The sequence below is a fragment of the Chromobacterium haemolyticum genome, assembly GCF_002081825.1.
GTDB lineage: Bacteria > Pseudomonadota > Gammaproteobacteria > Burkholderiales > Chromobacteriaceae > Chromobacterium > Chromobacterium fluminis.
The window spans coordinates 56,918-170,789 of the sequence record NZ_MUKU01000005.1 but is presented as its reverse complement, the minus strand read 5'-3'; the positions used below and the strand labels follow the sequence as shown (position 1 = coordinate 170,789).

At 64.2% G+C, this 113,872-nt stretch carries 98 protein-coding genes and 8 tRNA genes (2 of these 106 cut by a window edge); 51 read left to right on the top strand and 55 right to left on the bottom strand.

The window, feature by feature from the left end; translation table 11 throughout:
* Positions 1–531, bottom strand: partial view of a hypothetical protein gene (locus B0T39_RS05280; protein WP_081545124.1) — the 5' portion only. 738 nt of this gene lie to the left of the window's left edge; the window shows 531 of its 1,269 coding nt (coding positions 1–531); the start codon lies at positions 529–531; its stop codon lies off the left edge, out of view.
* A 175-nt stretch (positions 532–706) separates the two neighbouring features.
* Between B0T39_RS05280 and B0T39_RS05275 the strand changes: the two genes are divergently transcribed.
* Entirely contained in the window at positions 707–1,432 is a 726-nt protein-coding gene (locus B0T39_RS05275; protein ID WP_081545123.1) for a substrate-binding periplasmic protein, read from the top strand.
* A gap of 45 nt (positions 1,433–1,477) precedes the next feature.
* Here the strand turns inward: B0T39_RS05275 and B0T39_RS05270 are convergent, their stop codons facing one another.
* Positions 1,478–2,041, bottom strand: coding sequence for a GNAT family N-acetyltransferase (locus B0T39_RS05270; protein WP_254894495.1), 564 nt, complete (start codon positions 2,039–2,041; stop codon positions 1,478–1,480).
* 134 nt (positions 2,042–2,175) lie between these two features.
* Between B0T39_RS05270 and B0T39_RS05265 the strand changes: the two genes are divergently transcribed.
* The 7 genes from B0T39_RS05265 (at position 2,176) to B0T39_RS05235 (ending at position 10,200) form a co-directional block, all read left to right on the top strand.
* Positions 2,176–3,219 (top strand): hypothetical protein, encoded by a 1,044-nt coding sequence (locus B0T39_RS05265; protein WP_081545122.1) that lies wholly within the window; start codon positions 2,176–2,178, stop codon positions 3,217–3,219.
* A 335-nt stretch (positions 3,220–3,554) separates the two neighbouring features.
* Positions 3,555–3,971 (top strand): hypothetical protein, encoded by a 417-nt coding sequence (locus B0T39_RS05260; protein ID WP_081545121.1) that lies wholly within the window; start codon positions 3,555–3,557, stop codon positions 3,969–3,971.
* 255 nt (positions 3,972–4,226) lie between these two features.
* On the top strand, positions 4,227–5,201 hold the full coding sequence (locus B0T39_RS05255) for an ABC transporter substrate-binding protein (protein WP_081545120.1): 975 nt from the start codon (positions 4,227–4,229) through the stop codon (positions 5,199–5,201).
* Between the two features lie 17 nt (positions 5,202–5,218).
* The gene (locus B0T39_RS05250; protein ID WP_019101663.1) at positions 5,219–6,049 is read left to right on the top strand and encodes an ABC transporter permease; all 831 of its coding nucleotides are present in this window, start codon (positions 5,219–5,221) and stop codon (positions 6,047–6,049) included.
* A gap of 153 nt (positions 6,050–6,202) precedes the next feature.
* Complete coding sequence (locus B0T39_RS05245) at positions 6,203–6,994, top strand: ABC transporter ATP-binding protein (RefSeq protein WP_081545119.1); 792 nt, start codon at positions 6,203–6,205, stop codon at positions 6,992–6,994.
* A 27-nt stretch (positions 6,995–7,021) separates the two neighbouring features.
* Positions 7,022–8,860, top strand: coding sequence for an ATP-binding protein (locus B0T39_RS05240; protein ID WP_081545118.1), 1,839 nt, complete (start codon positions 7,022–7,024; stop codon positions 8,858–8,860).
* A complete protein-coding gene (locus B0T39_RS05235) occupies positions 8,857–10,200 on the top strand; it encodes a sigma-54-dependent transcriptional regulator (RefSeq protein WP_081545117.1) in 1,344 nt (447 codons plus the stop codon). Before B0T39_RS05240 ends, B0T39_RS05235 begins: the two co-directional genes overlap by 4 nt.
* A gap of 33 nt (positions 10,201–10,233) precedes the next feature.
* Here B0T39_RS05235 and B0T39_RS05230 read toward each other — a convergent pair whose 3' ends face one another.
* The 3 genes from B0T39_RS05230 to B0T39_RS05220 form a co-directional block, all read right to left on the bottom strand.
* Positions 10,234–10,896, bottom strand: coding sequence for a DUF6348 family protein (locus B0T39_RS05230; RefSeq protein WP_141111092.1), 663 nt, complete (start codon positions 10,894–10,896; stop codon positions 10,234–10,236).
* A gap of 309 nt (positions 10,897–11,205) precedes the next feature.
* Positions 11,206–12,972 (bottom strand): ABC transporter transmembrane domain-containing protein, encoded by a 1,767-nt coding sequence (locus B0T39_RS05225; protein ID WP_081545116.1) that lies wholly within the window; start codon positions 12,970–12,972, stop codon positions 11,206–11,208.
* 126 nt (positions 12,973–13,098) lie between these two features.
* A complete protein-coding gene (locus B0T39_RS05220; protein ID WP_043639534.1) occupies positions 13,099–14,400 on the bottom strand; it encodes an OmpP1/FadL family transporter in 1,302 nt (433 codons plus the stop codon).
* 245 nt (positions 14,401–14,645) lie between these two features.
* Between B0T39_RS05220 and B0T39_RS05215 the strand changes: the two genes are divergently transcribed.
* From B0T39_RS05215 to B0T39_RS05205, 3 genes are all read left to right on the top strand, one after another.
* Complete coding sequence (locus B0T39_RS05215) at positions 14,646–15,203, top strand: peptidylprolyl isomerase (protein WP_043639530.1); 558 nt, start codon at positions 14,646–14,648, stop codon at positions 15,201–15,203.
* 66 nt (positions 15,204–15,269) lie between these two features.
* Positions 15,270–15,761: a peptidylprolyl isomerase gene (locus B0T39_RS05210; protein WP_019101655.1), complete on the top strand. Its 492-nt coding sequence runs from the start codon at positions 15,270–15,272 to the stop codon at positions 15,759–15,761.
* Positions 15,762–15,835: 74 nt separating this feature from the next.
* Positions 15,836–16,552 (top strand): UDP-2,3-diacylglucosamine diphosphatase, encoded by a 717-nt coding sequence (locus B0T39_RS05205; RefSeq protein WP_081545115.1) that lies wholly within the window; start codon positions 15,836–15,838, stop codon positions 16,550–16,552.
* Positions 16,553–16,636: 84 nt separating this feature from the next.
* On the opposite strand, the gene tilS is transcribed toward B0T39_RS05205, so the two are convergent.
* A complete protein-coding gene (gene tilS / locus B0T39_RS05200; RefSeq protein WP_254894494.1) occupies positions 16,637–17,893 on the bottom strand; it encodes a tRNA lysidine(34) synthetase TilS in 1,257 nt (418 codons plus the stop codon).
* 61 nt (positions 17,894–17,954) lie between these two features.
* Entirely contained in the window at positions 17,955–18,920 is a 966-nt protein-coding gene (locus tag B0T39_RS05195) for an acetyl-CoA carboxylase carboxyltransferase subunit alpha (RefSeq protein ID WP_019101652.1), read from the bottom strand.
* A 218-nt stretch (positions 18,921–19,138) separates the two neighbouring features.
* On the opposite strand from B0T39_RS05195, the gene B0T39_RS05190 reads away from it, so the two are divergent.
* The 10 genes from B0T39_RS05190 to B0T39_RS05145 all read left to right on the top strand — a co-directional run bounded on the left by B0T39_RS05190 (position 19,139) and on the right by B0T39_RS05145 (position 23,292).
* Positions 19,139–19,214 (top strand) — tRNA-Val (locus tag B0T39_RS05190).
* A 13-nt stretch (positions 19,215–19,227) separates the two neighbouring features.
* Positions 19,228–19,304, top strand: a tRNA-Asp gene (locus B0T39_RS05185).
* A 26-nt stretch (positions 19,305–19,330) separates the two neighbouring features.
* A tRNA-Val gene (locus B0T39_RS05180) sits at positions 19,331–19,406 on the top strand.
* A gap of 11 nt (positions 19,407–19,417) precedes the next feature.
* Positions 19,418–19,494, top strand: a tRNA-Asp gene (locus tag B0T39_RS05175).
* Between the two features lie 26 nt (positions 19,495–19,520).
* Positions 19,521–19,596: transfer RNA gene (locus tag B0T39_RS05170), tRNA-Val, on the top strand.
* 11 nt (positions 19,597–19,607) lie between these two features.
* Positions 19,608–19,684, top strand: a tRNA-Asp gene (locus B0T39_RS05165).
* A 41-nt stretch (positions 19,685–19,725) separates the two neighbouring features.
* Positions 19,726–19,802, top strand: a tRNA-Val gene (locus B0T39_RS05160).
* Between the two features lie 6 nt (positions 19,803–19,808).
* Positions 19,809–19,885, top strand: a tRNA-Asp gene (locus B0T39_RS05155).
* Between the two features lie 188 nt (positions 19,886–20,073).
* The gene (locus tag B0T39_RS05150; RefSeq protein WP_081545113.1) at positions 20,074–21,630 is read left to right on the top strand and encodes a FecR family protein; all 1,557 of its coding nucleotides are present in this window, start codon (positions 20,074–20,076) and stop codon (positions 21,628–21,630) included.
* A 9-nt stretch (positions 21,631–21,639) separates the two neighbouring features.
* Positions 21,640–23,292, top strand: coding sequence for a CHASE2 domain-containing protein (locus tag B0T39_RS05145; protein ID WP_081545112.1), 1,653 nt, complete (start codon positions 21,640–21,642; stop codon positions 23,290–23,292).
* A gap of 49 nt (positions 23,293–23,341) precedes the next feature.
* Here B0T39_RS05145 and B0T39_RS05140 read toward each other — a convergent pair whose 3' ends face one another.
* The 6 genes from B0T39_RS05140 to pmbA all read right to left on the bottom strand — a co-directional run bounded on the left by B0T39_RS05140 (position 23,342) and on the right by pmbA (position 31,190).
* Entirely contained in the window at positions 23,342–25,984 is a 2,643-nt protein-coding gene (locus B0T39_RS05140; protein ID WP_081545111.1) for a TonB-dependent receptor plug domain-containing protein, read from the bottom strand.
* 300 nt (positions 25,985–26,284) lie between these two features.
* Positions 26,285–26,776, bottom strand: coding sequence for a disulfide bond formation protein B (locus tag B0T39_RS05135; protein ID WP_081545110.1), 492 nt, complete (start codon positions 26,774–26,776; stop codon positions 26,285–26,287).
* Positions 26,777–26,858: 82 nt separating this feature from the next.
* Complete coding sequence (locus B0T39_RS05130) at positions 26,859–27,998, bottom strand: patatin-like phospholipase family protein (RefSeq protein WP_081545109.1); 1,140 nt, start codon at positions 27,996–27,998, stop codon at positions 26,859–26,861.
* A gap of 131 nt (positions 27,999–28,129) precedes the next feature.
* On the bottom strand, positions 28,130–29,047 hold the full coding sequence (locus B0T39_RS05125) for a DNA-3-methyladenine glycosylase family protein (RefSeq protein WP_217806198.1): 918 nt from the start codon (positions 29,045–29,047) through the stop codon (positions 28,130–28,132).
* Positions 29,048–29,050: 3 nt separating this feature from the next.
* Entirely contained in the window at positions 29,051–29,695 is a 645-nt protein-coding gene (alkB, locus tag B0T39_RS05120) for a DNA oxidative demethylase AlkB (protein ID WP_081545108.1), read from the bottom strand.
* A gap of 151 nt (positions 29,696–29,846) precedes the next feature.
* On the bottom strand, positions 29,847–31,190 hold the full coding sequence (gene pmbA / locus B0T39_RS05115) for a metalloprotease PmbA (protein WP_081545107.1): 1,344 nt from the start codon (positions 31,188–31,190) through the stop codon (positions 29,847–29,849).
* Positions 31,191–31,275: 85 nt separating this feature from the next.
* On the opposite strand from pmbA, the gene yjgA reads away from it, so the two are divergent.
* The 5 genes from yjgA to B0T39_RS05090 are packed head-to-tail and all read left to right on the top strand — an operon-like array spanning position 31,276 to position 35,308.
* The gene (gene yjgA, locus B0T39_RS05110) at positions 31,276–31,827 is read left to right on the top strand and encodes a ribosome biogenesis factor YjgA (RefSeq protein ID WP_081545106.1); all 552 of its coding nucleotides are present in this window, start codon (positions 31,276–31,278) and stop codon (positions 31,825–31,827) included.
* Positions 31,827–32,405, top strand: a complete 579-nt coding sequence (gene mog / locus B0T39_RS05105; protein ID WP_081545105.1) for a molybdopterin adenylyltransferase — start codon at positions 31,827–31,829, stop codon at positions 32,403–32,405. The genes yjgA and mog overlap by 1 nt, the downstream gene beginning before the upstream one ends.
* Positions 32,406–32,408: 3 nt before the next feature.
* On the top strand, positions 32,409–33,356 hold the full coding sequence (locus B0T39_RS05100; RefSeq protein WP_081545104.1) for a YheT family hydrolase: 948 nt from the start codon (positions 32,409–32,411) through the stop codon (positions 33,354–33,356).
* Positions 33,357–33,413: 57 nt separating this feature from the next.
* Entirely contained in the window at positions 33,414–34,730 is a 1,317-nt protein-coding gene (locus B0T39_RS05095) for an MFS transporter (RefSeq protein WP_081545103.1), read from the top strand.
* Between the two features lie 8 nt (positions 34,731–34,738).
* The gene (locus B0T39_RS05090; RefSeq protein WP_081545102.1) at positions 34,739–35,308 is read left to right on the top strand and encodes a hypothetical protein; all 570 of its coding nucleotides are present in this window, start codon (positions 34,739–34,741) and stop codon (positions 35,306–35,308) included.
* A 97-nt stretch (positions 35,309–35,405) separates the two neighbouring features.
* On the opposite strand, the gene B0T39_RS05085 is transcribed toward B0T39_RS05090, so the two are convergent.
* Positions 35,406–36,557, bottom strand: coding sequence for an HD-GYP domain-containing protein (locus tag B0T39_RS05085; protein ID WP_081545101.1), 1,152 nt, complete (start codon positions 36,555–36,557; stop codon positions 35,406–35,408).
* A gap of 167 nt (positions 36,558–36,724) precedes the next feature.
* On the opposite strand from B0T39_RS05085, the gene B0T39_RS05080 reads away from it, so the two are divergent.
* Positions 36,725–37,570, top strand: a complete 846-nt coding sequence (locus tag B0T39_RS05080) for a dienelactone hydrolase family protein (RefSeq protein WP_081545100.1) — start codon at positions 36,725–36,727, stop codon at positions 37,568–37,570.
* Between the two features lie 6 nt (positions 37,571–37,576).
* Here the strand turns inward: B0T39_RS05080 and B0T39_RS05075 are convergent, their stop codons facing one another.
* Entirely contained in the window at positions 37,577–38,683 is a 1,107-nt protein-coding gene (locus B0T39_RS05075) for an HD domain-containing phosphohydrolase (protein WP_176219487.1), read from the bottom strand.
* A gap of 142 nt (positions 38,684–38,825) precedes the next feature.
* On the opposite strand from B0T39_RS05075, the gene B0T39_RS05070 reads away from it, so the two are divergent.
* The 4 genes from B0T39_RS05070 (at position 38,826) to B0T39_RS05055 (ending at position 41,324) form a co-directional block, all read left to right on the top strand.
* Positions 38,826–39,425, top strand: a complete 600-nt coding sequence (locus B0T39_RS05070; protein WP_081545098.1) for an HD domain-containing protein — start codon at positions 38,826–38,828, stop codon at positions 39,423–39,425.
* Between the two features lie 239 nt (positions 39,426–39,664).
* On the top strand, positions 39,665–39,868 hold the full coding sequence (locus B0T39_RS05065) for a cold-shock protein (RefSeq protein ID WP_019101682.1): 204 nt from the start codon (positions 39,665–39,667) through the stop codon (positions 39,866–39,868).
* An 80-nt stretch (positions 39,869–39,948) separates the two neighbouring features.
* Entirely contained in the window at positions 39,949–40,509 is a 561-nt protein-coding gene (locus B0T39_RS05060) for a DUF1415 domain-containing protein (protein WP_081545097.1), read from the top strand.
* 80 nt (positions 40,510–40,589) lie between these two features.
* Positions 40,590–41,324 carry a hypothetical protein gene (locus B0T39_RS05055; RefSeq protein WP_081545096.1) on the top strand — a complete coding sequence of 245 codons (735 nt, stop codon included), beginning with the start codon at positions 40,590–40,592 and terminating at the stop codon, positions 41,322–41,324.
* Between the two features lie 61 nt (positions 41,325–41,385).
* Here the strand turns inward: B0T39_RS05055 and B0T39_RS05050 are convergent, their stop codons facing one another.
* The 3 genes from B0T39_RS05050 to B0T39_RS05040 form a co-directional block, all read right to left on the bottom strand.
* Positions 41,386–41,961 carry a lysophospholipid acyltransferase family protein gene (locus tag B0T39_RS05050; RefSeq protein ID WP_081545095.1) on the bottom strand — a complete coding sequence of 192 codons (576 nt, stop codon included), beginning with the start codon at positions 41,959–41,961 and terminating at the stop codon, positions 41,386–41,388.
* Between the two features lie 195 nt (positions 41,962–42,156).
* A complete protein-coding gene (locus tag B0T39_RS05045; protein ID WP_081545170.1) occupies positions 42,157–42,783 on the bottom strand; it encodes a helix-turn-helix transcriptional regulator in 627 nt (208 codons plus the stop codon).
* Positions 42,784–42,794: 11 nt separating this feature from the next.
* Positions 42,795–44,015, bottom strand: coding sequence for an MFS transporter (locus tag B0T39_RS05040; protein ID WP_081545094.1), 1,221 nt, complete (start codon positions 44,013–44,015; stop codon positions 42,795–42,797).
* Between the two features lie 217 nt (positions 44,016–44,232).
* Here B0T39_RS05040 and B0T39_RS05035 point away from each other — a divergent pair, with 217 nt between their 5' ends.
* The 3 genes from B0T39_RS05035 to B0T39_RS05025 all read left to right on the top strand — a co-directional run bounded on the left by B0T39_RS05035 (position 44,233) and on the right by B0T39_RS05025 (position 46,612).
* Positions 44,233–44,460 carry a glycine zipper 2TM domain-containing protein gene (locus tag B0T39_RS05035; RefSeq protein ID WP_081545093.1) on the top strand — a complete coding sequence of 76 codons (228 nt, stop codon included), beginning with the start codon at positions 44,233–44,235 and terminating at the stop codon, positions 44,458–44,460.
* A gap of 96 nt (positions 44,461–44,556) precedes the next feature.
* A complete protein-coding gene (locus B0T39_RS05030; protein WP_254894493.1) occupies positions 44,557–45,924 on the top strand; it encodes a deoxyguanosinetriphosphate triphosphohydrolase in 1,368 nt (455 codons plus the stop codon).
* Positions 45,925–45,970: 46 nt separating this feature from the next.
* Positions 45,971–46,612, top strand: a complete 642-nt coding sequence (locus B0T39_RS05025; RefSeq protein WP_081545091.1) for a histidine phosphatase family protein — start codon at positions 45,971–45,973, stop codon at positions 46,610–46,612.
* Positions 46,613–46,654: 42 nt separating this feature from the next.
* On the opposite strand, the gene B0T39_RS05020 is transcribed toward B0T39_RS05025, so the two are convergent.
* From B0T39_RS05020 to B0T39_RS05010, 3 genes are read right to left on the bottom strand one after another with little or no spacing between them, the layout of a single operon-like run.
* Positions 46,655–47,218, bottom strand: coding sequence for an SCO family protein (locus B0T39_RS05020; protein WP_176219486.1), 564 nt, complete (start codon positions 47,216–47,218; stop codon positions 46,655–46,657).
* 58 nt (positions 47,219–47,276) lie between these two features.
* A complete protein-coding gene (locus B0T39_RS05015) occupies positions 47,277–47,660 on the bottom strand; it encodes a c-type cytochrome (protein ID WP_176219485.1) in 384 nt (127 codons plus the stop codon).
* Between the two features lie 34 nt (positions 47,661–47,694).
* Positions 47,695–49,710 carry an RICIN domain-containing protein gene (locus B0T39_RS05010; protein WP_081545088.1) on the bottom strand — a complete coding sequence of 672 codons (2,016 nt, stop codon included), beginning with the start codon at positions 49,708–49,710 and terminating at the stop codon, positions 47,695–47,697.
* Between the two features lie 610 nt (positions 49,711–50,320).
* Here B0T39_RS05010 and msrB point away from each other — a divergent pair.
* A complete protein-coding gene (msrB, locus tag B0T39_RS05005; RefSeq protein ID WP_081545087.1) occupies positions 50,321–50,713 on the top strand; it encodes a peptide-methionine (R)-S-oxide reductase MsrB in 393 nt (130 codons plus the stop codon).
* Between the two features lie 117 nt (positions 50,714–50,830).
* Here the strand turns inward: msrB and B0T39_RS05000 are convergent, their stop codons facing one another.
* Both B0T39_RS05000 and hflX read right to left on the bottom strand, forming a co-directional pair.
* Positions 50,831–52,498, bottom strand: coding sequence for an ABC-F family ATP-binding cassette domain-containing protein (locus B0T39_RS05000; RefSeq protein WP_081545086.1), 1,668 nt, complete (start codon positions 52,496–52,498; stop codon positions 50,831–50,833).
* A 394-nt stretch (positions 52,499–52,892) separates the two neighbouring features.
* Positions 52,893–54,281: a GTPase HflX gene (hflX, locus tag B0T39_RS04995; RefSeq protein WP_081545085.1), complete on the bottom strand. Its 1,389-nt coding sequence runs from the start codon at positions 54,279–54,281 to the stop codon at positions 52,893–52,895.
* 161 nt (positions 54,282–54,442) lie between these two features.
* Between hflX and B0T39_RS04990 the strand changes: the two genes are divergently transcribed.
* The gene (locus B0T39_RS04990; protein ID WP_176219484.1) at positions 54,443–55,702 is read left to right on the top strand and encodes a DEAD/DEAH box helicase; all 1,260 of its coding nucleotides are present in this window, start codon (positions 54,443–54,445) and stop codon (positions 55,700–55,702) included.
* Between the two features lie 98 nt (positions 55,703–55,800).
* Here B0T39_RS04990 and B0T39_RS26130 read toward each other — a convergent pair whose 3' ends face one another.
* Together B0T39_RS26130 and B0T39_RS26125 are read right to left on the bottom strand one after the other, a co-directional pair.
* Positions 55,801–56,268, bottom strand: a complete 468-nt coding sequence (locus tag B0T39_RS26130; RefSeq protein ID WP_254894492.1) for an HAD hydrolase-like protein — start codon at positions 56,266–56,268, stop codon at positions 55,801–55,803.
* Positions 56,269–56,285: 17 nt separating this feature from the next.
* Positions 56,286–56,582 carry a hypothetical protein gene (locus B0T39_RS26125; RefSeq protein ID WP_254894491.1) on the bottom strand — a complete coding sequence of 99 codons (297 nt, stop codon included), beginning with the start codon at positions 56,580–56,582 and terminating at the stop codon, positions 56,286–56,288.
* 402 nt (positions 56,583–56,984) lie between these two features.
* Between B0T39_RS26125 and B0T39_RS04980 the strand changes: the two genes are divergently transcribed.
* The 3 genes from B0T39_RS04980 (at position 56,985) to B0T39_RS04970 (ending at position 59,894) form a co-directional block, all read left to right on the top strand.
* On the top strand, positions 56,985–57,725 hold the full coding sequence (locus tag B0T39_RS04980) for an acetoacetate decarboxylase (protein ID WP_081545084.1): 741 nt from the start codon (positions 56,985–56,987) through the stop codon (positions 57,723–57,725).
* A gap of 202 nt (positions 57,726–57,927) precedes the next feature.
* Positions 57,928–58,710 carry a 3-hydroxybutyrate dehydrogenase gene (locus tag B0T39_RS04975; protein WP_081545083.1) on the top strand — a complete coding sequence of 261 codons (783 nt, stop codon included), beginning with the start codon at positions 57,928–57,930 and terminating at the stop codon, positions 58,708–58,710.
* The gene (locus B0T39_RS04970; RefSeq protein WP_081545082.1) at positions 58,707–59,894 is read left to right on the top strand and encodes a DUF3734 domain-containing protein; all 1,188 of its coding nucleotides are present in this window, start codon (positions 58,707–58,709) and stop codon (positions 59,892–59,894) included. The genes B0T39_RS04975 and B0T39_RS04970 overlap by 4 nt, the downstream gene beginning before the upstream one ends.
* A 22-nt stretch (positions 59,895–59,916) precedes the next feature.
* Here the strand turns inward: B0T39_RS04970 and yfcF are convergent, their stop codons facing one another.
* The 17 genes from yfcF to cmk form a co-directional block, all read right to left on the bottom strand.
* Positions 59,917–60,540, bottom strand: a complete 624-nt coding sequence (yfcF, locus tag B0T39_RS04965) for a glutathione transferase (RefSeq protein ID WP_081545081.1) — start codon at positions 60,538–60,540, stop codon at positions 59,917–59,919.
* Between the two features lie 143 nt (positions 60,541–60,683).
* A complete protein-coding gene (gene cysM / locus B0T39_RS04960) occupies positions 60,684–61,568 on the bottom strand; it encodes a cysteine synthase CysM (RefSeq protein ID WP_081545080.1) in 885 nt (294 codons plus the stop codon).
* Between the two features lie 167 nt (positions 61,569–61,735).
* Complete coding sequence (locus tag B0T39_RS04955) at positions 61,736–73,432, bottom strand: LysM peptidoglycan-binding domain-containing protein (protein WP_141111090.1); 11,697 nt, start codon at positions 73,430–73,432, stop codon at positions 61,736–61,738.
* Positions 73,433–73,446: 14 nt separating this feature from the next.
* Complete coding sequence (locus B0T39_RS04950) at positions 73,447–76,989, bottom strand: hypothetical protein (RefSeq protein WP_081545078.1); 3,543 nt, start codon at positions 76,987–76,989, stop codon at positions 73,447–73,449.
* On the bottom strand, positions 76,986–77,675 hold the full coding sequence (locus B0T39_RS04945) for a hypothetical protein (RefSeq protein WP_081545077.1): 690 nt from the start codon (positions 77,673–77,675) through the stop codon (positions 76,986–76,988). Before B0T39_RS04945 ends, B0T39_RS04950 begins: the two co-directional genes overlap by 4 nt.
* A 93-nt stretch (positions 77,676–77,768) precedes the next feature.
* Positions 77,769–78,470 carry a hypothetical protein gene (locus B0T39_RS04940; protein ID WP_081545076.1) on the bottom strand — a complete coding sequence of 234 codons (702 nt, stop codon included), beginning with the start codon at positions 78,468–78,470 and terminating at the stop codon, positions 77,769–77,771.
* Between the two features lie 427 nt (positions 78,471–78,897).
* Entirely contained in the window at positions 78,898–79,104 is a 207-nt protein-coding gene (locus B0T39_RS26455; RefSeq protein WP_368651270.1) for a hypothetical protein, read from the bottom strand.
* Positions 79,105–79,237: 133 nt separating this feature from the next.
* Positions 79,238–80,233: an ADP-glyceromanno-heptose 6-epimerase gene (gene rfaD / locus B0T39_RS04930; RefSeq protein WP_081545075.1), complete on the bottom strand. Its 996-nt coding sequence runs from the start codon at positions 80,231–80,233 to the stop codon at positions 79,238–79,240.
* Between the two features lie 55 nt (positions 80,234–80,288).
* Positions 80,289–80,867: a DUF924 family protein gene (locus B0T39_RS04925; protein ID WP_081545074.1), complete on the bottom strand. Its 579-nt coding sequence runs from the start codon at positions 80,865–80,867 to the stop codon at positions 80,289–80,291.
* Between the two features lie 36 nt (positions 80,868–80,903).
* On the bottom strand, positions 80,904–81,866 hold the full coding sequence (gene rfaE1 / locus B0T39_RS04920; RefSeq protein WP_081545073.1) for a D-glycero-beta-D-manno-heptose-7-phosphate kinase: 963 nt from the start codon (positions 81,864–81,866) through the stop codon (positions 80,904–80,906).
* Positions 81,867–81,874: 8 nt separating this feature from the next.
* Positions 81,875–83,194 (bottom strand): UDP-glucose dehydrogenase family protein, encoded by a 1,320-nt coding sequence (locus tag B0T39_RS04915; RefSeq protein WP_081545072.1) that lies wholly within the window; start codon positions 83,192–83,194, stop codon positions 81,875–81,877.
* 3 nt (positions 83,195–83,197) lie between these two features.
* Positions 83,198–83,935 (bottom strand): orotidine-5'-phosphate decarboxylase, encoded by a 738-nt coding sequence (pyrF, locus tag B0T39_RS04910; RefSeq protein WP_081545071.1) that lies wholly within the window; start codon positions 83,933–83,935, stop codon positions 83,198–83,200.
* Between the two features lie 95 nt (positions 83,936–84,030).
* Positions 84,031–85,191: a lipopolysaccharide assembly protein LapB gene (gene lapB / locus B0T39_RS04905; RefSeq protein WP_176219483.1), complete on the bottom strand. Its 1,161-nt coding sequence runs from the start codon at positions 85,189–85,191 to the stop codon at positions 84,031–84,033.
* Between the two features lie 120 nt (positions 85,192–85,311).
* Positions 85,312–85,605 (bottom strand): LapA family protein, encoded by a 294-nt coding sequence (locus B0T39_RS04900; RefSeq protein ID WP_019104285.1) that lies wholly within the window; start codon positions 85,603–85,605, stop codon positions 85,312–85,314.
* A gap of 143 nt (positions 85,606–85,748) precedes the next feature.
* Positions 85,749–86,063 carry an integration host factor subunit beta gene (locus B0T39_RS04895; protein WP_019104286.1) on the bottom strand — a complete coding sequence of 105 codons (315 nt, stop codon included), beginning with the start codon at positions 86,061–86,063 and terminating at the stop codon, positions 85,749–85,751.
* 7 nt (positions 86,064–86,070) lie between these two features.
* Positions 86,071–87,762, bottom strand: coding sequence for a 30S ribosomal protein S1 (rpsA, locus tag B0T39_RS04890; RefSeq protein ID WP_141111089.1), 1,692 nt, complete (start codon positions 87,760–87,762; stop codon positions 86,071–86,073).
* 92 nt (positions 87,763–87,854) lie between these two features.
* Positions 87,855–88,523, bottom strand: a complete 669-nt coding sequence (gene cmk, locus B0T39_RS04885; RefSeq protein WP_081545068.1) for a (d)CMP kinase — start codon at positions 88,521–88,523, stop codon at positions 87,855–87,857.
* A 230-nt stretch (positions 88,524–88,753) separates the two neighbouring features.
* On the opposite strand from cmk, the gene aroA reads away from it, so the two are divergent.
* Positions 88,754–90,046: a 3-phosphoshikimate 1-carboxyvinyltransferase gene (gene aroA, locus B0T39_RS04880; RefSeq protein WP_081545067.1), complete on the top strand. Its 1,293-nt coding sequence runs from the start codon at positions 88,754–88,756 to the stop codon at positions 90,044–90,046.
* A gap of 118 nt (positions 90,047–90,164) precedes the next feature.
* Positions 90,165–90,584: a nucleoside triphosphate pyrophosphohydrolase family protein gene (locus B0T39_RS04875; RefSeq protein ID WP_081545066.1), complete on the top strand. Its 420-nt coding sequence runs from the start codon at positions 90,165–90,167 to the stop codon at positions 90,582–90,584.
* A gap of 183 nt (positions 90,585–90,767) precedes the next feature.
* Here B0T39_RS04875 and B0T39_RS04870 read toward each other — a convergent pair whose 3' ends face one another.
* Positions 90,768–91,400 carry a class I SAM-dependent methyltransferase gene (locus B0T39_RS04870; RefSeq protein WP_081545065.1) on the bottom strand — a complete coding sequence of 211 codons (633 nt, stop codon included), beginning with the start codon at positions 91,398–91,400 and terminating at the stop codon, positions 90,768–90,770.
* 144 nt (positions 91,401–91,544) lie between these two features.
* Positions 91,545–92,174: a LysE family translocator gene (locus B0T39_RS04865; RefSeq protein WP_081545064.1), complete on the bottom strand. Its 630-nt coding sequence runs from the start codon at positions 92,172–92,174 to the stop codon at positions 91,545–91,547.
* 208 nt (positions 92,175–92,382) lie between these two features.
* On the opposite strand from B0T39_RS04865, the gene B0T39_RS04860 reads away from it, so the two are divergent.
* Positions 92,383–93,804 carry a PLP-dependent aminotransferase family protein gene (locus B0T39_RS04860; RefSeq protein WP_081545063.1) on the top strand — a complete coding sequence of 474 codons (1,422 nt, stop codon included), beginning with the start codon at positions 92,383–92,385 and terminating at the stop codon, positions 93,802–93,804.
* Between the two features lies 1 nt (position 93,805).
* Here the strand turns inward: B0T39_RS04860 and B0T39_RS04855 are convergent, their stop codons facing one another.
* Positions 93,806–94,780: a L,D-transpeptidase gene (locus B0T39_RS04855; protein ID WP_081545062.1), complete on the bottom strand. Its 975-nt coding sequence runs from the start codon at positions 94,778–94,780 to the stop codon at positions 93,806–93,808.
* A 573-nt stretch (positions 94,781–95,353) separates the two neighbouring features.
* Here B0T39_RS04855 and rlmD point away from each other — a divergent pair.
* Positions 95,354–96,892, top strand: a complete 1,539-nt coding sequence (gene rlmD, locus B0T39_RS04850; protein WP_081545061.1) for a 23S rRNA (uracil(1939)-C(5))-methyltransferase RlmD — start codon at positions 95,354–95,356, stop codon at positions 96,890–96,892.
* A 258-nt stretch (positions 96,893–97,150) separates the two neighbouring features.
* On the top strand, positions 97,151–98,335 hold the full coding sequence (locus B0T39_RS04845; RefSeq protein WP_081545060.1) for a NupC/NupG family nucleoside CNT transporter: 1,185 nt from the start codon (positions 97,151–97,153) through the stop codon (positions 98,333–98,335).
* Positions 98,336–98,477: 142 nt separating this feature from the next.
* On the opposite strand, the gene B0T39_RS04840 is transcribed toward B0T39_RS04845, so the two are convergent.
* A complete protein-coding gene (locus B0T39_RS04840; RefSeq protein WP_081545167.1) occupies positions 98,478–99,695 on the bottom strand; it encodes a 6-phosphofructokinase in 1,218 nt (405 codons plus the stop codon).
* A gap of 302 nt (positions 99,696–99,997) precedes the next feature.
* Here B0T39_RS04840 and B0T39_RS04835 point away from each other — a divergent pair, with 302 nt between their 5' ends.
* The gene (locus B0T39_RS04835) at positions 99,998–100,759 is read left to right on the top strand and encodes an alpha/beta fold hydrolase (protein ID WP_081545059.1); all 762 of its coding nucleotides are present in this window, start codon (positions 99,998–100,000) and stop codon (positions 100,757–100,759) included.
* A 38-nt stretch (positions 100,760–100,797) separates the two neighbouring features.
* Here the strand turns inward: B0T39_RS04835 and B0T39_RS04830 are convergent, their stop codons facing one another.
* The 5 genes from B0T39_RS04830 to B0T39_RS04810 all read right to left on the bottom strand — a co-directional run bounded on the left by B0T39_RS04830 (position 100,798) and on the right by B0T39_RS04810 (position 105,222).
* Complete coding sequence (locus tag B0T39_RS04830) at positions 100,798–101,307, bottom strand: GNAT family N-acetyltransferase (protein WP_081545166.1); 510 nt, start codon at positions 101,305–101,307, stop codon at positions 100,798–100,800.
* A gap of 63 nt (positions 101,308–101,370) precedes the next feature.
* Positions 101,371–102,123 carry a LytR/AlgR family response regulator transcription factor gene (locus B0T39_RS04825; protein ID WP_081545058.1) on the bottom strand — a complete coding sequence of 251 codons (753 nt, stop codon included), beginning with the start codon at positions 102,121–102,123 and terminating at the stop codon, positions 101,371–101,373.
* A 29-nt stretch (positions 102,124–102,152) separates the two neighbouring features.
* Positions 102,153–103,058, bottom strand: a complete 906-nt coding sequence (locus B0T39_RS04820) for a sensor histidine kinase (RefSeq protein ID WP_081545057.1) — start codon at positions 103,056–103,058, stop codon at positions 102,153–102,155.
* A complete protein-coding gene (locus tag B0T39_RS04815) occupies positions 103,051–103,353 on the bottom strand; it encodes a hypothetical protein (RefSeq protein ID WP_081545056.1) in 303 nt (100 codons plus the stop codon). Before B0T39_RS04815 ends, B0T39_RS04820 begins: the two co-directional genes overlap by 8 nt.
* 153 nt (positions 103,354–103,506) lie before the next feature.
* The gene (locus B0T39_RS04810; RefSeq protein ID WP_081545055.1) at positions 103,507–105,222 is read right to left on the bottom strand and encodes an ABC-F family ATP-binding cassette domain-containing protein; all 1,716 of its coding nucleotides are present in this window, start codon (positions 105,220–105,222) and stop codon (positions 103,507–103,509) included.
* 517 nt (positions 105,223–105,739) lie between these two features.
* On the opposite strand from B0T39_RS04810, the gene B0T39_RS04800 reads away from it, so the two are divergent.
* From B0T39_RS04800 to B0T39_RS04780, 5 genes are all read left to right on the top strand, one after another.
* Positions 105,740–106,468, top strand: a complete 729-nt coding sequence (locus B0T39_RS04800) for an IclR family transcriptional regulator (RefSeq protein ID WP_081545053.1) — start codon at positions 105,740–105,742, stop codon at positions 106,466–106,468.
* A 25-nt stretch (positions 106,469–106,493) separates the two neighbouring features.
* Positions 106,494–107,435, top strand: a complete 942-nt coding sequence (gene hutG, locus B0T39_RS04795; RefSeq protein WP_081545052.1) for a formimidoylglutamase — start codon at positions 106,494–106,496, stop codon at positions 107,433–107,435.
* Positions 107,436–107,511: 76 nt separating this feature from the next.
* Positions 107,512–108,717 carry a sodium/glutamate symporter gene (gene gltS / locus B0T39_RS04790; RefSeq protein ID WP_081545051.1) on the top strand — a complete coding sequence of 402 codons (1,206 nt, stop codon included), beginning with the start codon at positions 107,512–107,514 and terminating at the stop codon, positions 108,715–108,717.
* 8 nt (positions 108,718–108,725) lie between these two features.
* Positions 108,726–109,310 carry a HutD/Ves family protein gene (locus B0T39_RS04785; RefSeq protein WP_081545050.1) on the top strand — a complete coding sequence of 195 codons (585 nt, stop codon included), beginning with the start codon at positions 108,726–108,728 and terminating at the stop codon, positions 109,308–109,310.
* Positions 109,311–109,377: 67 nt separating this feature from the next.
* Complete coding sequence (locus B0T39_RS04780; protein WP_081545049.1) at positions 109,378–109,743, top strand: VOC family protein; 366 nt, start codon at positions 109,378–109,380, stop codon at positions 109,741–109,743.
* 159 nt (positions 109,744–109,902) lie between these two features.
* Here B0T39_RS04780 and B0T39_RS04775 read toward each other — a convergent pair whose 3' ends face one another.
* Together B0T39_RS04775 and B0T39_RS04770 are read right to left on the bottom strand one after the other, a co-directional pair.
* Positions 109,903–110,274, bottom strand: coding sequence for a VOC family protein (locus B0T39_RS04775; RefSeq protein WP_081545048.1), 372 nt, complete (start codon positions 110,272–110,274; stop codon positions 109,903–109,905).
* A 79-nt stretch (positions 110,275–110,353) separates the two neighbouring features.
* Positions 110,354–111,760, bottom strand: a complete 1,407-nt coding sequence (locus B0T39_RS04770; RefSeq protein ID WP_081545047.1) for an MFS transporter — start codon at positions 111,758–111,760, stop codon at positions 110,354–110,356.
* A gap of 154 nt (positions 111,761–111,914) precedes the next feature.
* Between B0T39_RS04770 and B0T39_RS04765 the strand changes: the two genes are divergently transcribed.
* Positions 111,915–112,829 (top strand): LysR family transcriptional regulator, encoded by a 915-nt coding sequence (locus B0T39_RS04765; RefSeq protein ID WP_081545046.1) that lies wholly within the window; start codon positions 111,915–111,917, stop codon positions 112,827–112,829.
* Between the two features lie 12 nt (positions 112,830–112,841).
* On the opposite strand, the gene B0T39_RS04760 is transcribed toward B0T39_RS04765, so the two are convergent.
* A complete protein-coding gene (locus B0T39_RS04760) occupies positions 112,842–113,621 on the bottom strand; it encodes a PhzF family phenazine biosynthesis protein (RefSeq protein ID WP_081545045.1) in 780 nt (259 codons plus the stop codon).
* On the bottom strand, positions 113,618–113,872 hold the end of the coding sequence (locus B0T39_RS04755; protein WP_081545165.1) for a helix-turn-helix transcriptional regulator. Its footprint extends 465 nt past the window's final position; the window shows 255 of its 720 coding nt (coding positions 466–720); its start codon lies off the right edge, out of view; its stop codon occupies positions 113,618–113,620. The genes B0T39_RS04760 and B0T39_RS04755 overlap by 4 nt, the downstream gene beginning before the upstream one ends.

The following is a 113,872-nucleotide window of genomic DNA, read 5'->3' as shown; positions in this document are numbered from 1 at the left end:
GACCCCGGTATCGGCGTGAAAGCGCTTGTGCACCCCGCCGGAAGCAAAGTCGCCGTCCTGCAAATACAGAATCCCCGGCGAGACGTCCATCCGGTAATCCGCCAGCGACGCCGCCTGAGCCTGAGCCTGCTCGGCGCCCAGCGGCGCGCCCAGACGCGCCAGAATCACCTCCCGCCCCTCCTGCGACAACCGTTCCGTTTTCAGCGGCTGGCCGTTGATGCAATAACTGATCTTGCCGCCGTCCTGCTCCGGCGCCACCGCAACCGTGAACAAGGTCCGGTTGCTGGGCGTGGCCAGCTGCGCCAAGCGATTGAAAATATCGAAAGAGCGGGCCGGCGACTGGCTGTCCACCAACTTGAACAGCGTGTTCAGCGCATCCTGTTTTTTCTCAGAGCGGAACACGTCCTTGAACTTGTCCCACAAGCCCATATGCGTGGCAGTTTGCCGATCGCCGCTCATCATGCGGGCCACGCGCTCGTTGCTCAGGGAAAACGCCGGACCGCCGGCGCTGAAACTAATGGAAGAAGACATTGTGGCTTACCCGTCAAAGATGATGCGAACCGACTGCGCCACACCCTGCCCAGGGGGGGCGCCCCTGACAGCCATTCTCGACAAGGCCGCCGCTGGACGCTTGCAAAAACCGCCCGGCTTGCCGCCCCGCCCCGCTCCGGCTATACCGACGGAAGGCGCGACGGCGGGAGAAACCATGAGGCGTGTGTTGAGCATGCTGCTGTTTTGCGGGACGGCCTGGGCGGCCCAGCCGGAGGCTTGGCGCATCGCCGGCGACATCCAGTTCGCGCCCTACAGCTACCAGAACGAAGCCGGCGCCAAACCTCAAGGGCTGGACGTGGAGATTGTCCAGGCGGTCATGGCGGAGGCCCGAATCCCCTACCTGCTGCACCTCTACCCCTGGGAGCGCGTCAAGCAAATGCTGGGCAACGGGGACGTGGACATGGCTTTCCAGTTCGCGGGCACCGCCGAGCGGCGCGCCCAGTACGAACTCGCCGGCCCGATACGCACCGGCAGCACCATCTTCATGGTGTTGAAACAAAACAGCCTGCAAAACTGGAACACCCTGGCCGACATGGCCCCACTGACCATAGGACAGGTCCACGGCTATGCCTACGAATCCACCTTCGACAAAGCGCCGCTCAAACGCGACGCCAGCGCCACCAATCCCGAACAACTGATGCTGATGCTGCTGGCCGGCCGCATCGACCTGATCGTCGGCGACCGCGGCCAACTGCTTTACTACGCCCGCCAGCTGCGCGCGCTGCCGCATGTGCGCATCCTGCCCAAACCTCTGGTGGAAATGCCGCGCTTCGTCGCCTTCGCCAAAGGCGACAGCCGCGCCGCTCAATTCAACGCCGCGCTGGCCCGGCTGCAGCAAAACGGAAAGCTGCAAACGATTTACAACCACTGGCAACAATAAGCGGCCGCTACGCCATAAAAGCCGCCCCACGGCGGCTATCCCTCCTCAAGCTCGAACCTCAAGCGCCGCGGCGCGCCACTCCGCCGCCGACAACAGATACAAGCAATGCCGCCGCAGCGGATGCCCGGCCTCCAGGGCGGGATGATCGAAATCCCGTCCGGCGTTGCGCATGCCCAGCCGCTGCATCAGCCGCTGCGACGGCAGATTGAGCAAGGCGGTGAAAGACACGATTTCGTCCAGTCCCAAGGTCTCGAAACCGAAAGCCAGCGCCCGGCGCGCCGCCTCGGTGGCGTAGCCCCGGCCCCAGGACGCTCGCCGCAGCCGCCAGCCCGCCTCCACGCAGGGCATGCACGGCAGCTCCGCGCGCGGCACCGCCAACCCTACGAAACCGAGGAAGTCGCCGGATGCCTTCTCCTCCAGCGCCCAAAACCCCCATCCTCGCGCCGCTATCAACCCGCGTTGTCGCTCCATGCCGTCCGCGCTCTCTTCCTCGCTCAACAGCGCCGGGAAATAACGCATCACCTCCGGATCCAGCCCCATGGCGGCGAAGGGCGCCAGATCCTCGTCCCGCCATTGGCGCAGCAATAAACGCTCCGTCTCCATTTCCATCGTTTCCCCTTCCCATTCACCGCGGATTCGCCATTATCACGGAACCGTAACCGCCGGCTGAGTAAAATCTGCAAGGCACGCCGTCCGCGTCCCATTAGCATGCGGCAATCAACCTTCACTCGCGTCTACTCATCATGCTCATTCAAGCTGCCCGCGCCGCCATCCCCCAAACGACGGCGGCGGACGAACCTGCCCGCTCCAACGCCGCCGCCAGCCCGATATCGGCGCGGCTCAGCCAGGCGGCCAACCGCGCGGACGCCCCCGCCTCCACGCGCGCCGCGCCGCGCGCCAATCCCCTGGACGGCCTCTGCGCGCAGCAGCCTCTGGAAAACCTCAACCCCGAAGCGGCCCGGCAAAGACTCAAGGACAGCGCGCTGCTCGCCAACTTCCCCTATAGCCGGGATCTGGACAGCCTGCGCGCCACCCAATGGAGCCCGGACGCCGAGCTGGCGCGGCTGCTGGCCAAGGGCGGCAAACTGGAGTTTCAGCCGCAGCAGGCGCGCTTGATGGACCCGGAAAGCGGCCTGGTGGCCTATGTGTTCCGCAACAAGGCGGAGGGAGAAATCCGCCTGGTTTTCGGCGGCACCACCAGCGGCCGCGGCGTGGGCGGTTTGGCTCAACGCAATCTGAAAAACCTGGCCAGCGTGGCGCGGCAATGGCGCGCCAACATCGGCAACGCCGCCTTTGGCGGCCGCCCCGCCTGCTACGCCCAAGCCGCCCAACTCACCGCCAAGTTGCAAACACTGGCCGCCGGCCTGCCGCTGATGCGCGGCGGCGAGCCCGACTACATCGTCAGCACCGGCGGTCATTCGCTGGGCGGCGGCATGGCCGCCTATGCGGCGATGAGATTGTCCACCCCGCAGCGCCCCGTCCACGCAGAATGCTTCAGCAGCGCTCAGTTTGGCCGCGGCCTGCAAAACGAACTGCTGGCGCGCCACGGCAACGACTTGGAGCAAGCGCGCGCGGCCTCGGCCCATATCCGTCATTACTGCGTTCAAGGCGATCTGGTCCCGGCGCTGGACGGCCTGCTGCCGGTGCGCCACGTCGGCCAGCTTTACCTGCTGCCGGCAAACCGCCAGGCCGACGACAGCCGCCTGGGCCGCCACGACAAATTCCTGGACCATGTGCAAGACTTCGTCGCCAGCGCCTGGCAAGGACAATCGCGGTTTTACGCCTAGAGCGCCGGGCCGCCGCCCGGCCAAGGCCGGGCGATGAGACCTCGCGCCGTTGGCGGCCGATGCCGCCTTGACCCCCTCATCCCCGCTAGGCACAATCGCAAACGCGCCGCCCTAACCGGCAGCGCCCAGATTGGAGTCTGGCCCCGCCGCCTCGGACCCAGCGCCGCAAACGCTTGGTCCGTGCCCTTGCACCATCAGTCATGCCTACAACGGGCAGGCCGTGGTGGGAGGGTGCTCGCACCCGCCGGTCCGTGGCGCCGGAACTCCAATCCTGCCATGCGCCTGCCATGAGCCTGCCGCCTCGCCGGCAGCCTTGAATCCACAGGAGCGCGCGCATGTCCGCCAAATACCCAAGCCGTCGCCATTACCGCCCCAACCTCCAACCGGTTCCCTATCAGGAGCTGCCGTTCGCCGCGCGTTTGCCGGGCTGTCCGCGCGTGCATTGCTGGCAAGTGCCGCCAGCCGACGACTATCGCCAGGCCTATTTGCTGGGACGCGAATACGCCGGTCATTTCATCCAGTACCTGCAGGACAATCCCGATGTCCCGAGACACACGCTGCTGGCGCGCATCGCAGGCGATGTCGACTTCTCGGTGGAAGGCCCTGAGCAGGGTTACTGGGCCGGTTTCTTCGCCCTGATCGAACAGGTGCTGATCCTCCCTATCGATATCTTCGGCTACATCGACCGCATCCGGCTTAGGGAGGAAACACTGCGCCGGCCGATGAGAAAACAGCCAAGAGGTATTGAATAAGTACATCGTTTTCCCCGGCAAGCCCTGAGCCGGTTTTGGCACAGCCAAGACCGGCACAGGCCGAATCCGGCCACACCCCGCCAATACAATCCATTAAAATCAACAACTTGAGTAAAAAACATCCTGGCACGCGCTTTGCCTAATAAGAACCACTACAAAGCAGCGAACCGCATCGTCGCGCCAAAAAATGCAAACGTCGTATAAATAGAAGGTTGCCGCGCTCCGTCCGGCCCCTATCCACAAAGGAGAAACACCATGCAACGCATCCGAACCTGGCTCTGTCTCGCCGCCCTGGGCGGCGGCCTCTCGCTGCCCGCCCTCGCCGCCGACGTGGTGAGACTGGGCAACCTCAAGTTCGCCCATTACGGCGCCATCAGCTACATGAAGGAAATCGCGCCCAAATACGACCTGAAGATTGAAGAACGCATGTTCGCCAAAGGCATCGACATCATGCCCGCCATCGTGGCCGGCGAAGTGGACATCGCCGCCAGCGCGGCGGACGCGGCGGTGGCCGGCCGCGCCGGCGGCGCGCCGATTTTCGCGGTGGCCGGCTTCGCCAGGGGCGGCGCGCGCATCGTGGCCGCCAAGGACAGCGGCATCAAGAGCGTCAAGGATTTGAAGGGCAAGAAAGTGGGCGTGGCGCGCGGCGGCGCGCAGGAATTGCTGCTGGCGGCGGAGCTGGCCAAGTACAAGCTTAGCTGGTCCGACAAGCCGGGCAAGGATGTGCAGGTGATTTACATGCCTTTCGCCGACCTGAACCAGGCTTTGATGGGCAAGCAGATCGACGCGATGAGCCAGTCCGAGCCGCAATCGTCCCAGGCCATCAACAAGGGTTTCGGCGTGGAAGTGCTAAAGCCCTACGACACCCCGCTGGGCGAGCCCATTCGCACCCTGGTGATGACGGAGAAAATGTACAAGGAACGCCGCGGCGTGGCGGAGCGCCTGATCAAATGTTTCGTGGAGGCCACCAACACCTTCATCAAAAATCCCAAGCTGGCGGAAAAATACGTGCGTGAGAACATGTTCAAGAACCAGATCAGCGCCGACGACTTCCAGGACGCCATTTCCAATTCCCCGTACAGCTACGATCTGAGCGTGGCCCACATCCAGACCACCACCGACATGATGCAGCAGTACGGCATCGGCAAGATGGTCAAGCCGCCCAAGGCGGCGGACTGGGTGAAACTGGACTTGCTGAGCAAGGCCAAGCAGGACCTCAAGGTTAATTGACGGCGGCGGGAGCAATCATGCAGCAGACTGTGTTTTCCCGGCTGGGCCAAGCCTGGTCCAGCCTGGCGGTGCCCATCGCCATCGTATTGATCTGGCAGGCCAGTTCCAGCCTGGGTTGGATCAACCCGCAAATCCTGCCCTCGCCGCTGGCGGTGTTGCAGAAGTGGCTGGCTTACTGGCAGCCGCTGGAAGCCTACGACCCCTCGTCCGGCGCCTACTTGTCCTGGCTGCTGTCCGGCGAACTGATCCACGACGTGGCGGCCAGCCTGTGGCGTGTGGTGCTCGGTTTCGCGCTGGGCGGCGGCCTGGGCTTGCTGCTGGGGCTGTTCATGGGCGTCAGCGACCCGGTGTACCGGGCGTTCAATCCCTTGATCCAGTTCCTGCGGCCAATTCCGCCCATCGCCTGGACCCCTCTCTCCATCCTGTGGTTTGGCCTGGGCAACCCGCCGGCGGTGTTCCTCATCACTATCGGGGCTTTCTTCCCCATCCTGATGAACACCATCTCCGGCGTGCGCAATGTGGACGGCATCTATATCCGCGCCGCGCGCAACCTGGGCGCCAGCCGCGCAACCCTGTTCCGCCGGGTGATCCTGCCTGCGGCCACGCCCTTCATTTTCACCGGCGCGCGCGTGGGCATGGGCACCGCCTTCATCGTGGTGATCGTGGCGGAGATGATCGCCGTGAACAGCGGCGTCGGCTACCGCATCATGGAAGCGCGCGAGTATTTCTGGACCGACAAGGTCATCGCCGGCATGGTCACGATTGGCATTCTCGGGCTGTTGATCGACATGCTGATGCAGGGCTTGAACAACCGCTTGCTCAAGTGGCATCGCGGCATCGACCAATAAGAACCGCTAACAACACCCCTGATCCTGCGTTGCGCCTCCTTGTCGTACCACTGGTACGACCTGCGTCGGCGCGCCTTGGCCCAGGTACGCTGCTCGGTTTTGTTAGCGGCGCCAAACACACCGCCGCGCTGCGCGGCATGGAAGGATGAAGGCATGAGCGCCCAGATCGAAGTGCAACAGGTGCAAAAAGTATTCAAGACGCCGGGCGGCGACGTGATCGCCCTGCGGGACATCCAGCTGGACATCCAGCCCGGCGAGTTCGTCTGCCTGCTGGGCCCCTCCGGCTGCGGCAAATCCACCTTGCTCAATGCCATCGCCGGCTTCGCGCCGCCCAGCGGCGGCGAGATCCTGGTGGCCGGCCAACGCGTCGCCGCGCCGGGACCGGACCGCGGCATGGTGTTTCAGGAGTACGCGCTGTTTCCGTGGATGACGGTGGAGCAGAACATCGGCTTTGGCCTGGAAATCCAGAAACGCTCCCCGGCCGAGATCCGCGCCGCGGTGGAGCCGCTGCTGGACAAGCTGCACCTGCGCGATTTCCGCCACCGCTTCCCCAAGGACCTGTCCGGCGGCATGCGCCAGCGGGTGGCCATCGCGCGGGTGTTGGCGCTGGATTCGCCGGTGATGCTGATGGACGAGCCCTTCGGCGCGCTGGACGCGCTGACGCGGCGCTCCTTGCAGGACGAGCTGCTGCGCATCTGGCAGGAGAGCGGCAAGACCATCATCTTCGTCACCCACAGCATCGAGGAGTCCATCTACCTGGCGGACCGAGTAGTGGTGATGACCTATCGCCCCGGCACCATCAAGCGCGACGTGCGGGTGGAGCTGCCGCGCCCGCGCGACCCCAGCGCGCCGGGCTTCAACGACCTGAAGCGGGAGCTGACCCGGCTGGTGATGGAGGAACATTCACGCCATGAAGCCGCGGAGCTGCAAGCTGCGGTAGACTGAGCCATCGCCGATTTCCGATCCGCCGCCATGCTCGCACGCGCGTTGCGTTTTCTGCTGAAAAGCCTGCCCTCCCTCTTCTTGCTGGCCTTGGCGCTGGGCGGCGGCTGGGTCTTGGCCAGCCGCATGCTGTTGACCGAAGCGGAGCGCGAGGGCCGGCATCGGGCGGAGATGCACGCCGCCAACCTCGGCGCCACGCTGGAGCAGTACCGCTACCTGCCCTATGTGCTGGCGCTGAATCAGGACATCCTCAACCTGCTGGCGGACCCGCGCAACCCGCGGCGGGTGGAGGCGCTGAACCGCTATCTGGAGCAAGTGAACCGGCAGTCGCGCACCTCGGCGCTGTTCATCGTCAACGTCGACGGCATCGCGCTGGCGTCCAGCAACTGGATGTCGCCGTACAGCTTCGTCGGCAACAGCTACGCCTTCCGCCCCTATTTCCAACAAGCGCTGGCCGGCCAGTCCGGCAGCTTTTACGGCATAGGCAGCACCAGCCGCGAACCGGGCTATTTCCTGTCCTGGCCGGTGCTGTCCGGCCGCCGCGTCGTGGGCGTGGCGGTGGTCAAGGTCAGCCTGGCGCCGCTGGAGGAAGCCTGGCGCAAGGGCGCCGAGCCGGTGCTGGTCAGCGACAAGCACGGCGTGGCCTTTCTCAGCGCCAATCCAGACTGGAAGTTCGCCACCTGGCAACCGCTGCCGCCGACTGTGCGCCGCCAGATCGACGCCACCCGCCAATACCTGGGCGCCAAACTGCATCCCTTCGCGCTGCTGCAACCGCACGCGGGCTGGCGCGAGCAGGCCTGGCTGGCGCCGGACAGCGAGCGCAAGCTGCTGGCCGGCCGCTACCTTCAAATCCGCCAGACCCTGCCGCAAACCGGCTGGACGCTGACCTTGCTGGTGGACATGCACGGCCGCAACCTCACCCTGCTGGCCATCATGAGCACACTGCTGGCCAGCGGCCTGGGCCTGCTGACGCTGTGGCACTACTGGCGGCTGCGGCTGAGCCGGTTGCGCGAGCAACTGGCGGCGCAGCAGGCCTTGCAGCAAGCGCACGACCAGTTGGAGCGCAAGGTGGCGGAGCGAACCCGCGATCTGGCGCTGAGCAACACGCAGTTGTCGGCGGAGATCCGCGAACGCATCCAGACTGAAAACAGCCTGCGCATTACTCGCGGCCAGTTGGCCGAGGCCAGCAAGCTGGCGGCGCTGGGCCAGATGGCGGCCGGGGTAGCCCATGAGATCAACCAGCCGCTGGCGGCGCTGCGCGCCTTCGCCGACAACGCGGTGACCCTGCTGCAACGCGGCCGCCCGGACGCCGCCAGCGACAATCTGGGCCAGATTTCCCAACTGGTCGAGCGCATCGCCCACATCACCCGGGACTTGAAAACCTTTGCCCGCCGCCACCGCGGCCCGCTGGGCCAGACCAATCCCCTCGCCGCGCTGCGCGACACGCTGACCCTGCTGCAGCCGGCGCTGCGCGAGGCCCGGGTGGAGTTGGAGCTGGACCTGCCGCCGCGCTGCCCTGACATCGCCTGCGACGCCATCGGCCTGGAGCAGGTGTTCACCAATCTGCTGGGCAACGCCATAGACGCGATGCGGCCGCAAGGGCAAGGCCGGCTGGAAATCAGCCTGCTGCACAAAGCGGGCATGCTGGAGTTCCGCCTGCGCGACCACGGCCCCGGCATCGCCGACGCCGATCTGCCGCATCTGTTCGAACCCTTCTACAGCACCAAGCCGCGCGGCCAGGGCCTGGGACTGGGGCTGGCCATCGTGCAGGAGATCGTCGAGCAGTCCGGCGGACGCATCGAAGCCGGCAACCATCCGGAAGGCGGCGCCTGCTTCATCATCAACTGGCCTTGCGAGTCCACGCCATGACGCCCACCCTCAGCGCCCCCGTGGGCGTGATTTATGTTGAAGACGACCCGGCCGTGCGCATGGCCACGCTGCAATCGCTGGAGCTGGCCGGCCTGCCGGTGCAATCCTTCGCCGATGCCGAAAGCGCGCTGGCCGCGCTAAGGCGGGACGAGCGCGCGGTGCTGCTCAGCGATGTCCGCCTGCCGGGACTCAGCGGCCTGGAACTGATGGAGCAGGCGCTGAGCCTGGACCGGGAACTGCCGGTCATCCTGGTCACCGGCCACGGCGACATCGCAATGGCGGTGTCGGCCACCCGCGCCGGCGCCTACGACTTCATCGAGAAGCCCTATGCGCCGGGCCGCTTGACCGAAACAGTACAGCGCGCGCTGGACAAACGCCGGCTAACGCTGGAAAACCGCGAACTGCGCGCCAGCCTGGCGCGCAGCAACGGCCCGGTGTTGATAGGCCGCAGCCCGGCAATGCAGGCGCTGCGCGAAACGCTGGCCAATATCGCCGACACCGACGCCGATGTGCTGATTCACGGCGAAACCGGCACCGGCAAAGAAATGGTGGCGCAGGCGCTGCACGCCTGGAGCCGTCGCCGCGAGCGTCATTTCGTGCCGCTGAACTGCGCCGGCCTGCCGGAATCCATTTTCGAGAGCGAGATTTTCGGCCACGAGGCCGGGGCCTTCACCGGCGCGCTCAAGCGCCGCATCGGCAAGATAGAGTACGCCAGCGGCGGCACCCTCTTCCTCGACGAAATCGAAGGCATGCCGCTGGCCCTGCAAGCGAAACTCTTGCGGGTGCTGCAACAGCGTGTGGTGGAAAGGCTGGGCTCCAACAGCCTGATCCCGGTGGACTGCCGGGTGGTGGCCGCCACCAAGGACGATCTGGCCCTGGCCAGCCGGGAACGGCGCTTCCGCGAAGACCTTTACTACCGGCTCAACGTGGTGTCGCTGCGGCTGCCGCCGCTGCGTGAGCGGCGCGAGGACATTCCGGACCTGTTCCAGTGGTTTGTGGAACAAGCGGCGGCGCGCTTCAACCGGCCGGCGCCGGACACGCCGCCAGCCTTATTGGGACGCCTGCAGGCGCAGACGTGGCCGGGCAATGTGCGCGAGCTGCGCAACGCGGCGGAACGCTATGTGCTGGGCGTGGCGCCGGACGGCGGCGAACCGGCGGCCTACGCGCCCAGCGCGCTGGACGCGAGGGTGGACGCCTACGAGAAACAATTGATCGAACAGGCGCTGCTGCGCACCCAGGGCCAAGTGATGCAGGCGGCCGAACTGCTGGGCATTCCACGCAAGACGCTGTACAACAAGTTCGCCAAGCACGGCATAGACCCGGATGGCTACCGCGCCTGAGAACGTGTTCACGATCTGCACTCCACAACCGCCTCACACCGCGCGCAGCAGCATAAAGTGGCGCAAACTGTAATAGCCCTGGGCCGTCGGCCACGGCAGCGCGTCCAGTAGACTCAGGCCCGCTTCCCAGCGCTGATTGTCCAACAGCGCCTCGGAGACGAACTCGCCGTTCAGATTGCAGAAGAACAGCCGGGACCAATGCGCGTCGCCCCCCAGCGTTTCCGCTCGCAGCGCGGTGGCTGCCTGGCGGAACAGCGCCTCGAACAAAGACTGCTCCAGCCGCTCGGCGGCGCCGCGCAAACCGAAGTTGCCAATGTAGGCCATATATTCTCGGCCGGCGATTTCCCAGCGTCGTTCAGTGACCTGGGCCTCGTCGGCGATGCCCCATAGGCCGGCCAACAGCACATGCAGCACGTTGGCGCTGAAGTTTTCCAGGGCGTCGTTCAGCCCTTCCTGTCCAGCGCCCAGACCCGCGAAGCTTTCCATCATGCGGATATCGTTGTCCAACAGCACGTGGACATCCAACCGGCCATTGTTCTCCCCCGGCGTCCAATGAGCGCCGATAGCCGGCAACTGGCCGTGCGGCAACAACCAGCCCTTAGCTTCCTGACAAGGCAAGCCGTGAGCAGCCAATATTTGCGCCAGCAGCGGCGTAGGGTTCAGGGCGGTTTGGGCTTCCGGAGTGTGGGCAGACACAATAGCCATCCTTTTGATTCAGTTGCGAGGCCGGCAGTGTACCACCGCCCGCCTCGATGCCCGCTAGCGCAAACTCGGCCACCTTCCACCATCTGGGCGCATCAGCGGCTTTAGAACGTGTTTACGCTCCTGCGAGCAAGAGCGAGACAAGGCGAAAACGAGCGAAAAAGCGGAGTGTACAAGGGGTACATGAGCATTTTGAGCTTGTACTCACCGTGCAACGCTCCACGAAACGCAGCAGGCTTTGAATAGGTTCTCCATACTCGCCGTACGGCCTTCCATCAAACGCGGCAGGCATCAAACAGACTCTCAAGCGCCGCCGTCGGCGAACTGCAAAGCCGCCAGCCGCGCGTACAAGGGCGAGCCGGCCAACAGGCTCTGATGGTTGCCCTCCGCCACGATGCGGCCCTGGTCCAGCACCACGATGCGGTCCGCCTGTTTGACCGTAGCCAGCCGGTGAGCGATCACCAGGGTGGTGCGATTTTGCGCGGCCCGTTCCAGTGCCTGTTGCACCAATTGTTCCGATTCAGCGTCCAAGGCGCTGGTGGCTTCGTCCAGCAGCAACAAAGGCGGATTCTTCAGAATGGCGCGGGCGATGGCGATGCGCTGGCGTTGGCCGCCGGACAAACGCACGCCGCGCTCGCCCAGATACGTATCGTAGCCCTGCGGCAGCTTTTCGATGAAGCCGTCCGCGGCGGCGGCGCGGGCCGCGGCCCGCACTTCCTCATCGCTGGCCTCCGGTTTGCCGTAGCGGATGTTCTCCAAGGCGCTGGCGCCGAAAATCACCGAATCCTGCAATACCACGCCCACATGACCGCGCAAATCGGCAAACGACAGTTCGCGCACATCCACGCCACCCAGCAATACCTGTCCCTGCTGAGGATCGTAAAACCGCAGCAAGAGCTGAAACAAGGTGGACTTGCCCGCGCCGGACGGGCCCACCAGCGCCACATGCTCGCCGGGGCGCACGCTAAGCCGGACGCCGCTGAGCGAAGGCTGACCAGGGCGGGACGGGTAGGCGAAATCGACATCGCGCAGCTCCAGGCCGGCGGGCCCGGGCGGCAGAGCCCGCGGCGCGGCCGGCTCCGTCACCGGCGAACGCAGGGACAACAATTCCATCAGCCGCTCGGTGGCGCCAGCCGCCCGCTGCACATCCCCCCACACTTCCGCCAGCGCGCCGATGGCGCCGGCGGTGACCACCGCGTACAAGATGAATTGCCCCAGCTGGCCGGCGCTCATCGTGCCCTCCAGCACCGCGTGCGCGCCCAGCCATAGAACGAAAACAATGGCGCCGAAGATCAGGAGAATCACCGCCACGGTCAGCCAGGAGCGGGCGCGGATCCGCGCCAGCGCGGCGTCGAAACTGGTTTCCACCGATTCCCCGAAGCGCCGGCTTTCCCGCGCCTGCTGATTGAAAGCCTGCACCGTCGGAATCGCATTCAGGGTTTCGCCGGCGATGGCGCTGGAATCCGCGATGCGGTCCTGACTGGAGCGGGACAAGGTCCGCACCCTGCGCCCGAAGACCACGATGGGCAAGACCACCAGCAAGAGCGTCACCAGGATGTAAGCGGTCAGGCTGGGGCTGGTGGCCATCAACATGGCCAGGCCGCCCAACATCAGCAAGGCGTTGCGCAGGCCCATGGACAGGCTGGTGCCGATCACCGTCTGCACCAGAGTGGTGTCGGTGGTCAGCCGGGACAGCACTTCGCCTGTCTGGGTGACTTCAAAGTATTCCGGGCTAACCCGGATCACATGTTGGTACACCGCTCGACGGATGTCGGCGGTGACGCGCTCGCCCAGCCAGGACACGCAATAAAAGCGCAGCGCGGTGGCCAGCGCCAACACCGTCGCCACGCCAAACAGGCCGAGGAAATAGCGGTTGATATCCGCCGCCGCGCGCTGGCTGAAGCCGTGGTCGATCAGGAAGCGAAAAGCCACCGGCAGCAGCAAGGTGGCGGCGGCGGCCACGATCAGGGCCAGCAGGGCCAACCAGGCGCGCAGCCGGTACGGACGCAGATAGGGCAGCAAGCCGGCCAGCGGGCTCAGCCGCAGCCATGGGGAAGATGCAACGGACATGAGGAGAGACGCTCCATGAAGCACAGCGCCCTACTCTAGCCTGCCGTTGGGCAAACCGCACCCCCGTGCATGAAAAAACCGCCGCGGGCGAAGCCGGCGGCGGCGGGAAAGTCATGCTTTCTTGGATTAGAACTTGTACTGCATCTGCACGCCCAGCAGGTGGCCGCGGATGGAGCTGTAAGAGCCTTGCAGCGTGTCGCCGTTGCCCAACGGGCTCGCGGCGGTATGGTTGATGTCGCGGTCGCCCACGCCCATCAGATAGGTGTAGCCGGCGTCTACGGTCAGCTGCTTGCTGGCCTTATAGCTGGCGCCCAGGCTCAGCCAGACGCGGTCGGTGTCCGGAATCAGCGGGTTGCGATAGCTGGCGTCGCGCACCGGGCTGGTTTCATAACCCACGCCGCTGCGCAGCGTCAGTTGCTCGTTGAAGGTGTAGTCGGCGCCCACCGAGAACAGCCAGCTGGCTTTCCAGTGGTTGTCGATAACGGTCTCAGCTATCGGGTTGCCCTTGATAACCAGTTGGTCGAAGCGGCTCCAGTTGGTCCAGCGCGCGGTGGCGCTCAAGGCCCATTTGCTGTTCAGACGGCTGAAGCCGGACAGCAGCAGCGATTCCGGCGTGGTGACGTCGGCGCCGCCTGCGTAGGTGCCGTCAATGTGGAACTTTTGCGGCAACGGGATCGAAGTACCCGGCAGCGAGGCTTGGTTGAAGCCACTGGCTTTGTAATCGCCGCGCGCCTTGTGGTTCAGCTTGGAGCGATAGGACAGACCAACGCGGTTGTCCTGATTGAACGCGTACATCAAGCCCAGGTTGTAACCGTAGGCCCAGCTGTCGGCGTCGATCTCGCCGGTGGCACCCTGGAAGAACGCGCCCTGCTTCAGATCGGCCTTGGCGTATTGAGCCGACACGCCGGCGCCGAAGCTCCACTTGTCGTCCAGTTTGTAAGCAAAGGACGGGTTGAAGTCCACGGTCATGATGGAACTGGAAATGCCGTGGTTGCGGCCCACCCAGTTATCGCCATAGCTGGCGCCAAGACCGAAGGGCACGGTGATGCCCAGGCCCAGGCGGACGCGGTCGTTCAACTGATGCACCAGATAAGCGTTGGGGATCACCTCGGCCTTGGCGCGGCCGTTGTCGCTGCCTTGGCGCGCGGCCGGGAAGCCGCCCTTGCCTTCAAACGGCGCGTCGATTTCAGCGTAAGTGAAACCGCCTTGCACCTGTGTGCCTTCAAGCAGAGTCATGCCGGCCGGGTTGTAGAATACGGCGGACAAGTCGTCGCCCACCATGCCGGCGCCGGCGTGGGCGCGGCCCAAGCCTGTCACGCTCTGCTCGGACAATTGGAAACCGGCTGCGTGAGCCAGCGGCGCGGCCGCCAGAAGGCCGGCCACCAGCGCGGGAATAATGCGAACGGAGGAAGGTGCGAATGCTTTCATTTTTTTATATCTACCCCGGCGGCGGCTGCCGCCTTTGTTATGGAAACCGCGCTTGCGCGCGGAAGTTATGCTATTTAAATAGATAGCGATCACACAATTTTTAGGGAGTGGAGTCTAAATACTATTTTTTAAAAAAACAAGAAGACCACAACACGCAAAAAGCATAAGCAGACCGCGCCATGCGCTGAATCAAAAGGCTGTGCTAATATTGGCGGCTCCTCATAACCCTGTTGAATAAAGCAACCATGAAACGAATGCTGAGCATGCTGGCGTTGAGCGCGCTGCCCGCCGTGGCCCTGGCCTCGCCGACAGTGGAAATGATCACGAACAAGGGCAATATCGAGATTGCGCTGGACTCGGCCAAAGCGCCCAAGACCGTGGAAAACTTCGTCGCCTACGCCAAGGCCGGCCACTACAACGGCACCGTGTTCCACCGCGTGATTGACGGCTTCATGATCCAGGGCGGCGGCTTCGACACCAAGCTGAATCAAAAACCCACCCGCGCCGCCATCGCCAACGAGGCCAACAACGGCCTGAAGAACGGCATTGGCACCATCGCCATGGCCCGCACCGCGGACCCGAATTCCGCCACCGCCCAGTTCTTCATCAACGTGGCCAACAACGACTTTCTCGACTACAAATCCCCGACGCCCCAAGGCGCCGGCTATGCCGTGTTCGGCAAGGTGACCCGCGGCATGGACGTGGTCAACCGCATCGCCAAGACCCGCACCGGCAGCATGAACGGCATGAGCGACGTGCCGTTCGAGCCTATTGTGATTCAGAAAGTCACCATCAAGCCTTAAGCTTTTCCGCAACCTCTTTCATACCGGCAGGCCGCTAACCGGCCTGCCCGTCATCAAGGAAACACCATGATCAAACTGACCACCAACTTCGGCGCCATCGTACTGGAACTGTTCGCCGACAAAGCCCCGAAAACCGCCGCCAACTTTGAAGAGTACGTAAAGAGCGGCCATTACGACGGCACCATCTTCCACCGCGTGATCAACGGCTTCATGATCCAGGGCGGCGGCTTCACCGCCGACATGTCGCAAAAGCCGACCAACGCGCCGATCGAGAACGAGGCCAACAACGGCCTGTCCAACAAGACCTACACCGTGGCCATGGCCCGCACCATGGACCCGCACTCGGCATCCGCCCAGTTCTTCATTAACGTGTCCGACAACGACTTCCTGGATTTCAAATCGGAAAGCGCCCAAGGCTGGGGCTACGCCGTGTTTGGCCAGGTTGTGGAAGGCCAGGACGTGGTGGACAGCATCAAGGCTGTGCGCACCGGTCGCAGCGGCCCGCATCAGGACGTGCCGGCCGAAGCCGTGGTGATCGAGAAAGCCGAAATCATTTGATTCGCAGACGCCGCGCAACGCGCGGCGCTCCCAGCCCGGCCGCCCGGCCGGGCTTCAACTCATCCGCACGCGACATGGCCATTCACTTCATTTCCGACCTGCACCTGGCGGACGACACACCGGCGCTGAACCGCTTGTTTTTGGACACGCTGCAAGCCTGGCAAGGCCGGATCGACGCGCTCTACATCCTGGGCGATCTGTTCGAATACTGGGTGGGCGACGACGACGATTCGCCGTTTCTGGAAACGCCGCTGGCCGCGATGCGCGCCTTCGCCGCCATCACGCCGCTGTATGTGATGCATGGCAACCGCGACTTCCTGCTGGGCGAGGGCTTCTGTCAACGCAGCGGCGCGCGGCTGCTGAACGATCCCACCTTGATTGAAGCCCATGGCCGTCGCTGCCTGCTCAGCCACGGCGACGCGCTGTGCACCGGCGACACCGCCTACCAGCAATTTCGGGCCGTCAGCCGCAACCCTCAGTGGCAGCAGGCGATGCTGGCTCGGCCGCTGGCCGAGCGCCACGCGATCGCTCGCCAAGCGCGCCAGCAAAGCGAAATGGCCAAACGGCAAAACGGGCTGACTGAGATTTCGGACGTCGCCGCCGACGCCGTCGAAGCGCTGCTGGCCGAGCACGACTGGCCAACGCTGATCCACGGCCACACCCACCGCCCTGCAACCCACCGGCATGGAGAATCCGAGCGCTGGGTGATCCAGGATTGGCATGGCGATCAGGGCGGCTATCTGCGGCTGGACGATGAGGGCATCGTCAGCCTGCCGCTGAGCGCCGCCTAAAAACCTGTTCAAAGTCTGGCCCGTGTCGCGGGACATGACATTGCAAATGCAAAACGCCCGCCGAATCGGCGGGCGTTTTTCGCATCAGCGCGGCGCCGTGGGCAGCAGCCGCCACTGCGGCCACCAGCCCGGCTCGGTGGCTAATTCAGAATCCACCACCACGCCTGGCAGCGCCAGCAGATGCCCGGCGGCGTCGCACAGCAGCGGCCAGCGCTCGCGCAAGGGCGGCGCAATGCCGGCCTCCTGCAGAAAGCTCTTCACAGGCTTGCGCCCAACCCCCGACATCAAGCGCTCTCCGCCCTCGCGCGGCCGCAGAATCAAGCCTCGCGCCAGCGTGTCCGCCGACAGGCCGCGCGGCCGCCAATCCCAACTCAGCGCCCCGCCCCACTCCGCCGACACGCGCTCCGTCGCCGGGTCCACCGGTCCAAGCGCCACGGCTCCCGGAGCCGGCAGCGCCGACAAGGCGAACAGGCCATCGCGGTAACGGTACAGCAAGCCCCGCGCCAGACTCAGCCGCGGACAACTGCCGGCGCCGGCCTCCAGCGCCTGGCGCTGAAACTCCGCCAGCGCATCCGGCTCCGGGGCCGGCCAACCCAAATCGCGCAACCAGGCCAGCAGCGTCTGGCGCTGCCTGGCCGCGGACAAAGCGCGCCAGCGGATCAAATCCAGACCACCGTCATTGCGACAAACGGCCAGATCCTGCGCCGCCACCTCGTCCAACACCGCGGCGGCGTCCGACAGCAAGCCGGCCGAGCGCGTCAGATGACGACGATAATCCGGAACCGCCGCCTCCAGTTGCGGCAGCAAACGCTGGCGTAGAAAATTACGCCGCCAGCGCTCGTCCAGATTGCTTTCGTCCTCAACCCAGCTCAAGCCCTGAGCCCGGACAAAGTCCTCCAGCTGCCGCCTGCGCAAGCCCAGCAAGGGCCGCCACAACCAGGGGCCCTCCGCCTCCAGCTTGCGCAAGGCCGGCATCGCCGCCAAGGCGCGCGCGCCGCCGCCGCGCAGCAATTGCAGCAGCACGGTTTCCGCCTGGTCGTCCAGATGATGCGCCAAGACCACCACGCCGGCGGCGGAGCGCCGGTACGCTTGATAGCGCGCCTCGCGGGCCACCGCCTCCAGGCTATCGCCGCCGCTCAAGACCACGCTCACCCGCTCCACCCGCAAAGGCGCGTCCAATGTCGCGCACAAGACGCGGCAATGTTCGGCCCAGGCGTCGGCGTTTGGACTCAAACCATGGTGCACGTGCACCGCGCGGATCTCCAACTCGGGACGGCGCGCGCGCGCGCGGCAGAGCAAGGCCAGCAGCGCCACCGAATCCAGGCCTCCGCTCAAGCCCACCTCAAAAGCACATTGGCCGGACAATTCGTCCGGCCAATGGCTTAACAGTGATTCGAGCGGGTCAGGCTGCGGCTTCCTTGAAGCGGCCATAACTCATCAATCTGTCGAAACGGGTTTTCAGCAACTCGTCGATCGGCTTGCTGGTCAAGTCTTTCAACTCTTCCTGCAGCACTCGCTTCAGCGTCGCCATCATTTGAGCGTGATCGCGATGCGCGCCGCCCACGGGCTCGTTGACCACGCGGTCGATCAGACCCAAGGTCTTCAAGCGCGGCGCGGTAATGCCCAGAGCCTCCGCGGCGTCGGACGCGCGTTCGGCGGTCTTCCACAAGATGGAAGCGCAGCCTTCAGGCGAAATCACCGAGTAAGTAGCGTATTGCAGCATGTTGACGCAATCGCCCACCGCGATGGCCAAAGCGCCGCCCGAACCGCCCTCGCCTATCACCGTGACGATGACAGGCACGCGCAAGCGGGTCATTTCATAGAGATTGCGGCCAATGGCTTCGGATTGGCCGCGCTCTTCCGCGCCAATGCCGGGCCACGCGCCGGTAGTGTCCACCAAGGTGATTACCGGGATGCCGAACTTCTCGGCCAGCTTCATCAGGCGCAGGGCCTTTCGATAGCCTTCCGGGTGAGGCATGCCGAAATTGCGGCGGATCTTTTCCTTGGTGTCCCGGCCCTTCTGCTGGCCGATCACCATCACCGACTGGCCGTTGAAACGCGCCAGACCGCCCACGATGGCGGCATCATCGGCAAACGCGCGGTCGCCGTGCAGCTCTTCGAAGTCGGTGAAAATACTCTCTATATAGTCGAGCGCGTAAGGGCGCTGCGGATGGCGCGCCACCATGGCGATTTGAGACGGCGTCAGCTTGGCGTAGAGCGTCTTGGTCAAGTCCTGGCTCTTCTTCTGCAAGCGCGCGATCTCCTCGGAGATGTCCAGCACCGAATCGTCCTGAACATAGCGAAGTTCTTCTATTTTGTTCTCGAGCTCGGCAATAGGCTGCTCAAAATCGAGAAAGGTCGGCTTCATTCTTAACGTCATCCGATAAATAGCTAATGGCGGCATGATACCTTAGCGACAAAGTCGGCGTCACCTTTCTGTCTGACAAAAACATTAAATTTTGGAGCTTTTATTCGAAATTGCCGTTGCTTGCAAAAATTTGCCGACAGACCACTTGCGCAAGCTTAAACCCTGTGTTTTAATTCGCCTCCTCGCTGAAACGCAAACGCAGCAGCGAAAAGGATTCAGGGCGTTTAGCTCAGTTGGTAGAGCGTCTGCCTTACAAGCAGAATGTCGGCGGTTCGACTCCGTCAACGCCCACCAAAGTTTTACGGTTGGAGTGGTAGTTCAGTTGGTTAGAATACCGGCCTGTCACGCCGGGGGTCGCGGGTTCGAGTCCCGTCCACTCCGCCAACAGTATTGAAGCAGTACCCGGATTCGGGCGTTTAGCTCAGTTGGTAGAGCGTCTGCCTTACAAGCAGAATGTCGGCGGTTCGACTCCGTCAACGCCCACCAAAGTTTCGGTTGGAGTGGTAGTTCAGTTGGTTAGAATACCGGCCTGTCACGCCGGGGGTCGCGGGTTCGAGTCCCGTCCACTCCGCCAACAGTATTGAAGCAGTACCCGGATTCGGGCGTTTAGCTCAGTTGGTAGAGCGTCTGCCTTACAAGCAGAATGTCGGCGGTTCGACTCCGTCAACGCCCACCAAAGTTTCGGTTGGAGTGGTAGTTCAGTTGGTTAGAATACCGGCCTGTCACGCCGGGGGTCGCGGGTTCGAGTCCCGTCCACTCCGCCAACAGTCTTAAAAGCAGCACCCGGAAACGGTGCAACAGTTTCGGGCGGTTAGTCTCAGTTGGTAGAGCACTGCCTTCACACGGCAGGGGTCGCTGGTTCGAGTCCAGTACCGCCCACCAATTGCTGGAGTGGTAGTTCAGTTGGTTAGAATACCGGCCTGTCACGCCGGGGGTCGCGGGTTCGAGTCCCGTCCACTCCGCCAAGCATTGTAAAGAAGCAGCCTTTAGGCTGCTTTTTTGCATTTTGCGTCGCATATTTCAAGCTAGCATTCGCTTATCTCCCAATTTAGGACAAGCAACTACCATTCTATTGCTTATCAGCTTGCAATGCGTCTAGGCTACGGTGATACTTTTGGTTGACTTTCTGCATTCCATATAAAGAGATTCAACTATGCGCAATTTAATCCTGGCGACTGGCTGCTTCGCCAGCACGCTGGCCCTGGCAGGCGACCCCGCCGACAAGGCTATCTGGGAATATACGGTCAAAAACGGCGATAATCTGTGGTCGCTGGCGGCCGAGCATTTGTCGTCTCCCGCTTATGTGCCGAAGCTGCAAGCCAGAAATCGTATCGCCAATCCTTATCGGCTGATCCCCGGCAGCATCTTGCGGGTCCCCTACCCCTGGATCAAGCAAGCGCAATCCGACGCCACGCTGGAAGAAATGTCCGGAGAGCCCACCGCGACCGACGCCAAGGGCAAGCCGCTGGATCTGGCGGTGGGCAAAAAATACCCCAAAGGCACCCGTTTCACGACCGGAAACGACGCCATGATCAAACTGCGCTTCGTCGACGGCTCTTCGCTGGTAATCAACGCCAACACGGACTTAAGCCTGCAAACTCAGGTCTACTATCCCAGCACCGGGGCAATCCAGTCTCAGATCAAGCTGAACAACGGCAGCACCGGCAATTCGGTGATTCCCAACATCTTGATGCCCAGCCGCTACGAGATCCGCACCCCGTCGGCGGTCACCACCGTGCGCGGCACAGAATTCCGCGTCAACGCCTCCGGCGGCGAAGACACTTTGGCGGAAGTGCTCAAAGGAAGCGTAGAGGTCAAGGGCCGCCGCCGCAAGGTGGACGTGCCGGCCGGCTTCGGCACCCTGTCCAGCCGCAAAAGCGGACCTAGCAAGCCCGAGGAATTGCCGCCTCCGCCGGACCTGTCCACCGTGGCGGACAACAACCAATTCAACCCGCCGCCGCTGGAGTGGCAGCGCGACGAGCGCGCCGCCTCCTACCGCGTGACGCTGAGCGGCAAGAAGCGCCTGGCCGAGCGCCAGCTGCAGGCGCCGCGCTACTATCCACGCCTGCCGGGCAACGGCGATTACGTGCTGCACGTCCGCGCCAAGAACCGCTCCGGCCTGGAAGGCTACGACAGCACGCGCAGCTTCAAGCTGCAAGCCTACCCGCTCCCACCGCTGTTATTCACGCACGCGGACGGCATCCAGCTGCGCGGCAAATCCCTGACCTTGCGGGTGGACGCCAGCGCGGAACGCCCGCTGCGGCTGCAGATTTCGCGCCAGCCGGATTTCGCCCAGCCGCTGCTGGAACAGACCGTGACCGAGGCCGAGTTCAAAGCCGAATTGCCGGAGTCCGGCATCTGGTACTGGAGGCTCGCGCGGCTGGACGCGCAAGGCCAACCGGGCCCTTTCTCCGCCGCGCAAAAAGTGGAGTCCAAGGGCTGGCTCAGCCGTCTGGACAAAACCACCCCGGTGCTGGCCGCCCGCCCCTATCCCATTGCGCACGCGCGCTACACGCTGACGCTCACTGCTGCCCAGGCCGCCAACGCGCAGCCGTTCTCGCTGAGCAGCGACAGGCCGCAATGGGAGCTAAAGGCGCTGGAAGCCTTGCCAGCCGGACAATACAAGGCAAGCGTCAAGATAGAAGGAGAGCACGGCTACTTGGCGACGGAAGAGCAAGAAATGCTCACTCTTCCCGGAAAACTTCCCTAGAATGGCAACATGCTAACTTACTATCGCGACAAGATTCTGCGCTTGTTGCCTTTTTTGCTGGCCCTGCTCGCGGCCCTGCTGACTCTCTCCGGCCTATTGCTGCGGCTGGACTTCTGGCTGTACGACGGACTGATACGGATCAAGTCCAACCATACCCAGACCAGCGACATCGTCGTCATCGCGGTGGACGAGCGCAGCTTGTCGGAACTGGGCCGCTGGCCCTGGCCGCGCGAGTATCACGCCCAGTTGGTGGACAAGCTGGCGCAGGCCAAGGCCGTGGGCCTGGACATTGTGTTGGCCGAGCCCTCGCACAATATGCCGGAATCGGATCAAGCGCTGGCCGACGCCATCCGCCGCAACGGCAAAGTCATCAGTCCGGTGTTTCCGGAAATGCAGGACAACCGTCTGACCGAGACCCGCCCCTTGCCCGGCATCGCCGCGGCCAGCGCCGGCCTGGGCCACACCGACTACGAGCTGGACAGCGACGGCGTGATACGCCGCGTCTATCTGAAAGCGGGCCTGGGCTCTCCCCACCACCCCAATTTCGCGCAGGCGGTGCTGGACTTGGCCAATGGCCAGCGTCAGTCCGAGCAGCAGAAAATGGCGATGCCGCATGGCAAACCCGACAGCTGGCTGCGCGAAGACCCTGTAATGGTGCCTTATCTGACAGGCTCCCCGCCATTCCAGCAGGTATCCTATATCGACGCGCTCAATCAACTGCCACCGTCCTTCTTTGCCGGCAAGATCGTCCTGGTGGGCGCCACCGCCACCGGCCTGGGCGACATCCACGCCACGCCTCTGTCGGCCAACAACCGCGGCATGCCGGGTGTGGAAATCAACGCCTTCCTGCTCTACGGCTTACAGCAGGACAACACCCCCGTGCCGCTACCTCTGGGATGGAAGGCCCTTATCAACGCGCTGGCCATCTTGCTGCTAGACCTGCTGCTCTGCCGCTACAAACACCGCCAAGGCATTCTGCCGGCCTATCTGCTGGCCTCCTGTGGCGTGCTGGTGCTCAGCGTCTTGCTGCTGACGCTGGCTTCGGTTTTCTGGAGCGGCGTCACCACCGCCATCCTGCTGTGGCTGGCCGGCAGCGTCCGCTTCGTGTCGCGGCAATCCAAGCTTTTGTTGCAAGCCAACACCGACGGCCTCACCGGACTTTACAACCGCCGGCACTTCGACGAGATCCTGGCGCCGACGCTGGACAAACACCGCGCCGCCGGAAAAACCCTGGCGCTCTTGATCCTGGACGTGGACAACTTCAAAGGTTACAACGACCACTACGGCCATTACGCCGGCGATCTGATCCTGCAACGGCTGGCGCAAGAGCTGAACGCCTACTTCAGCACCCGTCGCCACATCGTGGCGCGGCTGGGCGGAGAAGAATTCGGCGTGCTGCTGGAAGAATGCGGCCAGGACCAAGCGGTGGCCGCGGCGGAAGGCTTCCGCGCACGACTGGAAGAGCTGGAGCTGCCTCATTTGAAGAGCCCCCTACGCAAAGTCACTTGCAGCATTGGCGTCGCCGCCCGGGTACCGGAAACGGATGACAACGGCCGCACTTTCTATGAAGACGCCGATAGCGCGCTCTACATCGCCAAACGCTCAGGCCGCAACGCGGTCAGCCCCGCCCCCGATACCTTGACGCCGCAGCACCTGCGCTAACCTCGCTCCGACGGCCTCGCTTCGCCATGCCCGCGGCCTATGCGCCCTCCTAGAATACGTAACGGCCGGACAGGTACAACATCCTCCCCCATAGATCGGTGGCGGGGCCGGAGTAAGCGGCCGCCCCGCCGCTGAAGCCGGCGCCGGTGGCGTAACTGGGCATCCGGTTACCCAGATTGCGTATGCCGCCACTGACGCTGAAGCCCTTGCTCGGCTTCAGGCCGAAATTGATATCCAGCGCGGTGTAGGACCCCACCCTCTCCTTCACGTCCCCGGCATTGCGGTACAGCTGGGAGTACAGGTTCTTGAAAGACGCGTAGCTGCGCGCCGTCAGCCCCAAAGAATAGCTGCCCCGGCTGTAACTCACTTCAAAGACGTTTTTCCAGCGCGGCTGCGCGCCGTAGTCGGCGTACTCCAGCATCGGATCGGTCTCGGTCTGCGATTCCCGGTAGCTGAAGATGCGGCTTTGCGCGTTGCGGAACTTGAGCTTGCCGTAAGCGCCCAGCGACCAGTCGTACTGCACATCAATGTCGACGCCGGAAGTCCGGGTCTTGCCAATATTCATGTACGGCGCGGAAATGTAGTCGATGTCCCCCCTTACGCCGGGAAGATCGGCGGGCTTGCGCGCCACGAAGCCGGGAAAACGATCCGGATTGTCCAGCACGTATTGCGGGTCCAGCGACTGCACGGTGTTGGACACCTCGATCCGGTACCAATCCACGGTGGCCGACAGCGCCGGAGTCGGCTGCAGCACCAGGCCCAGCGCGTAGTTCCGCGACTCCTCCGGATTCAGCCCCGGGTTGCCGCCGCTGCGCAGCTGATTGCTGGCCAGGCCGCAGCGTTCGCGGGCGATGCCGCGGTCGGCGCACTGCGCGTAGTCGTACACCGAAGTGTAGGCCTGGCGCGACGCGTACAGCTGAGGCAGCGTCGGCGCCTTGAAACCGGTGGTGACGGAGCCCCGCAGCATCGCCGGCTCCCAGGGGCGGAAGGAAAAAGCCAGCTTGGGGTTGAAGGTGTCGCCGAAATCGTTGTAGCGATCGGCGCGCAGCGCCAGCTGGACCTCCAGATTCTTCAACACCGGCAAATTGACTTCGCTGAAAGCGGACAGCACCGAGCGGCTGGCCCGCAGACTCTGCTGGACGGCGAAATTCATGATCTTGCCGGTTTGCAGCAGCGGGTCCGGCTGCGCGTCTATCGACTCATGCGACCACTGCAGACCGGCGGCGAAGCCGGCGGGGCCGGCCGGCAACCTGAACCACTCCTCATTGCTGGCCTTGAATTCAAACGCCGACAAACGCGACGAGGACGTGTTGGCGATGGTGGCCAGATACGGCCGCAGCGCGGCGGCGTCGTTATGCTGCGAGAACGGGTTATAGAGCGGCCCGCCGTCGGTGCCGTTCCGCAACATGGCGAGGAAAGCGTCGTTCAACACCACATTGTTCTGCCTCGCCTCCACCTTGTTCAAGCCCAGGTTCAACGAGCTCTCCAAGTCCCAGTCGCGCCACAAGGCGCGTCCGCCCAGCACCGCGCGATACGTGTCGCTGGTGATCTCGTTGAGCCGCCGGCCGCTCTCCGACAGATTGCGGGTGATCTGCAGATTGTCGGTGGGCTTGAAATCCGGGTAGACCGAGGCCAGGCCGCCGTCCCGCGGATACACCGCCCAGCCCGGGCCGACTATGGTCTGGACGAAGGAATAGCCGCCATCCAGCGGCGTCTCGGTGCGGTTCAGCCCCAGTTCGGCGAAGAACTCCGCGTCGCCGCTCAAACGCCGGGTGTAATGGGCCGTCAAGCCGTAACGGCTGGTGCGCGGCGACAGCTGCGTGCCCAGCTCGTCGACATCGGACACGCACAACGCAGCTCCGCTGGGCCGGGTGGTCAGCCTCCACGGCGGGCAGCCGGGCAAGGGCTTGGCCAGCGCATTGCTTCTGTCGGCGTTGGGCGTGCGGTCGTTCCAATAGCCCCATTGCGCGCCGCTGCGCAGATCCGGCCCGCCCTGAAAACGATAATCATTGCTGCGGGTGGCGTCGTGGTTGCGGCTGAACACCGGCTCGCGGTGGTAGACGTCGAAAGACAGCAGCAGGTTCTGCCCGTCCTGTTCCAGATCGCCGAAGCCGCCGCTCAGATTCAGCCCATGCTCGATGCCGTCTCCATCCAGATTGCCGCCGCCGCGCAAGGTCGCCTCGGCGCCCCGGAAGTTGCGCCGGGTCTTGAAGTTGATCACGCCAGCCACCGCGTCGGAACCGTAAATGGCCGATGCGCCGTCCCGCAGAATCTCCACCGATTCGATCATCGACAGCGGCAGGGTATTCAGATCGACGAAGGCGTCGGTACCGCTAATGAACATCGCGTAATTGGGCAAGCGACGGCCGTTCAGCAATACCAGCACATACTTGGAGCTCATGCCGCGCAAACCGGCTGTGGCCGCGCCGGCGGCGAAGCTGCCGGAGTTGGTGCCAGCCAGCAAGCTGCCCACCGACGGCAGCCGGTCCAGCAACTGGATCACGGTGGACGCGCCGGTCTTGTCGATATCCTCTTTCTTGATCACCTCCACCGCCAGGGCCTTTTCCTTGCCGATGCGCTTGATATTGGAGCCGGTCACCGTCACCCGCTCCAGCGTGACGGCCTCCTCCGCCCAAGCGCCCATGCCCAAGCCCATGCCCGCCGCGGCAACCGCCAGATAGCTGCGTTTCATCTCCTTACCCCCTTGTAGTGCGCTCGCCGGTCGCGGCGCGCGCCCCTAAGCTGCCGCAGCGGGCGCTACAAAGAGATTGGCGGTGGTCGCCGGCCCCCTTCCCAAGACCGGAGGACCACACGTCCATTTAAAATCAACAACTTAAATAAATTTCGGCTGTGGCGATAAAAGCACACGCGCGTCTGCCGGCCGCGCGATTTCCGATGATGGCATTATTATTTACATCTTAAGCATGCAATAAGATCATGGCCCCAAGAAAAAGGCCGCCCAAGGCGGCCTTCGCTGCACGACAATGCGCTATCAGGCCGACTTGCGCGCCAGCAGCCAGCCGGCGAAGCCAATCACGCCAACGAAGAACACCGCTACCCAGAACGGCATCGCCATTCCCAGAAAGGTCCAGTCCACGGTGGCGCACTCGCCGCTGCCCTTCAAGACCTTGGAAATCACTTCCATCAACGGCGAGGACTCCATCAGGAACTCCAGGCCGGGACCGCAGGCCGGTACCTGGTCTGCCGGCAAGTGTTGCAGCCACAGTTGGCGTAGCGACACCGACAGGCCGCCCAAAGCGGCCAGAATCGTCAAACCGCCCCAGGCCCTGACGCCGCAACGGCCGGGGTTGACCAAAGCCGCCAACAAGGCGACGACGCCGGCGGCGATCACGCCGATGCGCTGGAAAATGCACAGCGGGCAAGGCTCCAGGCCCAACTGGTACTGCGCGAATAGTGCGAAACCCATCGCGCCGGCGCAGGCGGCGGCGATCAGCAGAAAACCTTGTCGGTTGCTCAAGCCCATATCTTCCTCAATGTTTGGCGGTAAAACGTCATGGCGCATGATTGTGCCATACAACATGGAGGATTCAGAACCGCGCCGGGGCTTAAAGTTCCAGGAAACGGCGGATAGCCTCTTTCTGATGCAAGGCATCCTTATAGCCCAAGGCGATCAACTCGCGGGTATAGCCCGGCTCAAACAGCAAATACGTGGCCAAGGCGGTGCCCCGGTGACGGGTGGCCCCGGTGCCCTTCATCAGGAAGCGCAGCAAGGGCGGGAACAGCCGGGTGTGCTTGTAGGCGATGCCCTCCAGCGATTTGCTGGGGTTGAGCATGAAGATATCCACTTTGCGCAACTGAGTCTGGCGCGCCAACTCTTCGTGGCTTTGCAACAGCGACACGGTATGGTTGACCCGGGTCAGCCGCTCCATGTCCACCGACATGCTGTCGATGAACACGCTATTGAGCAGATGGCCGAAAATCTGCGCCGGCGACGGATAAAAACCGCTGTGGCGGCGTTCTATGGTGTCCGGCCGCTTGCTGGCCAGGCCAACCACGAACAGCTTTTCCGCCCCCAGGTGCAAGGCCGGCGACAAGGGCGACAACTGACGCACCGCGCCGTCGCAGTAAAACTTCTCCCCTATGCACACCGAGGGGAAAATCAAGGGAATGGCCGAGGTGGCCATCATGTGCTCAATATTGATGCGCTCGCGCATGCCCAGCCGCTGATAGCGCTCCCACTCCTCCAAGCTGTCCGCGCCCTGGAAAAAGGTGACCGACATCCCAGTGGTGTAACACGAGGCCGTCAGCGCCAGCGCCTTGAGCGCACCGTGGCGAACAGAATGGTCTATTCCCTCGAACACCATGACCTTGGTCAGCAGTTCACGCAGCGGGGCGTTGTCGAGAAAGCTTTTGGGATTGCGCCACAGACGGCCGCCGGACATCACCGACAGGCCGAAATGCAAAAAGGTCTTCAGAAAATAACCGGAACTGGCGTCGTAGACATCCTGGATGTGTAGCTGTTTCCACATCTGCGCCAGCGTGGATACCGCCAGGTTGAAATTGCCGGCGCCGGAGGCCAGCGCCACCGCGTTGATAGCCCCGGCCGACGTGCCGCAGATGATGGGAAAGGGGTTGACGCGCGCATCCGGCAGCAGCCGGGAGATTCCCAGCAACACCCCTACTTGGTAAGCCGCGCGCGCGCCGCCGCCCGACAATACCAGTCCGATATCGGATTGCCTCCCCATCCCGCACCTCGCGTGGCTATGTTGGCGGCGGACCGGTTCTCCGGACGCCGCACGGCCTCTTGTTCTATTTAGGCATAGTCAAACGTCGCGGCCAGCGCCAAGCCCTCACGGCGGAAATCGGTAGTACAGGCTCAATAAGCGGCCGCCGTCTGCATCGCCCATAGATGCGCCCCCACCAGCGCGCGCCACGGCGCGAAGCCTTGCAACCACTGCTCGGTCTCGCGCGGAGACACCGCCTCGGCCCGTTCCAGCAAGCGCTGCAGGCCGCGCCGCACCGCCACGTCCCCGTGCAGCGAACCGTCCAGCCAGCCATAGCCGCGCAACAGCGCGTAGCTGACCGTCCACGGGCCGATGCCGGGCAAGGCCAGCAGCCGCGCGGCAATCTTCTCCGGCGCGCCGTCGTCCAGCCAGTCTTGCAAGGGCAGGCCGCCGTCTGCCGTCTGCCGGCTCAGTTCCAGCAAGGTTCGGGTTTTGGCGCGAGAGAAGCCGGCCAGCCCCAGTTGATCCGGCTCCAGTTCCGCCACCTGCTGCGGCGACGGGTGGCATAGCAGGCCGCCGCTGTGACGGTTGCCGACCAACTGCATCAGCCTGCGCCGCAGCGAAATCGCGGCATGCACGCTGATCTGCTGGCCCGTGACCGCCCAAACCAGCGCCTCAAACGGGGTGGTGGTCTGCGGCACGCGCAAACCGGGACGCGCGGCGAGCAGCCCCGCCAGTTGGGGATGACTGCGATGCGCGCGCTCGAAATCCGCCACCGGCTGTTCCAGTCCCAGCATGCGGCGCGCCATGCTTATCAACACGGCCTCGTCGCCGACCCGCGGCGGCGTATCCGCATCCAGGCCTACCCGCACCGTGTCCGCGGCGAAATCCATGCCAAGGCAGGCCGGCGCGCCGCGCCACAGCAAGCCCTTGCGCAAACCGTCCGCCGTCACCCGCTCGGATAGCTCCTGAGCGTCGCGGCGGTGGAAAGCCATGAAGTCCTCCCGACGGAAATCCTCGGGCAAGGACAGGGATAAAGACAACGAAGTGGAGTCGGCCGGTTCAGCCATGGATCAGCGCGCCTTGCGAAAAGTCAGATTGATGCGACGGCGCCCCAGCAACGGGTGCATCCCGTCCGCCACCGGCAACACCCCGTGGAAACGCATTCGGTCCGGCCCGCCCCACACCAATACGTCGCCATGAGCCAGCTCTACGCGGCCGGGACGCTCGGCGCGGCTAAGGCCGCCAAACAGGAAGATCGCCGGCAAGCCCAACGACACGGACACGATGGGCGCGCCGAAGTCGCGCTCGTCCTTATCCTGATGCAAGGACATCTTGGCGCCCGGCGCATAGCAATTGATCAGGCAGGCGTCCGGCTCGAAGCCGGGGAAGCCGGCCTCGGCGGCGGCCTCCTCGGCCAGGGCGCGCAACAAGGCCGGCATCGCCGGCCAAGGCTGGCCGCTGCCGGGGTCACGCTCGGCGTAGCGGTAGCCGCGCGCGTCGGACACCCAGCCGCAAGCGCCGCAGCTGGAAGTGGCTACCGACATCGCCCGTCCGCCCGGCGTCTGCATGCCGCGCGGAGGCACTTGCCGTAGCACCGCTTCCACTTCCGCCAGCAAGACGGCGTCGATCTCGCAAACACGTCGATGCAACAAAGCCGCGCCGGGCGACAGGCGCTCCAGCCAGCCGCCCTCTTCCGGCGCGAACAGATCCGCCATCGCCGGCCTCAGAACCTGCTCAAAGTCTCGCGAGCAAGAGCGAGACAAGGCAAAAACCGCTGAGAAAGCGGAATGTACATACGGTACATGAGCATTTCGAAGCGGTTTTTAACGCAGTATCGCCGATGCGCAGCAGACATTGAACAGGTTCTCAGGCCTCGCCGGCCACCATCATGCTACGCAACAGCACCGAGCCCATCTGCCGGCCGCCGCGCTCCAGCACGTCGTTGCCCACCGCGTCTATCTGCATGAACATCTCGCGCAGATTGCCCGCGATGGTGATTTCCTCCACCGGGTGCACGATCACGCCGCGCTCCACCCAGAAGCCGGCCGCGCCGCGCGAGTAATCACCGGTCACGGTGTTGACGCCCTGGCCCAGCAGCTCGGTCACCAGCAGGCCGGTGCCCATGGTTCGCAGCAGTTCCTCCAGGCTTTCGCCGGTGGAATGCACGACCAGATTATGCGCGCCTCCGGCGTTGCCGGTGGTCTGCATGCCCAGTTTGCGCGCAGAGTAACTGCCCAGCATATAACCCTGCAACACCCCCTTGTCCACCAGCCGGCGCGCCACCGTGGCCACGCCCTCGTTGTCGAAGGCGCCGCTGGCCATGCCGCGCAGCAAGAAGGGGTCTTCGTCTATGGTGACATTGGCCGACATCACCGGCTTGCCCAGCGAATCCAATAGGAAGGACGATTTGCGGTACAGGCTGCCGCCGCTGATGGCGGCCACCAAGTGGCTGAGCAGCGAGGCGGCTATCGGCGCCTCGAACACCACCGGATACTGCCCGGTCTTCACCTTGCGCGCGCCCAGTCGCCGCGCCGCTCGCTGGCCGGCCTTGGCGCCGATGGCTTCCGGCGCGTCCAGATCCTCACGCCGGCGCGCCGACGAATACCAGTAATCGCGCTGCATCGCGCCGCCGTCCTCGGCCACCACCGCAGCGGAAATACTGTGACGGCTGCTGGCGTAGCCGGCGATGAATCCGTGGCTGTTGGCGTAAGCGAAGTGGCTGGACTGCGACGAGGCGGTGCCGCCCTCGGAATTGCGGATGCGCGGATCGGCCGCCAGCGCCGCGGCCTCGCAGGACTTGGCCAGTTCGATGGCTTCCTCCACCGGCAGCGCCCACGGGTGGTACAAGCTGAGATCGGGAAACTCGGTGGCCATCAGCTGGGAATCGGCCAGGCCGGCGCAAGGGTCCTCGGCGGTGTAACGCGCGATGTCCCGCGCCGCGCGCACAGTGTCCGCCAGCGCTTCTTCGGAAAAATCGGAGGTGCTGGCGTGGCCCTTCTTCTGCCCCAGGTAGACGGTCACGCCCACGCCCTTGTCCTGGTTGTACTCGATGGTTTCCACCTCGGACAGGCGCACGCTCACGGTCTGGCCCAGTCCTTCGGAAACGTCGGCCTCGGCGGCGCTGGCGCCTTCGGCCTTGGCCAGTTCGATGACGCGGGAGGCGATGTCCTCCAGCGCGGCCTGGCTGAAACTGAATGTCTTGTCTGCCATAGTGTCTTTCGCAATGGTCGAAACGGCCGGAGGCCTTTTCCGGTATCATACCAGCCTTGAGAAAACCGATTGAGAATTGCCAACGATGACCCATTACCAGAACGACAGCCCGGACGACGGCTACGTCAGCAAATCCCAGCGCAAGCGCGACATGGATGCGCTGCAAGACCTGGGCCGCGAACTGGTGGAGCTGTCCAAGGACACGCTGAAGAAAATGCAGCTGCCGGAAGACCTCCTCACCGCTATTCTGGACTATAAACGCTTTACCGCGCACGGCGCGCTGCGCCGCCAGCTGCAATACATCGGCAAGCTGATGCGCGATGTGGACCCGGAACCGATCCAACAATACCTGCAAATTCTCAAAGGCGAATCGTCCGAGCACATCGCCTGGCAGCACCTGCTGGAACGCTGGCGCGAACGATTGATGGAAGACGACAAGATGCTGGCCAACTTCGTCACCGACTTCCCCGCCGCAGATCCGCAGCAACTGCGTACGCTGATCCGCAACGCGCGCAAGGAAAAACAGGACAACAAACCGCCCAAGTCCTTCCGCCTGCTCTATCAGGCCGTCAAGGACGTGATCCCGGAACCGGGCAAGCCGCGCCTGCATCAGCAGGACCAAGAGGACGACGAGTAATGCTGAAAGTAGGCCTGGTCTCGATCTCCGACCGCGCCAGTAGCGGCGTGTACGAAGACAAGGGCATTCCGGCGCTGCGGGACTGGCTGGCCGCCGCGCTGGCCAGCCCCTTTGTCGTCGTCGCCCGCCTGATCCCAGACGAACAGCCGCAAATCGAAGCCGCGCTCAAGGCGCTGGTGGACGAGGAAGGCTGCCAGCTGGTGCTGACCACCGGCGGCACCGGCCCGGCCGCCCGCGACGTCACCCCCGAGGCCACGTTGGCGGTGGCGGACCGCGAGATGCCCGGCTTCGGCGAGCAGATGCGCCAGATCAGCCTGCGCTTCGTGCCCACCGCCATCCTGTCGCGCCAGGTGGGCGTGATCCGCAAGCAGGCGCTGATCCTCAACCTGCCCGGCCAGCCCAAGGCGATCAAGGAAACGCTGGAGGGCCTGCGCGACGCCGACGGCCAGGTGGAAGTGCCCGGCATCTTCGCCGCCGTGCCCTATTGCATAGATTTGCTGGACGGCCCCTATATCGAAACCCATGAAGCGGTAGTCAAAGCCTTCCGCCCCAAATCGGCTCAGAAAAAGCCGGACTGAGCCATGGCTTACCAGTCTCCCACCTGGCTGCGCGGCGGCCACGCCCAAACCATCTGGCCGGCGCTGGCGATCAAGACCCCGCGCCCCGACTACCGCCGCGAACTGTGGGACACGCCGGACGGCGCCCGCATCGCGCTGGATTTTGTCGCCGGGCGGCCCGGCGCGCCGCTGGTGGTGCTATTTCACGGACTGGAAGGCAGCAGCGACAGCCACTACGCGCGCGCGCTCATGCTGGCGGTGCAGCGGCGCGGTTGGCATGGCGTAGTGCCGCATTTTCGCGGCTGCGGCGGCGTGGACAATCCCTTGCCGCGCGCCTATCACGCCGGCGACGGCGCCGAGGTGCGCTGGATTCTGAGCCGGCTGGCTCAACGCTTCCCGATCTTGGCCGCCGCCGCGGTATCACTTGGCGGCAGCATGCTGCTCAACTACCTGGCGGACGAAGGCGCGCTGGCGCTGCCGCGCGCGGCAGCGGCGGTGTCCGCGCCGCTGGACCTGGTGGCGGCCAGCACCCAACTGGACCGGGGTCTGGGCAAACTGCTTTACACCCGCATGTTCATGGGCACGCTCAAGCCCAAGGCCTTGGAATCGCTGCAACGCCATCCCGGTCTGTTCGACGAGGGCAAACTTAGCCGCGCGCGCACCTTCATCGAGTTCGACGACCTGGTCACCGCGCCCATCCACGGCTTCGGCACCGCGCTCAATTACTGGCGCAGCGCCAGCGCCAAACCGCGGCTGGGCCAGATCGCGCTCCCCACCCTGGTGCTGAACGCGCGCAACGACCCCTTCCTGCCGGAGCAGGCGCTGCCGCGTCAAACCGATGTAGCCGCCAGCGTCACCTTGGAATTTCCCCGCCACGGAGGCCATGTCGGCTTCGCTTCCGGCGCCTTCCCCGGCACGCTGGACTGGCTGCCCTCCCGCTTGCTGGGGTTCTTCGAACCGCATCTGGATTGACTGCGCGGCGCTTTCTGCGCATCTTGACGGCATTCACCCATTAAGCGAGAGCGCCGCATGAGCCCAGACTCCGTCAAGACCTCCGTTCTGCGCAAAACCTATCTGCGCATTCTCGCCCCGCTGTTCATCGCCTCCATGCTGGCCTTTCTGGATCGGGTCAACGTCAGCTACGCGGCCTTGACCATGAACGCCGACCTCGGCTTCGACGCCAAGGTCTACGGCCTTGCCGCCGGCATTTTCTTCGCCGGCTACGTGCTGTTCGAAGTGCCCGGAGCCATCCTGGCCGAGCGCTGGAGCCCCAGTCGCTGGATCGCGCGCATCCTGTTTTCCTGGGGAGCGGTCAGCATGCTGCTGGGCCTGGTGCAGAACGAATGGCAGTTCTATCTGCTGCGCTTTATGCTGGGAGTGTGCGAAGCCAGCTTCTACCCAGTGATCTACGCCTCGGTGATCCCGCGCTGGTTCGTCGCGGAAACCCGCTCCCGCGCCATTTCCATCACCCTGTGTTCGCTGCTGGTCTCCGCCATCGTCGGCGCGCCGCTGGCCGGCTGGATGGTGGGCTTGCAGCCCTTCGGCCTCAAGGGCTGGCAAAGCCTGTTCCTGCTGGAAGGCGGCGTCACTGTGCTTTACGGCTTCGCCATACTGCTGTGGCTACGGGACGATCCGGCCCAGGCCGCCTGGCTGAACACAGAGGAAAAACGCTATCTGATCAACGCCCTGCGGGCGGAGATAGCCGTCACGCGCCAACAACAACCGGCCACGCTGCGCCAGGCGCTGGCGCAGCCGGCGGTGCTGCGGCTGTGCCTGATCTATTTTCTATGGATTACCGGTTTCTGGGGCTTCAGTTTCTGGATGCCCACGGTGATCAAGAACGCCTCAGGCTGGTCGCCGCTGGCCATCGGCCTCGCCTCCGCCGTGCCCATGCTGGCGGCCCTGGCCGCCATGCTGTGGCTGGGCCATTCCTCGTCCCGCCGCGGGGAAAAGCGCTGGCATGTGGCGCTGCCCCTCTTGCTCGCCGCCGCCGGCTTCCTGATCGGCGCGCTGAGCGACAATATCGCCGTGGCGCTGCTCTCCGTCACCGTCGTCGCCATCGGCGTCTACAGCCCGATGGGCGTGTGGTGGTCCATCCCCACCACGTTTCTGACCGGCACGCTGGCGGCGGGCGCCATCGGTTTGATCAATTCCGTGGGCAATGTCGGCGGTTTCATCGGCCCCTATGCACTGGGCTTGATTGAGGCCGCCACCGGCAGCCACACACTGGCTTACTTCTGGCTCAGCGGTTCGCTGCTGCTCAGCGCGCTCTTGGTGCTTGGCTTGAAGCCGCAAGCGCAAACAGCGGACAATTCAAGTCAAACCGCCGCTTCCGGCGGACGATAGGAAGAACCATGCCGACACGAATCTTCGTCATCGCTCTTTGCGCTTTTCTGCTCTCCGCTTGCGCCGGCATGGCCGAGCGCCTGCGCGGCTCTTTGGAGCCGCCGGCCGAGCGCGGCTACGCCATCCTGTCGCTGACCGGCAAATCCTCCAACCCGGACAGCGCGACGCTAGGGCTGGATATCGCCAACGCCGCCGGCCGCATCGTGGCGGCCGACAGCGCCAGCCTGCTAACCGACACCGTGTTCGGCGAACAGGGCAAATCCATGACGGAGGGCAAATTGATGCTGTTCACGCTGGAGCCGGGCCAGTATCGGGTGGAGCAAGTCTGGGCCAACTGGCTGGAGGACGGGGCCTGGGGCGTCAGCCGCAAAATGCGCGGCTTCCGCCTGGCCGCGCCGTTCGAAGTGAAGCGCGGCGAGGCAGTCTATTTGGGCAATGTGGATGTGGAAATGAGTTTTTTGCCGGAAACGCGGCTGCGCGACGAGTCCGGACGCGATCTCGCGCATATCCGTCGCATCTGGAAAATCAAGGATGTATCCGGCATCCAGTTACGGCCGCTGGGCCAGGCGCATCCCTGAAAACGTGTTTACGATCCAGCGAAGACGAGACAAGGCGTACTCGCCGTGTAACGCCTCGCGATGCGCAGCAGACTTTGAACAGGCTCTGAGAACGTGTTCACTTCTGCCATAGCTTGGACAGATAAGCCGGCTTCACCACCGCCGCCGCCAACGGCGCCGCCTCCAGCACCCGGTAAGCGTTCTGCCGGGTGTCGCGCAGCAGCGCGTCGGCGTAGGGCGCGCCGTCCAACTTGCGCAAGGCCGCCACGCGCGGCGCGTTGGCCTTGTCGCTGCGGTGGGTAACCACGCCGATCTCGTTGCTGGCCAGCTTGACGAAACTGCCGGGCGGGTACACGCCCAGCTCCTTGATCAACAAGGCCGCGTGCTGCGGATCGAAATCGCCCAGCTCGCCGCGATACAGGCTGCCAATCACCAAAGCCGGCAGCGCCGGCTGCGGCTGATGTATACAGGAACACAACACATCCACCATGTGCAGCAGGGCCGCGTCCGGGTGGATGTCCTCGCCGCGCAGCCCCTGCGGGTACCCGTCGCCGCCGCGTTGCTCCTGGTGGGTCTGCACCAATAGATGCCAATGTTCGTCCACCACGCCGGCCTCGCGCAAAATGGCGGAACCGACAATGGGATGGGCGTAGAGATCATCGCGCTGCGCGGCGTCCGGCGGCGTTTGCTGCCGCGATAGTTGATTCAACAAGCCGGTGATCGCCACATTCATGCTCAAGGCCGCGCCCACTACCGCTTGCAAGCGCGCCTCCTCCATGCCCAGCCGCCGGCCCAGCACCGCCATGATGGCCGCCACGTGCACGCTATGGGCGCTGCCGATGTCGCGATAGGGCGTCAGCAGCACGCTGGCCAACACCCCGTCCGGCTGCTTGCAAGCCAGCCGGATCAACGCGTCCGCCATGTCCGCCAGCCTCCCGGCCAGGCCCGGCACCGCCAAGCCGTGCAATAGCAGGCCCTCGGCGCGGCGGGTCTGGAAGCCCAACTCCATGATGGGATTGGGCTGCACCTGCGCCGCGGCCTCTTTTTCACGCTGCGCCGCGCGCTCCAGCTGTTCGCGCTCCAAGCGCGCCGCCACCTCCTCGCTGTTGCCGTGCGCCAGCGTCACCAGCCGCTCGCGCTGCTCCGGCGTCAGCACGTAATGACCTTTTTTCAGCAGCAGCAGGCCGTTCTTGGCGTACACGTCAACCGGCAGTTGCTGGCCGATGCGCAAGAAGCTGGTAGGCAGCTTCACTTTGGAGGAGTCCGGCATAATCTATTTACGTTTCGTTAAGTCATGCTTCAATGGCTGTGAATAATGCCGCATTCCATCGACCTAAGGAAGCCCCCGAGGACCCGCTCTCGCGCCGGCTTGCCAGGCAATGTCAATGACATTAATCTAGTTGCTTCTATCCAATCACCTTGTTGGAGAATGCCGTTATGACAAGCAATCGACGCGTCGACGCTTCGCGCAGGGACTTCTTGAACAGCGCCGTGGGCGTGGGCTTCGCCCTGGCGGTACAGCCCATCGCCGCCAGCGCCATTCTCACCGACGGCGATGGCCTCAGCGCCGGCGCGGTGGAAATTCCGACCGGGCCGGCCGTCATGCCCGGCTACGCAGCCAAGCCTTCCGCCGCCGCCGGCCCCTTGCCGGTAGTGCTGGTGGTTCAGGAAATCTTCGGCGTGCACGAACATATCCGCGATCTGTGCCGCCGGCTGGCCAAGGCCGGCTATCTGGCGGTGGCACCGGAACTGTATTTCCGCCAGGGCGACCCCAGCAAGGTCGCCAGCATCGGCGAACTGGTCAGCGGCCTGGTCAGCAAGGTGCCGGACAAGCAGGTGATGGCAGATCTGGACGCCACGCTGGCCTGGGCCGGCGGCCACGGCGGCGACGTCAAGCGCGCGGCCATCACCGGCTTTTGCTGGGGCGGACGCCAAGTATGGCTGTACGCTGCGCATAATCCCGCGCTCAAAGCCGGCGCCGCCTGGTACGGGCGGCTGCAAGGAGAGACCGGCGCCAATACACCGCGCCAGCCGCTGGACATTGTCGCGCAGTTGCATGCGCCGGTACTCGGGCTTTACGGCGGGCTGGACAAAGGTATTCCTCTGGAGTCGGTGGACAAGATGAAGGCCGCGCTGCGCGCCGCCGGCCAACCCTCCGAAATCGTGGTTTACCCTGAGGCCGACCACGGCTTCAACGCCGACTATCGTCCGACTTACAACGCCTCCGCCGCCAACGACGGCTGGCGGCGCATGCTGCAATGGTTCAAACAACACGGCGTCTGACACCAACTAATCTCCCGGCGGCCGTTTGGCGCAAGCCGCCAACCGCATGCGGATCACCTGATTGAAGCGCGCCAGCCAAAAGGGATCGAACTGACGCTCCGAGGCGTTGATCTCGGCGATGGCGCGCATCATCGAATGACGCAAACCGCGATGCGAGTGCTTCAAAGTCACCGCCTCGAACGCGTCAACCAGAGCCAGAATAAGCGCGCCGCTGCAAATTTCCTCGCCGTGCAGGCCATGCGGATAGCCCTTGCCGTCGGGCATCTCGTGATGCTGGGCCACGATGCGCGCCGCATCGGCCCAGGCCGGCATCCGCTCCAGCAGGCCCGCCGCCCAACCCGGGTGTTCCGCCATCTGGCGGCGCTCGGACTCTCTCATCCGCCCCACTTTCAGCCAGAACGACTCCGGCAACAGCATCATGCCGATATCGTGCATATACACCGCCGCCTCCAGCTGCCTATCGTCCACCATCCCCGGCGCCTGGCGGCTGGCCTCCAGCGCCAGTTCCAGATTGCGCTCGGTACGGCCCTGGAACTGCGGCAAGCGCTGTTCGAACTGCAGAGCCAATATCCGAAAAAACGCCAAATCGCCCTGGCTGAGCTGCGCGGCGGCGTCCGCCGGCGTTTCCGACTCGATCACATGCAAGGGAATGCCGGTGATCTGCTCCACCAGTTGCTGACAACGCTGCAACAACTCGCCAACCGGGCACTCCGCCACCTGGTTCAGCGCCCGCATCAGCAGGGGCAGTTGCAGGTCGTCCAGCAATTCGTGGTTTTCCAGGGCGTCCAGCGCCAGGCCCAGACGGTCCATCACCAGCAGCATGACGTCGCCTATCGAATCCTCATAGCTCACTTCGCCGCTGCGCAGCCTCTCCAGCAGGCTTTCCAGCGAATGGACGAAAGGCACCACAAAGCGCACCTGGCACATGCTGGCGTCGCCCTTGATGCTGTGCAGCAAACGAAACAGCTGATCGATCTGCGCGGCGTCGGTGTCGCCGAAACCCAGTTGGCAAACTAGATGCTCAACCTGCGGCGCGTAATCGCTCATCACTTCCATAAAATCGTGAAACGCCTCAGGCTCCACGATCTCCAGCGTCAGCTCCTGCTTGCCCATGCCCTCTCCCATTTTCAATGCCCCTTCATTCCAGTATATGCAGCATGCGGCAAAGCGTGCGACAGCGCCCTTTCCAAACCACCACGCGCCGCGCATAATTTGCGCCCTCGGCGCATCGCCCGCCTATCCGCCTTATATTCCCATGCAAAACCAACTGCAAACGCTGCAACAGCACATCGCCTTCATTATTGAAGTGGACAAACTCAAAACGGTCCTGCGCAAAACCAAGGCCGCTTATGTGAACCGCTACGAGAATTCGGCGGAACACAGCTGGCAGATCGCCCTCTTCGCTCTCAATCTGCGCGACTTCGCCGCCGAGCCGGTGGACATCGACAAAGTCGTGCGCATGTTGTTGATTCACGACCTGGGCGAGATCGACACCGGCGACACCCTCGTCTATGCCGCGGACGGCGCCGCCGAACGCGAAGCGGAAGAGTTGGCCGCGATGCGCCGCATCCTGGGTCTATTGCCCCAGCCCATCGCCGCGGACCTGCTGGCCTTGTGGCAAGAGTTCGAGGCACGCAAAACTCCTGAAGCGCGCTTCGCCCGCGCGATAGACCGTTTGATGCCCATCTTGCTCAATCTGCAATCCGGCGGCCAGAGTTGGCGTGAAAACGGGGTCAGCAAGCAACAAGTGCTGAGCATGGCGGTGGGCAAGGTGGAGGACGGCTGTCCGCTGGCGGCGGACTGGTTGCGCGCGGAATTGGACCGCGCGGAGCAAGCCGGTTGCTTCGGAGCCTGACTCCAAACCATAAAAAACCGGCAGAAATGCCAGGGCATCCTGAAAAAACAGGATAAAAACCCTTTCGGCCATGCAGAAAACGCTTGCCATGACCCGGAACTATTGGCAATATTCCTGCCGCAGGATGCTCAAGTTGTGGATGTGTTGTTGTCGTAGTGGCATTAAGTCCGTACCTCAGTCGCCATTTCCCTTGAACTTCGTGCCTTTTATTCAACTGCTCGTTTTGAGGAATTAACAAAATGGCAACCGGTACCGTTAAGTGGTTCAACGACTCCAAAGGTTTTGGCTTTATCACCCCGGATGAAGGCGGCGACGACGTGTTCGCTCACTTCTCCCAGATCAATGCCAAAGGCTTCCGCACCCTGGCTGAAAACCAGCGCGTTAGCTTTGACGTCGTAGACGGCCCGAAAGGCAAACAAGCCTCCAACATCCAGCCCATCTAATCCCCGCGATTAGTCAGCTTGATGAAAACCCGGCCTCGCGCCGGGTTTTTTGCATTCACGGTTCAACGCAAGGAATCCCCATGTCCGTCTCCGACGATCACGAACACATCATCGCCGTCACTCGCGACTGGCTGGAAAAAGCGGTGATAGGGCTCAATCTCTGTCCGTTCGCCAAGAGCGTCTACGTGAAAAATCAGGTGCGCTACGTGGTCAGCGACGCCGCCCAGCCGGATCAGTTGGCGCAAGAGCTCGCCTCCGAACTGCGTCTACTGGCCGACAGCAGCCCGGACGAGATCGACACCACCTTGCTGATCCACCCGCGCGCGCTGCAACGCTTTCTGGATTTCAACGACTTTCTCGATATCGCCGACGCCATCGTGGAAGACATGGGACTGGACGGCGAGCTTCAAGTCGCCAGTTTCCACCCCAAGTTCCAATTTGAAGGCACCGGCGTCAACGATATCGAGAACTTCACCAACCGCGCGCCCTACCCGACCTTGCACCTGCTGCGCGAAGCCAGCATCGGCCGCGCGGTGGAAGCCTTCCCGCAGGCGGAAGCCATCTATGAAAAGAATATCGAAACGCTGAAACAGCTGGGCCTGGACGGCTGGAAGGCGCTGTTCGCCGGCAAAACGCCGTAAGCGGACGCGCGCCGCGCATTGCCAAGCCCGCCGCGGGCGTGGTACACCAACGGGCATTCCACTTCTGGAGCTCCATTCCCATGTCGCTCAGGCCCTTGCTGCCGCTCGCCGCTCTACTTCTAAGCGCCTGCGCTTACACCCCGGTGCAGAAACCCGTCGCCGGCGACGACTTCCGCGGCAACGAGCTGGGACAGAGCAGCGCCAACCGCACGGCCAATCTGGCCATGCGCGACAATCTGGCCAGCTTGCAAACCCTGCTGGAAAAACTGTATAAGCGCAATCCCAGAGAATGGCGCAAGACCGGCGCGGCCGACTACCCGGCCGCGATGCGCCAGGTCATGAGCTCCATCCGCAACAACGTCCCACTGCCGGCCTTGAGCGGCCAGCGCTCGATCGCGGCGATGAACGCGGCTTTCGACCCGGGTTTTGGCGGCGACCGGGCCGGTGCCTTGATTTACGGCATGGGCTCCATGCTGGTGGACGCCTACGGCGGACGCACCGAGCTGTTTCTGGTGCACGGGCTGGACGCGCAGCAACTGGCCAACGCCTCGCACAATCTGGAAGTGGCGGCCTGGATGCTGAACAACCGCCAGATCAGCGGCGCGCCGGTCTTGCTGTCCAATGAGATCGGCAACGTGCGCAATCTGTCCTTCGAGCGGGAATTCGGCAAGATGATGGCCAGGCTGGACCTGCTGGCGGAATTGTCGGACGAGAAACTGCGCCGCAGCGCCATCGACTTCGGCCAATCCCTGATCGCCGGCCCCTTCTTGCAATTTCTGCCGGTCAGCGCCGCCGCCCAGGCCGCGGCGCCCTGAGAACCTGTTCAAAATCTCGCGAGCAAGAGCGTGGCTTTGAACAGACGCCGCGAACGCTGACTTAGCCTCGATTCGAACGCTTGCCCACCTTGTCGGCGTAAAAGGCGCGAATACGCGGCATATCGGCGTCGATATCGCCGCTGGGCGTGAATATGGGACCGAAACCGGCCTCCTTGCGGCTGTAATCCAGATACGCCAAAGCCACCGGCACCTCCGCGCCGCAGGCGATATGATAAAAGCCGGTCTTCCATTCGGACACCGTCTTGCGCGTGCCCTCCGGCGGAATCGCCACCACCAGCCGGTCCGAACGCCGGTACACTTCCACCATCTGCTGCACCAGCGAGTTATTCTGATGTCGCTTGACCGGAATGCCGCCCAACCAACGCATCACCGGCCCCATCGGCCCGGCGAACAGCGTGTGCTTGCCCATCCAGTAAATCTTGGCCCGCGCGGCGAAACACACGGCCAGCGTCAACGGAAAATCCCAGTTGCTGGTATGCGGCGCACCGATCAGCACGTATTTGTCCAGCTTGGGAAACTCCCCCCGCAGCTTCCAGCCGCTCAGTTTGAGCATGACGATGGACAGGCAGCGGAACAAAGGCCGGATCACGGGCGTGTCGAAAATGGTGAAATGCATGAGGGTCCTGAGCAAGGGCCTTGCCTCAGAACGGAGAGCAACCACCGAGGAGGCGCCGCCCAGCGTCGGAGCAAGCGCCAATCACGTGGAAAAACGCCGGAATGTACCTGATAAAACTATCCCGGTAAATCCGCATTGCGAAATACAATCAGCTAACGCAAGTCCATGAATTCAAAAAGCAAGCGCCGCGGCGCCTCACTCCGCCAAGGGCACGATGCGATACACGCAGCGCCGCCCGCCCTTGTCCAGCGCGTGCTCCAGTCGCCGCACTTCCGCCCCCGGCCCCAACACCCGGGCAAACAACGCCAGTTCGGATCGGCACAAGCCCTGGCATTGACGCGCCGCCGCGCAGATCGGGCAATGGTTTTCCAGCAACAGCCAGCCCTCGCCGTCTTGACGCGCTTCCGCCATATAACCTTCCTGGCTGCGTATCCGCGCCAGCGCGGCCACCCGATCCGCCAGCGCATCGGCGCCGGACATCGCCTGCCGGTACTCCTCCTCCGACTGCGCCTCTCGCCGTTGAATCAGACTCTCCAGGCCGGACTCGCCAAACAATTCCCTCACCTGCTCCAGCAACTGCAAGGTCAAATCCGCGTGCCGGTCCGGAAAACGGCCATGGCCGCTCTCGGTCAAGCGCCAGAGCTGGGCCGGCCGGCCCACGCCCTGAGCCTGGGCCTCCATCCGCGCCAGCCCCTTCTCCTCCAGCGCCAGCAAATGCTTACGCGCGCCCATGCTGGTCAGTCCCAATTCCGCCGCCAGCGTCTGCGCCGTCTGAGGCCCTCGCGTTTTCAGCAGATACAGCAACCGATCCGCGCTATTCATCGCCACCGCCATCAGGCTTCCTCCGCTTCGCGGATCACGCCTTGCAGCCAGGCGGCGGCCAGGCCGCACGTCAAAGCGCCCAGGACCAGCACCAGCCGGGTGTCCAGAATGGTCAGCACGCTGCCCAGCAAGGCCACCAACACATTGGCCACGCAGAAGATCGTGGTCAGTAGGCCCATCACGCTGCCCTGCCCCAGGCTGGCGAAGCGCTCCGAACACCAACTGGGCAGGATGGCGTTGTAAATCGCCAGCGGCACGCCCAACAACACAATCAAGCCTATGCCCGGCCAAGGCAGATCCGCCAGCAGGCTCAAACCCAGCAGGCCCAGGGCCACCCAGGCCGCATTGATGCGCGCCAGCTCCAGCGGTGCCCGTTTATGCCCAAGCTTGCCCAGCAAAACGCTGGCCGACGTCATCAATACGCACATCAGCGCCGTCACCACCGCGATGCCGCGACTGTCCAGCCGCGCGTACTCCACCAGCCACAAGGGGTAGAACTCGTAAAAAGCGTTGACCCCGACGGCGAAGGCCAGCTGCATCCAGAACAGCCGCGCCAGCAAAGGATCCGCCGACAGCAGACGAAAAGAGTGCTGGCCGCGCATCACCTGCAGCAAGGACTGCTCCTGGTGCATGCGCTCGCCGGTTTCCGGCAGGAAGGCCAGCAGCACCCCCAGGCACAGCAGGATGGCGCCGGCCGCCAGCAGGAAAGGCACCGCCTCGCCCAAGGGCAAGGTCAAACCGCCGATCAGCGGCCCCACCAGCCAGCCGGTGTACAGCACCGCGTTGAGAATGGCGAAGGAACGCGCACGGTCCAACTGCGGATGCAGATCCGCCACGATGGCGCGCGCCACCGCCACATTGCCCTCGGTCAGGCCGGTAACGAAACGCGCCAGCACGAACAACAGATACCAGCGGCTCCACAAGGCGTACGCCGTCAGCAAATAGCCCAGAAAGGTCAGCAACAAGGTTCCGGTCAGCACCCGCCGCCGTCCCAGCCGGTCCGACAACGCTCCAATCAAGGTGCTGCCCAGCAAAATGCCCAGCGGATTGGCGGCCAGGGCCACGCCCAACAGCAGCTTGGGCGGCAGCCCCAGGAAGTGGTTGAACGCATCCGGCGCGGAGTTCACGAAGATGGGCGCCAGAATGGGATAAGGCATGGCCACGCCGGCCGTGCTCATCAGCGCCACCAGACAGACAGTCAGTAAAATCAGCTTGGGATGGGAAACATTCATGATGCATACCAATGAGACAATGGCCCATGCTAATCTCGTCACCGCAATAAGTAAACAAATTAGTTTACTTAATATCGCGCCGCGTACTGGAAATCATCAATACAGCATATAGAATGCTGTACGTATGGTTACGAAAAGGCGCGCAGAAACAGGAACCAGATGGCATTCCAAGCGTCTCAAACTACACAAGACCTACTTTATGTTTTTGGAGACTTCCATGACTTCGATGACCAGCAAATCCGCCGTTAAAGCCATTGCCGCCAGCCTGATCGCCGTCAGCCTGCTGTCCGGTTGCGCCAATATGTCCAAGCGTCAGCAAAACACCGCCATCGGCGCGGCCGCCGGCGCCGTGCTCGGCTCCGTGCTCACCGGCGGCGACGCCATCGGTACCGTGGGCGGCGCCGCGGTGGGCGGCGTGGTCGGCAATCAGACCGGCAAACGCTAAACCCGCGACCCCATTCCAAGAGCCAGCCCCGCGCTGGCTCTTTTGTTTTGCCCGCCGCGCCCATATCATCAATACAACAGCACCACGGGCCACGCCATGACCTCCTCCGCACGCATGAATTGGGAACGACTCCTCTCCACCAAACGCTTCAAAGTCATTCAGGGCCACGTCAAGGAAACCCGCACCCCGGCCACCAAAGAAGGCAGCCCGGGCTTGCGCACCGACTTCCACATCGACCACGACCGCGTGGTGTTCTCCAGCGCCTTCCGCCGGCTGGGCCGCAAAACCCAGGTGCACCCGCTGGCGCGCCACGACCACACCCACAACCGGCTGACCCACAGCGTTGAGGTGGCCAGCGTCGGCCGCAGCCTGGGCAACCGCGTCGGCATGATGATGCAGCACGCCCACCTGCTGCCGGACAACTACACGCCGCACGATATCGGCGCCGTGGTGCAAGTGGCCTGCCTGGCTCACGACATCGGCAATCCGCCCTTCGGCCACACCGGCGAATACGCGCTGCGCGACTGGTTCCGCGCCGAACGCAACGCCCACTGGCTGCACGGTCTGGCGCCGGAGGAAATCCGCGACGTGCAGACCTACGAAGGCAACGCCCACGGCCTGCGCATGCTGGCCACGCTGGAAATGTACACCGGCGAAGGCGGCATGCGCCTGACCGCCGCCGCCCTGGGCGCACTGATCAAATACCCGTGGACATCGGACGCCGAAGCCGCCCAGGCGCGCGACAAATTCAACATCTATCGCACCGAACTGCCCTATTTCCAGCGCGTGGCCTCGGAGCTGGGCCTGCTGCCCAAGGGCATCCAGCAATGGAGCCGCCACCCGCTGTCCTACCTGATGGAGGCCGCCGACGACATCTGCTACGCCATTCTGGACCTGGAAGACGCGGTGGAGATCGGCATTCTGGACTTCAAGGAATTCGAAACCCTGTTCTCCGGCTTCACCGAATACGAACGCATCTGGGACATGCAGGACGTGCGTCAGAAATGCGGCACCCTGCGCGGCATCGCCATCGGCCGCTGCGTCAGCGAAGTGGCCGAGAAATTCATGCTGCACCACGACAGCCTGCTGCGCGGCGAATTCCCGGCCAAGGACCTGATCAATCTATGTGGCGCCCAGGTGCAGGACGCGTTGATCCACGCCAAGGAGCTGGCCAGCACCCGGGTCTACCGCCACCGCACCAAGCTGGTGACCGAACTCGCCTCCTACCCGTGCATGGCCGGCATCCTGGACGCGCTGATCCCCGCCGCCCACGCCTACGTCAGCAAGGGCGCCGAGCGCCTGAGCCCGCGCGAGCACCTAGCCATGGGTTTGCTGGAACAGCACATCCGCAGTGACGACAGCCTGTATCAGGCTTATATGAAAGTATTGGACTTTGTCGGCGGCATGACCGACAACTACGCCGCCAACCTAGCGCGCGACATCTCCGGCGTGGGCATTCTATAACTTCGCCCCGCCGCAATTCGGCAGTTAAAAAATCAGAAAGACAGGAATGCAGCACACCACCCGTTTTTGCATCGTCCGCCATGGCGAAACCGACTGGAACCGCGAATATCGATTGCAAGGCCACACCGACATCCCCCTCAACCCCACCGGCCAGGAACAGGCGACAAGCCTCAGCCACGCGCTATGGCCGGGACGCTACGCCTTCGACGCGCTCTACGTCAGCGACCTGACCCGCACCCGCCAGACCGCCGCGCCGCTGCAAACGCGATTGAATCTGACGCCCACCTTCAGCGCCGAATTGCGCGAGCGCCATATGGGCGTGTTTCAGGGCCTGACCTACGCCGAGGCGGAACACAGCATCCGCGACGACTATCTGCAACTCAAATCCCGTGACCCGGACTACGACCTCAAGGGCGGGGAAAGCCTCAACGCCTTCATGGGCCGCATCCGTGACGGCTTCACCGGCATCGCCCGCCGCCATCTGGGCCAGACCCTGCTGGTGGTCACCCACGGCGGCGTGCTGGAAATGATGTACCGGCTGGCCACCGGCAAGCCGATGTCCGAAGCCCGGGACTTCCCCATCCCCAACGCGGCCTTGAACTGGCTGAGCTATAGCGACGGGCAATGGCGGCTTGAACAATGGGCCGACGAATCCCACCTGGCCGCCGCGCTGGACGAAATTCAATAGCAAGACGGCCGCCCCCCCAAACGGGACGCGGCCGACCGCCAACTAAGCCAAGGCCAGCAGAGTGCGCGCGATGGTTTCCGCCGACGGCAACTCCGTTGAGCGCCACACCAAGCGGCTCTTCGAATCCACCAGCAAGACCTCCGTGTGGTGCGCGCTCAAATCCGTCCGACGCTGATTGAGCGTGGCCAGCATCAGATCCAGATCGGCCAGCTCGGGGCGGGCTGCCCGCCAGCCTGGTTTAGGCCGAAACCGGGCCAGCCACCGCCGCAACTGTTCGGGCGAATCGTTCAATGGGTCAAGACTCAACGACAATAACTGTATCCGCGCCCGCTTTGATTCCGGCAGCAAATCCTGCACTTGCCGAAACGTCGCACCCTGGATCGGACAGACATTGGAGCAGGCGGTGAAAATCAGCTGAACCGCCGTCACGCGCCGCTGCAACATGGCGTGAAAGCTGTGCCGTTGACCATCGCTGTCATTCAGCATGAAGTCCGGTAGCGGCAACGGCGGGGAAATCTCTCCATGCACCAGGGCCAGATTTCCGGCCCACGCGGTTTTGGCCAATGCGGCCGGCCCCGCCAGCCATAAAGGCGCCAGGCCCGCCAAGCCCATCGCAAACCTCCGCCGTCCCGGATTCAACGGCGCGCCGCCCTTGCCTTGCATGCTAATGCCCCTGTAGAAAAAGCCATAAAGCCCGGCATTCCGCCGCGCTCAGCCGGTAGCGCGGCATATCCGTGCCGATCAGGATATCGGTCGGGTCTTTCCCGCTACGCAACATCTCGCAAAAGCTCTGTTCGGTATACGCCCGCTCTGGCCCCCCGCGCCTGGCGCTGGCCTCCGTTAAGAAGCGCGCGCCCAAATCCGGCGCAAACCGGCCATCCGCCCGCGCCTGATCCTGCAAGCGATGGCAGTTGGCGCAACGCGCGTACTCGCTGTCCAAGGGGCGGTTATGGACATACAGCTGGCCGACCAAGGCGGTCTGGCCGTAGAACAGCCGGCCGCCGTCCACAGCCTCTTCGCCGCCGGCCGCGCACGACGTCCCCCACATGGCAAGCCCGCAGACGAGCCCGCCCAAGCCGCGTTTAATTGATGGCGATGATGCGAGCGACACTGGGCACCCCTTGCGGACTCATCGCGAACAACATGTAGTAGCCCGGCAAAACCATGCCGCTATCCGCCGGAATCTGCAGGGAATAGCGCATTTCCCCAGACATTGGCGCAAGCTGCGACACCGACAAAGCGATCCGACGCTGATCGTTGTTGACCGAATGCGTCACCGCGGACAGCCTCATCAAGGCGAACTGGCTCGCCGCCTGCTGCGTTTTCACTTCGATCACGCTCCCCGGCCGCGCCTGCGTCGGCGCGGCGCTAATCACCGGCCGAGCCGCCGGGCTGCCGTCCGCGTTCAACAAATAAGGAGGGCTCAGGATCTCCGCGTTCAAGTGATTTTGCGGGCAGCCGGCGCCGCACAAGCCGCCGCCGCCGACAAACACTCGCCCATCCTGCAACAGGATCGCCGTGCTATGGTAGGTCCGCGGCACCTGCATGGGCTTCAAGGGCTGGAACACCTGTTTCGCCGAACTCCACAGCTCCGGCGTCAGCACCGCATAGGAATCCGTGAACGGCTGCGGTATCGTCTGTCCGCCCACCACCACCACGTCGCCGTCGGGCAAGGCCACCGCATTGGCGAATGCTCGGCGATAGCTCATTCCGGGCAGCGACTTCACCTTCACCTGGGCCTTGGGTCCGCCGCGGATATCGATCAGATGGGCCGAGTTGCTCGCATAGGTGGTGCCCGTGTTCTGCTGATAAGCCGGCGCGCCGCCCAGCTTCAGAATCAGGCCGGCGTCAAACATCACCGCATTGCCGTTGATGCTGTAAGGATCATTGCCGCGCGTCCCCGCCGAGACGATGCTGCCGGGTCCGCTGGTGCCTATCCAATTCATCTGAGCGCTGGGGCCGGCATGGAACACCGTCCCGCCGCTGCTGGCGAACAGCCATAAATGGTTGTCGCCGCGGTACACGCTGCCATTGGCGTCCTGCGGATCGGGACCAATCACATTGTTTTCCGGCACGCCGGCAAGCACTTTCCAATGGCCGCTGTCCCATACCTCCCCGCTGCGATTGGGCCGGCTCTTGCTGTTATAGCCGCCGCTCCAGGAACCGCCCAAAGTCAGCACCCGGCCATCCGACAACACAGTATTCGCCTCATAGCCCCGCGGGATGTTCATATTGCCGCTGGCGCTCCAACGCTTGGCCGCCCAATCGTATATCTGTGTTTTAGGGCTGCTGGAACCGCCGTTGATCAATAGATTGCCGTTGGGCAACATCGACGTGCCGGGGCAGAACAGGTTCGCGCCGGTGGTCACCACCGTCAACGGCAGCGGAGTGTTCTTCGCCGCGTCGAACAGCGCGGTATAGGTCTTGCTATTGCCATTGCCGCTGTCCCCGCTGAAGGCGTCGGGAAAATCTGCGGACCACATCATCAACTTGTTGTCCGGCAGATTGGCGACGCCCACCGGGGTGACCGGCAGAGGAATCACACCACTCCAGGCCGAAGGGAGCGCCGTGCTTTTGGCGCCGGGATAATCGAACATGAACTGGTCGTTCACCTGCGCCTTGCCCTGGCAAGGCCATTGCACCACCTTGGTTCCCTGCGTCGCAACGCCGGAGAAGATGTTCACGCACTGGCCGCTGGATGCGGACACGATATGGTAAGTACCGACATCCACCGGCTGGATTTTCCACTGGTCATTGGCCACCGCAACGCCTTGACATGGCCATTGAATCAGCTGGACGCCCTGATTGCGGCTTGAAGCCGGCACATTCAGGCACATCTGCGATTTCTGCGAGACGATGTGATAGAAACCGTTTGCCAGGGGCACAAACGTCCATTGCTCATTGCTTCCCGCCGAGCAGGGCCATTGAATGATGCCGGCCCCGGACTGGGTCGAACCGCCCCCGACATTCAAGCACTGCCCGCTATTCACCGCCACGATGCCGGTGGCGGCCGCCGCGCTCACTTCAGGACACAGCAGCCATGACAAGCCGAGAACACCGCTCGCCAGCGTCATCAATCCGTTTCCAAGCTTCAACATGAAGTCCCCTTAATAGCCTGTTCAAAGTCCGCTGCGCCCCTGAGGCGCAACACGGCGAATCCTTCTTCAGAGTGCCCCTCCAGCGCCTGTTTATTCCTCGTCTTCAGCCGCAAGACCTTGCCTCGTCTTGCTCGCAGGGCTTTGGACAGGCGCTTATAAATCGCTTGATCCACACACGTCACGGCATGCCAAGATGCCCTCCCGATTCTTTCTCACGGACGGATCGGCCGGCGCCGGACACTGCCGCCACTCTGATGGCCCGCCCCAATAAAAACAACAAAAATTTACAACAGATAATGATTTTTGTATCAAATATAGTACACCGTCCTGGAGGAAAGACGAAAAATCGCAGAACGCTTGAAAACAGAGGCGCTATTCTGAAGCGTTTACTATTAAATAAATATATTAATAAAATAGTTAGGACATGCTCTCCCGCCCTCCCCATGCGGTTGCTGTCATCCACGGCGCGCCGGCACGACTAAAGGGCAGGACAGGAGCCCGTCACCGCCCTCGCCACCCGCGCCGCAGGCAAGCAAAACCTTAAGGCCGGATGTACCGCAGCCGCGCTCGGCCCTAAAATAGGCTTGAACCATCCGCAAAGGAGCACACCATGACCCTGCAAAAAACCGATCAGGAATGGCAAAGACAACTGACGCCGGAACAATACCGCGTCACCCGCCAGGCCGGCACCGAACACCCGTTCAGCGGCGAACACTATACCCGCACTGAAAACGGCGATTACCACTGCGTCTGCTGCGGCACCCTGCTATTCCACAGCGACGCCAAATACGACCCCGGCTGCGGCTGGCCCAGCTTCTGGGCCGAAGCCGCCTGCGCGCGCATCGCCCGCATCGTCGACACCTCGCACGGCATGGTTCGCACCGAGGTGCGCTGCTCCGAATGCGACGCCCACCTGGGCCATGTGTTTCCGGACGGCCCCGAGCCCAGCGGCGAGCGTTATTGCATCAACTCGGTGGCGCTGGGCTTCACGCCCAAGCCTTGAGGCCGCCCAGGTCTGCCGCTGAACTGAACCCCAAACCAAAAAGGCAGCGCCGCCACGATCCATGGCGACACTGCCTTTTATGACTTTTCCGACTGCGGGCGGGCCTGCCGCCGCCCCTCAGCGCTTGCCGGCGGCCTCTTCGCGTCGGCGCTTGGCTTCTTCCAACAGGTAGACCTGGTAATCGTCCAGATCACCGTCAAAATCGCTGACGCCGCCGCGCGACACCAGCCAGAACTCGTCGCAGACCGCGCGCAGCAGCGCGCGGTCGTGGCTGACCAGCATCACCGAACCCTCGAACTCGTTCAGCGCCACGCTCAAGGCCTCGCGCGTGGCCAGGTCCAGATGGTTGGTCGGTTCATCCAGCAGCAATAGATTGGGGCGCAGCCAAACAATCATGCACAACACCAGCCGCGCCTTCTCTCCGCCGCTCATGCTGCCCACTGCCTGCTTGACCATGTCGCCGCTGAAATTGAAGGTGCCGAGGAAATTACGCAGGCCCTGTTCGCGGCAATCATTGGCCGGCGGACGCAGCTGCGCCGGCGTCTCGCGCGCCAATCGCAGCATATGCTGCAACGGATCGTCTTCCGGCCGCAGCACGTCCAGCTCCTGCTGTGAGAAGTAGCCGATGTTCAAACCTTTGCCGCGGATGATCTCGCCGCCGGTGGCCGTCAGCGCCTCGGCCACCGTTTTCACCAGTGTGGATTTGCCTTGGCCGTTGGCGCCCAGGATGCCGATGCGCTGGCCAGCCAGCACCGAGCGGTTCACCCCGTTGACGATCACGATGGGCGGCGCGCCTTCCGCCGCCCCTTCCTCCGCCGGATAGCCGAACGAGGCCTGCGACATGGTCAGCATCGGGTTGGGCAGACTGCCCGGTTCCTTGAACTCGAACTGGAAATCGGCGTCGGCCAGCACCGGCGCGATCTTCTCCATCCGCTCCAGCGCCTTGACGCGGCTTTGCGCCTGCTTGGCCTTGCTGGCCTTGGCCTTGAAGCGATCGATGAACTTTTGCAGGTGCGCGATCTTTTCCTGCTGCTTGGCCTGCGCGGCCTGCTGCAGAATCATCTGCTCGGCGCGCATGTCTTCGAACTTGCTGTAGTTGCCGCCGTAACGCACCAGCTTGCCGTGGTCGATGTGCAGAGTGACATTGGTCACCGCGTCCAGGAATTCGCGGTCATGGCTGATCACCACCATGGTGCCGGCGTACTGTTTGAGCCAGGCTTCAAGCCAGACTAGAGCGTCCAAGTCCAAGTGGTTGGTCGGTTCGTCCAGCAGCAAGAGATCGGACGGGCACATCAGCGCCCGCGCCAGTTGCAGACGCATGCGCCAGCCGCCGGAGAAACTGTTCACCGGTTGCTGCAGCTCGGCCACGCTAAAGCCCAGGCCCAGGATCAGCGCCTGCGCCCGCGCCGGGGCGTCATGCTCGCCGGCGTCGTTCAGCGCGGTGTAGGCGTGCGCCATGCGCATGTAATCCTCGCCTGCCTCGGCCTCGGCCACTTCGCGCCGCGCCGCCAGCAAGGCGGTATCGCCCTCCACCACGAACTCGGTGGCGGTCTGGGAGGTTTCCGGCATGTCCTGCGCCACTTGCGCCATGCGCCACTGGCTGGGAATGGAGAAATCGCCGCCGTCTTCGTGCAGGCTGCCGTTCAAGACCGCGAACAGCGAGGACTTGCCCGCGCCGTTGCGTCCTACCAGGCCAACCTTCTCACCGGGGTTGATATTGACTGTCGCGCCGTCCAGCAAGACTTTAGTGCCGCGACGCAAAGCCACGTTTTTCAGAATGATCATTGGGAATAGCAGTGTTGCAGAATTTTTAGGAAGCAAGAAAACAGCAGCCCGGCGACCACTTGCGTCCCGGCGGAATGCCATGAATTAACCGTGCCGGCGGACAAAGGCCGAAGGCACGGGAGGGATTATACAGATGCGCTCTATCCGCGAAACGCCGGGCGACGGGGGCGTCCTCCGAAAGCAGACGAACGCCCCCGCGCCGCCACAACTGAGCCATCGACTCTCAAAGCCTGCTCAAAGTGTCGCGAGCTAGAGCAAAACGAGGCGAAAACCGCTGAGAAAGCGGAGTGTGCACACGGTACTGAGCATTTCGAAATTGTTTTCAACGCCGTATCGCCGGCGCGCAGCAGATCGTAAACAGGCTCTCACGAAACGCGGCAGACTTTGAACAGGTTCAGACTTCCCAGTGTTCCTTCTCTCGCCCCTGCGAGCCGGGGTTCAGTTGCTCTCGCAGGCTGCGCAGTTTCTCCGGCTCGCCGCGCACGCGGAACCAGCTGCCCTCTTCGTCCGCGCGCTCTTCCAGCACTTGGCAGTGACTGTAGATCTCGCCGCGCAACTGCTGCGCCGACCACGGCAACAGCAGCTCGCCCTCCTCCAGATCGCGCTGGAAGAAGGCGACGATGAGGGCGCGCAACTCGGCTACTTCCTCGGGGCGACGCGCGCTCATCACCACGCAGTCCGGGTAGCGCTGCCGCAGTTCGTCCGTCCAGGCGGCCTGCGCCGCCTCGTCGCCGACATGGTCGATCTTGTTGAACACCCGGATGCGCGGCACCTCGTCGGCGCCGATTTCCCCCAGCACCTCGTCCGTGACCTCCAGCTGACGCTGGAAACCCGGATCGCTGGCGTCGATCACATGCAACAGCAAGGCCGCATCCAGCGCTTCTTCTAGCGTGGACTTGAAGGAGGCCACCAGGCCGTGAGGCAGATTCTTGATGAAGCCCACGGTATCGCTGACCAGCACCCGCGGCACGCTTTCCGGGTAGATGGCGCGCACCGTGGTGTCCAGGGTGGCGAACAATTTATTGGCCACCAGCACTTCGCTGCCGGTCAAGGCGCGCATCAGCGTGGACTTGCCGGCGTTGGTGTAACCCACCAGCGACACCCCGCCCAGGCCTTGGCCCTGACGCTCCAGCCGGCGCGCGCGCTGAGTCTTGCGCTCCAGTTCCATCGCGACGATTTCGCGTTGCAGTTCGGCGATGCGGTCGCGCACCTTGCGCCGGTCCAGCTCGGTATGCGATTCGCCGGCGCCGCGCCCGCCCATGCCGCTGCGCTGCCGGCCTTGCGGCCCGGCCAGCTTGGCCGCCTCGCGCAAGCGCGGCGCCATATAACCGAGACGGGCGATTTCCACTTGGGCGCGCGCCGCGCGCGAGCGGGCGTTGCGGTGGAAGATCTCCAGGATGACCATGGTGCGATCCATCACCTCGCAACCGACGGCCAACTCCAGATTGCGCGCCTGCGACGGCGAAATTTCGTGGTCCACCAGCAAGGCATCGATCTCCACGGTGTCGGCGTCCAGCGCCGGCGGCGCGTCTTCCAGCTCGTCGTTGCGAAGACCGCGGTTGACGAACTGGCTGATTTCCTCGAGCTTACCCACCCCCATATAGGCGGTGCGGTCGAAGCTGTTACGCTTTTGCACAAAGGTCCGCACCACTTGGAAGCCCAGGGTCTTGGCCAGTTCGCTCAGTTCGGTGAGCGAGGCCTCGAACTCGACATCGCTGACATCGGGCAACTGGACCGAGGCCACTAGGGCGTAGCGGGGTTTCTCTTTGACTTCTGTTTGCATGTGCGTATGACTTTAACTTGATAGCGAGCCCAGATAGTACTCGCAAACGGAACTTCCCGCTGCGCAACGCGCGTTGCGGCGACGCCACGCCCCGCTTGACCCGGCCGCGGACAGCGCCGATACTCCTGCCGCTTCAAGCACCATCGCCGTCAACGCCCCCCATGTCATTCACCTCACTGGGCCTGTCGCCCGCCCTGGCCCAGGCCGCAAGCGATCAAGGCTATCCGGCCCCCACCGCCGTTCAGCTCGCCGCCGTCCCCGCCATTCTGCAAGGCCACGACGTGCTGGCCACCGCGCAAACCGGCTCCGGCAAAACCGCGGCCTACTGCCTGCCGCTGTTGCAGCAATGGCTGGCGGGCCGCCAAGCCGCGCCGCGCCAGGCGCAAACGCTGATCCTGCTCCCTACGCGGGAGCTGGCGGCGCAAGTGGGCGATGCCCTGCGCCAACTGTCCCAAAGCCTGCCGCGCCGGCCCAAGATCGCCGTGGTCTTTGGCGGCGTTTCCATCAATCCCCAGATGATGGCCCTGCGCGGCGGCGCCGACATCGTAGCGGCCACGCCCGGCCGGTTGCTGGACCTGCTGGCGCACAATGCGCTGCGGCTTTCCTCCGTCGACACTCTGGTGCTGGACGAGGCCGATCGCCTCCTCGACCTCGGCTTTGCCGACGAACTGGCCAGCTTGCTGGCGCAGCTGCCTCCCTACCGGCAGAACCTGCTGTTCTCCGCCACGTTCCCTCCCTCCGTGCGTACGCTGGCGGAACGACTGCTGAACCAGCCGCAGCGCATCGACATCGCGCCCGAGGACGCCGCCGCGCCGGACATCCGCCAGCGCGCCATCGAAGTGGACGCCGGCCGGCGCACCATGCTGCTGCGCCATCTGCTGCAAATCCATGGCTGGGAGCGGGCTCTGGTCTTCGTGGCCAGCCGCCACAGCGCCGACCGAGTGGCCGGCAAGCTGCAGGCCGCCGGCGTCCGCGCCGCCGCGCTACACGGCGATTGCAGCCAGGGACAACGCGGCCAGGTGCTGGCCGACCTCAAATCCGGCCGTCTGCAAGTGCTGGTGGCCACCGATGTGGCCGCGCGCGGCATCGACATCGCTCGCCTACCGGTGGTGATCAACTACGACTTGCCGCGATCTCCGGTAGACTACACTCACCGCATCGGCCGCACCGGCCGCGCCGGCGCCAGCGGCGAAGCCATCAGCTTCGTCAGCACCGACTGCGCCGCGCATTTCCAATTGATAGAAAAACGCCAAGGACTGCGGCTGCCGCGCGAACGGATCGCCGGCTTCGAGCCCATCGCCGCCAGCCCGGCCGCGGCTCCGAACGCGTCGACCGACAACGGCGGCGTCAAGGGCAAACGCAAGAGCAAGAAAGACAAGCTGCGGGAAGCCGCCGCCCAAGCGCAGGCCGAGCCACGCTAAGCGCCCTCGGCGCCGAGCCCAACGGCGTGCTCAAACAATAGGGCCGTTCCCGCTGGAACGGCCCTGTTTTCGCCCGCGCCAACCTGGCCGGCAATCCTTTACAAGGCTTGCGGATCAATCTCCGCCACACTCTCGAACACATAGTCCGGCTGATAGGGGAACTGCTCCATGGACTCGCGAGACGACACCCCGGACAACACCAGCGCGGTGCCCATGCCGGCCTCTATGCCGCCGACGATGTCGGTATCCATGCGGTCGCCTATCATCACCGCCTCTTCCGGATACACGCCCAGCTTTCGGGTGGCCAGCATCATCATCAACGAATTGGGCTTGCCCACGATATAGGGCTTCTTGCCGGTGGCTGCCTCGATGGCGGCCAGCAGCGTGCCGGCGGCCGGCTCGTAGCCGCCGCCCTCTATCGGGTCGATCATGTCCGGGTTGGTGCCGATGAATTTGGCGCCCTGGTCGATGAAGCGAACCGCCTTCTTGATCTGCTCGAAACTAAAGGTCTGGGACTTGGCCACCACCACGTAATCCGGGCGAGATTCGGAAATGGAAAAACCCACGTTATACAACTCATTGATCAAGCCGGCCCCCCCCCCACCACGTAGGCGGTGGGCATCGCTTTGCGCGTCTGGCTGCGCAGGAACATCGCCGTAGCCATCGCGCTGGTGATGAAGTTGTCTTCCGTCACTCCGTTGATGCCCAGGCCCTCCAGCTTCAGCCTCAGGTCCAGCGGCGTCTGCTCCGCGTTATTGGTCAGAAACAGAAAAGGCGTGCCGCCCTGCGTCAGGCGGTTAACGAAATCGCGCGCGCCCGGAATCAGTTGCTTGCCCCGATAGATCACTCCATCCATGTCGGAAATGATGCTTTTGCTCATACGGTATATCCAAAACACAGGTGCCGATTCCGCCGGCACGGTGGCGGGCCGCGGCTTCATTCGCCGCAACCGCGACAGCATAGCACGGCGGCTCTATCGAGCTTGTTCAAAGTCTAGCGAGCAAGGCCGGGCGTTGCGGCTGAAAAAGCCGCGCTCGCCATGTCGCACCTCGCGACGCGCAGGGGGACCTGAACAGGTTCTTCGCTAGGCCGCCCGCGCTCATCCATCCCAAGGAACAGGTGACAGGGAACCAAGCTACCGCTAGCGGGCTCTTTCGCTGTACCATCGACGCCAGATGCACGCCTGCCCGCCGCGCCGTGTTTTACCGGCGGGCTCCTTTCGCAGCAGCGGCCGCGCTCCCCTCCGGGCACGACCTTTTGCCATCCAGGGAGCGCAGCACGTATGAACATCGACGCCATCCGCGAGCAGGCCTTCGCCATGCCGCTGACCAACCCCGCCTTCCCCCGCGGCCCCTACCGCTTCACCAACCGCGAATTCTTCATCATCACCTACCGCACCGATCCGGCCAAACTGCGCGAGGTGGTGCCGGAGCCGCTGCAGCCGGCCTCGGATCTGGTGAATTTCGAATTCATCCGCATGCCGGACTCCACCGGCTTCGGCGACTACACCGAAAGCGGCCAGGTGATCCCCGTGCTACTGGGCGGCGTGGCCGGCAACTACACCCACGCGATGTATCTGAACGACCACCCTCCCATCGCCGGCGGCCGCGAGCTATGGGGCTTTCCCAAGAAACTGGCCTGCCCGCGGCTGCAAGTGCGCACCGACACCCTGGTGGGCGAACTGGATTACGGCCCGGTTCGGGTCGCCACCGCCACCATGGGCTATAAGCACCAGACGCTGGACGCCAGCGCGCTGCAGCGCTCCATGGTCAACACCCCCAACTTCCTGCTGAAGATCATTCCACACGTGGACGGCAGCGCCCGCATTTGCGAACTGGTGCGCTTCTACTTGAAGGACGTGACCGTGCACGGCGCCTGGAGCGGACCTGCGGCGCTGGCGCTGTTCCCGCACGCGCTGGCGCCGGTAGCGGAGCTACCGGTGCTGGAAGTGGTGGAAGCGCGCCATATCATTGCCGACCTGACCCTGGGCCTGGGTGAAGTGGAATTCGATTACCTCAACTAAGAACCTGTTTACGATCTGCTGCACGTCGTGAAGCGTGACACGGTGAGTACGGCTTTGAAATGCTCATATACCGCTTGTGCATTCCGCTTTCTCAGCCGTTTTCGCCTTGTCTCGCCTTAGCTCGCGAGATCGTATAACAGGTTCTGAAAGCCGCTTCGCGGCCCGTCCCCACGCGACAACTCACGACAACAAGGAGAGCAGCATGCAATTGAACGGCAAAGTGGCCTTGATCACCGGCGCGGCCAGCGGCATAGGCAAAGCCATTGCGGAAACCTACGCCCGGGCCGGCGCGGCGGTGGCCATCGCCGACATCAATCTGGCCGCGGCGCAGGCGACGGCGGAGGAGATCAAGGCCGCCGGCGGCAAGGCGGTGGGCGTGGCGATGGACGTGACCAACGAGGAGTCCGTCAACGCCGGCACCCAAGCGGCGGTGGACTCACTGGGCGGGCTGGACATCCTGATTTCCAACGCTGGCATCCAGATCGTCAACCCGCTGGTGGACTACAAGTTTTCCGACTGGAAGAAAATGCAGGCCATCCACGTGGACGGCGCTTTTCTCACCACCAAAGCCGCGCTACCGCATATGTACAAGGACAAGCGCGGCGGCACGGTAATCTATATGGGGTCGGTCCACTCTCACGAGGCGTCCAAGCTCAAGTCCGCCTACGTCACCGCCAAGCACGCCTTGCTGGGCTTGTGCCGGGTGCTGGCCAAGGAAGGCGCGGAATACAATGTGCGCGCCCACGTGATCTGCCCCGGCTTCGTGCGCACGCCGTTGGTGGAGAAGCAGATTCCGGAACAGGCCAAAGAACTGGGCATCAGCGAGGAGGAAGTGGTCAAGCGCGTGATGCTGGGCAATACCGTGGACGGGGTGTTCACCACGGTGGAGGACGTGGCTCAGACCGCGCTGTTTCTGGCCGCCTTCCCCAGCGCGGCGCTGACCGGCCAATCGGTGATTGTCAGCCACGGCTGGTATATGCAATGACGCCGCCGCACAATCCGGCCTGCCCGCAGGCCGGCGGCCTGTACCAAAGCCGCAGCCTGCCACCCGGCCACCGCTACCAGGTGCTGGCGCTGGTGCTTCAGGGCGGCGGCGCGCTGGGCTCCTACCAGCCCGGCGTCTACCAAGGCCTGGCCGAAGCCGACCTGCACCCCAACTGGGTAGCCGGCATTTCCATAGGCGCGCTCAACGCCGCCATCATCGCCGGCAATCCGCCGGAACGGCGGGTGGAGCAGTTGCGCGCCTTCTGGGACACTATCTGCCGGCCGCCGTTTCTGCCGCCCAGCCTGTTCAGCCAGCTGGACACCCACCACTGGCCGACGGGCCTCAACGGGCTGATGGCAAGCTGGGAAGCCTGGCGCGCGCTGACCGAGGGCCAGAACGGTTTCTTCCTGCCTCGCTCGCCCTGGCCGGCCGGCGCGCCCTCTCCCGCCAACTGCAGTTTCTACGACACCGCGCCGCTGAAAAGCACACTGGAGCGCTTCGCCGACTTCGACCGCGTCAACGACAGCGATCAGATGCGGGTATCGGTGGGCGCGGTCAACCTGCGCAGCGGCAACTTCGTCTATTTCGACAACACCCGCCAACGACTGCGCGCCGAGCACTTCATGGCCTCCGGCGCGCTGCCCCCCGGCTTCCCGGCGGTGGAGATAGACGGCGAGTACTACTGGGACGGCGGCCTGGTGTCCAATACGCCGCTGAAACAAATACTGAGCACCGAGCCGCGCAAGAACTCCTTGGTGTTCCAGGTGGATCTATGGAGCGCCAAGGGCGAGCCGCCTACGGACATGAAGGCGATCGCCATGCGACAGAAGGACATCCAGTACTCCAGCCGCACCCGGCAAATCACCGATACGATGAAACGGGAGCAAAACTACCGCGGCTTGCTGCGGCAGTTGATGGAGCTGGTGCCGGAAGCGCAGCGCGAGCACCCGGCTTACCGTCGCGCCCATGAGCTGGCCTGCGGCCGGCTGCTGAAGGTGATCCACCTGATCTACCAGGACAAGGAGTACGAGGACCACCACAAGGATTATCAGTTCGGCGCCCAGACCATGCGCGCGCACTGGGCCAGCGGCTACCAGGACATCTGCCGCACACTGAGCCATCCGGATTGGCTGGAGATGCCGTCGCCGGACCGGCCCTTCGTCACCCACGACGTGCATCGCTGAGGCGGCGGCGGTGCCGGGCCTTTCAAACCAAGGCCGCCCGCCGCCCCAACTCCAGCCAGTCCAGCACCGCAGGCCGTTGCCACTGGCGTTCGACGTAGGCGGCCAAACGCGACGGCAGGATGTCGTCGTATTGCAGCCGCTTCAACATCAAGGCCAGGTCGGTGTCGGCCAAACACCAGGCGCCGAACAAGTCGCCGTCGCCGGCCGGCAGCAATTGCTCCGCCGCGGCGATCAGCTTGTTCGCCGCCTGACGCGCTTCCGGCGCCAGGGTGCCGGTTGCCGGGCGCAGAAACACCACCTCGGTATTGCGGTCTTCGCGCAGCACCATCAGGTCGCTGCGCAGCCAGGCTTGCAATTGGCGCGCGCGGGCGCGTTGGCGCAGGTCCCGCGGATAAAGTCGGGGGCGCTCGGGGTAAGCGTCTTCAAGATACTCGGCGATGGCCGAGGATTCGCTGAGCTGGAACTCGCCATCCTCCAGCATGGGCACGCGGGCGGTCAACGATTGGCGCTGATAGGCCGGGGCCAGATTGGCTTGCGCATCAAGACTCAAGGTCGCCAATTCGAAGGCCAGCCCTTTTTCTTTCAAGGCGACGAAGGCGGACAAGGCGTAGGGGCTGAGGAAACGGGAATCGACATGCAGCAGCATAAGAGCCTCCGAGACTGGGACATAGGACTCTGAATGCTAAAGACATGCGGCGCCGGACGCCAGCGCCAAAACGCGAACACGGCGTTCCGGCGCGCCGTCCGTCCTGGGCGCCTACTGACGCCCAGCGGACTTTGAATGGGTTCTCAGCCGAACAGGCCGGTGGACAGGTAGCGATCGCCGCGGTCGCAGACGATGGAAACAATGACCGCGTTTTCCAGCTGGCTCGACAGGCGCAGCGCCACCGCCAGCGCGCCGCCGGACGAAGGCCCGGCCAGGATGCCCTCCTCGCGCGCCAACAAGCGCGCCATATCCTCCGCCTCCTGCTGACTGACGTGCTGCAAATCGTCCAGCTGCGAGAAGTCGCAGATCTTGGGCACGTAGGGGTCTTCCCATTTACGGATGCCGGCAATCTGGCTGCCTGGTTCCGGATGCACGCCCACAATCTGGATGGCCGGGTTTTGCCGCTTCAGATAGCGGCTGGTGCCCATGATGGTGCCGGTGGTGCCCATGCTGGACACGAAGTGAGTGATGCCGCCCCGAGTGTCCTGCCAGATTTCCGGCCCGGTGCTTTCATAGTGGGCCAGCGGATTGTCCGGATTGGAAAACTGGTCCAGGATGCGGCCCTGGCCAGCGGCTTCCATCTTGCGCGCCAGGTCAATGGAACCCGGCATCGACGCCTCCTTGGGCGTCAGAATCACTTCCGCGCCGTAAGCGCGCATCGCCTGCACCCGCTCGGCGCTGGAGTTTTCCGGCATGATGAGGATCATCTTGTACCCCATCATCGCAGCCGCCATCGCCAGCGCAATGCCGGTATTGCCGCTGGTGGGTTCGATCAGGGTATCGCCCGGCTTGATCTCGCCGCGCTCTTCGGCGCGACGAATCATGGACAGCGCCGGCCGGTCCTTGACCGAGCCCGCCGGGTTGTTGCCTTCCAGCTTGACCAGCACGGTGTTGCTGGTGACGCCGGGCAGGCGCTTGAGTCTGACCAGCGGGGTGTGGCCGACGAAATCTTCCAGATGCTTGTACACGACGCGTTCTCCAACGGGGAACGGCCATTATACCGATTGGCTATCAGCAAAGACGGAATCCTTATGTCTAAGCAAATAACCGTTGCGCTCCCTCGCCGCGGCGAGAGAGCGGACCTTGCGCCGGAGAGAGCTCGCTCTCCGGCGCGCGGCGGAGCCTGAACGGTGGCTCAAACCATGGGCGGCTCGATTCTGGTCAGTTCCAGGAACACATTGCGCAAGCGCAACAAGGGCTGGGCTTGTTCGGTCAGATTGGAGCTGACGGTCAGATCGAACCATAAGCTGCCGCCTTTTTGTTCCGGTCCGTGCGCGGCGAACCAGTCCACGCAGCCCTGGGCTTGCTGAGCGACGACGTCGGCCAGCGGCAGGCCGCCGCCGCCCTCCTGCAAGGCCACCTCGGTCGGCGGCATCAGGTAGACCGGCAAGCGCACCTTGCTCAGCGCGTCGTTCAGCCGGTACTCGTAATACACCGTCAGGCTGAGGATGGCGCTGTCGCTGCCGGCATGGCCGAACAAAGCCTGATAGAACAAGCCAAGCTGGCACGCCAGCGAGCGGCTCACCGGCTGGTCCGCGCCCTGGGCGTAGATGGCCGCCATATTCACCGGCTGATCCGAATCCACGGTGGGACGCAGCGGCGCGGACAGGGACACCGTCGGCGTCTGATAGACGAAAGGCTCCGCCGTCGGCTTGCCCGGCACCAGTTCCTCGTTGCGCCGCAGGAAGACCTGAGCGTTGGCGTCCTGCCGCTCCAGGATGTCCAGATCCGGCAATACCACCATGCGCGCGGCGATGCCCTTGCCTTCGGACGCGGCCAGATAGGCGCCGGTGCTCCGATCAAGATAAGTGAAGGAACGGCTCAGGCCTTCTCCCTCCTCAGGCTCACACTCGTATCGCTCCGGCTCCACCTGCACAAAAGGTTGGCCGGCGCGCTCGGGCAGCGCCTGCTCCAGCGTCAGCGTCACCCGCAGCGCGCTCACCTTGCCTCCGTCCGGATTGACGCGCTCCACCGCGTCTTCCTCGATGACGAAACGTATCGGTTCCGCCTGCGCCAGCAGCCGGCTGTTCGCCTGCAACAGGCCCCCGCCGCCGGCGCTGTCCGCCAGCCACTGCACCATCTCGCCGGCGGATAGCAGCGCCGCCTCGGCGTTCTCGATCTGGACCGGGTCCTTGCTGCCAATGTCCAGCGGTAGCAAGAAGCGGTTCAGATCTTCAACCACCTTGGGAAAGACCTGAGTCATTTCCGCCAGGTTGTCGAACAGATCGCGGCTGAGCGCCATCGCCCTCAGGCCGGATTGTCCGCCCAGGTTGAAATCAATCTGACCGTTGACCGCGTCTTGCTCGAAATGGCGTTGCAGCGCATAGCGCAGCCGATAATTCCAACGACTCAGCGCGGCCAGCGGATTGTAGTCGCCGGGCCGGCTGCAAGCCGAGTCGCCGGCGGCCGTAAGCCGCGCCGCCATGACTTCGCCCGCAGGCAAGTGGCATGGGCAAGCGATATCGGCGTTGGCCGCCGCCTCCTGCAGGGTCAGCGTCGGCGTTTCCGGGAAGGCGCGCAGCACGATGGGCGTGCTGAAAGCGCCCAGCGCCTGGCGCAGCGGCCAGCTCTCGCCAGCGGTGTCCGCCACGAAGCTGAGCCAGGACGACGGCTGGTAGCCGCGAATGCCGGCCAACGCGCCGATCTGATGTTCAATGTTCTGTCCTTCGAACACCAGATCCAGGTCCACATTCTTGGCCTCCAGGCCTGCGCTGGAGAGCAGGAAGCTCAGCATGCGGGTGTCGCCGCCGCCGTCGCCGGCCAGCTTCAACCCCAACTTGGGCGCGGTCAACGACAGATTGCCGCGGCCGACGATGGCGCTGCCGCCCGGCCGGCTCACAATATTGCCGTACAGCCGCGGCGTCAGTTCCGCGCCCGAGGGCTGGATCGCGGCATTGACCTCGGCCTGGAACTGCAGGCCGGCGCGCACCGCGTAGAACTCGCTTAGCGTGCCCAGCATCCTCTGGAAGAAGGCCTCGCGGATCGCGTCCAGTTCCCGCTGGTCCGCGCTCTCATCGCGGAATACCGGAATCATCGCGCTCTTCAAGGCTTGGGCCAGCGCTTCTTTGGCGTCCAACAGTCCCTGCATCGCGTTGTTGCCGGTCAGGCTCCGCAAGACCTGCGCCGGCGCGACATAGGCTGGCGACAGCAATTGGTCAATCCGCGCCAAAGAGGATTGCAGCCATTGATCCAGATCCACGCCGGTGAAAGCGCGCGGCTCGGCCGGGTCCTGCAGGCTGATCACCTTGCCGGTGCGGTAGGGAATGATGGCCGCATCCAGCTTGGACGCCAATTGATTGGATACCGGCCTGGGCGCGAACTGCTTGGGCTGGCCCGGATTGAGCAGGCGGTAGGAGATGCCCTGCGCGGCGTCCCGTCCCAGCTGCACCGCCCACAAGGTCATGCCGGAGCCGCCGGTGAAGGCGTTGCGATCGCTGCCGGTGGCCACTTGGTAGCGCGGCCCCTGCGGGGTGGACAGCGCTTGCTCGAAGCTGGCCGCAAACTGTTTGAGATCGCGCTGGGCGCTCGTCGCGGCCTGATCGCCTTGCAGCGGGCCGGTGGACGGCGACAACAGCGTGCCCGCCTCGGCCACGCCGGACACCGCCGCCAGCGCGCCGCTGACCAGCTGCGGTTTGCGGCTCAAGGTCAGGCTGGCGTCCAAACGGAAGATCTGGTCGTCGTTGATCTGGCCGGACGGCAGCGGCGCGCTCAACTCCAACAGCGGCTGGAAGCCGGCGGCTCGCTCTTGATGGCTGCCGCTGCTATTGGGCAGCAAGCTGTTGAGCCAGGCGTAGATGTCCACCGCCCAATTGACCAACGCCGCCTGCTGAGCGGGGTCCAATAACGCCCCCACCTCCGGGCAGACGCTGCTGCTCAGCTCGATGCCGAGGCCGTTGGGGTCTTGCAACTGATACAAGACCTTGGCGTAGATGGCGACGGCCTGTTCGATGCGCTGCCTACCGCCGGCGTCCAGCGCCTTGGCCGCGTCCAAATAGGGCTGCTGGTCAAAGGCCAGCGACACCTTGAGCCCCGCCTTGCCGTCTTGCAAGGCGGCGAACAGGTAGTCGTTGGCCACAGACGGCCATTGCCCGATGCCCAACACGCTGTCGGTATAGCCGGTCAGCTGCGGCGGGAAGTTGTATACGCGCGCCTCGGCCGGCGGCGCGTCCATATCGCTGAGGATGCGGTTGCCGAACAAATCCAACCAGGCCAGTTCGATTTGCAACAGACCGCCCACGCCCAGATAGGGGCTGCCGCTCACCGCAGGCGAGGCCTGGCGCTGCACCGGCGGATGCCGGTACAGGCCGGGATACGGCACGGTGCGGACATAACGCCACGGTTCGTCCTCGTTCGCGGCGCGCGGCGCGCGCACTTTGTCAGCCGGGCCGTTGCCGTCGACATTGCCCGGACCGGTGGCCACGCCGAAATTGCTCTCTTTGAAATCGTCGGTCAGGCTGTTGCGGTAGCCGAGCAGATTGAACAGATTGGCCAGATAGATCCAGCCCCAGTCGGCGCCGTCGGCCTTGTCCGGCACCGGCGGCGCGGCCTTGCGCTCCAATTCGATGCCGGCCACGCCGGCCTGGGTGGTGGCCGACACATCAAACGGCCCCAACTCGACTTCCAGCGTCGCCTGGGCCGGGAACAGGCCGGGCGTGCGCGCATTGGCGGCGGCCAGGCCGGCCAAGGGCGCCTGGAAGTAGGCCGAGATATCGTCCAGCGTGGCGAACAAGGCGCCGTTGGCGTAGCGCCGGCCCACGGTCACATCGACCTCGGGCAGGCGCAAAGCGGTATAGCTGGCCAGCGGGCCGCTCCAGCTGGCGCGATACGGGTTGGCCTGCTTGATCGCATCCTCGGTGGTAAAGAAATGCTCGGCGATGCGCGCCAGGTCCCCGCCCGGCGCCGCGCCGGTCGGCGCGACTTGATAAACGCCGCCATGCACTCGCAACACGGCGCCATCGCGCAACGGCCGCCCGGAGTTAAGCCGGGCCAGACTATCGACGCGGCTGTAATAGCTGGCGGCGACGCCGTCCAGCGTGGCCGCGTCGGCCAACGGCGCGGTCTGTTCCCGCCGTAGCACCGCGGTCGCCACCAGCGCGGCGGCGCTGGCGTCGAAAGACTCATTGGTGGCCAGCACGTTCATCCAGTTGCCCACCGCCTGCCCTTCGCCCTCGTCCGCGGCAAACAGCGCCAATACCGCCAGCTCGGCTTCGCCGCTGTCGTTGAACACATGGTCCGGCAAGCCGGACAGCGTGCCGCCGTCTTGCAGGCCCTGGCTGTAGCTGAGGAAGAAGCCGCCCTGGCGGGTGATGCTGGCTTCCCATAACAGCCGCAGAAACTCGTCCGGCGCGCCGATCAGATTGGGGAAGGCGTTATCGGTCAGCGCCAGCGCGCGCAGACCGTTCTGCGCCGGAGGACGGGTCTCGGTGGACAGATTGACCTTGGCGATGCCGGCCAGGCTGGCGGCCGGGTTTTCCATCTGCCAACCGGCCACCTCGCTGCCGGTGGAGGCCGGCCGGTACAGCACCAGCAACTGGCTCAAACCCGCGCCCGGCCCCTGCAATTGGCTGAGCACGCGCTCCAGCAACACGATTTCCTTATCCGGCGCGCCGATGATTTCATACAGCCTCTGACTGCTGGGATTGCCCGCCAGCGGCTGAGTACGACGCACACCGAAGGGGATCAGCATGCCGAAACCGTAATTGAGCAAGGGCTGTTCGCTGACGCTGCCGGTGGCGGCGTCGGTGCGCGCCAGCTGCGGCGCGAAACGGGGCAACACGCCTTGTTCCAGCGGGGTATTGATCAGCGAGTCCGGCAGACTCCACAAGCGCGGTTCGGCCACCTCCGGCGCGCGGGCCTGGCGCGGCAGCGCCACCGGCGCCGCGCACTGCCAGGGCTGAGAACTGGATAGCGGGAAGCGCGAGGCCTGGGCCTCGGCGTCCAGCAAGGGCCGGATCGCCCGCGTGTCCGTTCGTAAAGGCTGCCCGGTGGCCGCGGCGCGTACTTTCACATAGCGCAGGTAATCGTCCTGGTTCACTTCGAAACTGGCGCTGGCGCTGCCCGGCGTGCCCAGGCTGAGCCAGGTTTCGGCGGCGCCGCGGCTCAGAGTGAAGCTGAACTTCGCCCCCTGCGCCGGGTCTTGCAGCGCGGGCAGCGGGAAGGCCTGCCCAGTCAACGCGAACAGGCCCAGCTGCGCCGGGTAGTCGTAGCCGCCCTGGCCGTTGGGCTTGACGAACAGGCCGGGCGATTTCGCCGTCAGGCCGGCGGTGGGCAGCCGCAAGCCGTTGAGGTAGTAACGCGAAGCCATCGCGCCCAGGTTCTGGAACGCCAGCGTGCGCAGCGCTTCGTCGATCAGCTCTCCCACCTGGAACTGCGCCAGTTCCGGGATGTTCAGATTGGGGTCGCTGTCGTAGTCGAACAAGCCGGCGGCCGCGCCATTGGCGCCGGCCAGCAGATCCAGGCTCACGCCCAAGCGCGCGGAGATGCCGGCCAGGGTGTCGCCGGCGGCCACCGGTTGCGGGAAGGCCGGCATGGCCAGTATCGCCAGCGACGACAGCAGGTCCGCGCGCCGCAGCACGTCGCTGCCTTGCAATAGCGCGTCCAGCGATACGCCCAGCCCGGCGGCGACGCCGGTCAGCGAATCGCCGTCCTGGGTCAGGTAGACCTTCTCGCCCAGCGCGATGCGCTGATTGGCCGCCAGGATGCGCGCCTCGTCGGCATTGGCCCGCGCCAGTTGCTCGCCGTTGAAGCCGCCGCCAAACAAGGACTGCGCGGCCACTTGTTCGAAGCTGAGACCGCCCGGGGTTTGCCAGCGCATGCCCGCCACCGTCAACGGCCGGGCCCCCGCCGCCAGCGGATGCTCCTGGTTGGCGACGAACAATTGTCCGGCGCTGAAAGCGTCGTCGCCGGACAGTTGGCCGGTGGCGTTGACCCAGTCGACGATCTCGGACACCGTCTGCGCCGGCTGAATCACCAGCTTGAAGTTGCCTAGGCCGTCGCGCAGCGCTTGCAAGGCCTGGCGCGCCAGCAGGCAGAAGTAGTCGCCGAAGATGTAGCTGGCGATGGAGGCGCCGGTGCCGGACTGCATCCGGACGGCCGCCGCCGGCGCGCTGCCGCCTTCCACCTGTACCTGCAGTTGCTGGAAATACTGGCGCAGCAACAGCAGGTAGTCGGTCTGGCTGCTGTTGTATTGGCCAAACACATAATCGTAGCCGGGCGCGCCGGCGTAACTCGGCACGTTCAGGCGCACGCCGGGTGGCGCCGGGAAGAATACGCCGTGGGCGTTGGCCGCCGCCGTGGCGGCGAAGCAGATCGTCGCCTGCCGAGCCAGGAAGGCCTCCACCTGATCGGCCGGAATCGGCAGCGGTTGATCCGGATTGGAAAAGTACTGCAGCGCCTGGTTCAGGAAGTCGGCGCTGACCACTTGCTGGTTGAGCTGGTCCGGGCTCATCGCGCCGCTCATGCCAGCGGCCAATACCCATTGCAACACCCGCACGGCCAGGTCTTCAAAACCGTCCTCGCCGCCATTGGCGGCCAACCTGGCGTTCAGCGCCGGGCGCTGGCGCGCGCGCGCCAGCGCGGCATGCGCCAGTTGACCTTGCTCGGACCCGCCGTTGCGGGCCGCCGCCAAGGCGCCGCCCGCCTTGACCGGCTCCGGCGTGGCGAGGAAAAAAGCCGCCACATAGCATGGCAATTGCTCGGCCGCAGTCTTGGCCTGATCGCCGGCCACGGTCAGCACCGGCACGGTCCACCCCGTCAGTTGCAAGAGCTGCCCCGCTTGCAGATTGCCCCAGGCCGGCTGATAGCCGGCGGCCTTGGCGGCCAGCCGCAGTCCGGCTCCGCCGCTCTGCCCAAGCGCGCGGCGCAGCCGACGCGCTTCCAGTTCAGACGCCGCGTGGCGCGCGGACAAGCCTCCGCCCAAGGCCAGCGTCCGCATGCTGTTGCCAGGCAGGGTACGGCCCCAGGGCGGATTGTTGCCCGCCGGGTTTTTCAACACAAAGGTGGCTTGCACCGAGGCCGAGAACGACAGGCCTATGGTGATGGTGAACAGGCCCAGATTGATCTTGACGTCGACGCTGACCTCCACCGAGGCGTTGGCGCTGATGGGGATGTCCTGATAGGCGATGTAGCTGAGCCGCACGTAGATCTTGATGGCGATATTGACGTCGGCGCGGATGATGGCGAAGTCTATGCTGCCGTACAGACGGCCCTGCACCCCGGCGGTGCCGATCAGCGAGAAATAATAGCCGTCCTGCAATTGGTCGCGGCCCTGACTGGGCGTGGCCTCGCGGTAAGGCAGCCAGCGCGCCAGCACGCCTTCTATCACGCCGAACACCGTCAGGCTGAAACCGGCGCGCAAAATGCCCAGTTCTATGGATTTGCCCAGGCCAAGCTGAGCGCCGAAACCGAACACCAGCACCGGGTTGAACCAGCCCCGCTCCGACACCGGCACCAGATTGGTGGTGGCGCTGCTGAGCTTGCCGAAATAAAAGCCGGCCGAGCCCAGCACCGGAATGCCCGGCGCCACGATCAGCTCTATGGTGAAGGAACGGGCGAAGTCCTGCCGCCACGGAAAACCGATGTCCACCTGGAAATCGCCGTTGGTGTACAGATTGATGCCGAACTCCGGCAGGGTGATGGTAGCCACCCCGATCTGGAATTTGCGCATCAGATTGGGCAAGGCGATATTGGCGGAATAGCACCCCACGGTTTCCGACACCTGGCGGTAGAGGATCTGGAAATCCAGCCCGGCGAAAATCTTGGCCATCGGCCCGGCCAGCGCCACGCGCAGCGCGTAAAGCGTGGGGTCGTTGAACACCATGGACAGCTGCAGCAGGTATTCGTCGGCCTCCTCGTCGGCCTCGGCCGCTGCCGCCTCCCTGGCGGTGATCAACTGCTGGCTGCCCTTCGCCGCCGGCGCTTCCTTGTCTTTCTGGGTTTTCAACACGCCGAAGTCGAAGGCGATGAACCAGGAGTTGTTGGCGGCGAACACCGGCTGCCCTTTGCCGCCCACCGGCACCTCCGGCGGGTTGGGCACTTCCAGGCTGCGCAGTTTGGCGATCACGCCCTGCACCGAGGTCTCCTCCACCAGGCCGGGCACGGTGACGTGCTGGCCCAGCGCCAGCAGGCGTAGGTCCAGGTATTTGTTGCCGCCGCCCGGAGGCGCCGGCGTGGTTTCCGGTTTGGACGGGTCCCAGCTGAGCGCGTCGCCGGACTGCCAGACGAAGCTGCCCTGCACAGTGATCTCCACCTTGGCGTCCTTGACCTGCGGATCGTATTTCAGCGCCACGCCCTTGAGCGTGAAGAAGCCGAAGTCCACCGGCCCGATGCCGATATTGAAGCCCACCCGTTTCTTGCTGAAGTTGTACACCAGCTCAAGGCCGCTCAGGCTGAAGGAATTGAGCACGTTCCAGGGCGCGGCCAGGCCGAATTCGGCGCCGGTGGCCCAGGAGACGAAGGTTTCCACCATTTCGCCGATGGACTTGTTGTCCAGCTTGAAGGTGGCAATGGTGTCGCCCTGTTTGTCGGTCGTAATGGTGGCGAGCAGGGTCAGCCAGCGCAAGCTCAATTCCTGTTTGCCGGGAGCGAAGTTATAACCGACCCCCAGCTTGATGTTCCACAGGGTCAGATCGGCGCCGATCTCGCCATAGGTGCCCGGCACCTGCGCAGGATCGTCGTTCTCGGCGTTCGGCAGCGCCAACCCCAGCCGCTCGGCGGCCTCCTTGCCCAGATAGCCCAGCTTAAGCCGGCCGGTGACGCTGACTTCGGGCAGAACCGGAATGGGCACCCAGGCGCTGGCGGTGGCGGCGCTGAATTCAAAGGAAGTCGCCTTCTGCTTGCCCCAATCCAGTTGCAGCGTCAGCTTTCTCACGTCCGGGAAGGACAGCACGGTGCGCCATTCCCGGCCCAGATACTGTTCCAGCAATTCATTGATACTGAAAACGGTGTCGTCCTGCTGCTGGATGGAAAACTTCCAATCGCCGGCGCCGGCGTAGCTCGCGCCTATGCCCACCACCAGCGGTTTGGCCATGTCCGGCAGCAAGGTGGTGTTGGCGGTGATGTTGCCCTGGTTTTCCAGCTTGGCGCGGCTGACCGAGAAGCCGACGTTGTCCAGCTTGAACAGCGGCTTGCCGAAGAACTCGAAAGTCCAGGCCGGCTGGAACACAAGGTTCAACGACACTTGCAGATTGTCGGCGGCCTGGGCGTAGTTGAACACGAAGCTGTCTATCACCGGCAACGACGGCAAAGTCAGATCGACGCCAGGCAGAAACAGCGACAGCAGGTCCTCCATGCGGATCACGCCGGACTCCAGCGTGCCGCGGAACTGCCAATCCGGGTATTGCACGCCCACCGCCACCACGCCGGCCTGCTCGCCGCTGCCGATGATGAAATTGCCGTTGGCGCTGGCCCGCACCTGGCGCGTCTTGACCGGGTCGATCAACGCCACCTGGGCCTCGACATCGCTCAAAGCCACTTTGCCGACCAGCGGCACCGGCTTGGCGCTGTTGGAGCGGATGATGAAGCCGAGCGCGGAGGCGTCCTCTTCCTTGCTGAGGTAGTACAGGTCCAGTTGGCTGAGACCGAGGTCCGCCAGCACATTCAGCGGCGGCGGCAGCACCGCCACCAGGTTGACCGCCGCCGCCATCTGGAAGGCGCGGTCTATGCTGGGATAGGGCGCATCGAACTTGACGGTGAGCAAAGCCTGCTCGCCGGCCGACGGCGCCAGTAATTGCAGCTCCGCGCCCAGCGGCTGATAGCGGCCGCCCAAGGCGGCGGTGACAGGTATCTGACCGTCGGAGCTGGACAGGCGCAGGAAGGGCCCACTCATCTGTATCCAGGGCACGCCGGGCAGCGACCAAGTGCCCTCGGCGGACAATTCCAGATTCATCCGCAGCTGCTGCTCCGGCGCGTCGAAGATCACCGCGATGCGGTTGCTGATCTGCAGGCTGGCGAAGACGCCGGTCATGCCCTCCAAGCGGATGGAGGCGATGTCGTCTTCCTCGCCCTCGTGCTTGAACTGGGACACCTCCAGCCACAGGCTGGCGCTGAAGCCCTGCAACAGGGCCAGCACCGCCTCGTTGATATTGCCGCCGGCCAGGATGCCCGGCACCAAGTCCAGCCGCTTGGGCGGCTGGATCTCGCCGTCCTCGCCCAGCTTTTCCTTAAGCTCCAGATAAAGCGCGTTCAGCGGATTCTCGGCCGGTTCGTCGCCGCCCTCCTCGCCATCGGCGCGACGCGCCCGCCGCGCGGCCGCGGCTTGCAAGGCGTGCTCGGCCTGGAAAACGTTCATCAGATAGGCGACGGCGACATTGAGCTTGTCTGCGCTGGACGTGGCGTAGAACGCCTTCAGCTCACGGAAATAACGCGGAATCGGATCGTCCGTCGCGGTCTGGGCGCACAGGCTTTGGATGAAGGCGCCGAGTTGCCGGCAGGGGTTGCCGCTCTGGTTGCCGGTGGGCCAGCTGTCCAGCGAGAAATTGAGCTGGTTGGCGGCGGCCGCCAGCTCGTTGATCGGCGGCGAGGCGCTGAACAGGCCTCGGTTGACGCTGGGGTACAAGGCCGGCTGCACGCCCAGGCCCTTGCGCGGCAAGGCCAGAAACGGACGCCCCATATTGATCGCCGCCATCATGCTGTTGGCGCCCTCGAACAAGGACAGGGTATTGGTCTTGAACAGGGCGTAGTAGAACAAGGGCTGCGGCACCGGCCCCAACTGGATGAACAGAACCTGGTTGGGTTTGCCGACAATCGCGTTGACCGCGGCCTCCACCGCCGCCGTCGAAGTGGGATAGTTGAGCCAGCTGAAACGTTGCACCGCGTTCAGCGAAGCCATATAGCGGCGGCGCGCCTCATGCACCTGCCGCGCAGCCTGCCGCCGGCTGGCGTTTTTCGGGTCCGTGCCGGTCAGCACCACCACCTCGTCGCGGGTCATGTCCCCGCGCAGCAGGCCCGCCACCGCCTGCAAGGGCGCCCCGCTCTCCATACTGCCGAAGCGATTGAGGTTCAACACCACCACCGGCGCGGCCAGCCTGTGGTCGCCGTTGTCCTGGTAATCAAGCAGGCCCCCGCACAGAACCGCCGCAGCGGCTTCCGGGCTGCTGTTCACCACGTTTTGAGCGCTGGGCATGATGGCGTAGGACACCACCAGCCGCACTTGCTTGAGCAAGGCGTCGCCGGTCAGATAACGCAGGATCGCCGCGCGCGGATTATCCGCGTAATCCGCCCAGTCCGGCGCCGCATAGCTGGATTCCGGCACATAGGACACCCGGCGGCGGAAACTGGGATTGTTCAGCTCCGGCACTTGCAGCAAATCAATGGCCTGCCGCCTGGCGCCGACAAAATCGATTTTTTCCGCGTAATTGTAGTTATAAGGCTGCAATTGCAGGAAATACTCGACGTTCAGCCCGGTGGCGTAGTTGCCGGCACTGTCGTCCACCGCGCCGGTGAAGCCGAACAACACCTTGTCGGCCGGCGGCGCCAGGTAGGCCTTCAGTTCCACCGTTGCCTGGTTCAAATGGCCGCTGGGCTGGTGATCCAGCTCCGGTAGCAGCTCGTACAGCTTGGCCAGCGTGTCCTCGCCTCCCAGGTAATAGACTTCGGCCTTGCCGGCGTAGGCGTAAGTCAGCCCCGCCGCGGTCAAGGGATCGGTCAAGCGCCGCAACAGATTGACCGTGGCGGACTGGTTGCCGAAGCTGCCCCCGGTGCCCACCAACAGGCGGATCGCGGCCTGCTGTTCCAGCAGGCTCCGGAATGCGGCGATCTGTTCCTTGTTGATCCGGGCGGAAGTATTGCGGCTGGCCGAGTTGGCGTTGTCGAACAGGGAGAAAGGCCACGTCATGATCGCGCCGTCCTTCAAGATTGAGACAGGTGGGTAAGCGCCGTCGGATCGGCATCGGGGGCGGCGGCGGGAGACGGTTGGTCCTGATTGTAAATCGCGTACCATCCCAGGCCGGTGGGCGTCTCCGCATCGGGGTTGCCGAACAGAAAGAACGAGGTGGCGCCGTTGGGCGGAATGCGCAGCAAGCCGAGGAACTTGAGCGCGATCTCGTTGAGCAGCAAGAGATAGCCTTTCTGCTCGGCGTTGTACAAGAGCCGGATCGCGCCGATGGACAGCTTGATCACGGTTTGCAGGCTGAACAGCTCGCCGCCCGGCCCCGCGCCCGGCAGGGCCATGCCGACATGAGCCTGGTAACCGGCGTCGCCGTCGGCCGCGCCGCTATCGTCGGCCCAGGCCAGCAACAAGGTGGTGTTGAGATTGACCTTGGACGCCAGCGCGCCCAGGGTGCCCAGGTTGACCCGCAGCGACAGGCCGTGCCAGGCGCGTTCGGCCACGCCTTGCAGGCCATAGCTGGTCGCCACCGCCAAAAACCCCTTGGCCGCCGGCGTGCTGTCGGCCGCGCCGGACAAGAGGCCGTTCAATTCCAGCTGGAAATCGCGATACAGACCCTGCGCTCGCGAGCGGCTGGCCGCCGGATTGAAGGACAGCTCGTTTTCCAGCATGGCGATCACGGTGGGCCCGCTGTCCGGACCGCTCAGCGGGAAGGCGATGCGCAGGCCCAGGCCGCTGAAACGCAAGCCTTGGCCGGCCACGGGCTCATCACCGTCGGCGCCGAAGGAAAACAGATCGAAAGGCGGCAGTTCCCCCGCCTCGTCCTTGAGCACGGCGAACTGCATGAAACCGGACATGTTCAGCCAGGACACCGCGCTGCCGCCAGCGCCTTCGTCACGCGTGGACAAGGCCGCCGTGGCGATCTCCACACTGGTGAGCACATTGTTGCGCAGCTTGAACAAGGCCGGCTGGGCGGAGGACAAGGAGTACACCGGCGCGCCGCCGTTGGTCTGGAAACCGCCTTCCAGCAACACGGCGTTGTAGATATTGGCCTGTCCCTGATCCTCGACCATGCGGTCCACCCGGCTGCCGAACAATTGATTCAGCACCACTTGGGCCACGCTTTCAAAACGCTGCACCGCGGTATTCTGAAACAAAGCCTTCAAGGTCAGCAGGCGGAATTCATAGGTGGCGTCCGCGTCCTGCGGCGGAATCGCATGCGCCTGCGGCTCGTCCTCGTAGTCCGGATCCAGGTAGTAGATCAGCCCGAACAAAGAGCTGGAGTCGGTCTGGGTCACGGTCTTGCCGTCGATCTGGCTCAGTTCGATGCCGATATGATGGGCGGCGAAGGCTTCTGGCTGAGTCACCCCCGCCAACAAACCCAGCAACTCCGCCGGCACTTTCTCAATATCCACCCTCAGCAGCAAAACACCCTGCCAGTTAGGATCCCGGATGATGCGGCAGAAGTTCTGGAAATAGGGGTTGTCCTGCTGGCTCAGCGCGCTGGCGAAGTATGCGCTCAGCCAATCGGCCAGCGGGGTCAACTGCGACGCGTCCGGCATTCCATCCGGCCCCAGCGGCGCGGCGAACAGATTCTTCTGCGTCCATTGCGTCGGCCGGGTCACCAGCTCCAGCAGGCTGCCGGGCACGCCCTTGACCACCATTACATTGCGATAGTCGCCGTAGCGGTTGCCCTTGCCCATCGCAGCCTTGAAGCGCCAGCGATCGATCTCCAGCTGGTTGTAGAAGCGCGACGGGCTGGCCGGCGGATCCTCAGGCATCACGCCGCTGGCCTCAACGCCCAACTGGAGGGGATTGGCCACCGGCAGAAACAGGTTGTCGGTCTGAAACGCCGCCTGCAAGGCGCTGGACGGCGCGGTAAACCCCAGCTGCCACTGCGGCTGCCCGCCCGTCATGATCTGGGCCAACAGCAGACGGCTCCAGCCCCGCTCCGCGACGCGGGCGATGAAGCCTGCCGGCGTGGCCGCGTTATAGCCGGCGACGTTGCGCGCCAAGTCCAGGCCCAGGCTGGCGCGCGCCGAGCGCGACGCCTGGGCGGAGGCGGCGTTGATGCGATTGCGCCGAGTGGGACTGACGATCTGGCTCTCCAGCAACTCCATCTGGCCGGCCAGCAAGTCCTGGTCGCCGGCCCCGGAACGAAACGCCGCGAACGGCAGCAAGGGGAAGCTCAGTTCCCCGCTGTTGGGCAAGGCCAAGCCGGGGTCTTTGGGTTGCAGCAGATCGCCGCCGTCCGCTTTGGCGGCGTCCGGCAGGCCGAACAGATCGGCGCCCTTGGGCGCGGCCGCGTAGTGAGCGCTGGCGCCCTCGCCCTTGGCCGTCACCGTGCACCATGAGGTGCGGAAGTCCCGATTCAGCAACAAGGCCAACGGGTCCAATGGCGGCCCCACCGGCGAGCTGGGCTCCAGGGGGAAAACCGGCGCATAGGCCGGCTGCCCGCCGCTGGCGCGCAAATACGCGCCGCCGCTGACAAAGCCGATGTTCTCCGAACCGGACAGGCCGGCCAGCAATTGCTGCGGCTGGCCGTCGTCCACGCCCTCCACCCTCAGCTCGAAATCCCCCACCGGCGCAAAGCTGTAACCCAGGTACAGCGGCGTCCTGCCGGAGCCGGGATTGACCACCAGGCCCGCCGGCCGCCCCGCCGCCGCGTCCAGCACCGGACGCAGAGCCACCGTCATGCCGTAGACGGTGCGGTAGTAAGACACCAGATCCAGGCTGGCCCCGGCGGCGAACCAAAATACGGTGGGCGTCGCCGGCAAGGCATTGTTGGGATTGACCGGGTTGAATTGCGCGGTGAAAGCGAACAGGTCGGTGGGATTAGGCTCGCCGCCGTTCACCAGCGGCAGATAAGCGCTCAAGTCCTTCACCGGCTGGTCCGAGCCGGCGCGGTTCGCCGCCGGATTGGGCACCAGCAATTGGAAGCCGCAGGCGAAGTTGCGCGCCAAAGCCAGGCGTGCGGTCTTGAAGCCAAACCTCCAACTACCCAGCGCCGCGCCGGCAAACGCCAGGCTGGCGCTGTAATCGTCCTGATACAAAGCCGGCGCCATGCCGCCGCTCAAGGTGGCCGCCGGCGAGCTGCGGCCGGTCAGCGTCAGCGCATCGCCGGACTCGGCCACGGTCAGCGCCGCGCCGGAGGCGATGGCGACGCCGATGCCGGCGCCGCCGGTCAGGCTCAAGTCCAGTCCATTGCTGGTGCGCCAGCCGCCACCGGAAGCGGAGAAGGACAAGACCCACCCCTTTTCCTTCGCCTCCGGTGCCTGCTCAGCCCGCGGCAACCACAGCAAGGCGCGGCCGCCGATAATGGTGAGCAAAACCGCATCCAGCGCCGCGACGAAGGCGGCGGCCTTGTCGCCGCTCAGATCCGGCGCGGCGGCGCAGTAGACAAAGCTGCCGGCCAAATCCGCATTCTCCAACGCCTCCGTCAAGGGCACCGGGCCGGCCGGCGCCTGCGCGCCGGCGGCCAGCAGCCAGGCCCACCAGCCGGCGCCGTCCTGGTTTGCCTGATCGATATACAGCCGGCTACCCGCCAGGCGCTCGAATGCGATCATGTCTTTTCTCCTTGATAAGCGCCTATCGTGAACGTCGTCGTCGCGGCCAGCGAGGTACGCCCCTGCGGCAGCGCCTGCATGAAATAGCCGACCGCATAACTGGTGTTGATAGTCAGTTTCAGGCCATCCATCGCCAGGTAGCCGGAGTCGTCGTCGCGCGGCACCGGCAGGCTGCGGATAGGATCGCCGCTGTAAGGCACGGTGGAGCCCTGCCAGATGCCCACCCAGTTGCCGGCGGCTTTCGGCTGATAAGCCGTCAGCACCTTGTACTTGAGTTGCAATACATTGCTGTCCACGTACACCGTCTGCAGCGACACGCTGTCATAGGTCCAGGCCTGCGGATTGTCCTGCTCGCCGGCGGGCAAGTAGACGCTGGAACACACCGCCTGCGGCGCGCCCGCCACCGCGTAGGCGATGACATAGCCCTTGAGCTCGTAATCAAAATTCAGCACGCGGGTGGAAGTGGAACTATCGCTCAGCAAAGCGGCCTGCCCGGCCGGCGCCTTGTCCCACGGCACCTGATTCGCGCTGCTCTCCCAGGCGTACAAGCGGTTGTCGAAGGTCTGCGGCTGATTGGCGGTATTGGTGATGTAGTTGGCCAGCACGCCGTCCGGCATCGGCACGCCCACCACGGTGACGAAGACCTGGCGGCCGCCGTCATTGCTCAGCAGCAGCAAATTCGACATGGGGCCCTGAACGGTGGTTAATCGGGAAAAGCCGCCATCGGCCAGCGCGCTCCGGACATCCCACGCGCGCCGGCCGCTTCAAGCGCGGGCGGTTCAGGCCTTGCCGACGGTGAAGGTGGAAGTGGCGGCCAGCGAGGTGCGGCCGGACACCTGATCCACCATGAAGTAGCCGATCGAATAGGTGGTATTGATGGTCAGTTTGACGTTGCTGAAAATCACGCTGCCGCTGTCGCCGCCCTGGGTGACGCTGACTTTCTTCAGCGGATCGCCGCTATAAGGCACGGTGGAACCCTGCCACAGCCCCAACCAGTTTTTATTGCTCACCGCGTCGTAAGATTGCAGCACTTGGTATTGCGCCTGCACCAGGTTGGTGCCGACATAGAGCGTTTTTACCGAATTGTTGGCGTACTGCCAGTCCTGCGGACTATCCAGCGAGCCTTGCGGCACATAAATGGTGGAGCACACCGCGTTGGGCGTGGCGGCCACGGCGTAACCCAGGATGTAGCCCTTGTCCTCAAAGGCGAAATCGACGAATTGGGTGCTGGTGGAGCTGTCGGTGTCGATGGCGGTGTCGCCCGTCGGCGACTTGGCCCAAGGCACGATATTGCTGGTGCTTTCCCATACATAAATATGATTGCCGAATTTCTTCGGCTGGTTGGCGGTATTGGTCACGTAATTGACAATCGCGCCGGTTGCCGCAGGCACGCCGACAAAATGGATGGTCACGGTGGAGCCATCGTTTGCGGTCAGCAGCAGCTTGGTTTCAGCGTCCTTGAGATCTTTGAGATCGCCCATGGTTTTCGACTTTCTACGATGCAAGGCAGCCGATGCGGCGCTTGCGATTGATCGGAACCTTAAGAGCCTGTCGCGTGCCTGCTGTGTTTGGCGAAATCTCCGGCGATGAACGCGCCTCGTCTTACTGCGGCTCACCGGGCTTTGAACAGGTTCTTAGCTCGCGGCCTGCCCGTGATCCGTTCTCGGCGAGCAGGCCTGCTTCTTTAGATAGCACTCGGCTCCGGCCATCTCAAAAATTAATTTATTTGTCATTCTCGGGATTTTTGGTCTATAACTAAGCTGTTCTTGGTTTATCCATTAGTGATGAAAATATTAAAATTTAAGCAAAATCATTGACTTGAAAATAACCAAATCAACAAAACCTTGCCAGCCGCCGCCCAAAACAAAACAGCCGCCCGTCAAAAATGACAGGCGGCTGTTTATATATTTAAGCTCGATCAAAACAAATTAGGCGACAACGGTCTTGCACCGGGCAACACGCGGCCCGGCTCAAGCTTGCCGCAACAACTCCGGAAAATACCAGGCGCCGGACGCGCTCAAGTCGCTTGCCCCCCCCAACGACCAAGAGCGGGCAGGGATCGTCGATGTGATAGCCGGTCTCCTCCCGGCCTTCGCGGCGAACAGCATCTGCCAGGCTTTCGCCGTTCTCGATCTCGCCTCCCGGCGCGACCCGTATTCGACCTGTCTCGCCGGCGGGCAGGGGAATAACAGCACCCTGCCCGCCGGATCCAGCATCAACAGCCGCGCCGCCTGCCGGACCCGCAGCGTCATTGCTTGATCAGCCAGTCCACATAACGGTCCACGCCCTGCTCGACGCTAAACAGTTCGGCGTCGTAGCCGGCGCTGCGCAGCTTGCCGATGTCCGCCTGGGTAAAGCTCTGATACTTGCCCTTGAGCGCGTCGGGAAAATCCACGTATTCGACAATGCCCTGAGCCGCCATCTCGTCCAGGCTCAGCGCCGGCTGGCCGTCATGGCGACGGCAGGCGTTGACGGTGGCCACGGCAACGTCGTTGAACGGCTGCGAGCGCCCGGAGCCCAGGTTGAAGATGCCGCTCTTTTCCGGGTGGTCCAGGAAGTAGAGGTTGATCTTGGCCACGTCCTCCACCGACACGAAATCGCGGCTCTGCATGCCATTGCCCCAACCGTCCCAGCCGCCGAACAGCTTGACCTTGCCATGCTCGCGGTACTGGTTGAAATGGTGGAAGGCCACCGAGGCCATGCGGCCCTTGTGCTGCTCACGCGGGCCGTAGACGTTGAAATAACGGAAACCCACCGCCTGCGCGCTCAAGCCTTCCTTCATGCGTTGGCGCAGCACTTGGTCGAACAGAAATTTGGAGTAACCGTAGACATTGAGCGGGCCTTCGTACTGGCGCTCCTCCTTGAACACGGTGCCCTTGCCGTAAGTGGCCGCGCTGGAGGCGTAGAGGAACTGGATTTCCTCGTGCTGACAGTAGTCGAACAAGGCCAGCGTGTACTGATAGTTGTTGTCCATCATGTACTTGCCGTCGTGGTTCATGGTGTCGGAACACGCGCCCTGGTGCAGGATGGCGGACAGCTCGCCCTCGAACTCGCCTTCCAGCAGCAAGGCCAGGAAGTCGTGCTTGTCCATATAGTGGGCGATTTCGCAATCCACCAGATTGCGGAACTTGTCGCCGCTGGACAGATTGTCCACGGCGATGATGTCGGTGACGCCGCGCTCGTTCAACGCCTTGACCAGGTTGGAACCAATAAAACCGGCGGCGCCGGTGACGACGATAGTCATGTTTTGCCTTTCCGCCGCCGGCCATCGCCGACGGCGCGAGAATATTGCTGCGCGTTTAAAAACCGGCGCCGGGCTCGGCTAGATAGGCTAGCTCTTCCGGCGTGCTAGTGCGGGCCAGCGCGGCGTTGCGATGCGGGAAGCGTCCGAAGCGGACGATCACGTCCCGGTGGCGGTGCGCGTAATCGATAAAACTCGCCATGGCCGCGTCCTCGGCCATGGTTTCAAACAAGCGCACGGCTTCGTCCTGATCCGCCAGCGACTCGCTGTGCTCGAACGGCAGATAGACGAAGGTGCGGGCGAGATGCGGCAGTTGCCGGTCGAGGCCGCGCGCCACCATCTCGCGCGCCAGCGCCAGCGCCTGGCCGTCGGTGGCGAAGGCCTCGGCCGAGCCGCGGAACAGATTGCGCGGGAATTGATCGGTCAGAATCAGCCAGGCCAAACCGCGGCGAGCGTCGCCGGCCTCCGCCGGCAATTCCCCGGCGCGCGCCTGTCGCCACGCGTCCAGGAAGCGTTCGCGGATAATGCCGTCGAACACTTCATCCTTCTTGAACCAGGCGCTGCGCGGCACCGACAGGAAACTGTCGTCGCCGCCGCCAAACCAGAACGCCAAGATGGCATCGGTATAGTGCTGCATGTGTTCTCCTTCAGGATCCAGCCTGACTGGACGGGATCACACGGCGAAAAGTTCGCGCTGGCTGCACACCGCGGTGCCCAGCTTACCCACCACCACGCCGGCGGCGGCGTTGGCGAGACTCATCGCCACCGGCAGCGGCTGGCCGGCGGCCAGCCCCAGGCCCAGCGTGCCGATCACGGTGTCGCCGGCGCCGGACACATCGTAAACCTCGCGCGCGAAGGTGGGCTGATGCACCACGCCCTCGTCGCGGAACAAGGTCATGCCCTCCTCGCTGCGCGTTACCAGCAAGGCGTCCAGCGACAAGGCCGCGCGCAGGGCCTGCGCCTTGGCGGTCAACTCGCTCTCCGACGCCCAGCGGCCGGCCACCTGGCGGAATTCGCTGCGGTTCGGCGTCAGCAGCGTGGCGCCTGCGTATTTGCTGTAGTCGTCGCCCTTGGGGTCGATCAACACCGGTTTGCCGGCCTGGCGCGCCAGCTCAATCATCTTACTGACGTGAGTCAGGCCGCCCTTGCCGTAGTCTGACAGAATCACCACATCGTGGCTGGTCAGGATCTGCTGGTACTCTTCCAGCTTGCCCGCCAGAATCTCGTGACTGGGCGCGTCCTCGAAATCAAGGCGGATCAGCTGTTGCTGCCTTGCCACCACGCGCAACTTGATGGTGGTGGCGATGCTGGGATCGCGCTTCAGCGAGGTGGCGATGCCGTCCGCCGCCAGCAGACGCTCCAGCGCCGAGGCCGCCTCGTCGTCGCCCACCACCGACAACAGGGTGGCTTGGCCGCCCAAGCCCGCAATATTGCGCGCCACGTTGGCGGCGCCGCCGGCTCGCTCTTCAATGCGCTCGATCTTGGCCACCGGCACCGGCGCTTCCGGCGAAATTCGGGTGGCGTCGCCAAACCAATAACGGTCCAGCATCACATCGCCCACCACCAGGACTTTCGCTTGCGCCAGTTCGGCGGCCAGTTTGGAGCTGTCCAGCCCCAGGTCTTGCATCAGGCCCATGACAATCCTCAGCGGCCGATCGCGAAGTAATCGAAGCCCTGCTCGCGCATCCAGGCCGGATCGTACATATTGCGGCCGTCGAACACCAAGGGCTGCTTCAGCGCCCGCTTGACGGCATCCAGGTCCGGCGCGCGGAACATCTTCCATTCGGTGACGATCAACAAGGCGTCCGCCTGCTGCAGCGCCGCCATCATGTCGCCGGCGAAGCTCAGACCGGAGATGTCGCCCATCACGCGCTGCGCTTCGTGGGTGGCCACCGGGTCGAAGGCAACCACTTCCGCGCCGCGGCGGCTCAGTTCCGCGGCGATTACGCGGCTGGGCGCTTCGCGCATATCGTCGGTGTTGGGCTTGAAGGCCAGGCCCCACATCGCGAAACGGCGGCCGGACAGGTCTTGGCCAAAACGCACCAGCACCTTGTCCACCAAGCGCAGCTTCTGGCAATCGTTGGCCTCTTCCACCGCGGTCAGCACCCGCAGTTCGTGGCCGTTTTCCTTGGCGGTCTGCACCAGGGCCTTGACGTCCTTGGGGAAGCAAGAGCCGCCGTAGCCCACGCCCGGATACAGGAAGTGGTAGCCGATGCGCGGATCGGAGCCCATTCCCAGCCGCACCTGCTCGATGTCGGCGCCCAGGCTCTCGGCCAGATTGGCCAGCTCGTTCATAAAGGAGATGCGCGTCGCCAGCATGGCGTTGGCCGCGTACTTGGTCAGTTCGGCGGAGCGCACATCCATCAGCAACACGCGTTCGTGATTGCGCTGGAACGGCGCGTACAGCCGGCGCATCATCGCCGCCGCGCGTTCGTCGTCTACGCCGATCACCACGCGGTCCGGACGCATGAAGTCGTCTATGGCCGCGCCTTCCTTCAGGAACTCCGGGTTGGACACCACGCTGAACTCCAGCGCTTCGCCGCGCTCGGCCAGGGTTTCCGCCACCGCGGCCTTGACCAGGTCCGCGGTGCCCACCGGTACGGTGGACTTGTCGACGATGACTTTGTAGTCCGTCATGTGACGGCCGATATTGCGCGCGGCGGCCAGCACGTATTGCAAGTCCGCGGAACCATCCTCGTCCGGCGGGGTGCCGACGGCGATGAACTGCACGTCGCCGAAGGCCACCGACTCGGCAATGTCGGTGGTGAAACTGAGCCGGCCGGCGGCGACGTTGCGCCGCACCATGTCTTCAAGGCCAGGTTCGAAAATCGGAATGCCGCCCTGCTTCAGGATGGCGATCTTATTGGGATCCACGTCCAGGCAGCACACGTGATAGCCGGTTTCCGCCAGACACGTGCCGGTCACCAAACCGACATACCCCGTACCGATAACTGTGATTTTCATATTTTATTGAGCCTGATAGTGCTGAATGTCTTGATTGATGGCGCGCAACACGGCCAGCGGATCGGCGGCGCGGGTGATGGGCCGGCCTATCACAAGATAGTCGGAACCCGCCGCCAACGCGGTCGTCGGGGTCATCACCCGGCGCTGATCGTCGGCTACGCTGTCCGCCAGGCGAATGCCCGGCGTCACCAGTTTGAAGTCGCTGCCCAGCGCGGCTTTCAGCTCTCCGGCTTCTTGAGCCGAGCACACCACGCCGTCCAGGCCGCAGTCGCGGGTCAGCGTCGCCAGCCGCAACACATGCTCTTGCGGGGAGGCGGCGATGCCGATTTCGGCCAGATCGGCGGCTTCCATGCTGGTCAGCACCGTCACCGCGATCAGCAGCGGCCGTTGGCTGTACGGCGCCAGCGCTTCGCGCGCCGCTTCCATCATGCGGCGGCCGCCGGAGGCGTGCACATTGACCATCCAGACGCCGGCTTCCGCCGCCGCCTTGCAGGCATGGGCCACGGTGTTGGGAATATCATGGAACTTCAAATCCAGGAACACCTGAAACCCCCTGGCCACCAGGCTCTCCACCAGGCTGCGGCCGGAGGACGTGAACAACTCCTTGCCTACCTTGAGCCGGCACTCGCTCGGGTCCAGCCGGCTGGCGAAGCGCAAGGCGCTATCCGCGTCGGCAAAGTCCAGGGCCACGAGCACGGGCGAAGTCGGCCGAACCGCGTCGGCTGCTATCAAAGGGTTCATGCTTGCTCCATTCTTGCCGCCGGAAGCTGCCGGCGGCCTGTATTCAAATCAGCGCAGCCGCTCAGGGCGGCTGCTTAATCTTAAGCTCTGTTCTATTACTGCGATTCCGTCCGGTTGGCGGTAAAGCCCTCCCACTCGCCGCAGGCCGGGCAATGCCAGAAGAAGGCGCGCGAGCGAAAGTTGCAGCATTTGCAGCGATGCACGCTCAGACGCTGCGCGTGCTTGAGCACCAGCGCGCGCGCCACTTCCGCGTCCATCCGCCCTTCCGGGCTCAATTCGTCCATCTGCGCCTCGATCAGCCGGTACACGCCGGAGAGGCTGGGGCGGGCGTGCACACCCTCTCGCGCCACTTCCAGCGCTTTTTCCTCGCCTTCGTAGGTGGCGATCTTCTGATACAGCAGATCGGTCAGTTCCAGTTGCGGGAAGGTTTTCTGATAGCCGCGCAGCAGCGCGATGCCTTCCAGCGGCTTGTCCATTCCCTCGTAAGCGTCGAACAAGCGCTCGGCGGCCATCGACAGGTATTCGTAGTTCTGTTTCTCGATGTTCTGCCAGGCCGCGATCGCCGCTTCCACATGGCCTCCGGCGAACTCGATGTCGCCCAGGATCAGGCTGGCGCGCACGCACTTGCGGTTGGCGGCGAATGCTTCTTCCACATAGTGGCGCGCTTGTTCGCTATTGGATTTGTACAGTTCGCCCTGAGCCAGCTCGCAATAGAACTGCGCCACTTCATGCTGGAAGGAGTGCGCGTCGCTGCGCAACTCCTTGGCGGTGGCGATGGCCTTGTGCCAATCGCGGTCCTGCTGGTAGATGTCCAGCAGCTGGCGCCGCGCCGCCAGGCCCATATTGCCGTCCTGCAGCTTGATCAATATTTCTTCCGCCCGGTCCACCAGGCCCGCTTTACGGAAATCCTGGGCCAGTTCGAAGCGCACCGCGTCGCGGTGCTCGGCCGGGAGATCCGGCGCGTCCAGCATGCGCTGATGCAGGCGGATGGCGCGGTCGTTCTCGCCGCGCTTGCGATACAGTTTGCCCAAGGTGTGCTGCAACTCCAGCGCCGACCCTTGCTGGCGAGCCACTTCGGCCAAGGCCGAGGCGGCGATATCGGTCTTGTCCTCCACCAGCGCGTCCAGGCCGCGGAAAAAGCCGGTCGGCACTGCTTTCGCCTGTTTCAGCACCGTGCGCATGTCCACTCGCGCGGCAAACCAACCCAGGCCGAAAAAGGCCGGAAACAATAGCAACCACCACAAATCCAGTTCCAACAGCAATCCTTTCCGGACAAACAACAACAGCCGCTCCCGGGCGGCATCATCAAGAACGGCGGATGGAATCACAGCGGCGCCTAAACGCGGCGCCGGCTCGCTCCGCCGCTCGCGCTAGGCTTAATCGGCGATCGCGTCGCTGGGGTCGCTAATCACCTTGCTGGCGGGGGGGCGGTTGCGTAATTCTTTTTTCAATTGAGAAAGCTCTTTCCGGCTGCGCAGATAATAGCCGAGCGTGGCGAGCAGACCCACCAGGGCGCCAACCACGAAAAACAACAGCAGAAACACGATCAGCGGCGCGGACCACGACTGGCCGAAGAACAATTTGAATTCAACCGCATGGCTGTTTTGCACGGTGACCGCGATCAGGAATACCAACAGGGCCAATTCAACGATACGAAGCAGGTAACGCATGATCTCGCTCGATTTGTTTGCCGGAGTGCAAGTTTAAACGATAGCCCGGCGCAACCCAAGCTGGAATTCTGGAATTTCCGCCGCGCAAAGAAAAAGCGCCGCAAAAAGCGGCGCTTCGGATTCGCTAGACAGGGCTCATACGCCTAGGCTTCGCTCTGCTCCAACAGGGACAGGTCGACGCGTTCGCGTAATTCTTTGCCCGCCTTGAAATGCGGCACATATTTCTCAGGAACCGAGACGCTGGTGCCCGACTTGGGGTTGCGGCCAATCCGCGGCGGACGGTAGTTCAAATCGAAACTGCCGAAACCGCGGATTTCAATCCGGTTTCCCTGCGCCAGGTTATTGGCCATCGCATCCAAAATGGTTTTGACGGCCAACTCAGCGTCTTTGTAGACCAACTGAGAATTGCGCTCGGCGAGTCGTTCCGACAGCCTAGCGATCAGCTCAGATTTGGTCATGTCTCAATTACTCGTTGGAGCCGGACAGTTTTGCCTTCAGCAGGGCACCCAGATTGGTGGTGCCAGCGGAAGCGCTGTCAACAGACAGGCTCTTCAGAGCAACGTTGTCTTCCTGAGCGTCTTTAGCCTTGATGGACAGGCTGATATTGCGGGACTTGCGGTCCACGGCAATGATCACGGCTTCCAATTCCTCGCCGTCCTTCAGAACGGAGCGAGCGTCTTCCACGCGGTCGCGGGACAGTTCGGAAGCGCGCAGGTAGCCTTCAACATCGGTGTCCAGAGTCACGACGGCGCCTTTGGCGTCAACGGACTTCACGGTGCCCTTAACCAGAGCGCCTTTGTCGTTCATCGCAACGAAGTTGTTGAACGGATCGCCTTCCATCTGCTTGATGCCCAGGGAGATGCGTTCTTTTTCAACGTCGATGGACAGAACAACGGCTTCAACCTCGTCGCCCTTCTTGAACTTGCGCACAGCTTCTTCGCCGGCTTCGTTCCAAGACAGGTCGGACAGGTGAACCAGGCCGTCGATGCCGCCCGGCAGGCCAACGAACACGCCGAAGTCGGTGATGGACTTGATCGCGCCCTTCAGCTTGTCGCCTTTGTGGAAGTTGTCGGCAAACTCGTTCCACGGGTTGGCCAGGCACTGCTTCATGCCCAGGGAGATACGACGACGGTCTTCGTCGATTTCCAGGATCATGACTTCCACTTCGTCGCCAACCTGAACAACCTTGGACGGGTGTACGTTCTTGTTGGTCCAGTCCATTTCGGACACGTGCACCAGGCCTTCGATGCCTTGTTCGATTTCCACGAACGCGCCGTAGTCGGTCAGGTTGGTCACCTTGCCGAACAGACGGGTGCCGGACGGGTAGCGGCGGGACAGGCCCACCCACGGATCTTCGCCCAGTTGCTTCAGACCCAGGGATACGCGGTTCTTCTCTTGGTCGAACTTCAGTACCTTGGCTTCCACTTCGTCGCCCACGGCCAGAACTTCGGACGGGTGCTTCACGCGGCGCCATGCCAGGTCGGTGATGTGCAGCAGACCATCGATGCCGCCCAGGTCAACGAACGCACCGTAGTCGGTGATGTTCTTGACGATACCCTTGATGATGGCGCCCTCTTTCAGGGTTTCCAGCAGAGCTTTGCGCTCTTCGCCCAGGGTTTCTTCCAGCACGGAGCGACGGGACACAACCACGTTGTTGCGCTTGCGATCCAGCTTGATGACCTTGAATTCGATCTGTTTGTTTTCGTACGGGGTGGTGTCTTTCACCGGACGCACGTCAACCAGGGAACCCGGCAGGAAGGCGCGGATGCCGTTGACCATAACGGTCAGGCCGCCTTTGACCTTGCCGCTGATCAGACCGGACAGGATCTTGCCGGTTTCCAGAGCCTCTTCCAGCTCCACCCAAGCGGCCAGGCGCTTGGCTTTTTCGCGGGACAGCTTGGTTTCACCAAAGCCGTTTTCCAGCGCGTCGATGGCAACGGTCACGAAGTCGCCGATGGCCACTTCGACCACGCCTTGGTCGTTCTTGAATTCTTCAGCCGGAATCAGGGACTCGGACTTGAGGCCTGCGTTCACGGTTACAAAGTTGGAATCAACTGCCACCACTTCGGCAGTGATCACCTCGCCCACGCGCATGTCGTGAAGGGTCAGGCTTTCCTCAAACAGCTGAGCGAAGTTTTCCATGGAGAGGGTAGTCATCAAGCGTACTCTCGGTGCGCGCCTTGCGGCGTGCGGGTTAGGGTTGCACAACCGGATTTATTGCTTTGCAGCATTTTCACCCGACAAAAAAATCATAGGCCGGAGACCTGTCTTTCCTCGAACCAACGCAGAACCTGTGCGACCGCCTGGTCGATGGTCAGCTCCGTGGTGTCGAGCAAAAAGGCGTCCGGCTCCTGGCGCAGCGGCGCTACCGGCCGGGCGGCATCGCGCGCGTCCCGATCGATAATGTCCTGCAGAATCCGTGGGAGGTTAGCAGAATCTCCCTTGCCGATCAACTGCTTATAGCGGCGATCGGCTCGCTCTTCGGCGCTGGCGGTCAAAAACACCTTCAAAGCGGCGGCGGGAAACACCACTGAACCCATGTCGCGGCCGTCCGTCACCAGGCCGGGTAATTGGCAGAAATCGCGCTGACGCTGCAACAGCGCGGCGCGCACCGCCGGCAGCGCGCCCACCTTGGACGCGCCGATGCCGATTTCCTCGCTGCGGATCGCCGCGCTGGCGTCGTTGTTCTCCAGCCACACCGCCCCGTCGGCGAACTCCACCGGCAGCCCGGAGGCGGCCGCGGCCAGGCCCGGCTCGTCGTCCCAGCCTATATTGTGGCGCTGCGCGAACAAGGCCAGCAGGCGATAGAGCGAGCCCGAATCCAGATAATGAAAACCCAGCCGCGCGGCGACCAGGGCGGCGACGGTGCCCTTGCCCGAAGCGGACGGGCCGTCGATGGCGATGACAGGTGCGGTCATGTACAGACAATGTCCTTGCAGAAATTCGCGCCGGCCGCCTCGACGGGCAACCGGCCAAACCGGCGATTTTATCTCAAGCCGCGGGCCGGCACAGCAAGATTCTACGGCTTGCGCCGCGCCGCCGCGCCGCAACGCGGGGTTTGCGCAAAGACCTTGCTGGCGGTTACATTGTCCGACGGGCGCCTCGGCGCCCTCCGCCAATCCCAAAGAACACAAGATCCCGAACCGCCATGGAACAACTGCACCTCGCCCCCGTCCGACGCCTGTCCGGCGCCATCAAGCTGCCCGGCTCCAAAAGCATCTCCAACCGCACTCTGCTGCTGGCCGCGCTGGGCAGCGGCAGCACCCTGGTGCGGGACCTGCTGGATTCGGACGACATCCGTCACATGCTGGCGGCTCTGAAGCTGCTGGGGGTTGAGATTGAGCAAATAGGCGACAGCCGCGATTTCCGCGTGCAGGGCGTGGACGGAGAATTTCCGGTCAAAAGCGCGGACCTGTTCCTCGGCAACGCCGGCACCGCTTTCCGCCCGCTGACCGCCGCGCTGGCGCTGATGCAGGGCGATTACCAACTCAGCGGCGTGCCGCGCATGCACGAGCGGCCGATCGGCGATCTGGTGGACGCGCTGCGCGTGGCCGGCGCCCAAATCCAATACCAGGGCCAGCCCGGCTACCCGCCGCTGACTGTCGCTCCGGCGCGGCTGGAAGCCGGCCGCCCGATCCCGGTCAAGGGCAATGTGTCCAGCCAGTTCCTCACCGCCTTGCTGATGGCGCTGCCGCTGACCGGCGAAACCGCGGTCATCGAAGTCAGCGGCGAGCTGATCTCCAAGCCTTATATCGAAATCACCCTCAACCTGATGGCGCGCTTCGGCGTGCGGGTTGAGCGCGACGGCTGGCGGCGCTTCACCATCCCCGGCGGTCAGACTTACATTTCTCCGGGCGAAGTTCACGTGGAAGGCGACGCTTCCAGCGCGTCCTACTTCCTCGCCGCCGGCGCGCTGGCGGGCGGCCCGGTACGAGTGGAGGGCGTGGGCGCGGACAGCATACAGGGCGACGTCAAGTTCGCCGACGCGCTGCGTTTGATGGGCGCGGACGTCCGCATGGGCCCCAACTGGATAGAGGCCAGCGCCAGCCTCCCGCTCAAGGCGATAGACGCCGACTTCAACCACATTCCGGACGCGGCGATGACCTTGGCGGTGACGGCGCTGGCCGCCGACGGCACCAGCACGCTGCGCAATATCGAGAGCTGGCGCGTCAAGGAAACCGACCGCCTGAGCGCGATGGCCGCCGAGCTGCGCAAAGTGGGCGCCGTGGTGGAGGAAGGCCAGGACTACATCCGCATCACCCCGCCTTCCACCTTGACGCCGAACGCCGAAATCGACACTTACGACGATCACCGCATGGCGATGTGCTTCTCGCTGATTTCGCTGCTGGGCGCCCCCGTGACCATCAACGATCCCAAGTGCGTGGCCAAGACTTTCCCCGACTATTTTGACGCGCTGGCCGCGCTGCGCGGCCAGGAGTAAACGCCGCCGCGCCCTGACCCAGCCCCGCCCCGGCGGGGCTTTATTTTGTTCGTCGCTTGCATCCCGCCCACCCATAAAACACAATATATGGATTATAAATACACAAAGAACCCACATCATGGAAAACTTCTTCACTCTTCGCCGCCACTTCATGAGCCAGTTCGACATTCCCAGCCCGCAGCGGCCGCAATGGCAGCCGCAACAATTGGCGATGTGGGAAACCATGCTGGGCGAAGAACTGGCGGAATTCCAGCAGGCGCTGGCCGATTACAAACGCCAGGACGGCGACGAAACGGAACGAGCGCGGCGAATGGCGGAACTGCTGGCTGAAGGCGTGGACGTACTCAATGTGCTCAGCGGCCTGTTGATGTCGCAAGGCCTGCCGCTGGAGGACATGACGCGGGAAATCCACGCCGCCAATATGCGTAAATGCGTGGACGGCAAGATTGTGCGCCGCGAAGACGGCAAGGTACTGAAGCCGGCCGGCTGGCAGCCGGCCGACAAGGAGGGGGTGATACGCCGGGCGCTGGAGTCCTGAGAACCTGTTCAAAGTCTGCTGCGCTTCAGCGGTACGGCGTTGAAAACGACTTCAGAATGCTCATGTACCACCTGTACATTCCGCTTCTTCAGCCGTTTCCGCCTTGTCTCGCCCTTGCTCGCGAGACTTTGAACAGGCTCTAAGAGCCTGTTTACGATCTGCTGCGCGTCGGCGATGTGGCGCTCAATGATCCCGCCGCGCAAACAGCCTGGCAATGCCATGGTAATGCGGCTGGCCATGGCCGACGTCCAAGGCATACTCCTCCTGATAGGCCAGCAGGCTCAACGTCGAGAATTGACCGCGCAACTCTCCCGGCTGGTAGTAATGCTTGACGTAGGAGGCCGTCTCGCTGGCCACCCGGCCCCCGGCGTCGCAGCCCGGATCATCAACCATGAACACCGACACGAACAGATAACCGCCCGGCTCCAACGCGGCGGACATCTGACGCGCCAGCGCCTCGCCCTCGTCCATGCCCAGGTGATCCAGCGAAGTATTTGCGACGATCAAGCGATAGCGCGCTGGCTCTAGTTCCAGGCCAGCCAGGTCCGCCACCCTGCCGCTCACGTTCAGCCTGCGCTCGTCCGCCGCCTCGCCCAGGCTCGCGATCGCCTCCGCGGAGCCGTCCACCGCCGTCATCGCGAAACCCCGCTGAGCCAGATACAAGGCGTTGCGGCCCTGGCCACAGCCCAGATCCAGGCCGGCTCCGCCGCCCGCCACATGATATTTTTCCAGATACTGGACCAAGGACGGAGACGGTTTGTCCCCGTAAAAAGACGTGCTCGAACGATACACGCCGTCAAATCCCGCTGCTGTCATGATGATGCCCCCGTCTCGGCTGCCCGCCTACGACCTACCCCGGCCCGGGTGCGCCCCAGGATACCTGTACGATAGGCCACCTACCCTTTTGGACAGCATAGACAATGTCTGCAGCAAGAACATCCCTATCGATTTAGCTATTCATCAAATCATTTGCGGCAGCGCGTGCAAGGACTGCGCCGGCAGCATTTCCAGCAGCAGCCAGATCGCGGTTCCCGCCAGCATTGCCGCCATGCCGCAATTGAAAACCCGCAACCGGCGCGGCGACGCCAGGAAACGGCGCGCAGCCACGCCGGAGCCCGCCCACAAGGCAATGCACGGCAGACCGATAACGAAAGTCAGCGCCGCGAACAGCAGACCGGCGTGCCAGGCATTCATCTTGGCCGGCAGAAACACCATCGCGATATTGAAACCCATCAGCCAGACTTTGGGATTCAACCAGTTGAACAGCACCCCACCCCAAAAGCCCATGGGCGCGCCGCCGGCTTCTCCGCTAGCAGGCCCGGAGCGCGCCATGCCCCAGGACAGCCACAGCAGATACAGGCAGCCGGCCATCGCCAGATAAAGCTGCACCGAGGCGATGACGGCGATCAAGCCGCCCAGAAACACCGTCAACAAGCCCACCTGCACCGACAGGCCCAGCGACATGCCCAGCAAGGCCGGTACCGTGCGGGAAAAGCCATGATTGACCCCGGACGAGGCCAACACCAGATTGTTAGGCCCCGGCGTGATCGACATCACCAACAGATAAGTCACCAACGCAACAAAGTTCATTACGGCTCCAAGCCATAACCGGCAGCCGGACAATCCGGACGCGGTTTGTTTTCAATGGTGGCCATGATAACGCCTGGCCCACGATGAATACAGATTCAGAAAAATTGAATTGGAACCATAACAGTTTTATAATTTCAAAACTGTTATGGTCGTTTTTACGGGAAATTGTACCGATGGCGATCCTCACATCTGTCAGCGAGGCCTCTGCATGAGCGACGAACCCCTATACCAGCAGCTAGTCAACGAGTGGATCACCCTTATCCAGACCGGCGTGGTGCAGCCCGGCGAACGGCTGCCCTCGGTGCGCAAGGCCTGCGAAATGCACAAGGTCAGCCCGTCCACCATCCTGCTGACTTACCGCACGCTGGAGGACCGCGGCCTGATCGAGGCTAGGCCGCAGTCCGGCTTCTACGTCAAATCCGCCGCCACCCTGCCGCTGCCGCGCATGCGCCGGCAAAGCGCCGCCCATCACGCAGGCGAAGTGGTGGACCAGATCGAAGCGGTGATGACGGCGCAAACCCGGGAAGATTTCATCGACCTGTCGCTGGCCAGCCCGCGCGGCAGCGACTTCTATCCCACCACCCGCTTCAAGCACATCATGGGACGGCTGCTGCGCCAGCATCCGGAACTGACCACCGACTACCCCTTCCCGCCCGGCTCGGAACGCTTGCGCCGCCAAATCGCCCAGCGCGCGGTCAGTTGGGGCTGCGTACTGGCGGCCGAGGACTTGGTGATCACCAACGGCTGCACCGAGGCGCTGCAACTGGCCTTGCGCGCCTGCTGCAAGCCGGGCGACACCGTGGGGCTGGAATCGCCCACCTATTTCGCACTGCTGCCCACGCTGAAGAATCTGGGCCTGAGCGTGATCGAGATCCCCACCCACCCGGCCAACGGCCTGTCGCTGGACGCTCTGGAATTACTGCTGTCGGAGAAACGGTTGAACGCCGTCGTGGCCATGCCCACCGTGCACAACCCTTTGGGCTGCACCATGCCGGCCGAGGCCAAGCAAAGGCTGGCGGCGCTGGTCAACGAACACCAGGTGCCGCTGATCGAGGACGTGCCGCACGCCGACCTGCACTACGACGGCGCCACCCCGGACGCGGTCAAGGCCTACGACCGCGACGGCTGGGTGCTGCTGTGCTCCAGCTACAGCAAGACGCTGGCCCCGGGCTTTCGCATCGGCTGGATCGCGCCCGGGCGCTTTTTGCGCGAAGTGACGCGACTGAAGTTCGCCAGTTCGCTGGCCCAGCCGCGGCTATTGGAGGAAACGCTAGCGGAATACCTGGAAACCGGCGGCTACGACCACCACTTGCGGCTGATCCGTCGCCATTTCATGAGCCAGATGGAAAGGCTGCGCGGCACCGTCGCCAGTTGTTTTCCGGCGCAGACGCGAGCCACTTCGCCTTCCGGCGGCTGCCTGCTATGGGTGGAATTGCCCAGCGGAGTGGACACGATGGCGTTGTTCCAGACAGCGCTGGCCGAGCGCATCACCGTCGCGCCCGGCACGCTGTACTCGGCCAAGGGCCGCTATCGCAACTGCGTGCGGCTGTCCTGCTGCTATCCGTGGAACCCTGCGTACGAACGCGCCTTGCGGCGCGTTGGGGAATTGGCGGGAGAGATGGCCGATTGAATCAGGCTGGGCGGCCGTTTCGCGACGGCTGTCCGCGCACGGCGGCCCGCGAGGAGGACGGGGCCGAGGACGGAGCGACCACCGGCGCGTGCTGCGGCGCGGATGCCGGCGGCGCGGCCTGGGTCGGCAAGGGACCGCCCGGCTCGCGGCTCGCCGGTTCATGCGCAAATTGGGTGTCGTCGGCCTTGCCCGGCGACAACCAGCGCACCACCGCCAAATCGCCGTCCACCTTGGCCTTGGCCACATCCTTGCAGGTCAGGCACACCGGCACGCCCTTGCGCGCTTTCAAGGCTTGATCCACCCGCGCGCCGTACACCACTGCGGACCTCTGCTTCTGCCAGGCCAGCAGCGTTTCCGCCAGCATCGGGAAAGAGGGATCGTCCTGCTTGTAATGGTTGCGATAAGCGGTTAGCCACAGTTCGCCGGCGGCGTCCTGGTTCAGCAGCACGGTCTGATAAGCCACCGTCACCGCGTCGCCGCGGCCCACTGTCCTGGAGAGCAGCAAGGCGTCGTCGTTTTTCATGCGCACGCAGCCATGGCTGCGAAAGCCGGGCACCGAACCCGGCGCATTGGTGCCATGAAATCCCAAACCCAACTTGGCCTCGCCGAAGCGGATGAACACCGGCCCCAAAGGATTGCTTGGCCCCGGCGGCACCACGGTCTGCACTTCCTTGCCGCTGCGGCGCATTTCTTCCTGGATGGAACGTGGCACATGCCAGGCCGGCGCCTTGTAAATGCCGGTAATGTCGAAGCTGCCGGTCGGCGTCTGGGTCAGCATCTTGCCCACCGCCACCGGATAGATTTTGGACAGCCTGCCATCCTGGTACTGGAACAACCTGGCTTGCGGCAAATTGAGCACCAAATGCAGACCGGTGGGGCTGACTTGCACATCAGGCTCGGGAATCACCGCCGCGCCGACGCCCGTCGCCGCGCTCAATCCCAGCACACCCAACAGCCCAAAACATCGCTTCAACATACCGCACCATATTTGAAATCACTATTGTTCGATTCTAACAGAAAGCGTGAAAAAGCAAGATTCTGACTATTACCAAACGCCTAGCCCCGCCCGGGCCGTCGCTAATATTGTCGGTTTTACGCCAGCATAGCCGGCTTTGGCTCAAAGTTCCGGCCAATGCGCCAAGAGCCAGGCCGTCGCGTGCAGACCAAAGCCGAAACTCGCATGCGCCACAAGGCTGCGGCGTTTTCGCGGCGAAAAAGCCCGCGCCCATCGCCGGCTGCATCCGTAAAAAGAGCGCCGCCGCGCTGGCAAGACCAAACAACAACGCCGATCAAGTATCGCCAGTTGAGCGATTGGTCGAGCAGGCCAGCCTGTCCAACGCCGGCGCCGAAATCATCGCCTACCGTCGCGGCCCTTATCGCGTGCTACTCACCCAGGCGGTGGCCGCCTTGCGCACTCGCGGCCTGAACGCCAGGCCGCCGGGCTGGAGGTGGAAACCGGCGCGCCGGCCGGCGCCGACAAAAAACCCCTGCGCGCCGCCGGATAATTTGAGAAAATCGCCGCTTTCCGTTTGATTTTCCAAGCAACACCATGACGCACAAACAGACTATCGCTCAGGTCGAATCGCTGGACCACGAAGGCCGGGGAGTCGCCCACGTCGATGGCAAGACCATTTTCATCGACGGCGCGCTGCCGTATGAAACCGTGGTCTACAGCGCCTATCGCAAGAAGTCTTCCTACGAAAACGCCAACACCAGCCAGGTGCTGAAGGAAAGCTTCCTGCGCACGCAGCCGCGCTGTCCGCATTACGGCACCTGCGGCGGCTGTTCGATGCAGCATGTGGAGTTCAGCGCCCAAGTGGCGGTCAAGCAAAGGGTGCTGGAAGACAATCTGGCCCGCATCGGCCGGGTCAAGCCGCAACAGGTGCTGACCCCCATCGCCGGCCCGGCCTGGCACTACCGCCACCGCGCGCGGATGTCGGCGCGGCTGGTGGAGAAGAAGGGCGGCGTGCTGGTGGGTTTCCACGAGAAGCGCTCCACCTACATTACCGATATGCGCGAGTGCCACATCCTGCCGCGCCACATCTCTGACCTGATCGTGCCGCTGCGCGAGATGATCTATAAACTGTCGATCAACAACCGCATGCCCCAGGTGGAGCTGGCGGTGGGCGACAAGGTGGACATCCTGGTGTTCCGCAATATGGAAGCCATCAACGACGCCGACCACGCCTTGTTGCGCGCCTTCTCCGACGCCCACGGCAGCAAGGAGCGGCCGCTGCAAATGTGGTTGCAGCCCAAGGGGCCGGACACCTGTTATCCGGTCTACCCGCTGGACGCGCCCAAGCTGACTTACAGCCTGCCGGAATACCGCGTGGAAATGCCCTACTACCCCACCGAGTTCACCCAGGTGAACCCCGAGATCAACGCGGTGATGGTGGCGCGCGCGCTGAAATTCCTGGACCCGCGGCCGGGCGAGCGCATCGCCGACATGTTCTGCGGCATCGGCAACTTCACCCTGCCCATCGCCCGCTCCGGCGCCGAGGTGCACGGCATGGAAGGCAGCCAGCCCCTGGTCAAGCGCGCGGTGGAAAACGCCACCCACAACGGCCTGCAGGACAAGGTCAGTTATGAAATGGCCAATTTGTTCGAAGTCACCGAGGAATCCTTCGCCGCGCTCGGCCGCTTCGACAAGATGCTGGTGGACCCGCCGCGCGACGGCGCGGTGCAGTTGTTGAAAGCCATCACCGAAGACACCGCGCCCAAGCGCATCGTCTACGTGTCCTGTAACCCGGCCACGCTGGCGCGCGACGCCAATGTACTGGTGCACACCAAGGGCTACACGCTGAAGGCGGCCGGCATCATCAATATGTTCCCTCACACCGCCCATGTGGAATCCGTGGCCTGGTTCGAAAAGACCGGCCCGTGCAAGAGCCGCAGCGAAATCGCCGCGATCGAAGCCGCCGAGGAAGCCGAGCGCGAAGCGGTGAAGGCCGCCCAGCGCGCGGAGGCGGCGGAGGAAGCCGCCAAGAAAGAGCGGGAATTGGCGGAAAAGGCGGCGGCCAAGCAAGCTCGCCGCGATTATTATTTTGCCGAGCAAGCTCGTCGCGAAGCGGAACAACAAGCGCAGTAGCGCGGAATGAAACAAGCCTCCGGCCATGGCCGGGGGCTTTATTTTTGCCGTCGCCGCGCAGCTTGTTTGATCAAACCGGCTAGTTTGCGACGACGGATAAGCGCACAGTGGCGGGCGAATGCGTTTTACATGGAAGCGGCAATGGCTTCATGTCAAAATTCATCGTTCGCCTCGTCAACAATACCAAGCACACACAGCGGGCGCGCCCGCCAAACGTCGCCGTTCCTGCCTGAAGGACGGCCCATCAAGGCAATAAATATGCACATACTTCAATTCGTCTTCGGACTGCTGGTTGTCTTCCTGCTGACCCAAGTGGTGGCGCGCGACCGCAAAAACATCAAGATCCGCTACGTGCTGCAACTGATCGTGGTGGAGTTGGCGCTGGCCTACTTCCTGTTGCACTCCAGCTACGGCCTGACCCTGGTGGGCGGCGTGGCCGGCGTGTTCGACAAGCTGATGAGCTACGCCGGCGAAGGCACCAACTTCGTGTTTGGCGGCCTGCTCAATCAGGGCGAGTTCAGCTTCTTCCTCAAGGTGCTGATGCCCATCGTCTACATCTCGGTGCTGATCGGCATCCTGCAGCACATCCGCGTGCTGCCCTGGGTGATACGCGGCATAGGCTGGGTGCTGGCCAAGATCAGCGGCATGGGCAAGATCGAGTCCTTCAACGCCGTGGGCTCCATGATCGTAGGCCAATCCGAGAACTTCATCGCCTACAAGAACATCATCGGCAGCTTCTCGGAAAAGCGCATGTACACGCTGGCCGCCACTGCGATGTCCACGGTGTCGATGTCCATCGTCGGCTCCTATATGCAGATCATCCAACCGCGCTTCGTGGTCACCGCGCTGATCCTCAACCTGTTCAGCACCTTCGTCATCCTGTCGCTGATCAACCCCTACGACGCCAGCCAGGACGACGACGAGCTGATCAGCGCGGAAGCCTCCCACCGCATGTCCTTCTTCGAAATGCTGGGCGACTACATCATGGCCGGCTTCAAGATCGCCGTGATCGTCGGCGCGATGCTGATCGGCTTCATCGCGCTGATCACCACCGTCAACCATATCTTCGATGCCGTCTTCGGCGTGAACTTCCAGTACGTGCTGGGCTATGTGTTCTACCCCTTCGCCTGGCTGATGGGCATCCCGGCCGCCGACATCATGCCGGCCAGCAGCATCATGGCCACCAAATTGGTGACCAATGAATTCGTGGCGATGATGGAATTGAAAAAGCTCACCGCTCAGCTGTCGGAATACACCATAGGCGTGATTTCCATCTTCCTGGTGTCCTTCGCCAACTTCAGCTCCATCGGCATCATCGCCGGCGCGGTAAAAGGCCTGGACGAGGAACGCGGCAATATGGTGTCCCGCTTCGGCCTGAAACTGGTGTACGGCTCCACCCTGGTCAGCATTCTGTCGGCGCTGATCGGCGGCCTGGTGCTGTAAATCCTTCTCCCGCCAACGGGCCCGGCCGATGCCGGGCTTGTTTTCCTTCCCCAGCCGCCGTTTGCGCTGAGGCATGAACCCGCCCGCGCAGGCGGTAAAAAACCCGGCTTGCGCCGGGTTTTCCATCACGCGTCTACCACCCTCACACCTTTGGCCAGGCAATGGGCCGGTAATCCGGCAACCCGTCCTTGAACGGCGGAATCCGCTCGCCCTCCATCAAGGGACGCACATAATCGAGGAAGGCCGGCGTCACGCTGAAACCGTCGGCGCCGATGAACTCCGGCGACAGCCGCTTCTCCTGATCGCCCACCACCGCCAGCGGCACCTCCTCCACATCCCAGCAATAGGGATGGTTCTGGATGCGCTTGATGCCGGCCATCACCCCGCTTTTGCCGGCCAGCAGCCACTCCACCGCCCGCTCGCCCATGATGTAGGCCTGGCGCACATCCATGCTGGACCCCAAGTGACCGCCGGCTCGCTGCAGATAATCCACCTGCGCCACATGCGCGGAAATGCCGCGTTCGCGCAACAGCAGCTGGGCGATCCAGTGGCCGGCCCCGCCCAATTGCTCATGGCCGTAGACCTCTGATTTCTTGGCCTCGGCGACAAAGCGGCCGTCGGCGTCGGTGATGCCCTCCGCCACAGCGATCGCGCATTGACCAAAGCGCGCCAATCTATCGTCCACCGCGGCGAGGAAACGCTCGGCCTCGAAAGCCACCTCCGGCAGCAGCAGCAAATGCGGCGCTTCGCGTTCGTTGCGCGCTGCCGCCGCGCAGGCCGCCGCCAGCCAACCGGTGTGACGGCCCATGGTTTCCATGATGAACACCCGGCCCCAACCCATGCTGGTCATGTCCAGGCCCACCTCTCGCATCGCGCTGGCCAGGAATTTGGCTGAGGAGCCGTAGCCGGGGCTGTTGTCTGTGCCCACCAAGTCGTTGTCTATGGTCTTGGGAATGCCCACCACCTTCAGCGGATAGCTCATGTGGCGTTCGAACTCCGCCAGCCGTTCGGCGCAGCCCAGCGAGCCGTTGCCGCCGTTGACCAACAGATAATGGATGTCGTGCCGGGCCAACACCTCGCGCAGCCGCCTCCAATCGTCGCCGGCCTCGGCAAAGCTCCCTATCATCCGCCGGCTGACGCCGAAGCTGCCACCGGGCATGAAGGCGAGTTGGGCGATGGCTTCGTCCGATACCGCGTCGGTATCGCACAAGCGGTCCTCCAGCAAGCCGGCCAGACCGTCGAAAGCGCCGTACATCGACAGGCCGCGCTGGCGCGCGGTTTCAATCGCGCCCTGCGCGGAAGCGTTCAACACCGCAGTCGGGCCGCCCGACTGCAAATATACGGCACGGGGTTTGGACATCATCGCCACCAGGAGAAATGGAGAATCAAACGGCGCGGCGCGCGGCCGGGCCGGGAATACCACAAACATACCACTGGCCGGAAAGCCGCCTCAAGCCGGACGGCGCCGCCATTCTCCATTTCCTTGACCGACGGCAAATCCGCGCGCAAGTTGCCGCCGCGCTACAGACGGCGGGCTGACCCCGCTTCCCTGTTGGCGCTGGAAAATTCGCGCCCATAATGACTATCAGGAACTGAATTAATTTTTTACTTACAAAAACAATTGGATAGACTACTTTTCGGCGACCGCCGCCGGCTTGCCCCATGACCACCCTGCCCCCAAAGCTCATCGCCGCCATCGACGGCGTCGCCATGGAGTACATCGCCGTCGGCGACGCGACGCCGCCCATCGTGCTGATCAACGACGCTGGCGCCCCGATGGAAAGCTGGTACAAAGTGCTGCCGGCGCTGGAAGCGCTCAGCGGCGTGTTCGCCTACAACCGCTGCGGCATCGGCAACAGCGGCAACGTCCGCGAAGCGCAGACCGCCGCCGCGATGATGGAAACCTTGCGCGCGCTGCTGTTCAAGGCGAACCTGGCTCCGCCCTATGTACTGGTGGCCCACGCGCTGGGCGGCCTGATCGCCAATCTGTTCGCCCGCAGCTACGCCGGAGAAGTGGCCGCCTGCGTGTTGCTGGACGCCGCGGCGCCGGAAGACATCAGCGCGCTGGACGCACGCCAAGGGCGGCTGGGCCAGCTGCTGCGCCGGGCCTTGGACTTGGCCCAGGACCGCGACACCCTGAACGAAACCGGGCACCTGAGACGCAGCGCGGAACAGATCGCCGAAGCGCCGCCCTTCCCCGACATTCCCTTGTTCGTGATCAGCGGCGGCGCGCCGGGCTTGTCCTGGCTGAGCTCCAAAGCAGTGCTGGACGCGCGCGCCGAAGGCCAGCGCCGGCTGGCAGCACTGTCGCCGCGCGGCCGTCACGTCATCGCCGCCCGCAGCGGCCATTTTCCGCAATTCTCCGAGCCGGAGCAGGTTGTCTCCGCGGTGCGCGACGCGCTGACGGCTATCGCCTCAAGCTAAACACCCCATGATGGCGCTGGCGAACACTCCCCGGCGCATCACAAACGCTTGAAGTAATAGGCGGTGGGATGCAGCCGCCCGTCGGGGCTGGCGGCGTAATCCGGTATCTCCCCGCTCTTGCTCCAGCCCAGCTTGCGGTAGACCTCTTCCGCGCCGGAGCCGGCCTCGGTGTCCAATACCAACAGGCGGATGCCCTGTTTGTGTGCATGATCTTCCAGCGTCGCCATCAATTGGCGCGCCACGCCGCGGCCGCGGCAAGCGGAATGCACCAGCAGTTTCTGCACCTCGGCGCGGTGACGGCCATTGCCACGCTGACAAGGCGCCAACTGCACACAGCCCAACAACGCCTCGTCCTCCTCCGCCAGCCATAATTGCAAGCCCGCGCCCAGCAGCGCATCCACCTGCGCCCAATACGCGGCAGCCTCCGCCACCGGCAAGGGCGCGAGAAAACCCACCGAAGCGCCGCCGGCCACGCTGTCCGCCAGCAAAACGCTCAAGCGCGAGTAATCGCCGGCCGCCAGCGCCGGTGCGAGTCTGATGCATATCATTTCGGTCTCCCATTGAATCATGGGCAAGGACAAGCAGCTTTCATGCCGGCTGCGACGACCCATTCACATACGCTGGAATAGATGGGCGTAGCTGCGGCTGACTTCCAGCGGCTCCGCATAGCCGCGCAATTGCAGCAGCAGGCCGCGTTGGCCGTCGTCGCGCTTGATTTGTTCGATGGCGTCCACCCGCACCAGGGTGGAGCGGTGAATCTGCCAGAATTCGTCCGGGTCCAGCGCCTGCAACAGCTCCTTGATCGGCATGCGGATCAAGGCCTCGCAACCGACGGTCTGCACCCGGGTGTATTTTTCGTCGGACTGAAAGAACAACACCTCGCCGGTGCTGATCATGCGCAGGCTGTTGCCCACCGAGGCCTTGATCCAACGCAGATAGTCCGGCCGCGCCAGTTGGCGGCTCAACTGCTGCAAGGAGGCCTGCCAGTGAGACGGCAGCGTCAATTGCCGTTGTTCCCAGCGCTGACGCGTGCGCAACAGCCGCTCGTCCTCCACCGGCTTGAGCAGATAGTCCACCGCGCCTTCCTCAAAGGCCTTGATCGCGTACTGGTCGTAGGCGGTGACGAACACCACCGGACACAGGCCGTCGATCTCCATCGCGGCGGCGATGCCGTTCTGCACCGGCATGGTGATGTCCAGGAAGGCGAGGTCCGGCCGGTGCTCGCGCACCCGTTCCACCGCCTCGGCGCCATCGTGGGCCTCGGCCGTTATCCTCAACTCCGGCCACACTCTCTGCAAGGCCATGCGCAGTTGCTCGCGCATCAGGCGCTCGTCGTCGGCAATCACCGCGCTTAGTTTCGTCATCAATCGCTGTCCTCCGCCAGGCTAACCGCTCACACCAGCGCGAACGGCAAGGCTATGGTGGCGCGGGTGCCGCCCTCCGGCAACACTTCCAGCAGCAAATGTGCGCGCTCGCCGTGCAACATGGCCAGCCGCTCGCGGATATTGCTCAACCCCATTCCCTGCCCCGGCTGCTCCGGAAAACCGACGCCGCTGTCGCTCACCGACACCAATAATTCGCCGGTCAACACCTTGGCGCCGATGACGATGTCGCCGCCCTCGGCCTTGGGCTCCAGGCCGTGCTTGATGGCGTTCTCCACCAGGGTTTGCAGCATCATCACCGGAAAGCGCGCGTCCAGCAGCGACTCCGGCACCTCCAGCCTCACCCGCAACCGGTCCTCCATGCGCAACTGCATGATGTCCAGATAAGCGCGCGACAGCTCCAGTTGCTGGCCCAAGCTGGTTTCCGCCGGAGATTCCCTCCACTCCGGCAGCGAGGAGCGCAGGTAGCGGATCAGCGCCTTCTGCATCAGCAAGGCGCGCTCCGGCGCGGTTTCCATCAATTGGCATACCGAGGACAAAGTGTTGAACAGGAAGTGCGGCTCGATCTGCGCCTGCAGCGCTCCCATCCGCGCTTCCGCCAACTGGCGTTGCAGCGCCTCCACCTCGGCCAGTTCCTCCGCCTGCTGGCTGCGAACCACCGCCTCGTCCGCGCGCAGCTCCGCCCGACGCTTGCCGCCGGCCACGATCTTGACGACGCAGACAGCCACGCCCAGGAAAAAGGCCAGCACCGGCACGCCGATGATGCCGCCCATGATCAGCCCCAGGAAGCAGATCAGCAGCAGCCGCCCCCAGCCTACGATGGCCAGCCAATCGAAAAACAGCCACCAGTAGATGGAGGCCTTGTGGCTGACGAGGTCAATGCCCGCCAGCGCCTCCGCATGTCTTTGCCTATCCATGATACGCCCCCCGGTCTTGCTTCATTTCTTCCTCGGTCCTCTCCGTCAGCGCCGCCGGTTTCGACGGTTTCGGCGCAACGCAGGCCTTGACCAGGAAGGACATCAGTATCAAAAAAACCACGGCACCGCTCAACGCCAGCACGCCGCTCAAAATCAAGGCCAGCAGCGAGATCAGCGCCAGCCGCCCCCAGCCGAGCCCGGTCAGCCAGTCTACATAAAGCCGCCAGTAAATGGCGATCTTGTGCTTGACGCCGCTCAGTCCGTCCAAAGCTTCCGCGTGTTTTTCCCGGTCCATGTTTAGCTCCTAGTGATGCGTTGTGGTTAACGCTGCTCACTGTAGCCAGCGCCAAACGCGGCCGATAGCGGCTTGCGACGAAACGCCCAGGGCGATGGACGAAACGGCCGAACGGGCGACGAACGGGCGGCGTTTTTAACGCCGCCCTTCGCGTTATAAGCCTAGCTCCCGTTCCAAGGCGCCCATCTCCCGCCGCCATTGCTGCTGCAATTGCGGCTTCTGATGCTTGGGCTTGCGCGCCAGGTCCGCGCTCAGCAGCGCCTCCAGCTGATACAAGCGCTCCAACTGCCGCTCCGCGCCGTTCGCCGCGGGCGTGTCGCCGGCCTCAAGCGGCGGCTCTACCACGGCCGTGACGGCCGACGGGGTGAACAGCTGGGCATAGGCGCTGGCGGCGTCCGGCCATTCGCGCAACCGGCCGTCGTCGAGCACCCAGAAGCGATTGCACGATCGCTCGATCAGCTCACGGTCGTGCGAGACCAGCAGGAAGCCGCCGGCGAAACCGGCCAGTTCTTCCGCCAGCTCGCGCTTGCCGTCCAGATCCAGATGGTTGGTCGGCTCGTCCAGCCACAACAAGTGATAGCTGGCCAGCGACAAGGCCAGGAACAGCAGCCGCGCGCGCTCGCCGCCGCTGAGGGTGGCCACGGTCTGGCCATGGCGCGCATAGGCGAAACCGGCGGAGATCAGCGCCTGGCGCCGCTCCGCGTCGCTCAGCGGCGCGAACGGATACAGCGCGTCCGACAAGGAGGCGAGGTCGTCCAACTGATGCAGCGACTGATCGTAATAAGCGATACTCGCCGCCGGGTGCGGCCGCCAACCGGCGCCGGCCTCGCCTTGCCGCCAGTCCCGCCAACACTGGCTCAGCAAAGAGGACTTGCCCGCGCCGTTGGCGCCGAGCAGGGCGACTTTGTCTCCGCTGCGCAAGCTCAACTCATCGGCCTCGAACAGCGTCGGCAGGCCGGGCGCGGCGCGCACCTGCAAGCCTTCGAAGGCCTGCAAGCGGTCCGCCGCCAAGGGTTGGCCTTGCAGCCGCAAGCGCCATGGGCTGCCGCGGCTGACGAAGGCCTGCTCCTCCTTCAGCCTCTCCACCCGCTTCTGCATGGACTTGGCCTTGCGCACCAGTTTTTCATTGTCGTGCTCGCGGCCCCAGATCGCCAGGCGCTTGCTGCTGGCGTTCAGGCGGTCGATCTCCTTCTGCTCGCCGGCATGGCGCGCGCGAGCGGCGGCATCGGCCTCCGCCAGCGCGGTCCGCGCCCGGCTGCACGGCAGTTCAAAGCGGTACAAGCGCTGGTCGCGCAGAATCCAGCTGTGCGAAGTCACCGCGTCCAACAGTCGCGCGTCATGGGACACCAGGATAAAACCGCCCTGCCAGCGGCGCAGAAAGTCTTCCAGCCACAGCAAGGACGGCAGGTCCAGATGGTTGCTGGGTTCGTCCAGCAACAGCAGATTGGGCTGGCGCAGCACCGCCCGCCCCAACAACAGCCGAGTATGCTGGCCGCCGCTGAGGCTGGCCGCCGGGGTGTCGGCCGCGGCCGACAATTCCAGCTCGTCCAGCAGGCTGTCCACCCGCCAGTGCTGCTCCGGCTGGCGATCCACCGCCTCCAGCAGCGCCGCGCGCGCGCTTAAGCCCGCCAACCGCGGCGGCAGATGTTGCTCCACGTATTGCAGCCGGCACAGGCCGGCGTATTGCACCGTGCCGGCGTTGGCTTCGCGCTGGCCGGCCAGCACGCCGAGCAGGCTGCTCTTGCCGCAGCCGTTATGGCCCAGCAGGCCGATGCGGTCGCCCAGTTTTACGGTAAAGGAAAGGTCCTGGAACAGCGGGCCGTGGCCGGCGTCCAGTTGCAAGGATTGCGCGGAAATCAGGGTTGTCATGCTCTTGCTCTCGTTTCTTTGGGACGTGATAGTCCCTGTCAACAGGAGCGCTGGCGACAACATGGGAGTCGGCTAAAGACTCGGCGAGTAAAACTCGAAGTGAAGAGTGGCTTTGCTCCGACCCGGTTATCGCAGCGCGATGGAACTCGGGCAAGAGCCGGCAAATGTGCCATACAAGCGAGCCAACATTTCTGGGCGCGCAAACTGAACCATACAACCTCCTTTCTTTCGTTTTGCGGGCGGGCCTTGAATCCGTATCAAAGCCGGCGTGTCCGCGTCGTCGCCGCCTCGCCTAGAGGGAACGGCTTCTCTTTCATCCATAGCGGATACAGGCCGGCAGTGTAAACCATGCCCGCCGGTCCGCGCCAGCCGCCCCCGCTCTCCATCCAAAGCCGCATTTCCCGCAATACGGGAATGAAAAACAAAAATCTCCAGACAATTACCGCCATATGAGAAACCAGACTTCTTCGCGACAGTCGCAATAGATAAGGTTAGAAAATCCTAATAAGGACTGAACATGCCCACCCTCAGCTCTTCCTCCGATCGTCTGTTGCAAACCCTGCAGCTGGTGGCGGCCTCGCCCCAGCCGCTGAGCGCCAAGGAAATGGCGCGGCGGCTGGCCTTGCCGCCGTCCACGCTATACCGCCAGCTCACCCATCTGAGCCAGTGGGGCCTGCTGCAGCCCGGCGAGGACGGCGCCTACCACGCCGGCCCGCTGGGCCTGCAGTTGGCGATGGGGTTTCAGCAACACAACACGCTGGCGGCGCAAGCACGTCCGGAAATGCAGCGTCTGGCGCGGCTGAGCAATGAAACCGTGGCCTTGATGGTGGCCACCCGCCAACAGGTGATTTGCATTGAAATGATGGAGAGCCAGCAGACGCTGCGCTGCGCCTTCGCCGCCGGCAAGGGGCAGCCGCTGGCGCGCGGGGCGTCGGCGCTGGCCTTGTTGGCCTTCATGCCGGCAACGCAAAGCCAGGCCTCCCTGGACAGCATGCTGCCGCCGGAGGAACACGAAACCTTGCGCCAGGCCCTGGCCGAGGTGCGCCGCCAAGGCTACGCCACCAGCGACAGCGCCATCGACCCCGGCATCTGGGGTGTCAGCGCCCCCTTGCTGCAGGGCCGGCGCAAATTGCTGGGCGCCCTGACGCTGATGGCGCCCTCCGGACGCGCCCAACGCCGCGCCCAACTGGTGGAGCAAACCCGCCAGGCCGCGCGCAACATCAGCGCTTACTTGGGCTGCGACTGAGCGGCCCGACACCGAAAGACCGAGCATGACGCTACATACTCCTCCCGCGGCCTGGAGCGGCCGCACCGACGCCGAAGGCGAACTGGCGCGCCGCTGGCATCAACGCGTGCACCCATGGCAGCCCGGCGCCGCCGCCGGCTTCGCCCTGCTGGGCTTTGCCTGCGACGCCGGCGTGCGCCGCAACCAGGGCCGCCCGGGCGCGGCCGGAGCGCCGAGCGCCATCCGCCGGGCGCTGGCCAACCTGGCTTGGCATCAGCCGCAAACCGCCTACGACGCCGGCGACGTCCATTGCTTGGACGACGAGCTGGAGGCCGCTCAGGTCGAACTGGGCCGGCAGGTGGCCGGCCTCTTGGACGCCGGACAGTTCCCCATCGTGCTCGGCGGCGGCCACGAGGTGGCTTACGGCAGCTTCCTTGGGCTGGCCCGGCACCTGGAAACCGCCGGGCGCGCGCCGCGCGTCGGCATCGTCAACATCGACGCCCACCTGGACCTGCGCCAAAGCCCGCTCGCCTCCTCCGGCACCCCCTTCGCCCAGATCGCCGCCGACTGCGAGCAACGCGGCTGGCCCTTTCATTACTTGTGCGCCGGCGTGGCGGAAACCGCCAATACCGCCGCGCTGTTCGCCACCGCCCAACAATTGGACGCCCAACTGCTGTTCGACGAGGAGTTGCAGCCGTGGCGGCTGGAACAGCCGCTGCAAAAGCTGCGGGACTTCATCGCGCCCTGCGACTGCCTGTACCTGACCATAGACCTGGACGCGCTGCCGGCGTCGCAAGCGCCCGGCGTCAGCGCGCCGGCGGCGCTGGGCGTGCCCTTGGCCACGCTGGAAACGCTGATCGACGTCATCCGCGCCAGCGGCAAATTGCGGCTGGCCGATATCGCTGAACTGAACCCGGAACTGGATCAGGACCAACTGACCGCGCGGACGGCCGCGCGGCTGATACACCGGCTGACGAAGCCAATCTAAATACCCGCCAGGCCCAAGGCTTGGCGCAACAAGCCGCGACACAGCGGCAAGCCGCACTTTTGCAAAGGAGAAACCCATGCAGCAATGGAAACTGGATTTGATCGCCACCACCGCGCTGGCGGTGACGGCCCTGCTGGCCGGCTACCGGCTAAAGCGCCACGTGCGCTTCTTCGAACGCTTCTGCATCCCGGCCCCGGTGATAGGCGGATTCGCCGTCTCCATCGCCGTCTTGCTGCTGCGCGAGAGCGGCATCGCCGCCGTCAGCTTCGACACCACCTTGCAAACCCCCTTCATGGTGGCTTTCTTCACCACGGTGGGCATAGGCGGCAGCCTGGCGCTGCTGCGCACCGGCGGCAGCACTCTGCTGATCTATCTGGGCATCTGCTGGGCGCTGGCGGTGTTCCAGAACGTATTCGGCGCCAGCGCGGCGGCCATGTTCGGCCTGGATCCGACGCTGGGCGTGATGGCGGGCGGGGTGTCGTTGGAGGGCGGCCACGGCGCGGCGGCGGCCTTCGGCCCGATGGCGGAGCAACTCGGCACCCAGGGCGCCACCGCGGTGGCGCTGGCCTCCGCCACCTTCGGCCTGATCGCCGGCGGCGTGCTGGGCGGACCACTGGCCAGCTGGCTGATCCGCCGCCACCAATTGCCGATCCAGACCGAGGCCAGCGCCATGCAAGCACCAGCTTATCACGACCACGAAGCCAACATTACCGTCAACAGCGACTCCCTGATCTCCTCCATGGGCCTGATATTGGTTTTGATGACCGCCGGCACCTTGCTCGCCAATCAAGTGCAACAACGCTGGGACTTCGTGCTGCCCGCCTATGTCGGCGCCATGTTCGCCGCCATCGTGTTCCGCAATCTGAACGACCGCGCGCGGCTGGTCCGGCTCAATAGCCCGGCCATCGACGCCATTGCGGACATTTCTCTGGGCATCTTCCTGACCATGGCGATGATGAGTTTGAAGATCTGGGAGCTGTACGATCTGGCGCTACCGCTCTTGGGCGTGCTGTCCTTGCAGGTGATCGCGCTGATGGCGATCAGCGTCTTCATCGCCTTCCGCCTGCTAGGCAAGAACTACGACGCGGCGGTGATGTGCGCCGGCCTGATGGGGCACGGCCTGGGCGCCACGCCCAACGCGGTGGCCAATATGAGCGCGGTGTGCCAGAAGCACGGCGCCACCTCGTACAAGGCCTTCCTGATCATCCCGCTGTGCGGCGCGGTGCTGATAGACTTGGTGGCGATTCCCTTCCACGCCTGGATCATCAACTACCTGCATTGAGGCCCGCCATGACGCTCATCCGCCTGCAAGACTGCCCGCCCAGCCCCTGGAAAAACGGCGGCGGCAGCACTCGGCAATTGCTGATCTCCCCCGCCGGGGCCGGCCTGGACGATTTCGACTACCGCCTCAGCCTGGCCAGCGTGGCCAGCGACGGCCCGTTCTCGCGTTTCGACGGGGTGGACCGGCAGCTGTTGATCCTGCAAGGCGCTGGGCTGGAACTGAAACTGGACGGCCGGGACAGCCTGCGGCTGACGCCGGGCGGCGCGCCGCTGGCCTTCGCAGGGGAAACTCCGGCGCAAAGCCGGCTGCTGGACGGCCCGCTAACCGATTTCAACGTGATGACGCGGCGCGGTCGCTACCAATCGCGACTGGACTATCTGACAGTGGACGACACGCTGGAACTGCGCGCCGATGCCGAGCTGAGCTTGCTGCTGGCGCTGGAGGACGGCGCGCAACTACTGCAAAACGGCCATCCGCTGCCGCTGGCGGCCTGGGACGCCGCCGTCGCCCGACGCGGCGAAACGCTGCGACTGCGCACCGCGCGCCCGCTCGCGCTGTTGCGAGTGGAATTGGAAGCCATCGACCCAAGCTGATGCGATCTATAATCATTTAGGCCGTTGAAATAGGCCGATAGGCTTTTTAACTCCCAAGGAGATTCCCATGGCATCACCTGTTTCCTATATCGAGATCGGCGCCGAAGACGCAGCCCCTGTCGGAGCCTTCTTCGCCGAACTGTTCGGCTGGAGCTTCCATCCCATGGGCGCGGACGGCGGCGGCTGGTTTCAGGCCGGATCGATTAAAGCCGGCCTGCACGGGGGAGATACCGCGCCCCGGATTGATCTCTTCTTCCAGGTGCCGGACCTGTCGGCCGCCGTGGAGCGCGTGCGGGCCTTGGGCGGCCAAGTCGACGGCGGCATCGCGGAGGAGCCGGGCTTCGGCAAATTCGCCCAATGCCATGCGCCGGGCGGCCTGAGCTTTGGCCTGCATCAGCCCGAGGCTTCCTCCACAGCGTCCAGTTCAAGCTAGGCGGCGGCCTGCCCCGCTCCCAGCACAACAGGCATGGCATCGGCGCGCTCGCGCGCTTGCGGGGCGGCGCTGGACACGGCCAACCCGAAAGCCTGTTCAAAGCCGGCACCCAAATGCCCGCTCGGGAGAAAACGGCGGCGGGGCCATTCCCAGCAGCATTCAATCCCGTTGGCACACCCGGATCTGATTCCCGTCCGGGTCCAGCATCAGGAAGGTGCGACCGAAGACTTCAGTGCTCGGCGGCTGCGCGATGCGCAGATCCGGGTCGTCCCGCCAGGCTTGATAAAGCCCGTCCACCGCCTCGCCAGAGGCCAGCATGATACCGGTTTCGACGAATCTCGGGACATCGGCATGCGGCGCGTCCCCGCCGCTCCACAAGGCGAACAGCGCCTCGCCGCCGGCGCTGAAGGCGACGTAACGCGGGCTGACGAACACCGGATCGGCGGCGAACAAACGGCGGTACAGCGTGGTGGAGCGCGGGATATCCGTCACATACAACAATTGCAGATTGGGTTGGGGGGCCAAGGTCATGGCTTGCTCCTTTTCACTGAAATGCGGCTTTCGCTGTGGAAAAGAACCAGTCTGCCTGCCCCCTGCTGACAGCGTGGCGTCAGCAGAGCGCGGCTTTTCTGCGCCCATGCGCCGATGCCAACAGCGCCAGCAACATCAGCGCCGCCGCCAGACCGAAGGCGGCGCGCGCGCCGACGGCCACTTGCTGCGGCGCGGCGGCGGCGATGTCCGCGGCTCCGCTGGCCGCGGCGAACACCGCGCCCATCAAGGACGCCCCGGTGATCAAACCCAGATTGCGCGACAGATTGAGCAAGCCGGACACCAGGCCGCGCTGCCGCGCCGCTGCGCCGGTCAGCGCCTGAGTGTTGTTGGCGGCCTGGAACAAGGCGTAGGCCGCGGTCATCAGGGTCAACGGCAACAGATAGCCGGCCAGGCCCAGGCTGGACGGCAGCAGGGCCAGCGCCAACGCGCCGACGCCTATGCCCGCCAGACCGGAGCGCGCCGAAGCGTCCGCACCGCAGCGGTCCACCATCCGCCCGGCCGGCACGCCGCTCAAAGCCGCCACCAACGGCCCCGCGGACATCGCCAGGCCGACGCCGGCGGCATCCAGGCCCAGACCGCGCGCCAGATAGAACGGGCCCACCACCAAGGTGGCCATCATCACCGTGGACACCAAGGCGTTGCAAAACAAGCCGGCGGCCAACACCGGATCGCGCAGCAGGGCCAGGTTCAGCAAGGGCGCGGCAGCCTTGGACTCGGCCCGGACAAAGGCACCGCAACCGATGGCGGCCACCAGCAACAAGGCGGCGTTGAGCGCGCCGAAGCCCCCCTGAGCGTGGTCGAGCTTCAAGGTCAAGGCCAGCGCGTAAGCCGCCAGGGTCAGCGCCAGCCAACCGCTGCCGGCGACGTCGAAACCCGGGCGATCGGCGGCGGGGCCGCTTGGCGCTGGCACGCTGCGCCAGACCAGGCCGAAAGCCAGCGCGCCCAGCGGCAACATCGGCCAGAACATCGCGCGCCAGCCGAAGCCCGCGATCAGCGCGCCGCCCAGCGACGGCCCCAACGCGGTGCCGACGGCGGACATGGCTCCCAACAGCCCCATCGCCCGCCCCACTTTGTCACTAGGCGCGATGTCCGCGACAAAAGCCATGCCCAGGGCCAGCATCAAGGCCGCGCCGAAGCCCTGCAAGGCGCGTCCGGCGATCAGCGCCCAGAAAGCGTCGGCCGCGCCGCAGCCTGCCGAGGCCGCGACGAACAAGGCGATGCCGGCCAGTAGCGCGCGTCGACGACCGAATTGATCGCCCAGCCGGCCGACGTTGACGCTGGCCAGCGTGATCAGCAGCAGATAAGCCAGCACCACCCATTGTGCCTGCTGGAAGCTGATCCGAAAGGCCGCGGCCAAGGCCGGCAGGCCGACGTTGGCCACGCTGGCGCCCAGCGAGGCCAGCAGAATCGCCAGCGCCAGGCCGGCCAGCGCGGCGACGGAAGAAGAGGATGGAGAAACAGGCATGACGGCGACTCCCCGCCGCGTCCGGCCCCGAAACGCCGGGGCCGTCGACACGGACTCGACACAGGCTACGCCGCCGCCATAGCGGGCGGAAGACGCATGGTTTGCACTGAATAGTTGCGTTTGACGCCATGTATTGCTGTGCTAAGGTAAGGCCATGTCCACGCCCGACCTCAATCTGCTGATCACCCTGGACGCGCTGCTGAACGAAGGCAGCGTGGCCCGCGCCGCGCGGCGCCTGCGGCTCAGCCCCTCGGCGATGAGCCGGGCGCTGGCGCGGCTGCGCGAGGTCACCGACGACCCGCTGCTGGTGCGCGCCGGCCGCGGCCTGACGCCGACACCGCGCGCGCTGGAGCTGCGCGAGCGGGTGCATGCCTTGGTGCTGGACGCGGAAAGCGCGCTGCGCCCGGCCGGGACGCTGCGGCTGGACAATTTGCAACGCAGCTTCACGCTGCGCTGCAGCGACGGTTTCGTCGAAAACTTCGGCCCGCGGCTGCTGGCGCGGCTGCAAGGCGAGGCGCCGGGCGTGCGTCTGCATTTCTTGCCCAAGCGCGACAAGGACAACGCGCCGCTGCGCGACGGCGCGGTGGATCTGGACACCGGAGTGGTGGGCCACGAAGCCGGGCCGGAGTTGCGGGTGCGCATGCTGTTCCGCGACCGCTTCGTCGGCGTGGTGCGTGCCGGCCATCCGCTGGCAGCCGACGCCATCGACGCCGCCCGCTACGCCGCCGGCCGCCATGTGATGGTGGCCCGCCGCGGCGGACTGCTTGGACCGGTGGACCAGGCGCTGAGCATGCAAGGCTTGAGCCGCGATGTCGCGGTCACCGTGGGCGGCTTCGCCGCCGCGCTGGCGCTGGCGCGCGCCAGCGATTTGATCGCCACCGTGCCGGAACGCCACACCGGCCATCTGCGCGCCAGCCTGCACAGCTTCGCGCTGCCGCTGACGGTGGCGGAGATCACCATTTCCATGATTTGGCATCCGCGCTTGGACGCGGACCCGGCGCAGCAATGGCTGCGCGCCTGCGTCAAGGCGGTATGCGATGAACAATTGGCGGCGGAAGCCGCCGTGTGAAACACGCCGTGCCTAAACGTAAATCTCGCCCCTCAGATACAACTTCGCCTGCCCCAGCAAAGCCACTTCCGCGCCTTCCACCCGGCACTCCAGGCTGCCGCGACGCGCGCCGCCCTGGCGCGCCAGCAGCCGGGTCTTTCCCAGCACGCCGGCCCAGTACGGCGCCAGCCAGCAGTGCGCCGAGCCGGTGACCGGATCTTCGTCCACGCCCACGCCGGGCCCAAACCATCGGCTGACAAAATCGCAGTCCGCGCCGCGCGCGGTCACCGCCACCCCGCGCTTGGGCAAGCCGCGCAGCCGCTGGAAGTCCGGCCGCAGCGCCGCCAGCCGCGCCGCGTCGTCCAGCACCACGATGTAATCGTCGGCGGCCAGCACCTGGCCGGCGTCCAGGCCCAGCGCCGCCAGCAGGCCGGGCGGCTCGGCGCAGGGGCGCGGCGTCACCGCGGGGAAGCGCAGTTCGATGCGCTCGCCGTCGCGCCTCGCCGTCAATTCGCCGCTGCGGGTCTGGAAGACGATGCGTTCGCCGCTCCAGTCCAGCTCATGGAACAAGACCCAGGCGCTGGCCAGCGTGGCGTGGCCGCACAGGTCCACCTCGGTGGTGGGCGTGAACCAGCGCAGCGCCATGCGTCCGCCCTCCGCCACCAGGAAGGCGGTTTCGGACAGATTGTTTTCCATGGCGATGGCTTGCAGCGTGGCGTCCGGCAACCAAGCCGGCAAGGGGCACACCGCAGCCGGGTTGCCGTGGAACACCGCGTCGCAGAACGCGTCCACCTGATAGATTGGAATCCTCATGTTTCGTCCCCCTCCGCCGCGCCGCGAATTTCGTCCAGATAGTTGTAGATGGTGTAACGGCTGACGCCCAAGGCCTCGGCCGCGCGCTCCACCCCGCCTTTGACGATGAACAGGCCCTGCTCCAGCATCTGCGCCACCGCCCGCTTCTTGTCCGCCTTCTTCATCCGCGCCAGCGGCTTGCCGCCGCGTTCCAGCGCCTGGGCGATGATGTCCTGCATCGCCTCGTCCATGGCCGGCGGCTCCGGCGCCGC

What these genes read in the sequence shown, in the direction of transcription:
- B0T39_RS05275 (WP_081545123.1), top strand. Translation starts at nt 707, where the DNA reads ATGAGGCGTGTGTTGAGCATGCTGCTGTTTTGCGGGACGGCCTGGGCG.
- B0T39_RS05270 (WP_254894495.1), bottom strand. Translation starts at nt 2,041, where the DNA reads ATGGAAATGGAGACGGAGCGTTTATTGCTGCGCCAATGGCGGGACGAG.
- B0T39_RS05265 (WP_081545122.1), top strand. Translation starts at nt 2,176, where the DNA reads ATGCTCATTCAAGCTGCCCGCGCCGCCATCCCCCAAACGACGGCGGCG.
- B0T39_RS05260 (WP_081545121.1), top strand. Translation starts at nt 3,555, where the DNA reads ATGTCCGCCAAATACCCAAGCCGTCGCCATTACCGCCCCAACCTCCAA.
- B0T39_RS05255 (WP_081545120.1), top strand. Translation starts at nt 4,227, where the DNA reads ATGCAACGCATCCGAACCTGGCTCTGTCTCGCCGCCCTGGGCGGCGGC.
- B0T39_RS05250 (WP_019101663.1), top strand. Translation starts at nt 5,219, where the DNA reads ATGCAGCAGACTGTGTTTTCCCGGCTGGGCCAAGCCTGGTCCAGCCTG.
- B0T39_RS05245 (WP_081545119.1), top strand. Translation starts at nt 6,203, where the DNA reads ATGAGCGCCCAGATCGAAGTGCAACAGGTGCAAAAAGTATTCAAGACG.
- B0T39_RS05240 (WP_081545118.1), top strand. Translation starts at nt 7,022, where the DNA reads ATGCTCGCACGCGCGTTGCGTTTTCTGCTGAAAAGCCTGCCCTCCCTC.
- B0T39_RS05235 (WP_081545117.1), top strand. Translation starts at nt 8,857, where the DNA reads ATGACGCCCACCCTCAGCGCCCCCGTGGGCGTGATTTATGTTGAAGAC.
- B0T39_RS05225 (WP_081545116.1), bottom strand. Translation starts at nt 12,972, where the DNA reads ATGTCCGTTGCATCTTCCCCATGGCTGCGGCTGAGCCCGCTGGCCGGC.
- B0T39_RS05220 (WP_043639534.1), bottom strand. Translation starts at nt 14,400, where the DNA reads ATGAAAGCATTCGCACCTTCCTCCGTTCGCATTATTCCCGCGCTGGTG.
- B0T39_RS05215 (WP_043639530.1), top strand. Translation starts at nt 14,646, where the DNA reads ATGAAACGAATGCTGAGCATGCTGGCGTTGAGCGCGCTGCCCGCCGTG.
- B0T39_RS05210 (WP_019101655.1), top strand. Translation starts at nt 15,270, where the DNA reads ATGATCAAACTGACCACCAACTTCGGCGCCATCGTACTGGAACTGTTC.
- B0T39_RS05205 (WP_081545115.1), top strand. Translation starts at nt 15,836, where the DNA reads ATGGCCATTCACTTCATTTCCGACCTGCACCTGGCGGACGACACACCG.
- B0T39_RS05195 (WP_019101652.1), bottom strand. Translation starts at nt 18,920, where the DNA reads ATGAAGCCGACCTTTCTCGATTTTGAGCAGCCTATTGCCGAGCTCGAG.
- B0T39_RS05150 (WP_081545113.1), top strand. Translation starts at nt 20,074, where the DNA reads ATGCGCAATTTAATCCTGGCGACTGGCTGCTTCGCCAGCACGCTGGCC.
- B0T39_RS05145 (WP_081545112.1), top strand. Translation starts at nt 21,640, where the DNA reads ATGCTAACTTACTATCGCGACAAGATTCTGCGCTTGTTGCCTTTTTTG.
- B0T39_RS05140 (WP_081545111.1), bottom strand. Translation starts at nt 25,984, where the DNA reads ATGAAACGCAGCTATCTGGCGGTTGCCGCGGCGGGCATGGGCTTGGGC.
- B0T39_RS05135 (WP_081545110.1), bottom strand. Translation starts at nt 26,776, where the DNA reads ATGGGCTTGAGCAACCGACAAGGTTTTCTGCTGATCGCCGCCGCCTGC.
- B0T39_RS05130 (WP_081545109.1), bottom strand. Translation starts at nt 27,998, where the DNA reads ATGGGGAGGCAATCCGATATCGGACTGGTATTGTCGGGCGGCGGCGCG.
- B0T39_RS05125 (WP_217806198.1), bottom strand. Translation starts at nt 29,047, where the DNA reads ATGGCTGAACCGGCCGACTCCACTTCGTTGTCTTTATCCCTGTCCTTG.
- alkB (WP_081545108.1), bottom strand. Translation starts at nt 29,695, where the DNA reads ATGGCGGATCTGTTCGCGCCGGAAGAGGGCGGCTGGCTGGAGCGCCTG.
- pmbA (WP_081545107.1), bottom strand. Translation starts at nt 31,190, where the DNA reads ATGGCAGACAAGACATTCAGTTTCAGCCAGGCCGCGCTGGAGGACATC.
- yjgA (WP_081545106.1), top strand. Translation starts at nt 31,276, where the DNA reads ATGACCCATTACCAGAACGACAGCCCGGACGACGGCTACGTCAGCAAA.
- mog (WP_081545105.1), top strand. Translation starts at nt 31,827, where the DNA reads ATGCTGAAAGTAGGCCTGGTCTCGATCTCCGACCGCGCCAGTAGCGGC.
- B0T39_RS05100 (WP_081545104.1), top strand. Translation starts at nt 32,409, where the DNA reads ATGGCTTACCAGTCTCCCACCTGGCTGCGCGGCGGCCACGCCCAAACC.
- B0T39_RS05095 (WP_081545103.1), top strand. Translation starts at nt 33,414, where the DNA reads ATGAGCCCAGACTCCGTCAAGACCTCCGTTCTGCGCAAAACCTATCTG.
- B0T39_RS05090 (WP_081545102.1), top strand. Translation starts at nt 34,739, where the DNA reads ATGCCGACACGAATCTTCGTCATCGCTCTTTGCGCTTTTCTGCTCTCC.
- B0T39_RS05085 (WP_081545101.1), bottom strand. Translation starts at nt 36,557, where the DNA reads ATGCCGGACTCCTCCAAAGTGAAGCTGCCTACCAGCTTCTTGCGCATC.
- B0T39_RS05080 (WP_081545100.1), top strand. Translation starts at nt 36,725, where the DNA reads ATGACAAGCAATCGACGCGTCGACGCTTCGCGCAGGGACTTCTTGAAC.
- B0T39_RS05075 (WP_176219487.1), bottom strand. Translation starts at nt 38,683, where the DNA reads ATGGGCAAGCAGGAGCTGACGCTGGAGATCGTGGAGCCTGAGGCGTTT.
- B0T39_RS05070 (WP_081545098.1), top strand. Translation starts at nt 38,826, where the DNA reads ATGCAAAACCAACTGCAAACGCTGCAACAGCACATCGCCTTCATTATT.
- B0T39_RS05065 (WP_019101682.1), top strand. Translation starts at nt 39,665, where the DNA reads ATGGCAACCGGTACCGTTAAGTGGTTCAACGACTCCAAAGGTTTTGGC.
- B0T39_RS05060 (WP_081545097.1), top strand. Translation starts at nt 39,949, where the DNA reads ATGTCCGTCTCCGACGATCACGAACACATCATCGCCGTCACTCGCGAC.
- B0T39_RS05055 (WP_081545096.1), top strand. Translation starts at nt 40,590, where the DNA reads ATGTCGCTCAGGCCCTTGCTGCCGCTCGCCGCTCTACTTCTAAGCGCC.
- B0T39_RS05050 (WP_081545095.1), bottom strand. Translation starts at nt 41,961, where the DNA reads ATGCATTTCACCATTTTCGACACGCCCGTGATCCGGCCTTTGTTCCGC.
- B0T39_RS05045 (WP_081545170.1), bottom strand. Translation starts at nt 42,783, where the DNA reads ATGAATAGCGCGGATCGGTTGCTGTATCTGCTGAAAACGCGAGGGCCT.
- B0T39_RS05040 (WP_081545094.1), bottom strand. Translation starts at nt 44,015, where the DNA reads ATGAATGTTTCCCATCCCAAGCTGATTTTACTGACTGTCTGTCTGGTG.
- B0T39_RS05035 (WP_081545093.1), top strand. Translation starts at nt 44,233, where the DNA reads ATGACTTCGATGACCAGCAAATCCGCCGTTAAAGCCATTGCCGCCAGC.
- B0T39_RS05030 (WP_254894493.1), top strand. Translation starts at nt 44,557, where the DNA reads ATGACCTCCTCCGCACGCATGAATTGGGAACGACTCCTCTCCACCAAA.
- B0T39_RS05025 (WP_081545091.1), top strand. Translation starts at nt 45,971, where the DNA reads ATGCAGCACACCACCCGTTTTTGCATCGTCCGCCATGGCGAAACCGAC.
- B0T39_RS05015 (WP_176219485.1), bottom strand. Translation starts at nt 47,660, where the DNA reads ATGTGGGGGACGTCGTGCGCGGCCGGCGGCGAAGAGGCTGTGGACGGC.
- B0T39_RS05010 (WP_081545088.1), bottom strand. Translation starts at nt 49,710, where the DNA reads ATGTTGAAGCTTGGAAACGGATTGATGACGCTGGCGAGCGGTGTTCTC.
- msrB (WP_081545087.1), top strand. Translation starts at nt 50,321, where the DNA reads ATGACCCTGCAAAAAACCGATCAGGAATGGCAAAGACAACTGACGCCG.
- B0T39_RS05000 (WP_081545086.1), bottom strand. Translation starts at nt 52,498, where the DNA reads ATGATCATTCTGAAAAACGTGGCTTTGCGTCGCGGCACTAAAGTCTTG.
- hflX (WP_081545085.1), bottom strand. Translation starts at nt 54,281, where the DNA reads ATGCAAACAGAAGTCAAAGAGAAACCCCGCTACGCCCTAGTGGCCTCG.
- B0T39_RS04990 (WP_176219484.1), top strand. Translation starts at nt 54,443, where the DNA reads ATGTCATTCACCTCACTGGGCCTGTCGCCCGCCCTGGCCCAGGCCGCA.
- B0T39_RS26125 (WP_254894491.1), bottom strand. Translation starts at nt 56,582, where the DNA reads ATGAGCAAAAGCATCATTTCCGACATGGATGGAGTGATCTATCGGGGC.
- B0T39_RS04980 (WP_081545084.1), top strand. Translation starts at nt 56,985, where the DNA reads ATGAACATCGACGCCATCCGCGAGCAGGCCTTCGCCATGCCGCTGACC.
- B0T39_RS04975 (WP_081545083.1), top strand. Translation starts at nt 57,928, where the DNA reads ATGCAATTGAACGGCAAAGTGGCCTTGATCACCGGCGCGGCCAGCGGC.
- B0T39_RS04970 (WP_081545082.1), top strand. Translation starts at nt 58,707, where the DNA reads ATGACGCCGCCGCACAATCCGGCCTGCCCGCAGGCCGGCGGCCTGTAC.
- yfcF (WP_081545081.1), bottom strand. Translation starts at nt 60,540, where the DNA reads ATGCTGCTGCATGTCGATTCCCGTTTCCTCAGCCCCTACGCCTTGTCC.
- B0T39_RS04955 (WP_141111090.1), bottom strand. Translation starts at nt 73,432, where the DNA reads ATGACGTGGCCTTTCTCCCTGTTCGACAACGCCAACTCGGCCAGCCGC.
- B0T39_RS04950 (WP_081545078.1), bottom strand. Translation starts at nt 76,989, where the DNA reads ATGATCGCATTCGAGCGCCTGGCGGGTAGCCGGCTGTATATCGATCAG.
- B0T39_RS04945 (WP_081545077.1), bottom strand. Translation starts at nt 77,675, where the DNA reads ATGTCGAATTTGCTGCTGCTGAGCAATGACGGCGGCCGCCAGGTCTTC.
- B0T39_RS04940 (WP_081545076.1), bottom strand. Translation starts at nt 78,470, where the DNA reads ATGGGCGATCTCAAAGATCTCAAGGACGCTGAAACCAAGCTGCTGCTG.
- rfaD (WP_081545075.1), bottom strand. Translation starts at nt 80,233, where the DNA reads ATGACTATCGTCGTCACCGGCGCCGCCGGTTTTATTGGTTCCAACCTG.
- B0T39_RS04925 (WP_081545074.1), bottom strand. Translation starts at nt 80,867, where the DNA reads ATGCAGCACTATACCGATGCCATCTTGGCGTTCTGGTTTGGCGGCGGC.
- rfaE1 (WP_081545073.1), bottom strand. Translation starts at nt 81,866, where the DNA reads ATGGGCCTGATGCAAGACCTGGGGCTGGACAGCTCCAAACTGGCCGCC.
- B0T39_RS04915 (WP_081545072.1), bottom strand. Translation starts at nt 83,194, where the DNA reads ATGAAAATCACAGTTATCGGTACGGGGTATGTCGGTTTGGTGACCGGC.
- pyrF (WP_081545071.1), bottom strand. Translation starts at nt 83,935, where the DNA reads ATGAACCCTTTGATAGCAGCCGACGCGGTTCGGCCGACTTCGCCCGTG.
- B0T39_RS04900 (WP_019104285.1), bottom strand. Translation starts at nt 85,605, where the DNA reads ATGCGTTACCTGCTTCGTATCGTTGAATTGGCCCTGTTGGTATTCCTG.
- B0T39_RS04895 (WP_019104286.1), bottom strand. Translation starts at nt 86,063, where the DNA reads ATGACCAAATCTGAGCTGATCGCTAGGCTGTCGGAACGACTCGCCGAG.
- rpsA (WP_141111089.1), bottom strand. Translation starts at nt 87,762, where the DNA reads ATGACTACCCTCTCCATGGAAAACTTCGCTCAGCTGTTTGAGGAAAGC.
- cmk (WP_081545068.1), bottom strand. Translation starts at nt 88,523, where the DNA reads ATGACCGCACCTGTCATCGCCATCGACGGCCCGTCCGCTTCGGGCAAG.
- aroA (WP_081545067.1), top strand. Translation starts at nt 88,754, where the DNA reads ATGGAACAACTGCACCTCGCCCCCGTCCGACGCCTGTCCGGCGCCATC.
- B0T39_RS04875 (WP_081545066.1), top strand. Translation starts at nt 90,165, where the DNA reads ATGGAAAACTTCTTCACTCTTCGCCGCCACTTCATGAGCCAGTTCGAC.
- B0T39_RS04870 (WP_081545065.1), bottom strand. Translation starts at nt 91,400, where the DNA reads ATGACAGCAGCGGGATTTGACGGCGTGTATCGTTCGAGCACGTCTTTT.
- B0T39_RS04865 (WP_081545064.1), bottom strand. Translation starts at nt 92,174, where the DNA reads ATGAACTTTGTTGCGTTGGTGACTTATCTGTTGGTGATGTCGATCACG.
- B0T39_RS04860 (WP_081545063.1), top strand. Translation starts at nt 92,383, where the DNA reads ATGAGCGACGAACCCCTATACCAGCAGCTAGTCAACGAGTGGATCACC.
- B0T39_RS04855 (WP_081545062.1), bottom strand. Translation starts at nt 94,780, where the DNA reads ATGTTGAAGCGATGTTTTGGGCTGTTGGGTGTGCTGGGATTGAGCGCG.
- rlmD (WP_081545061.1), top strand. Translation starts at nt 95,354, where the DNA reads ATGACGCACAAACAGACTATCGCTCAGGTCGAATCGCTGGACCACGAA.
- B0T39_RS04845 (WP_081545060.1), top strand. Translation starts at nt 97,151, where the DNA reads ATGCACATACTTCAATTCGTCTTCGGACTGCTGGTTGTCTTCCTGCTG.
- B0T39_RS04840 (WP_081545167.1), bottom strand. Translation starts at nt 99,695, where the DNA reads ATGTCCAAACCCCGTGCCGTATATTTGCAGTCGGGCGGCCCGACTGCG.
- B0T39_RS04835 (WP_081545059.1), top strand. Translation starts at nt 99,998, where the DNA reads ATGACCACCCTGCCCCCAAAGCTCATCGCCGCCATCGACGGCGTCGCC.
- B0T39_RS04830 (WP_081545166.1), bottom strand. Translation starts at nt 101,307, where the DNA reads ATGATATGCATCAGACTCGCACCGGCGCTGGCGGCCGGCGATTACTCG.
- B0T39_RS04825 (WP_081545058.1), bottom strand. Translation starts at nt 102,123, where the DNA reads ATGACGAAACTAAGCGCGGTGATTGCCGACGACGAGCGCCTGATGCGC.
- B0T39_RS04820 (WP_081545057.1), bottom strand. Translation starts at nt 103,058, where the DNA reads ATGGATAGGCAAAGACATGCGGAGGCGCTGGCGGGCATTGACCTCGTC.
- B0T39_RS04815 (WP_081545056.1), bottom strand. Translation starts at nt 103,353, where the DNA reads ATGGACCGGGAAAAACACGCGGAAGCTTTGGACGGACTGAGCGGCGTC.
- B0T39_RS04810 (WP_081545055.1), bottom strand. Translation starts at nt 105,222, where the DNA reads ATGACAACCCTGATTTCCGCGCAATCCTTGCAACTGGACGCCGGCCAC.
- B0T39_RS04800 (WP_081545053.1), top strand. Translation starts at nt 105,740, where the DNA reads ATGCCCACCCTCAGCTCTTCCTCCGATCGTCTGTTGCAAACCCTGCAG.
- hutG (WP_081545052.1), top strand. Translation starts at nt 106,494, where the DNA reads ATGACGCTACATACTCCTCCCGCGGCCTGGAGCGGCCGCACCGACGCC.
- gltS (WP_081545051.1), top strand. Translation starts at nt 107,512, where the DNA reads ATGCAGCAATGGAAACTGGATTTGATCGCCACCACCGCGCTGGCGGTG.
- B0T39_RS04785 (WP_081545050.1), top strand. Translation starts at nt 108,726, where the DNA reads ATGACGCTCATCCGCCTGCAAGACTGCCCGCCCAGCCCCTGGAAAAAC.
- B0T39_RS04780 (WP_081545049.1), top strand. Translation starts at nt 109,378, where the DNA reads ATGGCATCACCTGTTTCCTATATCGAGATCGGCGCCGAAGACGCAGCC.
- B0T39_RS04775 (WP_081545048.1), bottom strand. Translation starts at nt 110,274, where the DNA reads ATGACCTTGGCCCCCCAACCCAATCTGCAATTGTTGTATGTGACGGAT.
- B0T39_RS04770 (WP_081545047.1), bottom strand. Translation starts at nt 111,760, where the DNA reads ATGCCTGTTTCTCCATCCTCTTCTTCCGTCGCCGCGCTGGCCGGCCTG.
- B0T39_RS04765 (WP_081545046.1), top strand. Translation starts at nt 111,915, where the DNA reads ATGTCCACGCCCGACCTCAATCTGCTGATCACCCTGGACGCGCTGCTG.
- B0T39_RS04760 (WP_081545045.1), bottom strand. Translation starts at nt 113,621, where the DNA reads ATGAGGATTCCAATCTATCAGGTGGACGCGTTCTGCGACGCGGTGTTC.